Below are 112,920 nucleotides of genomic sequence, written 5' to 3'. Positions count from 1 at the left end.
CGAGCGCTGCGGCGTTGCGAGCGCTGCGGCGTTGCGAGCGCTGCGGAGTGCAGAGTGCGCTCAGGGGTGGCGTGTACGGCCGCCGCGCCACAGGACGACGGAGGTGGCGAGCAGCAGGGCGCCGACGCCGCCGGCGACCGCGGCCAGCCAGCCGCCCGGCCCGCCGCCCTCGTCGGCCGGCGCGGGGCCGGGACCGAAGTACTCCTTGCTGTAGCCCGTCGTCGCCGCCTTCACATCACCGGGGCGCAGCTCGGCACCCTCCGCGATCGCCGCGGCGGGGTCGACCATGCCGTATCCCTTGGCGTCGTCCCGGCCGCCCTTGGGGGCGTCGCGCGCGGTGTCGATGAGGAGCTTCTTGATCTGGGCGGGCGTCAGATCCGGATGCGCGGCCCGCACCAGGGCGACGGCGCCGGACACGAAGGCCGCGGCCGCGCTGGTGCCCCAGCCCTCGTAGTACCGGCGGTCCGGGTCGGCGATCACGATGTTGACGCCGGGCGCGCTGACGGTGGCGTACCAGCGGCGGGTGGAGAACGACGCGTGGGTGCCCCAGCGGTCCACGGCGGTCACCGCGATGACGCCCGGGTAGGCGGCGGGGTACGAGACCCGGTCACCCTTCTCGCCGCCGTTGCCCGCGGAGGCGACGACGACCGAGCCCTTGGAGAGGGCGTACTGGACGGCCGCGTCCTCGCCGGCCTCCGGGTGGGCGGATTCGCTGTCGTCGCCGAGCGAGAGGTTGATCACGTCGGCGCCCTGGTCGGCCGCCCAGCGGATTCCCTGGGCCAGGGCGGTGCCGCGGGACTTCCTGGCCTTGTCGCGGGCCTTGTCGCCGCCTTCGAGGATGACCCGGACCGGCAGGATCTTCGCGTCCGGCGCGATGCCGAGCACTCCGGAATCGCCGCCGGGGCCGTGGCCGTGGGCGGCGATGATGCCGGCCATCGCCGTGCCGTGCCGGGCCCACGCACGGTCGCCGCGCTCGGCGCCGAACCCGATGAAGTCCTTGCCCGGCAGCACGGAACCGGCGAGGTCGGGGTGCTGGTCGTCGACGCCCGTGTCGAGCACCGCGACCGTGATGCCCTCGCCCTTCGTGGTCTGCCACGCCTCATCGGTGTGCATGGCGCCGAGGCTCCACTGCTGACCGCGTATGCCGTCCGCGTGCGCGGGCGTCGCGGGCAGCACGACGAACGCGGCGGCGGCGAACGCCGCGACGAGACGACGGCGCCCGAGCCGGGGCCGGGGGCGGATTCGGGTCATCGGGGCTTCTCCGTGCTGCCCGGACCGACGGCGCCGCGCAGGCTCTGTTCGATGCGTTCCGCGATGCCGACGGCCTCGTGCCCCATGCCGGCCTGCGCCGGAGCGGTCGTCGCGCCCTTGACCCTGGCCTTGTGGGCCGGTTGGGGATCGGTGACGGGACGGCCGTCGGCGAAACCGGACACGGCGAACACGACGACCGGGGCCTCCGTCACGACCTTGACCGTCCAACTGGCGCGCTGCGCGCTGCCGAAGCCGGCGGCGACGGTTCCCTTGGCCGGGAAGGTGCGGGGCATCAGGTCGGTGCGCTCACCGAGTGACTCGGTCGTGAACCGGTTGTGCAGGGCGAGCATGCCCTTGCTGTCCGCCTGGGTGAAGACGAGCCCGACGGTGGTGACGGTGCTGGCGGTCGCGTCCGTGTAGGTCGCGCGCAGCACACGGGTGCAACCTACGGGCTCCAGTGCCTTGTTGAGCAGCGGATCCAGTGCGACCGCGCAGTCGCTGTCGGGAGCGACCGCGATCCGCGTCCAGGCCCGGTCGGCGTCGCCGGGACCGGCGCCCTCGCCCTTGAGGGTGCGGGGGAAGAGGGTGTCCACAGGGACGCTGTGCCAGGCCGTGCGCACCTCGGCGTAGGTGGCGCCTTCGGGGGTGTCGGCGCTCGAGTCGCCGGTCAGCCAGGCACCCGTGACGGCGCCGCCGATCAGCCCGAGCCCGAGCACGACGGCGGCGAGGGACGCGACGGTCCGCGCGGGGCGCCGGGCCGGCACGGGACGCAGCCGTGTGGTCATCTCGGCCGGTGTCTCGGGCGGGATCCACATGTGCACCGGTGGTCGCGGCGCGTCCGGCCGGGGCGTCATGTCGACACTGCCGACGGGCCGCGGCTGCCGCGCGGGGCGCGGCGGTGACGCGGGACCGTCCTTGACGGGCCGGAGCCGTGTGGTGGTCTCGACCTCGGGGATCTGCCCCGCGGTGTCGCCGGGGATCGCCGGGCGTCGGGCGGGGGGCACGGCACCGGGAGCGGGCGGCGACTGGGCGGCACCCGTGCCGGGTCTTGCGGGAGGCGGCACCGGACCTGCCGGGCGAGCGGGGTTCGCCGGCCGCTCGGGAACGCCCGCGCCCTGGCCTGACCCGGGTGCCCCGGCGCTCTCGGTGCGGGACGGGGGCACGGCGGGGTGACGCGGCGGCCCGTCGGGGCGCGTCGGGGGCGCCGCAGGCGGCTCGGCCACGGTGCCGGGGCCGGGCCGGGACGTGCCGGCGGGACGCGCCGGGCCCTGCGCCGGACCGGGAGCGGGGCCCCCTGCCGACGGGGCGGCCCCTCTACCGGGCCTGTTGGAAGAGGGCGGTGGGCCGGCCGGGCGCTGCGGCTGCACAGCCGGGCCCGGGGTCGCGGCAGTGTGTGCGGGCCGGGACGGCGGTACCGGGCCTGTCGGGCGGGCAGGCGTGTTCGGGTCCTGCGCGGACGCCGGGCCGCCCGCGCGGGACGGGGGCACAGCCGGCGGCTGCGAGGGCGGCGCCGGCCGGCCGGGCGGAACGGAACCAGAGGGAGGCGGGGGCGGAACGGGGCCGCTGCCGCCGGCTGTCGTACCGGGTTCGGCAGGCCGCTCGGAGTCCGCCCGGCCCACGGGAACGGGCGGAGCGGCGTCGGGAGGCAGGAGGGCGTCGGAGATACGGGAGCGTGGAGGGGGCTGCGGCCCGGAAGGGCGCTGCGCCTCCGTGCTCATGCCGCCCCCCGTTGCTCAACCGTCCACCGCCGACGGGACGACCGCGGCACCGGCCGGCTCGTCACCTCGTGCCCGTCACTCTAACGGGCACGATCGACGGCGTCGGCCACGTACCAGCGGTCCGTGCGGATCTGCCCAGAACATCCCCTACCCCCGGGTAATCGTCTCTGGCAAGCTCGGGCCATGACTCCCCCTACCGCTGACCGGGCCCGCTACGACAGGGCCACAGCCCACCTCGACGCGCCGCTCGCGATCGTCGATGTGGAGGCCTTCGACGCCAATGCCCGAGATCTGGTGCGCAGGGCGGGCGGCAAGCCGATACGGGTCGCCAGCAAGTCGGTGCGCTGCCGGGCGCTGCTCGAACGGGTGCTGGCCATGGACGGGTTCGCGGGAGTCATGTCGTTCACGCTGGACGAGTCGATCTGGCTGGCGAGGGCCGGTTTCGAGGACGTGCTGCTCGCCTACCCGTCCGCGGACCGCGCCGGTTACGCGGAGCTGGCGGGCGATCCCAAGCTCGCCGCCGCGGTGACGGTGATGGTCGACGACCGGGCGCAGCTGGATCTCATCGACCGGGCCCGGGCCGGCGGCGCGGAGGAGATCCGGATCTGCCTCGAACTCGACACCTCGCTGCATCTGTTGGGCGGCCGTGTCAGGGTCGGGGCGCGTCGCTCCCCTTTGCGTGAGCCGGCCGGGCTGGCGGAGCTGGCCCGGTCGATCGCACGCCGGCCGGGGTTTCGTCTGGTGGGACTGATGGCGTACGAGGGCCATGTCGCGGGGGTGGGCGACTCCGTCGCCGGTTCACCGGTGCGTTCGCGCGCGGTTCGGCTGATGCAGCGCGCGGCCCGCAGGGAACTCGCCGCGCGCCGGGCCGCGGTGGTGCGGGCGGTGCGCGCCGTGGAGCCGGGCCTCGAGTTCGTCAACGGCGGTGGCACGGGCAGTGTGCAGCACACGGCCGCGGAGGACGCCGTCACCGAGATCGGGGCCGGTTCTGGTCTGTACGTGCCCCGGCTCTTCGACAACTACACGTCGTTCACCGGCCGGCCGGCCGCGCTGTTCGCGCAGCCGGTGGTGCGCCGGCCGGGTGTGGGCGCGGTGACGGTGCTCGGTGGCGGCTATCCCGCGTCCGGTGCCGCGGGGCGGGACCGGCTGCCCGTCCCGTATCTGCCGGAGGGGCTGCGCTACGACCCCCGGGAGGGGGCCGGAGAGGTGCAGACTCCGCTCCTCGGCCCGCCCGCCGACGACCTGCTGATAGGTGACAAGGTGTGGTTCCGGCACGCCAAGGCCGGCGAGTTGTGCGAACGTTTCGACACCCTGCACCTGGTCGAGGGCGGCCGGGTGGTCGGCACGGCTCCGACGTACCGGGGCGAGGGGCGCACCTTCCTCTGAGAACCGTTGGGAGCCGTTGAGAACCGTTGGGAGCCGTCCAGATCCGTTGCGGCGAGCGGTTCGCGGCGGTTGAGAACGGTTGAAAGCGGTCGAAAGCGGTCGAGAGCCGTGCTCAGTAGGCGACGGTGAAGCGTGTGCGCCGGTGGCCGGGCGACTCGGCCTCGTCCAGCACGGCGACCGCGAAGTCCTCCATGGATATCGCGGAGACGCCGTCGGCGTCGACGAGCAGTTCGTCGGTGCCGAGCCGGTAGGCGCCCGTGCGTTCGCCGGGCTCGAGCAGAGCGGGCGGACTCAGGTAGACCCAGTCCGCCGAGGCCTCGGCGCGGCAGACGTCGAGCTGTGCGGCGCAGGCCGCGGCGATGGGCCGCAAGCCGGCCGGGAACGCGGGATCCTCGATCACCGTGATACCCGCACCGCCCGGCAGGGTGAGGCTCGCCGCGCCACCGACCACGAGCAGCCGGACCCCGGCGCGGGCGGCACCGGCCAGCAGCGCCCCGGTCGTGGCGACGAGTTCCTGTTCCCGTCCCGGCGCCGGCCGCGTCGCACCGATCAGGAGGTCCTGACCGGTGCCCAGAGCGGCCACGGACTCCGGATCCGCGGCGTCGCCGACCCTGAGGCGGGCGCCGGCGGGCAGGCCGGCGGAGCGTGCCGGGTCGCGGACGACGGCGGTGACGTCATGGCCTCGGGACAGGGCTTCCGCCACTGTCCGGCGTCCGACGTTCCCCGCTGCTCCGAACACGGTGATGCGCATGGTCCGACGTCTCCTTCTGGTCCTTGTGACGGGTGTCTGTGGTCTGTGCGGTGACGAGGGCGCCGAGGACGACGAGTCCGCCGACGGCCTGAAGGGTGTTCAGCTGCTGCCCGAGGACGACCATGCCGAGGAGCGTGGCGACCAGCGGGCTGAGCAGTGCGAGGAACGACACCGCGGTGGTCGGCAGTGCCCGGATGCCGCGGAACCAGAGGGCGTAGGCCACGGCGGCACCGATGATCGAGAGGTACGCGTAGCCCGCGAGGTTGGCTCCGGTGAGGGTGGACGGCGGAGGGCCCTCGACGGCGAGTGCGACGGGGAGCAGCAGCAGGCCGCCGGCGACGAGCTGCCAGCCGGTGGTGGCGAGCAGTGGTGCGGGCGACGTCCAGCGCTTGGCGAGGACGACTCCGGCCGCCATGACGAGCGCCCCGCCGAGGGCGGCGGCGACACCGACGGTGTCCAGCCGGGCGTCGGAGCGCAGCACGAGCAGGCTCACCCCGCCGACGCCGGCGAGACCGGCGACGACGGTGCGCGGTGACAGCCGCTCACCGAGGAGACCGGCGGACAGCCCGGCGGCGAACAGGGGCTGTACGGCCCCGACGGTCGCGGCGACGCCGCCCGGCAGCCGGTACGCGGCGATGAAGAGCAGGGCGAGGAACACGCCGATGTTCAGCGCGCCGAGCGCGAACGCGCGCCACCACCACACCCCGTGGGGCAGGCGCCGGGTGACGGCCAGGAGCAGCAGTCCCGCGGGCAGGGCGCGTAGGACTGCGGCGAGCAGCGGCCTGTCGGGTGGCAGCAGTTCGGTGGTGACGAGATAGGTGGTGCCCCAGATGGCAGGCGCCAGTGCGGTGGCGAGAACTGTTCCGGCTCGATTGCTTAGCACTAAGGCAATGTACCTCACCGCTGAACGATCGCGCTACGCTGGCCGAATGGCAGACCATGTCGATCTCGTACTGAGACAGTGGGGCGCGCAGCGGCCCGATCTCGACGTGTCACCGATGGCCGTGATCGGCCGGCTCTCCCGGGCCCATCGGCTGATCGACACGGAACTCGGGCGCACGTTCGCCGAGCACGGCCTCGACCGCGCCTCGTTCGACGTACTGGCGACCCTGCGGCGCAGCGGTCCCGCGCACCGGCTCTCGCCCGCAGGGCTGATGCGCTCCGCGATGGTCACCTCCGGTGCCGTCACCCAGCGCCTGGACCGCCTCGAGGCCCGTGGTCTGGTCACCCGCACCCCCAGCGAGTCGGACCGGCGGGTGGTCCACGTCGAGCTCACCGATGAGGGACTCGCGCTCGTCGACCGGGCGCTGCCCGACCATCTCGCGACGGAGAACCGGGTGCTCGGAGCGCTGACCGGCGCCGAGCGCCGCGCCCTGGCGGGCACCCTGCGGGGGCTGCTGGAGTCGCTCGGGGACACGGTCGCCGAGGAGATTCTCAATTACGAGGATGAGTTTTGCGAAAATCCCGTGATCGGCCCCACCCCGCGGAACGGTCCGATCCGGATCGAGTACGGCGGTGAGGTCGAGTACGGCGGTGAGAGCGACGCGGAGGGGAGCCGTCCGGAACTCGACCGTGCGCTGGCCATCGCCCGTGACATCAGACGGACCGCTCCGGAGCGCTCGGTCGTTCTGACCGTGGCGGAGCTCGGGCTGCTCGCGCGCTCCTCCGCCGGACTCGCGGCTGTCGTCGGCGAACTGCGGGAGCACGGCGTCGGGCTGGAGGTCCTCTCGGGCCCGCTCAGCGGGGTGCACGCCCCGGACGAGCCGGGCGCCACGCTCTTCGGAGTACTGGCGGAGGCGGCGGAGTTGGACCGCCGGGACCAGGACTCGGACCGGGACCAGGAAAGGGGCCGGGCCCGGCCGCCTCGCCGCGGTGGCCGCCCCAAGGTGATCGACGACGGCATGCTGGCCCGGGCACGCTCACTGCGGGCCCGGGGAGTGCCCGTGTCCCGGATCGCCGAGCAGCTGACCATCCGCACGGGCAGAAACGCCGGGAAGCACCCGTCGGCCGCCTCGCTCTACCGGGCCCTGGCCCAGGAGCCGGACCCCGACCCCGGCCCCGACCGGTGACGGGCACGGCGGGACGCCCGTACGTCAGCCGGGACCGATGCTGCTGCCGACACCACCGCCGGTGGTGGTGTCGCCGACCGGGCGGATGCTCGCCGCGATCTCGTCCATGACATCGAGGCCGGGCGCGGCCGGAGCCGCGTCGAAGGCGAAACGAACGACCATCAGCGCCCCGGTGCCCGCAGGCGACGGAAAGGCGATGGACTGCACGTAGCCGCCGGGGCCGTCGCCGGTGACCACCTGCCAGCGAACGAGATAGCCGGCCTTGCCGGCGACGGCGAAGTTCTCGGCCCTGAGCACCTTGTGGGACTCGATGCCGCCGTGCGGGCGGTTGCCGAGGCGGTCCTCCCCGTACACCGCGTCCGCGGCCAGGGCGATGTCCTTCTTCGCCAGCGCCTCGGGCGTGGCGACGTCGGCCTGTCCCACGGCGGAGATGGACGACACACGGCCGTGACGGCACAGCGAGGAACCACCGCCGGGGCAGTCGTAGGTGTCGTCCGTGTAGATCGTCGCGCCCTTCTCGAGGGAGCTGTCCGAGCGCACCCAGCCGTCCGGGATCGTCAGTGTGATGCCGTTGAGCTGGTCCTCCAGCACGGTGGCATCCTCCTGCGCCTCGATGGGCGACGGAGCCGGACTGTCCTTCGGGCCGGCCGTCGGCACGGAGGTCGTCACACTGCTGCTCGGCGCGGCCTCGTGCTCAGGTCCGCCGTCGTCGCCGCCCATGAACAGTGCTGCGCCGGCGACGGCCGCGACGAGCACCACACCGGCGACGGCCGACGCGATCAGCCGCCTGTTGCCGCCGCGTCCGGTCGCACCGCCGCCGCCCGCCTGGTGCATGGGAACGGTGTGCGGCTGCGCGGGCCCGAACGCCTGGACCTGGCCGGGCCCGTGCTGCTGGACCTGGCCGGGCCCGTGCTGCTGGACCTGCGCCGGCGGCCCGTACCCCTGCGGCCCCTGCCCAGGCCCGTAGTGCTGGTCCTGGGGCTGTCCCTGCGCGCCGCCGCCGGCCTGGACCGCACGGGAGTGCGCGGTCCAGGCCGTGCCGTCCCACCAGCGTTCGGCGTGAGGCGCCTGGGGGTCCGGGTACCAGCCGGGAGGGGTCGTCATGCTCATCCCGCCACCATATGGTCGCCGGGGGGTACGGCTACAGCGGGGTGACGTACGCCCCGGAGATCCCGCCGTCGACGAGGAAGTCCGTGGCGTTGACGAACGACGAGTCGTCGCTGGCGAGGAAGGCGACGGCCGCGGCGATCTCGTCCGCCTCCGCGAAGCGCCCGGCCGGGATGTGCACCAGGCGGCGTGCGGCCCGCTCGGGGTCCTTGGCGAACAGCTCCTGCAGCAGCGGCGTGTTGACGGGCCCCGGGCACAGCGCGTTGACCCGGATGCCCTCGCGGGCGAACTGCACACCGAGTTCGCGCGACATGGCCAGCACGCCGCCCTTGGAAGCCGTGTACGAGATCTGCGAGGTCGCGGCGCCCATGATCGCCACGAAGGAGGCGGTGTTGATGATGGAGCCGCGTCCCTGGCGCTGCATGTAGGGGATGGCGGCCTTGCAGCAGAGGTAGACGGAGGTGAGGTTGACCTCCTGGACGCGCCGCCAGGCCTCGATGCCGGTGGTGAGGATGGAGTCGTCGTCGGGCGGCGAGATGCCGGCGTTGTTGAAGGCCACGTCGACGCTTCCGTAGGTGTCGTACGCGGCCTTGAACAGCGCCTCGACCTCCTCGGCGTCGGTGACGTCGACGCGTACGAACGTGCCGCCGACCTCGTCGGCCGCGGCCTTGCCCGCCCTCTCGTCGATGTCGCCGCAGACGACGTTCGCGCCTTCGGACGCGAGGCGGCGTGCGGCCGCGAGGCCGATGCCGCTGCCCGCGCCGGTGATCACTGCGGTGCGGCCTGCGAGGCGGCGGCAGATCGGGGTCTCGGTCATGGTGTCTCAGGCCTCCGTGCTGATGAAGACGTTCTTGGTCTCGGTGAAAGCGGTGAGTGCGTCGGGGCCCAGTTCACGGCCGAGGCCGGACTGCTTGTAGCCGCCGAACGGTGTCCAGTAGCGGACACTGGAGTGTGAGTTGACGGAGAGGTTGCCCGCCCGGACGGCGCCGCAGACGCGCAGCGCACGGCCCACGTCGCGGGTCCAGACCGAGCCGGACAGGCCGTACTCGGTGGCGTTCGCGAGTCGTACGGCGTCCTCCTCGTCCTCGAAGGGGAGCACGACGGCGACCGGCCCGAAGACCTCTTCGCAGGCGGCGGGCGCGTCGGGCGCAATGTCGGTGAGGACGGTCGGCGGGAACCAGAACCCGGGCCCTTCGGGTGCGCTGCCCCGGATCGCCTTGGCGTCGTCGGGGACGTAGCCGCGCACCCGGTCGAGCTGGCTGCGGGAGATCAGCGGGCCCATCTGGGTCCGCTCGTCGGACGGGTCGCCGACGACGACCGACTCGACGGCGGGGGCGAGCAGGCCGAGGAAGCGGTCGTAGACGGACGCCTGTACGAGGATGCGGGTGCGCGCGCAGCAGTCCTGACCGCTGTTGTCGAGGAACGACATGGGGGTGGTGGCCGCGGCGGCGTCCAGGTCGGAGTCGGCGAAGACGATGTTGGGGCTCTTGCCGCCGAGTTCGAGGGTCACCCGCTTCACGCGATCCGCGCACTTGGCCATGATGCTCTTGCCGACCCCGGTGGAGCCGGTGAAGACGATCTTCGCCACTCCGGGGTGCTCGACGAGCGCGTTCCCGGTCACGTCCCCGGCCCCGGGAAGCACCTGGAAGAGGTGCTCCGGGAGCCCCGCCTCCAGGGCGAGTTCCGCGAGGCGCAGGGCGGTCAGTGGTGTGGTCTCCGCGGGCTTGAGCAGGACGGCGTTCCCGGCGGCGAGGGCGGGCGCGGTGCCCCATGCGGCGATCGGCATGGGGAAGTTCCACGGTGCGATCACGCCGACGACCCCGAGCGGTTCGAGCAGGGTGATGTTCATGCCGCCGGGCACGGGGATCTGACGGCCGTTCAGCCGCTCCACTCCCCCGGCGGCGTAGTCGAGCAGGTCACGGACGTTGCCCGCCTCCCATCGGGCGTTGCCGATGGTGTGGCCGGCTTCCCTGACCTCCAGCCGGGCCAGTTCCTCGATGTGGTCGTCGACCACCACCGCGAAGCGGCGCAGCAGTGCGGCCCGGTCGGCCGGGGCGGCGGCGGCCCACCGATGCTGGGCCCGCGCCGCACGGCCCACGGCGGCGTCCACCTCGGCCGGTGTGGTCGCGGGGACGGTGCGTACGAGTTCTTCCGTGGCCGGGTCGAGCACCTCGTGGTGCGTGCGAGCCGGGGAAGTCGAGATCGGCAAGGGGGCCTCACATGCGTTCGAAGGAGCGGCGGAGCTCCCAGTCGGTCACCGCGGAGTCGAAGGCTTCGAGTTCGACGCGCGCCATGTTGCGGTAGTGGGCGACGACCTCGTCGCCGAAGGCGGCTTTGGCGATCGGGCTGGTCTCCCAGAGCTCGGCCGCCTCGCGCAGGGTGGTGGGAACGTGTTCGTAGTCGGCGGAATAGGCGTTTCCCGGGCAGGCGTCGGGCAGTTCGAGCTGTTGCTCGATGCCGTGCAGGCCGGCTGCCACGAGAGCGGCGACCGCCAGGTGCGGGTTGACGTCACCGCCGGGCAGCCGGTTCTCGAAGCGCAGGGAGGGCCCGTGGCCGACGACCCGCAGGGCGCAGGTGCGGTTGTCCACGCCCCAGGCGACGGCGGTGGGGGCGAAGGAGCCGGGACAAAAGCGCTTGTAGGAGTTGACCGTCGGCGCGTACAGCAGCGAGAAGTCGCGCAGCGCCGCCAGCTGTCCGGCGAGGAAGTGGCGCATGACGGGTGACATCCCCGTGGGGCCGTCACCGGCCATCACACTGCGGCCGTCGGCGTCCCGCAGGGAGAGATGGATGTGGCAGGAGTTGCCCTCGCGCTCGTTGTACTTGGCCATGAAGGTGAGCGAGACGCCCTCCTGGGCGGCGATCTCCTTCGCACCAGTTTTGTAGATCGCGTGCTGGTCACAGGTGACGAGGGCCTCGTCGTACCGGAAGACGATCTCGTGCTGGCCGGGATTGCACTCGCCCTTGGCGGACTCGACGGTCATGCCCGCGCCGGTCATCTCGTTGCGGATGCGGCGCAGCAGGGGCTCGATACGGCCGGTGCCGAGGACGGAGTAGTCGATGTTGTACTGGTTGGCGGGCGTGAGGCCGTGGTAGCCGCTGTCCCAGGCCTGTTCGTAGGTGTCCTTGAAGACGATGAACTCGAGTTCCGTGCCGACGTGCGCCGTCCAGCCGTGCTCGGCGAGACGGTCGAGCTGGCGGCGGAGGATCTGGCGGGGGGCCGCGACGACCGGCGAGCGGTCGTTCCAGGCCAGGTCGGCGACGACGAGTGCGGTGCCCTCGTTCCAGGGCACCCGGCGCAGCGTGGTGAGATCGGGGTGCATGGCGAAGTCGCCGTAGCCGCGTTCCCAGGACGACATCTCGTAACCGTCGACCGTGTTCATCTCGGTGTCGACGGCGAGGAGGTAGTTGCATCCCTCGGTGCCGTGCTCGACGACCTCGTCGAGGAAGAAGGGTGCGGCGAACCGCTTGCCCTGGAGGCGTCCCTGCATGTCGGGAAAGGCCAGGACGACGGTGTCGATCTCGCCGCTCGCGACGAGCGCCCGCAGCTCGTCGAGGGCGAGCGGTGGTTGTCGGTCTGCCATGGGATTGTTCCTCCTCGGGTCAGCCGGGAGTCATAAGGTATGGCTGGAGACCATTGCTTGGGAAGGGGAAACGGCGAGGTGGCGATGACGGGTGGTACGACGGGCGAGCCGGCGGACCGGCTGACACCGGTGCTGCGCCCCGTACGTGCGGGCAACGGCTTCGAGGAGGCGCTCGAGCAGATCCTCCAGCTCCTGCGCCTCGGACTGGTCCCCGGCGGGGAGCGGCTGCCCGCAGAGCGGGAGCTCGCCGAGCGCATGGGCATCAGCCGGGTCACGCTGCGCGAGGTGCTCAAGGTCCTCACCGACCAGGGCCTGGTGGAGAGCCGGCGCGGCCGCTACGGAGGAACGTTCGTGCTCCACCGCCGCGACAGCCACGGCGAGGAGGAACTGCGGCGCCGGGTCGCGGGGGTGGACGTCGAGGACACGCTGCGCTTCCGCGAGGTCCTGGAGGTCGGCGCGGCGGGACTGTGCGCCGCACACGGCCTGACGGACGACGGCGTACACCGGTTGCGCCAGGCACTGGCCGCGACGCACGACGCGCCGCTCGCCGAGTACCGCAGACAGGACACCCTGCTGCACCTGACACTGGCCGAACTGTCGGGCTCGGCCTCCCTCACCGCCCAGTACGCGGCGGTGCGGGCCACGCTCAACGAGCTGCTCGACTGCATCCCGCTGCTGGTGCGCAACCTCGAGCACTCCCAGCATCAGCACACCGCCCTGGTCGAGGCGGTACTGGACGGCGACCCGGACGCGGCGCGCGAGGTGATGCGGGAGCACTGCGAGGGGACGGCGGCCCTGCTGCGGGGCTTCCTGTCGTGAGGGCGGGACGGCGACATGAGGGCGGGACGGCGGACACGAGCGCGGGACGGCGGACACGAGCGCGGGCCGACGGGCACGAGCAGGAGGCGGCGGGCACGAGCGGGAGGCGGCGGGTCGGGCGGCCGTTCCGTGACAACGGCTTTACGCACAGGGGGCTTGCGCCCACGCGCCACTGCCGCAAAGGTGTCCGCACAAACCTTTGACCTGAGCCAGGAGCAACCATGGCTGAAGGCACCACATCGCGCACCCCGTCCCCCGCTCCCCCGGCGTCCGAGTCCGAGGGCGACGCCTATCTGAACCGGCGCACCCTGCGCCGGGGCAGCGCCGGCTGGCTGCTGCTGACCGGTCTCGGCGTCGCGTACGTCGTCTCCGGCGACTTCTCGGGCTGGAACATCGGACTGTCGAAGGGCGGCTTCGGCGGGCTCGCCGTCGCCACCCTGCTGATGGGCGCGATGTACGCCTGCCTGGTCTTCGCACTCGCGGAACTCTCCGCGATCCTGCCCACCGCGGGCGGCGGCTACGGCTTCGCCCGCCGGGCGCTCGGCACCTGGGGCGGCTTCCTCACCGGCACCGCCATCCTCATCGAGTACATCCTCGCCCCCGCCGCGATCTCCATCTTCATCGGCGACTACGTCGAATCCCTCGGCCTCTTCGGCCTGGAGTCCGGCTGGCCGGTCTATCTCGCCTGCTTCGCGATCTTCATCGGCATCCACCTATGGGGCGTCGGCGAGGCGCTGCGGTTCAGCCTGGTGGTGACCGCGATCGCCGTCGCGGCGCTCCTCATCTTCGCGGTGGGCGCCTTCACCGAGTTCAGCGCCGGCGGCCTCGACGACATCCCCGTCGAGGCGAACGCGTTCGGCGCCAACTCCTGGCTGCCGTTCGGCCTGCTGGGGATCTGGGCCGCGTTCCCCTTCGGCATGTGGTTCTTCCTCGGCGTCGAGGGCGTGCCACTCGCGGCGGAGGAGGCGAAGGACCCGGTGCGCTCCATGCCCAAGGCGCTCGCGATCTCCATGGGCATCCTGGTGCTGCTCGCGCTGCTGACCTTCTTCGCGGCGAGCGGTGCCCGCGGCTCCGCCGCCATCCAGGAGGCGGGCAACCCACTGGTCGTCGCACTCCAGGGCGACGGCGACCCGACCGCGCTGAGCCGCTTCGTGAACTACGCGGGCCTCGCCGGGCTCGTGGCCTCCTTCTTCTCCCTGATCTACGCGGGATCCCGGCAGCTCTTCGCCCTCTCCCGGGCCGGATACCTGCCCCGCTTCCTGTCCCTGACCAGCCGCCGCAAGTCCCCCTACCTCGGGCTGGTGATCCCCGGCGCGATCGGCTTCGCGCTGGCGGCGGGCACCGGGAACGGCGCGCGGATGCTGAACATCGCCGTCTTCGGCGCGACGATCAGCTACGCGCTGATGGCGCTGTCCCACATCGTGCTGCGCCGCCGCGAGCCGGAGCTGCCGCGGCCGTACCGCACGCCGGGCGGTGTCCTCACCTCGTCCGTCGCCTTCGTGCTGGCGCTGTCGGCGCTGGTGGCCACGTTCCTGGTGGACAAGGAGGCGGCGTTCATGGCGCTCGGCGTGTACGCCGTGGCGCTCGCCTACTTCGCGCTCTACAGCCGCCACCATCTGGTGGCACGGGCGCCGGAGGAGGAGTTCGCGGCGCTGGCGGCCGCGGAGGCCGAACTGGAACGGGATTGACGGAGGGCACGTCGTGTCACAGCCACTGATCGGTGTCAGCACGTACTGGGAGGCGGCCGCCCGGTGGGGCGTGTGGGAACTGCCCGCCGCGCTGCTGCCTGCCGGGTACCCGCGCCTCGTCCAGGCGGCGGGCGGCCTCGCGGCGATGCTCCCGCCGGACGACCCGTCCCTCGCCGCGTCGGTCGTGGCGCGCCTCGACGGTGTGGTCGTCGCGGGCGGTCCGGACGTCGCGCCGGAGCGGTACGGCGCCGAACGCGACCCCCGCACGGGGCCGCCCGCCCCTGAACGCGACGCCTGGGAGCTGGCACTGATCCGTGCGGCGCTCGCGTCCGGTACACCGCTGCTCGGCATCTGCCGAGGGATGCAGCTGCTGAACGTCGCACTCGGGGGGACGCTCGTGCAGCACCTCGACGGGCACGCCGAGACGGTGGGCGTCTTCGGCGAGCACACCGTGAAGCCGGTGCCGGGCACGCTGTACGGCTCACTGGTCCCGGAGCTCTCGTCGGTTCCGACGTACCACCACCAGTCGGTGGACCGGCTTGGTGAGGGGCTCGTCCCGAGCGCGTACGCGGAGGACGGGACGGTGGAGGCGATCGAACCGGCGGACGGTTCCTGGGTGCTGGGGGTGCAGTGGCATCCGGAGATGGGGGCGGACCGGCGGGTGATGGCGGGGGTGGTACGGGCGGCACGGGGGTAGCGGGTGCGGGGTGCGGGCGTGGCCGCGGGTGCGTGTTCCCCTACCCGCCCCTTCCCGAAACCGGGGCAGGCCCCCGGGCCCCGTGCCGCCCTGCCCGCCGGGCCATTGCACCGCCCTGGCGGGCGATGGCCTCAAGCCCCCCTACGGCCTGGCGGTAGGGAGGGGCCCCAGCCGGGCTGATTGCCGCTGCGCGGCATCCTCGGCCCCGCCGGTGCTTGAGACGCGGGAGGTCCACATCAGCGGTACCTCACACACCGCCAGGCGAAAGGGAAAGCCCCCGAACACCGCCCGGAACACGGAAACGGGTCCGAGCGCGGGACATGCCGCTGCGCGGCATCCTCAGCATCGCCGGCGCCTTGAGGCACTGGGGCCCGGGGGCGGGCCCCGAAACACCGCGCGGAGCGCGGTGAACAGGTCCGGGCGGAGCCCGCCACGCGGTGGAGCCGCGCAGCGAGTACGGCGGGAAGGGGCGCGGGGTGGGGAAACGGCCCGCGCCGCGGACGCGCCGCCCTACCCCCGTGTCAGCCCCAGCAGGTCCCGCGCCGGCCCCGTCGGTCGCTGTGCGTGCGGCCAGACCGCGCGCAGGTCGCGTTCGAGGGCCACGCCCTCCACCGGCACCCGCGTCAGACGGCGCGACGCCAGTTCCTCCGTCACCGCGAGCTCGCTCAGGACCGCCGGTCCGGCGCCGCTGACCGCCGCCGCCTTGACCGCGGTGGTGGAGGCCAGTTCCATCAGCGGCGCGGACAGCCCGCCGTATCCCGACAGCGCCGAGTCGAGCACCTGTCGCGTGCCGGATCCCCGTTCGCGCAGGACCAGTGACGTCCGGGCCAGTTCCTCCGGCGTCAGGGGAGCGCGGCGCCGCCTGGCCCACGCGTGCGCGGGGGCCACGACCACGAACAGCCGGTCGTGGCCGATGACCGTGCCGTCGAGACCCTCCGGTACCGAGAGTCCCTCGACGAAGCCGAGGTCGGCCTCGCCGGAGAGCAGCCGCTCGGCGACCGCCGACGAGTTGCCCGCGATGAGGGAGACCGCGGTGTCGGGGCGGTCCGCGCGCAGCGCGATCAGCCAGCCGGGCAGCAGGTACTCGGCGATCGTCATGCTCGCCGCGACCCGCAGCCGCGAGTCGCGGCGGCCCCGTAGCGCCTGCGCCCCGGCGTCGAACGCCTCTGCCGCCTCCACGATCCGCCGGGCCCAGTCGGTGACGAGCGATCCCGCCTCGGTCAGCCGTGAGCCGCGCGGGGAGCGGTCGACGAGGGCGACACCCAGCTGGCGTTCCATGGAGCGGATGCGGCTGCTGGCCGCGGGCTGGGTTATGCCGAGCTCGCGGGCGGCGCGCCCGAAGCTTCCGTGACGGGCGACCGCGAGCAGCAGTTCCAGCGCGCCCAGCTCGGGAACCCGGTGGGCCAGTGGCACATGTCGCTCTTCGCTCATAAGACCAGCTTATGAGGCGATAGAAGCAAGCTCCCTGGTGGGGGCGGACGGACTCGGGGACCGTCGTGCCATGGTCACCGCGGTACAGCCCCTCCCCCATCCCTCCGAACCTCCCGTCCGGCTCGCCGCCGCGCGCCGGCTGCCGTCCGTCAGGCATCTCGGCCCGAACTGGTACGCCTCGGTGATGGGGACGGCGATCGTGGCGAGCGCCGGGGTCGCGCTGCCCGTGGACGTCCCCGGTCTGCGTGCCGTGTGCACCGTCGTATGGGCGCTGTCCGCCGTGCTGCTGGCCGTCGTTCTCACCGCCCGCGCGGCGCACTGGATCAATCACCGGGACCAGGCGCGTGCCCATCTGCTGGACCCCGCGGTCGCGCCGTTCTACGGATGTCTGGCGATGGCGCTGCTGGCCGTCGGCGCGGGCACGCTCACCGTCGGCAGCGGCGTGGTGGGTGAGGGCCCGGCCACCCTGATCGCGTTCGCCCTGTTCGGGGCGGGGACGCTCATCGGGCTGACTGCCGCGGTCGTCGTGCCGTACCTGCTGGTCGTGCACCACCGGCCGGCACCCGGCAGCGCGTCGCCGGTGTGGCTGCTGCCCGTCGTCGCGCCGATGGTCTCCGCGTCCTTCGGGCCTCTGCTGGTGCCTCGTCTGCCGCCCGGCCAGTGGCGGGAGGCGATGCTGCTCTCGAGCTACGCCATGTTCGGCCTGAGCCTGCTGGCCACGCTGCTGATCCTGCCGGTGGTCTTCGCGCGCCTGGTGCACCACGGCCCGCTGCCCCTCGCCCTGACCCCGTCGCTGTTCCTGGTGCTCGGCCCGCTGGGCCAGTCGACGACCGCCGTGAACAAGCTGGCCGATGTCGCACCGGGGGCAATAGACGCGCCGTACGCGGCGGGGCTCGGCGCGCTCGCCGTGGTCTACGGCGTGCCGGTGATGGGGTTCGCCCTGCTGTGGCTGGCGCTCGCGGCGGCGATGGTGCTGCGGGCGGCCCGGCGCGGCATGCCGTTCACGATGGGCTGGTGGGCCTTCACGTTCCCGGTCGGCACCTGCGTGACGGGCGCGGAGACGCTCGCGCACCACACCGGCCTGGCGGCGTACGCGTGGCTGGCGGTCGCGCTCTACGCGTTCCTCGTCACGGCGTGGGCCGTCGCCGGGACGCTCACCCTGCGCGGTCTGCTGCGCCGAGAGCTGCTCGCAGCGCCTCGCTGAGCACGTCCGGCGCCTCGACCAGGGAAGGGCCGTACCAGGTCAGGTACCGTCCGTCGACCAGGGCGGCGGGCAGGCCGGGGAAGGCCTCCGGCCCGTCGTCGGCGGTGAACCGGTACGGCTCGTCGGGCAGCACGACGGCTCGGGCGCCGCTCGCCCGCAGGTCGTCGAGCGGGATGCGCGGATAGCGTTCCTCGTGACCGGCGTACACGTTGTCGACGCCGAGCCGGGCGAGCAGGTCCCCGGCGAACGTGTCACGGCCCAGCACCATCCACGGCCGGCGCCACACGGGCACCACGGCCCGCGACCGCGGCAGCGGTTCGACCGCCGCCCACTTCTGCCGGGCGTCGTCCAGCCAGCGCGGGCGGGTGAGGGAGCACCCCGTCACGAGGACCCGTTCCAGTTCGGCGAACGCCTGGTCGAGTCCGCGCACCTCGGTCACCATGACCTCGACACCGGCCTCGCGCAGCGCGGCGATGTCAGGCTCGCGGTTCTCCTCCTCGTTGGCGACGACGAGGTCGGGCCGCAGCCGCAGCACCGCCGCGACGTCGGGGTTCTTGGTGCCGCCGATACGTGCGGCGCCGAGTCCGGGCGGGTGGCTGCACCAGTCGGTGACGCCGACCAGCAGCCCGGGCGCGGTGACGGCGACGGCCTCCGTCAGCGAGGGCACCAGGGAGACGACGCGCACCGGGCCGCCTAGCCGCGCGGGTCGGTGGTCGTCGCGAGATGTTCCGAGACCGCGACGACGAGGATGCGGGTGTCGGGGGTGGTGGCGCGCCAGCGGTGGCGTACGCCGCCCGAGAGGAACAGCGAGTCGCCGGGGCCCAGCCGGTAGGCACGGCCTTCGGCCTCCACCTCCACGGCTCCGTCCGCGACGTACAGCAGCTCGTCGTTGCGGTGCTCGAACTCCCGGCCGGTCTCCTTCTCCCCGGTGAACTCCAGGGCGGTCAGCTGGTGCTGCCCCCGGACCAGGGCCCGGATGCCGTCGGAGGGGCCGCGGGAGCGGGCGTCGTCGCCCGCGCGCACGAGGTCCACGGTGCGTCCGGCGTCGGAGGCGGCGAGCAGCCGCTCGGCCGTGGTGTCGAGGGCGTCGGCGACCCGTTGGAGGGAGCGCATGCTGGGGCGGGCGCGCTCGTTCTCGATCTGGCTGAGGAAGGGCACGGAGAGGCCGCTGCGGGCGGCGACCGCGGCCAGTGTGAGGCCGAGGTTCCTGCGGCGTTTGCGCACGGCGGCGCCCACCCGGAGAGGCTCTTCCCTCTCCTTGGTGTCCTTCGCGTCCTTCGCGTCCATGGGCCGGGCTCCCCTCCCCTGGGTCCTGTCTCACCATACGCACCATCCGTCCACCCGTACTCGACAAGCGCACGAGCTGGGCCTTCGAAAGGCCAGTGCGGCCGGAAACAGCCACTGGAAGCAGACACCGAAAAGGGGTGGGTCCCGCCTTCACGGCGGAACCCACCCCTTTCGCGTGAGTGTCGACGGCGGCGCCTGTACGGCTACCGCGGCGCGATCTCGTCCGCGATACCCGGATTCTGCTCCATCCAGGCCTTCACGGCCTCTTCCTCATGGCCCGTACCGCGCTTCTGGATCTCGTTCTCCAGACCGGCGAGCTGCTTCTCGCTCAGCTCGAAGTCCTTGAACCACTTGGTGAGCTGCGGGTACTGCTTCGGGAAGTCCTTGGAGGCGACGGTGTGGATCTCGTCGCCCCCGCCGAAGGACTTCTTCGGGTCGGCGAGCTTGGTCAGCTCGTACTCGCTGTAGGCCCAGTGCGGGGTCCACAGCATGACCGCGACCGGCTCCTTCTTGTCGTACGCGCGCTTCAGCTCGGCGAGCATGCCGGGGGTGGAACTGTCGACGACCTCGAACTCGTCCGCGAGACCGTAGTCCGGCAGAACCTTGTTCTTGAGGATGTTCATGGTCTCGGTGCCCGGCTCGATGCCGATGACGCGGCCGTCGAGGTCGCCCCCGCGGCCCTTGAGGTCGTCCAGCGAGTCGACGCCCTCGACGTACGAGGGGACGGCGAGCTCCAGGGACGTCGGTCCGTACCAGGCGCCGAGGTCGGTGAGCTTGTCGCCGTACTTGTCCCAGTACTTCTTCTGCGTGGTCGGGAGCCAGCCGTCGAACTGCACGTCGATCTGGCCGCGGGAGAGCGCGGTGTACATCGGGCCGACCTCGAACTGCTTGAGGTTCATCGTGTAGCCGCGCTCCTCGAGGACCGCCTTCCACAGGTACGTGGCGGCGATGTCCTCCTCCCACGGGAACCAGGCGACGTTCAGGGCGCGGTCACGCTCGTCCTTGCCGTCCTTGCCCGCCTTGCCGCTCTTGGCGACGGGGGCCCAGGAGTCGGCCAGGCCGGGGTTGTCCTTCAGCCAGGCGCGGACGGCCTGCTGCTCGTTGCCCTTGCCCGTGCCCTGGATCTTCGCCTCGAGACCGGTGAGCTGCTCCTCGGTCATCTTGAAGTCCTTGAGCCACTTGCCGACCTGCGGGAACTCCGCGGCGAAGCCCTTGCGTGCGAGGGTGTGCACACCGTCGCCCTTGCCCCAGGAGCCCTTGGGGTCCTTCAGCTTCTTCAGGTCGTAGGTGCTGTACGCCCAGTGCGGCGACCACAGTGTGGTGACGACGGGTTCCTTCTTGTCGTACGCGCGCTTCAGCTCGGCGAGCATGCCGGGCGTGGAGCCGTCGACGACCTCGTACTCGCCCTCGAGGCCGTAGTCCTTCAGGACCTTGTCCTTGAGGATGCCCATCATTCCGGCGCTCGGCTCGATGCCGACGATCCGGCCCTTGAACCGGTCCGACTCGCCCTTGAGGTCGTCGAGCGAGTCGATGCCCTCCATGTAGGCGGGGACGGACAGCTCCAGCGAGGTGGGGCCGTACCAGGAGCCCAGGTCCTCGAGCTTGTCGCCGTACTTGTCCATGTAGGAGGCGTGGGTGACCGGAAGCCAGGCGTCGGTCTGGAAGTCGATCTGACCGCCGGCGAGACCGGTGTAGAGCGAGCCGGCCTCCAGCTGCTTGGTGTCGACCTCGAAGCCGCGCTGCTCCAGCAGCTCCTTCCACAGGAAGGTGGAGGCGATGCCCTCGTCCCACGGGATGTAGCCGATGGAGACCTTCTTGCCGTCCCCGATCCTCGCGTCGGCGGCGGCGGTGTCCGTCTTCGCGCCGCCGAACATGCCCATGCCGCCCGCCACCAGGGCGAGGACGACGATGCCGACGACCGCGACGGCCGGCTGCGGGCGGTGGTCCCAGATCTTCAGGCCGCCGGCCGCGGCGCGCGCCTTGGCGAGCGCGCGGCGCCCGAGCGGCGAGACCTGGCGGCCCAGCGCGCCGGTCATCCGGTCGAGGTACATGGCGAGGATGACGATGGAGACGCCTGCCTCGAACCCGAGGCCGATGTCGACGTTGCCGATGGCCCGGTAGACGGCGCCGCCGAGGCCGCCGCCTCCGACCATGCCGGCGATGACGACCATGGACAGGCCGAGCATGATGACCTGGTTGACACCGGCCATGATCGTCGGCAGGGCGAGCGGGAGCTGGACACGGAACAGGGTGTTTCGCGGCGTCGTGCCGAAGGCCTCCGCGGCTTCGACGAGTTCCCCGTCCACCTGCCGGATGCCGAGTTCGGTCATCCGCACGCCGGGCGGCAGGGCGAAGATGATGGTGGCGATGATGCCGGGGACCACTCCGACGCCGAAGAAGATGATGCCGGGGATCAGATAGACCATCGCGGGCATGGTCTGCATGAAGTCGAGCACCGGCCGGACGATCGTGCTGACGGTCTTCGACCGCGAGGCCCAGATGCCGAGGGGCACGGCGACCGCCAGCGTGACGATGGTCGCGACGAGCACCAGCGAGAGGGTCGACATCGCGTCTTCCCACAGCTCGATGGAGTCGATCAGCGCGAAGCCCGCGAAGGCGAGGACACCGGCGAACAGTCCGCGCAGCCACCAGGCGACGACCGCGAGGATGCCGGCGAAGAGCAGCGGCGCCGGCGCGGACAGGGCCGCGTCGATGCCGTCGTACATCCCGGTGACGAGCGAGCTGATCGCGTCGAACAGCCAGGAGAGGTGGCGCTGGAGCCAGTCGACACCGCTGTCGACCCAGTCGCCGAGGTGGAGCCTAGGCACTGGCCACCGCCTTGTCCGCCGGGGCGGCGGACTTCACGGGGACGGACTCGGCCGACGCCGGCGCGGAGGGCGCGGGCACGGCAGGCGGCGCGGTGGGCGTCATCGGCTCGCCGAGGACGGCGAGGAGCCGGGCCCTCGGGACGACACCGATCAGCTCGCCCCCGTCGTCGACGACGGCGACGGCCGTGCCGGTGGTGGAGCAGGGAGTGAACAGTTCGATGATCGGCGTGTCGGCGGGGACGGTGGCGGGCGCCGCCGCCAGTACGTCCTTGGCGTCGCGCAGTTCCTTGCCGCTGTCCGTCTTCGTGCCGTACGCCGTCTCCGGGTCGGCCATGATCGCGCCCGCGGTGAGCACGCGGGAGCGGTCGACGTCCTGGGTGAAGGAGGCGACGTAGTCGTTGGCGGGGGTGACGAGGATGTCCTCGGCGGTGCCGAGCTGGACGATCCTGCCGTCGCGCATCACGGCGATCGAGTCGCCGAGCCGCATGGCCTCGTTGAGGTCGTGCGTGATGAAGACGATGGTCTTCTTCAGGCGTTTCTGCAGCTCGAGCAGCTGGTCCTGCATGTCGCGGCGGATCAGCGGGTCGAGGGCGCTGAAGGACTCGTCCATCAGCAGCAGGTCGGCGTCGGTGGCGAGCGCGCGGGCGAGGCCGACGCGCTGCTGCATGCCGCCGGAGAGCTCGTCGGGCCAGGAGTTCTCCCAGCCGCCGAGGCCCGCCAGTTCCAGTGCCTGCGCCGCGCGCTGCTCTCGCTCGGCGCGGGGCACGCCCTGCACCTCGAGGCCGTAGCCGGCGTTCTCGAGGACGCTGCGGTGCGGGAAGAGCGCGAAGTGCTGGAACACCATGCTGATCTTGGTGGAGCGCACGGTGCGCAGGTCCCGGTCGCTCAGGGAGGTCAGGTCCTGGCCGTCGAAGAGCACGCGTCCGGCGGTGGGCTCCAGCAGGCCGTTGAGCATGCGCAGGAGGGTGGACTTGCCGGACCCGGACAGACCCATGACGACGAATATCTGACCGGGTTCGACGCTGAAGGAGGCGTCGATCACGGCCGCTGTCGTGCCGTCGGCGCGCAGCTCGTCACGGTCGGCGCCGCTTTCGAGTCTGGTCACCGCTTCGTCGGGTCGTCTGCCGAACACCTTGTACAAGTGCTCGGCCTGCAGCCTGGACACATACACCTCACGGGTCGAACCGGAAACGGCCCGCCACCCCCGCCGGCAGGCCGTGGAGCCCGACGAGGTCTTCCCGTTGCCCGGTGCAATTGTTGAATTCCGAACCGGGTTGGCTCCGGCTCCGCGCCTCCCCGGATACGAGGAAGCCAAACGGAAGTGTGACCCAGTTCACCTCCGCGCCACCTGTCCGGAGCGTCGTGCGGCGGCCGGGGCCGGCTGTCAGTGGTGTGCGGCATCATCGTGCCTGTGACGCGACGCCTGATGCTCCTCGACACCGCTTCCCTGTACTTCCGGGCCTATTTCGGGGTCCCCGACTCGGTCCGGGCGCCCGACGGCACTCCGGTCAACGCGGTGCGCGGGCTCCTCGACTTCATCGCACGGCTGGTCCAGGACCACCGGCCGGACGACCTGGTCGCCTGCTGGGACAACGACTGGCGGCCACAGTGGCGCGTGGACCTCATCCCCTCCTACAAGGCGCACCGCGTCGCAAAGGAGCGCGAGCTCGGGCCGGACGAGGAGGAGGTCCCCGACACGCTCACGCCCCAGGTTCCCGTGATCGAGGCGGTGCTGGCGGCGGTCGGCATCGCCCGCGTCGGCGCCGACGGGTACGAGGCGGACGACATCATCGGCACGCTCACCGCGCGGGCCACCGGGCCGGTGGACATCGTCACCGGCGACCGCGACCTGTTCCAGCTGGTCGACGACGCACGCGAGCGTCGCGTGCTCTACCCGCTCAAGGGCGTCGGGACCCTGCAGACCACGGACGAGGCGTGGCTTCGCGAGCGCTACGGGGTGGACGGTCCCGGTTACGTCGATCTGGCGCTGCTCCGGGGCGACCCGAGCGACGGGCTGCCCGGCGTGCCCGGCATCGGCGAGAAGACCGCGGCCAAGCTGCTCGACACGTACGGCGACCTCGACGGGATCATGGCGGCCGTGGGCGACCGCACCTCGAAGCTGACACCGGCGCAGCGCCGGCGGCTGGACGAGGCGAGGGCCTACGTCGCGGTCGCGCCGAAGGTCGTACGCGTCGCCTCCGACGTGGCACTGCCCGATTTCGACGCGTCGCTGCCGCGCGCACCGCGCGATCCCGGCGCCCTCGACGAGCTCGCGGAGCGGTGGGGGCTGGGCGGAGCGGTGGTGCGCCTGCGGAACGCACTGGAGCACTGAAGCCCCGATCACCGAGGCGGAGATGTTAACTTAGGCAAGCCTAAGCAACTATCGCCGTCCAGGGGAGCAGCACCGTGGCAGACCGAGCGGAACGACCGGCGCGCAAGTCACCGAAGGTCCATGAGGCGCAGGTGGTCCGCACCGAGCGACTGACCCCGCACATGGTGCGGGTCGTGCTCGCGGGCGACGGCCTGGCCGCGTTCGAGCTCGCCGGATTCGCGGACCACTACGTCAAGCTGATCTTCCCGCCCGAAGGCGTCACGTATCCGGAGCCGTTCGACATGGACCGGATCCGCGAGGAGTTCCCGCGCGACCAGTGGCCCGCGAACCGCACGTACACGGTGCGCAACTGGAACGCGGCCCACCGCGAGTTGACGATCGACTTCGTCGTCCACGGCGACGAGGGACTGGCCGGCCCCTGGGCGGCCCGCGCCCGGGTCGGCGAGACGATGCGGTTCCTCGGGCCCGGCGGCGGCTACGCCCCGGCGCCGGAGGCGGACTGGCACCTTCTCGTCGGCGACGAGAGCGCGCTGCCGGCGATCGCGGCGGCACTGGAGCAGATGCCGGCGGGCGCCGTCGTCCACGCCTTCGTCGAGGTCTCGGGCCCCGAGGACGAGCAGAAGGCCGTCACACCGGACGGCGCCGGGATCACCTGGCTGCACCGGGGCGAGCGCCCGGTCGGCGCGGCGCTCGTCGAGGCGGTGGCGGCGCTGGACTTCCCGGAGGGGACGGTCTGCGCGTTCGTGCACGGCGAGGCCGCGTGCGTGAAGGAACTGCGCCGGCTGCTGCGCGTGGAGCGCGGGATCCCGAAGGAGCAGCTGTCGATCTCGGGCTACTGGCGACTGGGCCAGACGGACGAGGCGTGGCGTGCGGTGAAGCGCGAGTGGAACGAGCAGGTGGAGCGGGAGCAGGAGGGCGCGGGAGCGTGACTCCGTGACAGCGTGAACCCGGTGACGCCGTGACGCCGTGACGCCGTGACGCCGTGCGCCGTGACAGCGTGACACGTGACAGCGTGAACCTGGTGACGCCTCATGGACGCCGGCCTGTGCGGCGGCATCGCGGCGTCGGACTCCGGCCGCACGTAGCCGCTCGCACTCCGCCCGGCCGGGATGCCCGGGCGGGCGGGGCTTGCCGCGACCCGTGACAACGGCGACGGGCGCGGGCGGCGCGAGGGCAGCACCCTTCGACGGCCCGGTCCACGGGGAGGGATCAGCCCGTCCGGCGGGTGACAGCGCCCCGTCCGGCACCGCACGGGCCCCTGGTCTCACCTCGCCACGCGGCATCCGGACGTCCCTGGACCGGGTTCGGCGCAAAGGGAGGGGAAACCGCCCCTACAGTGGGCGCGACCCGCCCGCGGCACGTTCGCGCCCCCTCACGGCCCCCGCTCGCGGCGCGCTCCCGTTCCCCTCACGGCCCCGCCCCGGGGCGCCCCGACTGTCACTCGCCCCCGTCGAACACCCGCGCCGACGCGTCCACCTGCGCCATCCGCCGCAGCGCCGTCAGCATCGCGTCGCCGAGCACCGTGCCGACGACCGTGCTCTCCACCAGATCGTCCAGGCCGAGGCGCCGCGCCACGTGCGCCACGTCCGCCGCGGCCACCTTCTCCGCCGCGGCGGCGTAGTCGTCGAGAACCTCGGCGAACACGCCGTGGCCGACCCGTTCCAGCGCCGCCAGCGCCTCCGCCAGCGCCAGTGCCGCCGGGTGATCGTCGTCGACCGCCCAGCCCCGGCGCGCGACGAGCTCGCGGACCTTCTCCCGAGCGGCGACCGGGGATTCGTCCCCGAGCGTCTCGTACCGCGGTACGAGACGGTCCGTGACGGCGCCGAGCACCTTGTGGATCGACCGGTCCGGGTCGTCGACGGCGACGAGCACGTCCCTGATCGAGGAGACGGAGAGTCCGCCGACCTCGAGCAGCGCGCGGACGAGCCGCAGTCTGCGCTCGTGCCCGTCCGAGTAGCTGGCCTGGTTGGGGCTGGTCAACTCCCCCGTCGGCAGCAGCCCTTCTCGTACGTAGTACTTGATCGTCGGGACCGGCACTCCGGTCCTGCGGCTCAACTCACCGATGCGCACCGCGTGTTCATCCTTCCACCCTTGCCATTCCCATCCCCATCATAGATAGTTCCGCTATCGGATAGCGGAAAGCTCCACTATCCATATTCACTGGGGGACATTCATGCCCAAGACCACCCTGACCTGGACCTCCTGGCACCGGCCGCTCATGGTGTTCGCCGCCTCGATGGCGGTGCTCACCGTGGTCACAGCGGTCGGCCTGGCCGTCGACGACCGGACGCTGGCCGGGTCGCCGGTCTGGTTCAAGCCCTTCAAGTTCGCGGTCTCGTTCGCCGCCTACGCGTTGTCGCTCGCCTGGATGCTGTCGCTGCTGCCCCGGTTCCGGCGCACCGGCTGGTGGGCGGGCACCACAGTGGCCGTCACCGGCGCGATCGAGATGATCCTGATCACCGGCCAGGCGGCCCGTGGCAGACGCAGTCACTTCAACCACGAGACACCGTTCGACTCGGCGCTGTTCGACGCGATGGCGGTGACCGTCGTCGTCCTGTGGGCCGGTGCGCTGGTCATCGCCGTGCTGCTGTTCCGCACCCCTCAGGCCGACCGCGGATTCGCCATGGCCCTGCGGTTCGGCTCTGTGCTCTCGCTGGCAGGCGCCGCGCTCGGCTTCCGGATGGCGCGCCCGACACCGGAGCAGCTCGCCCGGGCGGGTGACGGCGCGCCGGCGGTGGTCGGCGCACACGGCGTCGGCGTGACCGACGGCAGCGGCCCCTCGATGGCGCTGACGGGCTGGGAGACGGCAGGCGGTGACCTGCGAATACCCCACTTCGTGGGACTGCACGCGCTGCAGGTGCTCCCGTTCCTGCTGCTGGCGATGGTCGCGCTGGCCCCGCGTTTCGCCCGCCTGCGGGACGAGCGGGTCCGGCTGCGGCTGGTCCTCGTCGCCTCGCTCGCGTACACGGCCGCGTTCGCCCTCGTCACCTGGCAGGCGCTGCGCGGCCAGGCCCTGACACACCCGGACGGTGCGACGCTCGGCGCGGCGGCCGTGATCGTGCTCGCGTCGGCGGCCGGCGCCTGGGCGGCGCTGCGCGGGGCGTCCCGGCAGCCGGAACCCACCGCCGGGCCCTCGGGCACCGACTCGCAGAAGGAGCTCGCGACATGACCGGATTCCTCTTCGAACTGTCCTTCTGGCTCGCGGCCCCGGTGTGGCTGCTGCTGATCTTCGCGCCCCACTGGCGGCTCACCGAACGCCTCGCCGCCACACCGCTGACCGTCGTTCCCGTGCTGCTGGTGTATCTCTCCATGGCGATTCCCGTCCTCCCCGAACTGTGGGCGGCGGTCAGCAGCCCCGACATCGATGTGTTCCGCGAGCTCACCGCACGGGCGAACGGCGCCGGCGCGGTCTGGGCACAGGTCATCGCCTGGGACCTGCTGCTCGGCCAGTGGATGTACCGGGAGGCACGGCGGCTCGGCGTCCATCCGGCGGTGTCGGGGCCACTGCTCGTGCTGACCGTCCTGCTCTCGCCGATCGGTCTGCTCGTGTTCCTGGTGCTGCGTGCCGTCCGCTCCGGGCAGCAGCGCCCGGCCCGGCGCGAGGAGGTCCTCCGGTCGTGACAGCATGCGGCGCACCCGGACCAATCCGCCGGGCGTTCGGCTCCGAATGCCTGGTGGAATGTCCGTTCGACGCGTCCGCACCGTGGAGGAACGCCGCGTGAAAGAAGCCGTGCACATCGGCGGTCCCGCCTCGGCGGGGCCCGATCTTCAGGAACTGCTCGGCCTGGTGGCCAGGGGCGACCAGGATGCCTTCTCACAGGTGTACGACGCGGTCGGCGCCGCCGTACTCGGTCTGGTGCGCGCCGTGCTGCGCGACCCGGCGCAGTCGGAGGAGGTGGCCCAGGAGGTGCTGATCGACGTCTGGCGTTCCGCCGCCCGTTATCAGCCCGCACGCGGCTCCGCGATGACGTGGATCCTCACCCTCGCGCACCGGCGGGCCGTGGACCGGGTGCGGTCCGCGCAGGCCGCCACGGACCGGGAGCAGCGGGCCGCGCTGCTGGAGCGGACACCGGCGTACGACGAGGTGACCGAGCAGGTGGAGGCCCGCCTGGAGCGGGAACAGGTACGGCGCTGCCTGCGCACGCTGACCGAGCTGCAACGTCAGTCCGTGACGCTGGCCTACTACCGGGGCCTGGCGTACCGGGAGGTCGCCGAACTGCTGTCCGTGCCGCTGGGCACGGTCAAAACACGGCTGCGCGACGGGTTGATCCGGCTGCGCGACTGCCTGGGGGTGAGCGTGTGAACACGATCGATCTGCACCTGCTGACCGGCGCCTACGTGCTGCATGCGCTGTCGTCGGAGGAACAGACCGCGTTCGAGCGGCATCTGCCGGGATGCCCGTCGTGCGCCCAGGAAGTGCGCGAACTCGCCGCCACTGCCGGCAAACTGGCCGCCGCCGTGTCCGTCACACCGCCTCCCGCGCTCAAGCAGCGGGTGATGGCGAGGATCCCGGCGGAACGGCAGGAGCCGCCGCAGGTGGCACGTCAGATCCGGCGCGGCGGCCCGCGACCGGGCCGCGCGCTGTCGCGTTTCGCGCTCGCCGCGAGTGTCGCCGCGGCTGCCGCGTTCGGCGGCGTGGCCGTCTGGCAGCATCAGGAGGCTCAGGACGCCCGTGACACGGCGCAGCGCAGCGAACGCCAGGCGGAGGAACTGGCTTCGGTGATCGCCGCGCCGGACGCCAAGGTGACGTCGGGCAGGCTGCCCGAAGGGGCGACGGCCACGGTGATCGTGTCCCGCAGCCGTGACAAGGCGGCGTTCCTGGCCTCCGGTATGCCGCGGCCGCCGGAGGGCAAGGTGTACCAGCTCTGGTTCGCCGACGGTGACGTCATGCGGTCCGCCGGACTGATGGACCCGTCGGACACCACGGAGGCGCTGCTGATGGAGGGGCCGGTCGACGGTGCGTCCGGGATGGGCATCACGGTGGAACCCGCGGGTGGCTCCGCGCAGCCCACGTCGGATCCCCTGACCCTGATGAAGCTTCCCGCCTGACTCCCCGGACACCGGCGGTCCGCAATGAGGGGCACGACCGCGACGGTCGTGCCCCTCACCGATGATCGCCGCGTCCGTGACCGGACCGTCCTGCGCGCGGCGGCCCCGGTGGTCCGCCGTTCGTGCAGGGCACCGGGTGCGCGAAGGGGGCTTCGGCGCCGCCGATCGCCGCCGCGTTCCCGCAGGCCCGTGTCCATGGGTACGGGCCTGCGGGAACCCGGCGGCCGGCAGGCGGTGCGCCGCGCGGCCAACGGGCGCGGGCCTGCGGGGTGGTAGCGGAAACGGGACAGGCGGGTCCGGGGCTTCTCCCGCGCGTTCCGTCAGGAGGAGATGCCGCGCGCGGGCCTGACTTCGCCGCGGCGCGCGCCGCACGTCCACAACGGACTCGTCGCTCTCGCCGCTGTCGGGCGAGGCCACGCCCTCGGGAGAGGACCCCACTGCGCCGTGTCCACGCCGCACTTCCGGACGTGGCATACCGCGGGGCCGCGAGCACGGCGGCGGCCGGGGCAGCGGTTTCGAGCAGGACCGGGACTCGTCAGGTCTGCGGGGCGCTCGAGGCGGTCCGGGCCGGCGGACCGGCAAGCATGCCGGCCGCCGGCCCCAGGCCGGGCGGCGTCATGCCGGGCGGCGTCATGCCGGGCGGCCCCAGGCCGGGCGGCGTCATGCCGGGCGGCGTCAGCGCCCTTTGGGCGGCCACGGGAAGAAACCGCTCGTACGGGCGGCGTACTCCGCGTATCCCGGCCGATGGGCCATGTGCCGTTCGAGAAGCGCCTTCCCGCTGCCGCCGATCAGCAGCCAGGACATGACCAGCGGGCCGACGACGGTCGCCGCCGCCACTGCCCCGTACTCGCAGGCGAGCAGGAACAGCCCCCACCACACCAGGAAGTCGCCGAAGTAGTTGGGGTGGCGGGTCCAGGCCCACAGCCCGCGGTCCATGATCCGCCCCCGGTTCGCGGGGTCCGACTTGAACCGGGCCAGTTGCCGGTCCCCGACCGCCTCGAAACAGAGCCCGGCGAGCCACACCCCGCAGCCCGCCCAGCCGATCGCCCCGACCGGCCCGGCGATGTACTGCGCCCCCTGCACGGGCAGTGACACCAGCCACACCAGCGCGCCCTGCAGCAGGTACACCATCCGCAGCGCGTACAGGTTCTTGTTGCCCCGGGCCTTGGCGAGCAGCTTCTCGTACCGGGGGTCCTCCCCGTGCCCGCGGCCCCGGTACGCGATGTGCACGGCGAGCCGCAGACCCCACACCGCGGTCAACACGGTGACCAGCAGCCGCCGCCCGTCGTCGCCCTCCCCCGACGAGGTGAGGAAGGTGACCAGTGCGACGGCGGTGAAGCCGATTCCCCACGCCACGTCGACGATCCGGTGCATGCCCCTGCGCACGGCGACGGCGAAGGTGACGAGCATGACGGCGAAGGCGGCGGCCGCCGCGGGGCCGAGCCCCTGCGCGAACGCCTCCCAGGAGAAGCCGTTCATCGGACGTACCAGCCCTTCTGGGTGGCCGGCATGCCGGACCGGCCGATGCCGGAGGGGCGTACGGCCAGGATCTGGTCGACCCCCATCCGCCGCTCCTCGAACGCCAGCGCGCCGCCCACCAGATACAGCCGCCACACCCTGGCCGTCTCCTCCCCCACGAGTGCGGTGAACTCGGCCCAGCGGTCCTCCAGCGTCCGGTGCCAGGCGCCCACGGTGCGCGTGTAGTGCTCGCGCATCGACTCCACGGCCCGTACCTCGAGTCCGGCCGTCTCCAGCAGGGACACTGTGTCGCCGAGCGGCCGCATGTGCATGTCCGGTGCGATGTACGACTCGATGAACGCGCCGCCGCCCGGCGCGTTCGCGCCGCGCGACATCTGCTGGACCAGCAGCCGGCCCTGCGGCCGCAGCATTCCGTGCAGCACGGCGGCGAACGCGGGGTACTCCGCGTCGCCCACGTGCTCGCCCATCTCGATCGTCGAGACCGCCTCGTACGAGCCGCCCTCGATGTCGCGGTAGTCGCGCTGCTGCACGTCGACCAGGTCGCCGAGGCCCCTCTCGCGCACCTGGCCCCTCACGAACTCGGCCTGCTCCGCCGCCAGGGTCACGGCCGTGACCTGTGCCTTGTGGTGCTGCGCCGCGTGCAGGGTGAGCGATCCCCAGCCGCAGCCGATGTCGAGCAGCCGTGTCCCGGGACGCAGGCCGAGCTTGCGGCAGACGAGTTCCAGCTTGTCGTGCTGTGCGTCGGCGAGCCCGTAGCCCGCTTGCTCCTCCTGGGTCCAGTAGGCGCAGGAGTAGGCCATGGTCCGGTCGAGCAGCAGGGTGTAGAAGTGGTTGGAGAGGTCGTAGTGGTGGCTGATGGCGGCCCGGTCTCGGGACCTGCTGTGCAGGCTGCCCCTCAGCCGTGCCTGGGAGGCGGGTGCGGGCAGCCGGGGGCCCACCGCGCCGAGCCGCAGTGCGGTGCCGGCGGCCCTGGCCCGGTCGGCGACGGTGAGCCGCGGCGGGGCGAGGGACCTGCCGCGTACGGCTCCCCACACCGTGCGGAGGGCCTCCGCGAGGTCGCCCTCGATGTCGAGCTCGCCCGTGATGTAGGCCTGGGCCAAGCCGAGTTCGTCGGGCTGCCACAGCAGTCGGCGCAGTGCCCGGCGGGAGCGGAGCACGATGACGGGGCCTCGCGCCGGCCCGCGTCCGGCGACGGACCCGTCCCAGGCGCGCAACCGCAGCGGCAGTGGCCCGCCGAGCAACTCCTCCATCAGGCCGACGAGTTGTCCGGCTGCCGTTCCTCCGGCCGCGCGTGCGGGGGTATGGCTGCCGGTGGCGGTGGCGGTGGTCGGCTTCACGCCGTGGGTCCCTTCGTGAGCTGCAGCTGCTGTACGTCGAGGTATCCGGCTCGGAAGCCGGCCTCGGAGTAGGCGAGGTAGAAGTTCCACATCCGGCGGAACGTCTCGTCGAAGCCGAGGGCGTCGACCTCGGCCGAGCGGGCGGTGAACCGTTCGCGCCACAGCCTCAGCGTCTCGGCGTAGTGCGGCCCGAACGCGTCCCGTGCGGTGATGGCGAGTCCGGTGAACCGGCCGACGGCATGCTCCATCGCCTCCGTGGACGGCAGGAGCCCACCGGGGAAGATGTACTTCTGGATCCAGGTGTACGTGGTACGGGAGGCGAGCATCCGCTCGTGCGGCATCGTGATGGCCTGCAGCGCCACCTTTCCGCCGGGCGCCAGCAGCTTGTCCAGGGTCATGAAGTACTCGGGCCAGAACTCGGCGCCGACGGCTTCGATCATCTCCACGCTGACGATGGCGTCGTACCGGCCGAGGATCTTGCGGTAGTCGCGGAGCTGGACGGTCACCCGGTCGTCGAGACCGGCTTCCCGCACCCGCCGGACTGCCAGTGCCTGCTGCTCGGAGGAGAGCGTCACCGTGAGCACACGGGCGCCGCGCGCGGCGGCCCGGATCGCGAGCTCGCCCCAGCCGGTGCCGATCTCCAGCAGCTGGGTGCCGGGCCCGACGTGTGCCAGGTCGAGGAGCCGGTCGATCTTGCGGTGCTGGGCGGCGGGCAGGAGGTGGTGCTCCGCGGGGAAGCCGCGGAAGACCGCGGACGAGTACGACAGGGTGTCGTCGAGGAAGAGGGAGAACAGTTCGTTCGACAGGTCGTAGTGGTGGCTGATGTTGCTCCGGGTCGCCTCGGTCGTGTTCCGGTGGCGGTCGGGCTGCTTGGGCGCCCAGATCCCGCGCAGCCGCTGCAGCGGCTGCGGGACGAGGGTGGCGGCGTGCTCGGCGAGGACGGTCAGGGCGCCGACGAGGTCGGGGGCGTCCCACTCGCCCGCCATGTAGGACTCGCCGAAGCCGATGAGTCCCCCCGCGCCTATGCGGGAGAAGAAGGCGCGGGGGTCGCTCACCTCCAGCAGCGGACCGCCGAGCCCGATCGGCTCCGCGGCGCCCGCGAGCCGTACCCGCAGCGGCAGTCCGCCGACCGCGTGCCTCACCAGCCGCTCCGCGGCCGCTGTGCGGAGCCACGACGACTCGGGCGGGCGGGCGACATCCGGCCAGCGGCCGGGGTCGACGGCCGCGGTACGGGGGGCGGGGATGACGGGCACGCTCACTTGACACCCTCCTGGGTGAGACGACGGGGTCGGGGTTGCACCGGCAGTCCGCGCAGGAGCAGCCGGATGCCGTGGAATCGGATGCCGGCCGAGACGGCCAGCGTGGACAGCGGGTAGCGCAGTGCCGCACGCAGCACGCCGCGGGCGGTGGCGGGGCGGCGCTCGCCCCGCAGGGTGGCGGTGAACGGCCGGCCTCCGGCGCGCTCCAGGTGCACCGTGAGGTCGAGGCGGTCACCGGGCCTCGGCAGCCGCATGCGGTAGCGGCCGTCGACCGGGAAGAACGGCGAGACGTAGAACTCCTTGTCCACCGTGGCGCGGTGGTCGTCGCCCGGGTGCAGCAGATAGCAGTGGCGGCCGCCGTAGGTGTTGTGGACCTCGGCGACGACACACAGCGGGCTGCCGTCGCGGCGGCTGCACCAGTAGAGGGTCAGCGGGTTGAAGACATGCCCCAGCACCCGGGCGTGGGCGAGCATGACGACCGGGCCGCAGGCCGGTTCCACACCGCGTTCGGCGAGGAACGCCTCGAGAGCGGCCCGGATCGTCGGCCGGGTGCCGTCGAAGTGGTCGCGCGCGTCGAAGCGGGCGAGGGGCCGCAGGAGGCGCGGCAGCCGGGGCGGCGCGTCGGGGTCGACCAGCCACATGTAGGTGCGGTGGCGCAGGGCGTACCGGCGGGGGGCGGTCCGTACGTGCGCCACCGTGCAGGTGTAGAGGGCCGGTTCGGTGGTCACCAGTCGACTCCGAGCGCCCGGGCGGCCTCGACGCCGGACCGGCAGCCGTCCTCGTGGAACCCCCAGCCGTGGTAGGCCCCGGCGTATGCGGTGACCGGGCCCGACAGTTCGGGCAGCCGGGTCTGGGCGGCCACGGACTCCGGGGTGAACACGGGGTGTTCGTATTCCATCCGGGCGAGGACCCTGTCGCCGTCCACCTGACCGGAGCCGTTGAGTGTCACGACGTACGTCTGGGGGGCGTCCAGCCGCTGGAGGCGGTTCATGTCGTAGCTGACGCGCACCCGCTCGGTCCCCGCGTCGCAGGCGGGCATGGAGAAGTTCCAACTGGCGCGGGCGCCGGGGGCCTTGGGCAGGACGGAGGCGTCGCTGTGCAGCAGGGTGGTGTTGCGCGAGTACGTGAAGGCGCCGAGGACCTCCCGTTCACGGTCGGTCGGGTCGGCGAGCAGTCGCAGGGCCTGGTCCGGGTGGGTGGCCACGACCACGCTGTCGTAGCCGCGGACGTCACCGTCCTCGTCGGTGATCGCCACGCCGTCGGCGTGGCGGCGCACGGCGCGCACGGGAGTCCCGGTGCGCACGGCGGTGAGCTGCTTGGCGGCGCGTTCCACGTACTGGCGCGAACCGCCGGTGACCGTCCGCCACACCGGGGAGCCGGTGATCGCCAGCATGCCGTGGTGGTCGAGGAAGCGGAAGAGGTGGCGGGCCGGGTAGCGCAGGGCGGTGGCCGCGTCGCAGGACCAGACGCAGGAGACGACCGGCTTCATGAAGTGGGCTGTGAAGTAGGCGGAGAATCCGGCGTCCTCGATGAACCGCCCGAGCGTCAGGTGCTCGTTCCCCGGTTCCTCCAGCAGCCGGCGGGCCCGCCGGTGGAAGCGTGGCACCTCGGCGAGCATGCGCAGATACCGGCCGCGCAGGGCGTTTCGCGGCCGGGCGAGCAGCCCGGCGGGGCCCCGGGCGCCCGCGTACTCGAGACCGCAGCCGTCGCACCGTACGGACATGCTCATCTCCGACTCCTGGGTGGCCACGCCGAGTTCGGCGAAGAGCCGCAGGAGATGCGGGTACGTGCGCTCGTTGTGGACGATGAAGCCCGAGTCGACGCCGTGCAGCCGTCCGTCTGCCGAGACGACGTCGTGGGTGTGCGCGTGGCCGCCGAGGCGCGAGTCCGCCTCGTAGAGCGTCACATCGTGCGCCCGCTGGAGCACGTACGCCGCCGTCAGTCCCGCCACTCCGCTGCCCACCACAGCCGTACGCCGCCGCTGCGCTGTCATTCCCGCTCCCTCCGGGCCGGCTTCGCGCCGTCCATCCGGGGCGTATTCGTGGCCGGAGGGCATATGGATTGGTGAAAGTCAGATCTTTCGCCAGTGAGTCACCCGTTCGAGTGATGGACCAATCCGCGGCCGGTCCTGCGACGAATCCCAGGCGTGAGTGAACATCTGCCGGCTTCTCCGCGTATCGCGCCTTTGCGCCCTTCTTCGGAGGCACCGAGCAGACCGACTATGAGGAGTTACGTCATGACCTCCACCCGTTTCCAGCGCATGGCCGTCGCCGTTGCCACCGCCGCTGTGCTGCCGCTCGCCCTCACCGCCTGCGGCGGCGGCGAGAGCTCCTCCGACGCGGCGGCCGACAAGGCCGCCACGTCCGCTCCTGCCGAGGACAAGTCGACCCCGGCCGAGGACGCGGGCATGACGGACGGACCCTTCGGTCCTGCCTGCGCGTCCGTCCCCGCGGACGGCGCCGGCAGCTTCGACGGCATGGCCCAGGACCCCGTCGCCACCGCCGCCTCGAACAACCCGGCCCTGTCCACGCTGGTCACCGCCGTCAAGAAGGCCGGCCTCGTCGACACCCTGAACAACGCGGAGAACATCACCGTGTTCGCGCCGACCAACGACGCCTTCGCCAAGATCCCGAAGGCCGACCTCGACAAGGTCCTCGCCGACAAGGAGATGCTCACCAACATCCTCACGTACCACGTCGTCGGCGAGAAGCTGACCCCGAAGCAGCTCGAGAAGGGAACCTACGACACGCTGCAGAAGTCCACTCTCACCACCGCCGGGTCCGGCGAGGACTACACCGTCAACGACAACTCCAAGGTCGTCTGCGGCAACGTCCCCACCGCCAATGCCACGGTCTACATCGTCGACACGGTCCTCATGCCCAAGTGACCGCGGCGGGCGCTTAGGGTGGCGGGATGACGGACCCCCGTCCCCGCCCCCGGCGCGCTGCCCGCGCGATCGGCGCCGTCGTCGGCTCCGCTGTCGGTGACGCGCTGGGCGCGCCCTTCGAGTTCGGGGAACCGGGCGTGTACCGCGCCAGGTTCCCCGACGGCGTCGGCGAGATGTGCGGCGGTGGCGGCTGGGACCCGGTGAGGCGACGGACGACACGCAGATGGCCGTACTGGTCGGCGAGTCGCTTCTCGAGCACGGTCGGCTGGAGGCCGCGGACGTCTTCCGCCGGTTCCAGCGGTGGGCGGCGGGCGACCCGAAGGACATCGGTCTGCAGACCGAGGCAGTCCTCACCGGCGGTGATCCGTGGGACACGGCGGCGGCGCTCCACTTCGGCATGACGGGCCGGGCGGCGGGGAACGGCTCGTTGATGCGGGCGGCCACCTCGGCCGTGTTCTTCGGGTCGGCCGGACGCGAGGCGTCCATGGCGGCTGCCCGCCGTATCGCGGCCCTCACCCACGGCGACCGGGCCGCCTGGGAGGGCACGGCGGTACTCCACGAGCTGATCCGCGTCGCCCTGGACGGCGGGGATCCACTCGCCTCGGTGCCCGGAACACTCGCGCATGTCCACGAGGACCACCGCGCCCGCTGGACCACCGCACTGTCCCCCCACTGGCACCCCGACGACGCGACGGAGTTCAACGGCGCCGTGTGGCCCTGCCTCGCGTCCGCGCTGTGGGCGCTGCGCACCACTTCGTCGTTCGAGGAGTCCCTCGCCGCGGCGATCGACCTCGGCGGCGACACCGACACGGTGGCCGCCGTGACGGGCGCCCTCGCCGGCGCGGTGCACGGGATCGACTCGATCCCGGAGCGGTGGACGGCACCTCTGCACGTGCCGCTGCCCGGCTTCGGCGAGCGGGTACTGCGGCTCGCGGAGCTCACCGAGCTCGCGCTCGCCCTGGCCGTGGACAGTGCATCCGACCCGGCGGATGATTGATACCGAACCGGAAAACCGCGGACGAAAGGTGTGGATCACCATGTCCGAGCACCCTGACTGCGCCCTGGTCCGCCGGGGCTACACAGCGTTCGTCTCGGGTGACCTGGCCACCCTCAGCGAACTGTTCACCGCCGACGCCGTGTACCACGTCCCCGGAGACCACATGCTCTCAGGACACCACAAGGGCCGTGAAGCGATCATGACGCTCTTCCACCGCCTCGGCGACGAAACCGCCGGCACGCTGCAGATCCAGGTCGACGCCGTACTCGCCGACGGGCGCGGCCACGTCATGGCGTTCCACACCGCGCGGGCGGACCGCGGCGACCGCGGCCTCGAAATACGCGAGGGTCTCTTCTTCACGATCGTGGGCGGCAAGGTCACCGACATCGACATGTGCGTCGAGGACATCGACGAGATGAACACCTTCTGGCACTGACGGCCGTGGCCCCGGCCGCACCGACCGGGGCCCGACCCGTCGTCAGCCGACCGAGCTGTACGCCACCACGCCCCGCAGCAGCCCGTCGACCGCCTTGCGGGCGTTCCTGGCCACCGTGCTGTTCTCCCGGGGGGCGGCCGCGGCGATCTGACCGAGCACGTCGATGACCTGCTTGCACCAGCGCACGAAGTCGCCGGCGGGCATCTCCGCCTCGCGCAGCACCTCGTCCAGCCCCTTGTCGGAAGCCCACTGGTAGGCGGCCCAGGCGAAACCGAGGTCCGGCTCGCGCTGGCCGACACCCTCCGCCTGGTTGATCCGGAACTCCTCCTCCAGGGCGTCCAGCCTGCCCCAGATGCGGACCATCTCGCCCAGTGCCGCCTTCGCCTTCCCGGCCGGGACCTTGGGGGCGAGCGCGTCGTCCGACTGCCGCGCCTCGTACACCAACGCCGAAACGCACGCGGCCAGTTCCGCCGGGTTCAGCCCCTCCCAGACACCCTCGCGGAGACATTCACTGGCCAACAGGTCCAGTTCGCCGTAGAGCCGGGCGAGGCGCCTGCCGTGCTCGGTGACCTCGTCCTCCCGGAGGTAGTCCATCTCCGTCAGCAGCGCGACGATACGGTCGAAGGTCCGCGCGATCGTGTTCGTGCGCCCCTCGATACGGCGCTCCAACTGCCTCGTGTCGCGCTGCAGCCGGTGGTGACGCTCCGCCCAGCGCGCGTGGTCCTCCCGCTCGTCGCAGCCGTGGCAGGGGTGCGCGCGCAGCTCCGAACGCAGCCGGGCGATCTCACGGTCGTCCGCGGCGGGCGCCCGGCCCTTGCGGTGCCGGTCGGGCACGATGTGCCCCGCCTTGGTGCGCAGCGCGGACGCGAGGTCCCGACGCGACTGCGGCGAGCGGGCGTTGAAGGACTTCGGGATACGCATCCGCTCCAGCGCCTCGACCGGCACCGGGAAGTCGATCGACGCCAGCCGCTTGACCTGCCGCTCCGAGGTGAGGACGAGCGGACGCGGTCCGTCGTGGTACTCGAAACCGCGGTGCCCGTCGGTCCGGCCGGCCGGCAGCCCCGGATCGAGGACCAGCGCCAGACCGGCGAACTTGCCCGTCGGGACGTGGATCACGTCACCGGGCTTGAGCCGCTCCAGCGAGGCGGCGGCCGCGGCCCGGCGCTGCGCGGCGCCCTGCTTGGCGAGCTCCGTCTCGCGGTCCTTGAGGTCGCGGCGCAGCCGTGCGTACTGCTCGAAGTCACCCAGGTGGCAGGTCATGCCCTCCCGGTAGCCCTGCAGTCCCTCCTCGTTGCGCTGGACCTGGCGGGAGATGCCGACGACCGACTTGTCGGCCTGGAACTGCGCGAACGACGTCTCCAGCAGTTCGCGCGAGCGGTGCCGGCCGAACTGCTGCACCAGATTGACCGCCATGTTGTACGACGGCTTGAAGCTGGAGCGCAGCGGATAGGTGCGCGTACCGGCGAGTCCGGCGAGCGCGCCCGGGTCCATGGCCCGCTGCCACAGGACCACCGCGTGGCCCTCGACGTCGATCCCCCGGCGCCCGGCACGGCCGGTCAGCTGGGTGTACTCGCCGGGGGTGATGTCGGCGTGCTGTTCGCCGTTCCACTTGACGAGCTTTTCCAACACGACGGAGCGGGCGGGCATGTTGATGCCGAGCGCCAGCGTCTCCGTGGCGAACACGGCCTTCACCAGGCCCCGTACGAACAGCTCCTCCACGACCTCCTTGAAGGTCGGCAGCATGCCGGCGTGGTGTGCGGCGATCCCCCGCTCCAGGCCCTCGAGCCACTCGTAGTAGCCGAGGACGTGCAGGTCGTCGCCGGGGATGGAGGAGGTCCGCTCCTCGACGATCTCGCGCACCCGTCTGCGCGCGTCCTCGTCGTTGAGGCGCAGTCCCGCGTGGAGGCACTGCTGCACGGCGGCCTCGCAGCCGGCCCGGCTGAAGATGAACGTGATGGCGGGGAGCAGCCCTTCGGCGTCCAGCCGGTCGATGACCTCGGGCCGGCCGGGTGTCCAGATCCGGCTGCGCTGGCGCCGCTCGCGCTCACGGTCCGCCTCGCGCACCATCTTCCCGCGGCGCCGGTCGCGCGGGTTGTACGTACGGCTGTTCTCCATCCGCGCCAGCCGTACGAGATCGGGGTTGACCTCGCGGCGGGCGACACCGCGGCCGCCGTGGTCGGTCTCCTCCTCGAAGAGGTCGTACATCCGCCGTCCGGCCATGACGTGCTGCCACAGCGGCACGGGCCGGTGCTCGGAGACGATGACCTCGGTGTCGCCGCGGACGGTGTCGAGCCAGTCGCCGAACTCCTCCGCGTTCGACACGGTCGCCGAGAGTGACACAAGTGTCACCGACTCGGGGAGGTGAATGATCACTTCCTCCCACACGGCGCCGCGGAAACGGTCGGAGAGGTAGTGCACCTCGTCCATCACGACATAGCCGAGGCCCAGCAGCGACTGGGATCCCGAGTACAGCATGTTGCGGAGCACCTCGGTGGTCATGACGACCACCGGCGCACCGGAGTTGACACTGTTGTCGCCGGTCAGCAGGCCGACCTTGTCGGCGCCGTACCGCTTGGCCAGGTCGGCGTACTTCTGGTTCGACAGGGCCTTGATGGGTGTGGTGTAGAAGCACTTGCGGCCCTGCGCGAGCGCGAGATGGACGGCGAACTCGCCGACGATGGTCTTGCCCGAGCCGGTGGGCGCGGCGACGAGCACGCCCTTGCCCCCCTCCAGGGCCTGGCATGCCTCGATCTGGAAGGGATCGAGATCGAAGTCGTACATCGCGCGGAAGGGGGCCAGCGCAGTGGCCTCTTCGGCGGCGCGGATGCGGGCGGCGGCATAGCGCTCTGCGGGAGAGAGATCCTCGGTCATCTTGTTCACGAGCCTACCCGCCGCCTCCGACAGTGAGCGGATCTTTAATCGGACGGGAGCAGCCGCCCCCGTCGACTACCGGAGTACCCGGCAGGGGCGGCGGCGATGCACGCGAAAGCGGGGCCAGCCTGCCCGGCGGGCCCCGCTTCTCGTCCTGTGCGTCGCGGCTCAGGTGATGTCGTCGTAGCCGCCGGGCCGGTGCGACCGGCCGCCGTCGGCCTCGCCGGCGGCCTGCTCGGGCAGGGCACGGGCGGTGGCGGCGACCGGCTCCACCTCGCCGAGCGCGGCGGGCGTGAGGTCGAGGTCGGAGGCCTCGTCGTCGTCGAGCTCCGCGTCGGGGTCGTTGCGGCGGCGGCGCCGGTCGTTGAGGAGGGAGAACCCGACGGCGAGGAAGTAGAGCAGGATGATGGGCCCGGACAGGGCGACCATGCCGAGCGGGTCGGTGGACGGGGTGGCGATCGCACCGAAGACGAAGATGCCCATGACGGCGCCCCGCCACCAGCCGAGCATCCGCTTGCCGGTCACCATCCCCGTGAGGTTCAGCATGATCAGCAGCAGCGGCAGCTCGAAGGAGAAGCCGAAGATCAGCACCATCCGGACCGTGAAGTCAAGGATCTTGTCGACGCTGAGCAGGTTCTCCGCGGGAGCCGGCGTGATGGACAGCAGCACCTTCATGCTCACGGGCATGACCAGGTAGGCGAAGTAGGCGCCCCCGGCGAACAGCGGCGCCGCGGCGGCGGCGAAGTAGTAGCTGTACTTCTTCTCGTTCTTGTGCAGACCGGGCGCGACGAAGGCCCACATCTGGTACAGCCAGACCGGGCAGGACACGATGATGCCCGCCATCAGCACGACCTTGACCGTCGTCGTGAACGGCGACAGCAGGTCGGTGTACACGACCCGGGCGCAGACGCCGCCCTTCTGCGGGCCGTCCCCTACGCACTCCGGCACGGGCGAGGTGAGGAACTCCATCAGCTCCTGGCTGTAGGCCACCGCGACGACGGAGGCGACGATGATCGCCAACATCGCCTTCGCGAGCCGGTTGCGGAGCTCACGCAGATGGTCCGCGAGCGGCATACGCCCCTCGGGGTCCTTCTCCTTCAGTTTCGAGCGGGCAGGCTTGAGCAACCCACGTCCTCATCTCGTGCGGCAGGCCACGATCCCGTGACCTTGGGTCAGCGCTGGGGGGTGTCGGTGGGCTCGTTCACGGGACGGGCGCTGGTGACATCGCCGGGCGCGGCCTGGATGGTGCGGGGCGGGGTCGGGGAGGTCTGGCCCGAAGCCGCCGGGTCCTTGGGCTCCTCCGGGGTCGCCGACGGCTGCCCCTCGGACTTCATCGCCTTGGCCTCGCTCTTCAGGATCCGCGCGGACTTGCCGAGCGAACGTGCCATGTCCGGGAGCTTCTTGGCCCCGAACAGCAGCAGGATGAGAAGCGCGATGATGATGATCTCGGTGGGCCCGATCTGTCGGAACATAACTGTGTCTACCTTCTCACCGAGGCGGCTTGGGGCTCTGGCTGCTGACCGCGGCGGGACAGCGTCCGAACCGCGACCGGCAGCGATCGTAACTCGCACGGGTGAACGCAGGGCAATCCCCCTGCATACTCCCGTCAGCGGTCGGCGCCTCATCACCGGTGCCGCCACCAGCAGCGTACCGCCAGGAACAGTGGTACAGGAGGGGGCGGCCGTGATCTCCGGCCGTGCTCGAGCGGCCCGCGGTTCAGCGCAGCGTCTCCCCGGAACGCGCCAGCCCGGTGGCCGCCCGCTCCAGGTCCTCGGCCGCCCGGTTGATCCGCTCCGTGGTGCGGGCGACCTCGCTGCCCAGACGCTGTGCCTCGATGAAGACCCTGATACCGAGGACACCGAGGACGGCGATCCCGAGGAAGCCGAGTGCGATCGCGAGCATGGGCCAGAACATGGGCAGAGCCTAGACCGTTCCTGAGGCGGTTTCCGAGCGGGAGGTCACACCGTGGAGTGCAGGCGCAGCGTCCTGACACCGCCGCCGGTGAGCAGTTCCACGATGCGCTCACCGGCCGGCTTGCGGACCGCCGTACCGCATTCGGGGCAGGTGAACGAGTAGAAGGTGGTGCGGCGGCTGCCGCCGATGGCGAGGCGCAGAGCCCCGGCGGACAGTTCGAACCCGGCCCGGCAGTCGGGGCACGACGCCTTGAACAGCACCGGCCCGACACGGGCCGGGACCGGCGGCATCGCCGTCATCGGGGGCGTCACGCTCATGGGGCGCCGGCTCCTTGCTCCTGACGTCGCGCGCACTCCGCGCCGTCGTAGGCGGCGAGCGCCTCGCAGGCCGCCGTACGGGCGCTGTCCGCGAGATCCTGCGGTGACACGATCCTGCCGTCCCCGCCCAGGCGCAGGCCCAGCCTGCGCAGCGACGCGGGCGACGGCGTGCGCAGCGTGATGCGCAGCCCGCCGTCGGGCAGCTCCTCCGCCCGGTCGTGCGGATAGTACTCGGCGACCCAGCGCCCGCCGGGAGCCACCTCGACGACGACCTCCGGGTCGTCGGCCGACGGCTGCACCAGGCCCTCGGAGAGGTCCCGCAGCTCGATCTCCGGCGGCGCGGCCGACTCGTCGAGCAGCCGGATCTCCGCGACCCGGTCGAGCCGGAAGGTCCGGCGCGCCTCGGAGAGACGGCACCAGGCCTCCATGTAGGTGTGGCCGACGGCGAAGAGGCGGATCGGGTCCACCTCGCGCTCGGTCAGCTCGTCACGCGCCGGGGAGTAGTAGCGCAGCCACAGCCGCCGGCGCTCAGAGATCGCCCGGTCCACCTCCGCGAACACCCCGCCCTCCGACTCGAAGGTCACGGAGAGCCTGGAGCTGGCGCCCGCCGCCTCACCGGCGGCCGCCTCGAGCTTCGCCGTGGCCCGCAGCAGCGCCTCCCGGTCCCCCTCCCGGAGCCCGGGAAGGGTCGCGACGGCCCGCGCGGCGACCAGCAGGGCGGTCGCCTCGTCGGCGGCGAGCCGCAGCGGCTCTGCGGTGGACTCGCCCGACGCGTCGGGGTTGCGCCACCAGATCCGCTCGCCGTCGGTGTCGATGTCGAGCAGATCACCGCCGCGGAAACTCGTCCCGCACATGGGCAGCACGTCGAGGTCGGAGATGAGCTCGTCCTCGGTGATACCGAAGGCCCGGGCGACATCGGCGATGTGCGCGCCGGGCCGCTCCCGCAGATAGGTCACCAGCGACAGCATCCGCCGGGTCTGGTCGATGGCATTGGCGGCCATGGTCGTAAGACTCCCCTTCAGCCCTTGGCCACGGCACGCAGCCGGTCCACCACGTCGGCCCGCAGATCCGCGGGCTCGAGTACGACGACGTCCGGACCGAACTCGACGAGCCAGGCGTCCAGACCGTGTCCGTACGGAATCTCCAACTCGTCCCAGCCGTCGCCGAGTTCCCGGGTCGCCGTGGCACGGGACCGCAGCGGGTAACCGCAGTCCGCACGCAGGCGGATCAGCGCGGAACGGGTGGCCGTCTCACCGGCCCAGCTCTCGACCGTCTCACGTACGGTCACGACGTCCGGCACAGCAGTGGTGAACGTTCCGGAACGGGAGGAGCGGACCCTGCCGGTGATGCGCGACAGCCGGAAGACGCGCTCCGCGCCCCGGCTGCGGTCGAAGCCGGCCAGGTACCAGTGCCCACGCCAGCACTCGAGCGTCCACGGCTCGACATGACGCTGCTCGGGGCGGGCCGAGTTCGCCTTGCGGTAGTCGAACAGCACAGGCCTGCGGTCCCGGCAGGCGAGCATCAGCGGCTCGAACGCCGCCTCGTGCACGGGGATCCTCGGTTCGAGGGCACTGTGCCGGTCCTCGTAGGCGTCCTCGGTCTCCGGCATACCCGCCGCACGCAGCTTCTGCAGGGCGCCGCTGGCGGCCCCCGCGAGCCGCGCCTGCTGCCACACCTTGGCGGCCAGACCCAGCGCGGCGGCCTCCTCCGCGTCCAGCGTGATGGGCGGCAGCGTGTTGCTGTCCCGGCGCGCGAGATAGCCGATGTCCCCGTCGAGGGACTCGACCGTCTCGATCACCAGGCCCAGTTCCCGCAGATCGTCCTTGTCACGCTCGAACATCCGGTTGAACGAGTCGTCGGAACCCGCCTCCAGGTAGGCCTCGATGGACCCGCGCAGCTCCCGCTTGCTCAGCGGACGCCGGGTCCCGAGCAGACACAGCGCCAGATTCATCAGCCGCTCGGCCTTGGCAATGGCCATCGACGCCCTTCACCTCTTTTAAGAAGTCCCTTAGGCCGTCGACCGTACCGCCCCGGGGTGTCCGGACAAAAGCGAGGGCCCGTGCCATCAGGCACGGGCCCCGCACGTCACTCGGCGACCGGCCTCAGACGGCGACCAGGTCGCAGACGAAGATCAGCGTCTCGCCGGGGGCGATGACACCGCCACCGGCGCCGCGCTCCCCGTAGGCGAGGTGCGCCGGGATGGTCAGCTGACGGCGCCCGCCGACCTTCATGCCCTGCACACCCTGGTCCCAGCCGGAGATGACCTGGCCGACGCCCAGCTGGAACTGCAGCGGGGTGCCGCGGTTCCACGACGCGTCGAACTCCTCACCGGTGGAGAAGGCCACGCCCACGTAGTGGACGGAGACGGTGTCACCCGCCTTCGCCACCGGGCCGTCGCCCTCCCAGATGTCCTTGATCTCCAGATCGGCCGGCGGCTCGCCGCCCGGGAAGTCGATCTCGGGCTTCTCGATGCTCACGGATGTAGCTCCTTGCGTTCTGTCTGCGATCAACCGGGACAGTCTTGCAGAACGTCCCGGTCCGCCTACTGAACGGCCAGGATGTCGACCGTGAAGACCAGAGTGGACTTGGCCGGGATGCCCTGCTGCTCCTGGTCGCCGTAGCCCATGTCCGGCGGGACGACGAGCAGCACACGGCTGCCGGCCTTCTTGCCCTCCAGCCCCTTCTGCCAGCCCGGAATGACCTGCGCCAGCGGGAAGCTCACCGGCGCGTTGCCGCGGGCGTAGCTGCTGTCGAACTCCTTGCCGTCCTTCCACAGGACGCCCTGGTACTTCACCGACAGCGTGTCCGTCGCCTTGACCGCCGGGCCGGTGCCCTCGATCACGTAGTTCGACACCAGCTTCGTCGGCGCGTCCTTCTTGGGCACCGTCAGAGACGGCTTCTCGCCGTCCGTGTTCGTGCCGACCTTGGGCAGGTCGATGTTGTCCTGCGCGACCTCGCTGCCCTTGGCGGACGTCGGCAGCGTGGTGCCCTTGACGATGTCCATGACGAACACCAGCGTGGAGTTGGCCGGGATGCCGCCCTGCTCCTGCTCGCCGTATCCCAGCTCCGGCGGGATCGACACCTCGAGCCGGCTGCCGACCTTCTGACCGTCGAGAGCCTGCTGCCATCCCTCGATGACACCGCCGCCGCCGAGCGTCACGGTGAACGGCTCGCCGCGGTCGAAGCTGTTGTCGAACGGCTCCTTGCCGTCCCACACCTGGCCCAGATAGTCGACCTGGGCGACATCACCCTTCTTGAGGGTCTGGCCCTTGCCCTCGCTGACGACATCGACCTTCAGGTCCTTGGGGGGCTCGCCCTTGCCCGTGGCGAGGGTCGGCTTCTCACCGAACTCGGCACCCTCGGTGATCGCGGGAAGCCCGTTCGTCGTCGAGGTGGAAGCGGAATCGGAGCCCTTGTCGTCACCGCACGCCGCTGTCGTCAACAGCAGCAGGGGTACGACGAGCAGGCCGGCAAGTCGGCGCACGTGGTCCTCAGATCTCTAACGGCTCGGTAGATGCGGGACACTCTAGGCCGTGCCGAGGGCCCCGCACGAGAAACGTACGGGGCCCGGGTGACGTTCCGACACGCGTGCGACCGGCCCGAGCGGGCATGCCGACGCCGGCGGCTACATGCCGGCGATCAGCTTCTCCACCCTGTCGTCGACGGACCGGAAGGGGTCCTTGCACAGCACGGTGCGCTGCGCCTGGTCGTTGAGCTTCAGGTGCACCCAGTCGACGGTGAAGTCCCGCCGCTGCTCCTGGGCCCGGCGGATGAAGTCGCCGCGAAGCCGCGCCCTGGTGGTCTGCGGGGGCACCGACTTGCCCTCGAAGATCTTCAGGTCGTTGCAGATCCTGGCGGCCTGCCCCTTCTTCTCCAGGAGGTAGTACAGCCCGCGCCTGCGGTGGATGTCGTGGTACGCGAGGTCTATCTGCGCGACCCTCGGGTGCGACATCGACATGTTGTGCTTGGCGCGGTACCGCTCGAGCAGCTTGTACTTCATGACCCAGTCGATCTCGGTGCCGATCCGGTCGAGATCCTCCTGCTCGATCGCGTCCAGCGTGCGGCCCCACAGCTCCAGGACCTGCTCGACGGTGCCGGTGCGGATGCCGCGCCGGTCGACGAAGTCCACCGCCTTCTCGTAGTACTCGCGCTGGACCTCCAGCGCGGAGGCCTCCCGGCCGCTGGCCAGGCGCACCTTCCGCTGACCCGTGATGTCGTGGCTGACCTCGCGGATCGCCCGGATCGGGTTCTCCAGGGTGAGGTCGCGCATGACCGTGCCCGCCTCGATCATGCGCAGCACCAGGTCGGTCGCGCCGACCTTGAGGAGCATCGTCGTCTCCGACATGTTCGAATCGCCGACGATGACATGGAGCCGGCGGTACCGCTCGGCGTCCGCGTGCGGTTCGTCACGGGTGTTGATGATGGGACGCGAACGGGTGGTCGCGGAGCTGACACCCTCCCAGATGTGCTCCGCGCGCTGGCTCACGCAGTAGACCGCTCCCCGGGGCGTCTGCAGCACCTTTCCCGCACCGCACAGCAGCTGCCTCGTGACCAGGAACGGAATCAGGATGTCGGCCAGCCGCGAGAACTCGCCATGGCGCGCGACGAGATAGTTCTCGTGGCAGCCGTAGGAGTTTCCCGCCGAGTCGGTGTTGTTCTTGAACAGATAGACGTCGCCCGCGATTCCTTCCTCGTGCAGGCGGCGTTCGGCGTCGACGAGAAGGCCTTCCAGAATGCGCTCACCGGCCTTGTCGTGCGTGACCAGCTCGGTCACATTGTCGCATTCCGGTGTTGCGTATTCCGGATGCGAACCCACGTCGAGGTACAGGCGGGCGCCGTTCCGCAGAAAGACATTGCTGCTGCGGCCCCATGACACGACACGGCGGAAGAGGTAGCGCGCCACTTCGTCAGGTGACAGTCGGCGCTGTCCCCTGAACGTGCACGTGACGCCGTACTCGTTCTCCAGCCCGAAAATGCGGCGGTCCATGTCTGAACATTACGCCTCACGGCCTGAGCTGAAACCGGGTTGGGCGGCACCGTTTCGATCATTTTCCGATGAGCGGGTGCCGGAGTCCGGGCCGGACACCGCGATGTCGTGAGCACGAACGGGAACCGCGAGCACCCCCTGAGTGACCGTCAGAACCAGCAGTGCGGCGATCCCCCCGGCCCCCGCGACCGCGAAACTCCACGCCGTACCGCCGATCTCGACCGCCGGACCCGCCACCGCCGTGCCCACGGCCGCACCCACACCGAACGTCGTCACCAGCCAGGAGAACGCCTCCGTGACCGTGCCCCTCGGCGCGTGCCGGTCGACGACGATGAACGCACACGCGATCGCCGGCGCCAGGAACACACCGGCCAGCGCCGACAGTGCGGTCATCGCCGCCACACCCGGCGTGAGGACCAGCGGAAGGTAGCCCACGGCCAGCAGCGCCACGATGAGCCGCAGCCGCCGCTCCGGAGCCCCGGCCCACTGCCGCGCACCGTAGACACTCCCGCCGACCAGCGCGCCGAGACCCAACGCGGCCATCAGCCAGCCGTACACCGACTCACGCCCCTGGTCGTCGGCATACGCCACACCCGCGACCGTGATCGACCCGAGCGCCAGACCGACGAAGAAGAACGCCCCGAGCAGCGCCAGCAGGCCCGGCGACCGCAGCGCGCCCAGCCAGTGCGCCTCCCGCGGCGCGGAACGCCAGGCACGGGACGGCTCCGACATCACGACCGACAGCGCCCCGACGACGCCCACGGCGTTGATCACGAACAGCGCCGCGCCCGGCGACCACACAGAGACGAGCAGCGTGACCATCAGCGGGCCGACGGTGAACATGACCTCCTGGGCCACGGCGTCCATGGCGTAGGCCCGGTGCACCCGCTCCTCGCCGCCGAGCACGCCGGGCCACAGGGCCCGCAGACCGCCCTCGAGCGGCGGGGTGAACAGACCGGCCACGGTCACGGCCGCGTACGCGACGATCAGCGATCCGGTCCCCGCCACGGCGAGCAGGAACATGCCGAGCGCGGAGACCACGGCGGCCGGCAACTGGACCCGCGGCTGCCCGTACAGGTCCACGGCGCGGCCCAGCAGCGGCTGGCCCACGGCGGTGGCCAGCCCGTACACGGCGGCGAGCGCGCCCGCGAGGGTGTAGCTGCCGCCCTCGGCCCGGGTGAAGAGCACGATGGCGATGTGCGCCGTCGCGTTCGGCAGCCGGCCGACCAGGGTGCCGGTGAGCAGCCGGGCGGCGTGCGGGGCCTTGAGGATGTCTGCGTAGCCGGCGGCCATGCCGTTCCCTTCTCACCGGCTCCCACCGTCGTGGCTCCGGTCGAGGTTTTACGTATAACGTCAGTATCCATACGTACCATGTCGACAGTCCGCGGGTCCACAGCGCCGCCGCCCCGGACCCAGCGACACCTCGCCGGGCGGCCGAGGACGGATGAAGATGGCACACCGGTCCCGGCAGGACCGTCCCCCCGCCCCAGGAACGGACATCGCCCGCCCCACCAGCAGGGACGTCGCCCGCGCCGCCGGCGTCTCCCAGGCCACCGTCTCCCTCGTACTCGGCGACAAATGGCGCGGCCGCGTCTCGGAAAGAACCGCCGCCGTGGTCCGCGAAGCCGCACAGGAACTCGGCTACCGCCCCAACCTCGCCGCCCGCAACCTCCGCCTCGGCAGCACCAGGACCGCGCTCCTCGTCGTCCCCGCCCTCACCAACGAGTTCTTCGCCCGCGTCTACACCGGAGCCGCCACCGTCGCCGCCCAGCACGGCTTCGGCGTCGTCCTCTACCCCTCCCCCGAAGGCGTCGGCCCCGCCAAGGACCCCTTCGCCTCCGCCCGCGCCGCCCTCGACGGCGTCATCGCCTCCTCCATGGCCGCCCAGGCCCTCACCGCCATCCGCGGCACCGACCTCCCCCTCGTGATGCTCGACAGCGACCCCTGCGACCCGGGCGCCGCCGCCCACGTCAACCTCGACATCGCCGACGGCATGCGCCAGGTGACGGACCATCTGCTGGCACTCGGCCACCGGCGCATCGTCCACCTCGCCTCCGCCGTCACCTCCTGGACCTTCGACGTCCGCGCCCGCGCACTCCACGCCGCGACCGACCGCGTCACCGGCACACAGGTGCACACCGTCCCCGCGCCCCTCGACGTCGAGAGCGCCCGCCGAGCCGCGGTCCACGCCCTCACCGCGCCCGGCCCGCGCCCGACCGCCCTCGTCTGCGACGACGACATCCTGGCCGCCGGCGCCTGCAAGGCCGCCCGCAGGCTCGGCCTGCGCGTACCCGAGGACATCACCGTCACCGGATTCGACGACCTCGCCCTCGCCACAGCCGTGGAACCCGAACTCACCACCGTCCGCCTCCCCGCGGAAAAGGTCGGCGAACGCGGCATGACCGCCCTGCTCGACGTCCTCGACGGCCGCGCCCCCCGAGAGGACAGCCTCCCCGTCGAACTCGTCGTACGCGGCTCCTGCGCACCCCCCGCGACCACGCGGCGCAGGACCGGGACATGACCGTGCCCCGGACCGCACGGGCGGTCCGGGGCACGGTCGTCGAACCGCCCGACTACTTCTCCGGCGTGTCAGGAGTGTCCGGGGAGTCCGGAATGCTGGTGCCCGGCGTGGCGGAACCAGTGGCGCCGCTGGCGCCGCTGGCGCCGGGAGCGCCCCCGGCCTCGTCCGTCTCCTCGTCGGAGGGCGCGTCCGTCGGGGTCGAGGCGGCACCGTCCGCCTCCAGCAACCGGGCCAGCTGCCGCCCCACGATCCGCTTGAACTTCCGCTGCTGCGGCCGCGTACGGTCCAGCACCGCGACCTCGAGCCGCTCCGCCGGAATCTCCCGGTCACTCCCGTTCGACTGGCTGGACAGCGCCTGCACGGCCAGCTTGAGCGCCTCCGCCAGCGACATGCCGTCACGGTGCCGCTGATCCAGGAAACCGCTGATCTGCTCCGCGTTGCCACCGACCGCGACCGACCCGTGCTCGTCCACGATCGAACCGTCGTGCGGCAGCCGGTAGATCTGGTCGCCCTCGGGCGACGCCCCCACCTCCGCGACGACCAACTCCACCTCGTACGGCTTCTCACCGGCACTCGAGAAGATCGTGCCCAGGGTCTGGGCGTACACGTTCGCCAGCCCACGGGCCGTCACATCGTCGCGGTCATAGGTGTAACCGCGCAGATCCGCGTAGCGCACGCCACCGATGCGCAGGTTCTCGTACTCGTTGTACTTACCGGCCGCGGCGAAGCCGATACGGTCATAGATCTCGCTGAACTTGTGCAGCGCACGGGACGGATTCTCGCCGACGAAGACGATGCCGTCGGCATACTGCAGCACGACCAGGCTGCGGCCACGGGCGATGCCCTTGCGGGCGTACTCCGCCCGGTCGGCCATGGCCTGCTGGGGTGAGACATAGAACGGCGTCGACACCGGCTATCCGTCCCTTTCTGTCAGAGGCGAGTACATGGGGCCGTCACAGGAGCGCGGCGCGCGGACCGTCGGGCTGGGCGAGGCGGCCCTCGAGGATCGAACGCGCGATCTCGGAGGTCTCCGCGTCGCCGAGCCGGCGGAAGCCCTCGTCCGTGATCACGGTGACGATCGGATAGATGCGCCGGGCCACGTCCGGCCCACCGGTGGCCGAATCGTCGTCCGCCGCGTCGTACAGCGCCTGGATCACCAAAGTGGTGGCCTGCTGCTCGGTCAGGTCCTCGCGGTAGAGCTTCTTCATCGCTCCCCGGGCGAAGATCGAACCCGAGCCGGTGGCCGCGTACCCCTGCTCCTCGGAGCGGCCGCCCGTCACGTCGTACGAGAAGATGCGGCCCTTCTCGCGGTCGATGTCGTAACCGGCGAACAGCGGGACGACGGCGAGCCCCTGCATGGCCATGCCGAGGTTGCTGCGGATCATCGTGGACAGGCGGTTCGCCTTGCCCTCGAGGGAGAGCTGAACACCCTCGACCTTCTCGAAGTGCTCCAGCTCCAGCTGGAACAGCTTGACCATCTCCACCGCGAGACCAGCGGTGCCCGCGATGCCCACCGCCGAGTACTCGTCGGCAGGGAACACCTTCTCGATGTCGCGCTGGGCGATCATGTTCCCCATCGTGGCCCGCCGGTCACCGGCGAGCACCACACCACCGGGAAACGTGGTGGCGACGATGGTCGTCCCGTGCGGCGCCTCGATGGCCCCCTGCAGCGGCGGCAGGACGCGCTTGCCAGGGAGCAGATCGGGCGAGTGCTCGCCCAGGAAGTCCATGAACGACGATGATCCAGGCGTCAGGAAGGCAGCTGGTAGACGCCCGGTGCTACGAGTGTTGGCTTCCACGCGTTTCCTTCCAGATAGGCGATGGCCCGACGCAGAGTGTCGGGATCGTCTCCCAACTTGCCGATGGCCGAATTGCAGTTGAAGCACAGTACGCCACGGACCCTACCCGTCCGATGGCAGTGATCCACATGAACGGCCGGGGCGATGAGGCAGATCGTGCAGATCCCCATCTGGGCGGAGATCATCTCGTCGCGCTCGGCCTCGGTGATGCCGTACCTGCGCTTGAAGTAGGAAGCTCGGTTGCGTTGCGCCCTGCACTCCCGGCAGTAGCTGGCCCAGCCGTCCGAGCTGGTCCCGTTCCGTTCCCACTGAGAGTGCGGCTTGATTTCCCCGCACTGGGGACACCGCTTGTGACCGGACGGCACGGGCACCTTCGCCCGCACCGTCCGACCCTTGGCCTCTTGGCGCTGCCTGTAGTGGTCGGCCTGACAGGCTCGGCAGTAGGCCTGGAGACCGTCACGCATGGACCTGTTGCTCGCGAACGCCGCGGTCGGTTGTGTACGTCCGCAACGCGAACAGCGCTTCATGCCGCCCGCCATCGTGTCGACCACTCACCCCCGAGCCTTCGAATCGAAGGTCAAACGACCTTACTGACCACCCTTTTGAACGAATGACCGCACGAAGTCCTCGGCATTCTCCTCCAAGACGTCGTCGATCTCGTCGAGCACGGAGTCCACGTCGTCGCTCAGCTTCTCCTGCCGCTCCTTGAGGTCCTCCGCGGCCTGCGCGTCCTGCGCCTGCTCCTCGACCTCCTCGGTGGAGCGTGTCGCCTTCTGCTGTCCGCCGCCGGTGTCCTTGGTCGCCATGCACCTCACCCCGCTCGGTTCGACGTATCTGATCAGACCCTACTCGCGGGGTCCGACATCGGCCCCGCACTTCCTCCAACGTCCGGGGCCCACCTTCATGATTCCCGGACGGAAGCCATTTCAGCCCCCGGAGAGGACCCGGAGCAGGTCTTCCGCGCTGCGACAGCGGTCCAGGAGCTCCTTCACATGGTTGCGAGTGCCGCGCAAGGGCTCCAGCGTGGGCACCCGCTGCAGAGAGTCACGACCCGGCAAATCGAAGATCACCGAGTCCCAGGACGCCGCGGCCACGTCGTCCGCGTATTGCTCGAGGCACCGACCACGGAAATAGGCCCTGGTGTCCTCCGGAGGCTTCGTCTCGGCCCGCTCCACCGAGGGCTCGTCCAGCAGGCGCTTCATCCTGCCGCGGGCCGCCAGGCGGTTGTACAGGCCCTTGTCCGGGCGCACGTCCGCGTACTGCAGGTCCACCAGGTGCAGCCGTGCCGCGTCCCAGTCCAGGTCGTCACGCCGGCGGTAGCCCTCCATGAGCTCGCGCTTGGCGACCCAGTCCAGCTCGCCGGCGAGGCTCATCGGGTCGTTCTCCAGCCGGTTGAGCGTGTCCTCCCAGCGGATCAGCACGTCCTTGGTCTGCTCGTCCGCGTCGGCGCCGAAGCGCTCCTCCACGTACTTGCGCGCCAGTTCGAAGTACTCCATCTGCAGCTGCACGGCGGTGAGCGTCCGGCCGCTGCGGAGAGTGACGAGATGCTTCAGTCCGGGGTCGTGCGAGACCTGGTGCAGAGTCCGTACGGGCTGCTCGACGGCCAGGTCCACCGCGATGAATCCGTCCTCGATCATCGACAGGACCAGGGCCGTGGTGCCCAGCTTGAGGTAGGTCGAGATCTCGGAGAGGTTCGCGTCGCCGATGATCACATGGAGCCGGCGGTACTTCTCCGCGTCCGAGTGCGGCTCGTCGCGGGTGTTGATGATGGGGCGCTTGAGGGTGGTCTCGAGCCCGACCTCGACCTCGAAGTAGTCGGCACGCTGGCTGAGCTGGAACCCGTGCTCGTGCCCGTCCTGGCCGATTCCGACCCTTCCGGCGCCGGTGACGACCTGCCGGGAGACGAAGAACGGGGTCAGGTGGCGCACGATGTCCGAGAAGGGGGTCTCCCGCTTCATCAGATAGTTCTCGTGCGTCCCGTAGGAGGCGCCCTTGTTGTCGGTGTTGTTCTTGTAGAGGTGGATCGGCTGGGCGCCGGGGAGCTGTGCCGCCCGCTCCGCCGCCTCTGCCATGATCCGCTCTCCGGCCTTGTCCCAGAGGACGGCGTCGCGAGGGTTGGTGACCTCGGGCGAGCTGTACTCCGGGTGGGCGTGGTCGACGTAGAGCCTGGCGCCGTTGGTGAGGATGACATTGGCCAGGCCGATGTCCTCGTCGGTGAGCTGGCTGGAGTCGGCGGCCTCGCGGGCGAGGTCGAAGCCGCGGGCGTCCCGCAGCGGGTTCTCCTCCTCGAAGTCCCAGCGGGCGCGGCGCGCCCGGTGCATCGCCGCCGCGTAGGCGTTGACGATCTGGGACGAGGTGAGCATGGCATTGGCGTTCGGGTGGCCGGGGACGGAGATCCCGTACTCCGTCTCGATGCCCATTACTCGCCGTACGGTCATGCGGCCCTCCTTGCCCGGCGGCGTTCCCCTCCGGGAACGGCGCTCAAGTACCGCGGGTGCTCCGGTGCGTGCGCGGTGCCCGTCCCCGCACCGCGCGACCCGGCGGTACAGACGAGCCTAGAACGCCGCTGCGTGGGTGGGGAGATCATTTTCGTCATTGCTCCGGTGTGGTCGGACCTGTCCGGAAAGCAACCGGCTGCGGATGCCCGTCCCCCGTGCTTCGACGGGGGACGCCGGCATCCGCAGCCGGGGTGCCTTTTACAGGTACTGACCGGTGTTCGCCACCGTGTCGATGGACCGGCCGGTGTCCGCGCCCTGCTTTCCGGTGACGAGGGTGCGGATGAAGACGATCCGCTCACCCTTCTTGCCGGAGATACGGGCCCAGTCGTCCGGGTTGGTGGTGTTGGGCAGGTCCTCGTTCTCCTTGAACTCGTCCACGCATGCCTGGAGGAGGTGGGAGACCCGAAGGCCCTTCTGGTTGTGGTCGAGGAATGCCTTGATGGCCATCTTCTTGGCCCGGTCGACGATGTTCTGGATCATCGCGCCGGAGTTGAAGTCCTTGAAGTAGAGGACTTCCTTGTCGCCGTTGGCGTACGTGACCTCGAGGAAGCGGTTCTCCTCGGATTCGGCGTACATCTGCTCCACGACCGACTGGATCATGGCGTGGGCGGCGGCTGCCTTCGACCCGCTGTGCTCGCCGAGGTCGTCGGCGTGGAGCGGGAGGGAGGGGGTGAGGTACTTGGCGAAGATGTCCTTGGCGGCCTCCGCGTCCGGACGCTCGATCTTGATCTTCACGTCGAGCCGGCCGGGCCGCAGGATCGCGGGGTCGATCATGTCCTCACGGTTGGAGGCGCCGATGACGATGACGTTCTCCAGGCCCTCGACACCGTCGATCTCGGCGAGGAGCTGCGGGACGATGGTGTTCTCCACGTCCGAGCTGACGCCGGATCCACGGGTGCGGAAGAGGGACTCCATCTCGTCGAAGAAGACGATGACGGGGGTGCCCTCGCTCGCCTTCTCGCGGGCGCGCTGGAAGACCAGGCGGATGTGCCGCTCGGTCTCGCCGACGTACTTGTTGAGGAGCTCGGGGCCCTTGATGTTGAGGAAGTAGCTCTTCCCCGCGGGCTGGCCGGTCACCTCCGCGACCTTCTTGGCAAGGGAGTTGGCGACCGCTTTCGCGATCAGCGTCTTGCCGCATCCGGGCGGGCCGTAGAGCAGGATGCCCTTCGGCGGCCGCAGTTCGTGCTCCTTGAAGAGGTCGGGGTGGAGGTAGGGGAGCTCGACTGCGTCCCGGATCATTTCGATCTGGCCGCCGAGTCCGCCGATCTTGTCGTAGTCGACGTCGGGGACTTCTTCGAGGACGAGCTCCTCGACCTCGCTCTTGGGGATGACCTCGTAGACGTACCCGGAGCGGGGTTCGAGAAGGAGGGCGTCGCCGGGGCGGATGCTCATGTCCAGCAGCGGCTCGGCGAGCCGGACCACCCGCTCCTCGTCGGTGTGGCCGATCACCAGGGCACGCTCGCCGTCCTCGAGGATCTCCTTGAGGGTGACGATGTCCCCGGCCCGCTCGAACTCCATGGCCTCGACCACGTTGAGCGCTTCGTTGAGCATGACTTCCTGGCCGCGCCGGAGCTCTTCGAGCTCGACGCTGGGGCTGACGTTCACCCGGAGCTTGCGGCCCCCGGTGAAGATGTCGCAGGTGCCGTCCTCGTTGACCTGCAGGAAGACACCGAAGCCGGCCGGCGGCTGCGCGAGCCGGTCGACCTCCTCCTTGAGGGCCACGATCTGGTCGCGGGCCTCACGGAGTGTGCCCGCGAGCCGCTCGTTCTGAGCGGATACGCCGGCCAGGTTGGTCTGCAGTTCGACGATCCGCTCTTCGAGAATCCTCGTGTGTCGCGGAGAGTCGGCGAGCTTGCGGCGCAGGACGGCGATTTCCTGCTCGAGATAGGCAACCTGGCCGGCTGGGTCTTCAGACCCCCGCCCCGGCCGGATGCCGCGGTTGATGTCGTCGTCGTGGGCTGCCACGGTCCTCACCTCCTCCAAGGGGAGCTGGACGCTTCCTGACCCTACCTGTGTGGGTGGTGATTGAAACCCCTAGATCACAAAGACGTAAGGGGTGTGTCCGATCTTCACCCTTGCGCTCTTACTCCTGCGAGGGGAATACCCACGGGATACCCACCCAGCAACATCGAAAAGCGGGCGGTTGTATCGTCGAAGCGTTCAACACCCGTCAGCGGCGGTACGACTTGCCTCGCCGAACGGCATCCGACGAAGGAAACGGCAGGAGATATGACCGTGCAGCACGAGGTTCCCACCGAGGGCGCCGCCGAGGCGCTCGAGGTCTGGATCGACCAGGACCTCTGCACCGGGGACGGAATCTGCGCGCAGTACGCCCCTGAGGTCTTCGAGCTCGACATCGACGGGCTGGCGTATGTGAAGTCCGCGGACGACGAACTGCTCCAGGCTCCGGGCGCCACGACGCCGGTGCCGCTTCCGCTGCTGACCGATGTGGTGGACTCCGCGAAGGAGTGCCCGGGCGACTGCATCCATGTCCGTCGGGTTTCGGACAGGGTCGAGGTCTACGGCCCGGACGCGGAGTGACGGATCACATACCGCGTGCCGCGGCCTGTGCGCTGCGGACGAACTTGCCGCCCTGCCACTGCCACTTGACCTTTTCCCGTTCGTCGGGGCAGCAGCTGGGCACGGCGGCGGAGGAGTAGCCGAGCAGGGTCGCCGTGATCGTCCGGTCACGTACCGCGAGGGCGCCGACGCTCTGCTTGCCGGCGGGGTCGAGGAGGGTGGCGACGACGCGGGGGCCGGCGTCCCGGCCGGTGGCCAGTACGTAGATGCCGCTGGGCGGGGTTCCGGAGCCTGCGTCGCAGCGTGCGGCGACGACGGTTTCCGGGGTGCCGTCGCCGTCGAGGTCTCCGGTCGCCCGCTGGGTGACGACGCTCGGGAGTCCGCCGCATTCGACGGGCAGCCGGACGGCCGCGGGGTCCGGTGCGGGGGCGGCGGCCGCGGCCGTGGTGGTCTCGGTTCCGCCGCCGGGCTGGGAGGCCGTCGCGGCCTCGGGCTGCAGAAGTCCGGCGCCTGCCACGACGGCGGCCATCGCCGCTGCGGTGGCCAGCCAGTGCACCGGGCGGGCGTGGGTGTGCGCGAGGTCCGGGACGGCGACGGAGTTCTGCACGCGAAGGGTCTCCTGAGGGGCTGCCGGTGGGGGTGGCCAGCATCGTGCCATATGTCACACCGGACCGGAACAGCGGGGTCCGTAAGGCTCGGGCAAAGAGCCGCGGCCGGTGGGGCCAACATGAGGACGCCGCCGCCGAGTTCCGTGCGGGGCACGGGAACTCGGCGGCGGCGTCCGCGCGTTGTCGCGGGTGAGCGGGCGCGGCCCGTCAGCCCTTGTTGGGGCCCTCGTAGTCGTCGCCGTAGGCGCCCTTGGCGGGCCGGCGGCGGCGCATGGGGGGCTCGACGCCGTCGGCGAGGCGGCGGGCGGTGACCAGGAAGCCGGTGTGGCCGATCATCCGGTGGTCGGGGCGCACGGCGAGGCCTTCGACGTGCCAGTTGCGGATCATCGACTCCCACGGCTGCGGTTCTGCGAAGCAGCCGATCTCACGGATCGACTCGACGGTGCGCGCGAGCTGGGTGGTGGTGGCGACGTAGCAGCAGAGGATGCCGCCGGGTACGAGTGCCTTGGAGACGGCCTCGAGGCATTCCCAGGGGGCGAGCATGTCGAGGATGACCCGGTCGACGTCGGCGTCGGTCAGGTTGTCCTGGAGGTCGCCGACGGTGAGCTGCCAGGCGGGGTGGGGGCCGCCGAAGTAGCGCTCCACGTTCTGCTGGGCGATCTCGGCGAAGTCCGCGCGGCGCTCGTAGGAGTGCAGCATGCCGTGGTCGCCGATGGCGCGCAGGAGGAAGCTGCTGAGCGAGCCGGAGCCGACCCCGGCCTCCACGACGCGGGCGCCGGGGAAGATGTCGGCGAAGGCCAGGATCTGCCCCGCGTCCTTGGGGTAGACCACGGCGGCGCCGCGGGGCATGGACAGGACGTAGTCGGGGAGCAGGGGGCGCAGCGCGAGGTAGGCGACGTTTCCCGTGGTTCGGACAACACTGCCCTCGGGAGCGCCGATCAGCTCGTCGTGGGGGAAGGAACCCTTGTGGGTGTGGAAGTTCTTCCCGGCCTCGAGCGTGAACGTGTAGTGGCGTCCCTTGGGGTCGGTGAGCTGGACCTGGTCCCCGACCTTGAAGGGCCCGCGACGGCGGGCGGCACCGGTCGGTTCGGACATGTGACCAGTGTATGGGGTTCAGGAACCCGGGCGTGCCATGGCTGCGACGAAGGCGCGCTCGACGTCGGCGGCGGACAGGACGCCGTAGATCTCGCCGGTCTCCTCGACGACGAGGTACTCGCTGGAGGGCGTGGCCCGCAGGGTGTCGAGGAGGGCTTCTCCGGCGAGTTCCGCGGGGATCCTCATTCCCTCGTTGAGGTCCTGGGCGAGGCCGCTGACGGCGACCCAGGGCCGGCGGTGTTCGGGTACGCCGACGATGGCCGCTTCGCGGACGAGGCCGGTGGGGTCGCCGTGGCCGTCGACGACGACGAGGGCACGGGCTCCGGCTTCGTTGGCGCGGCGCAGGGCTTCGGAGAGCGGGGTGTCCGACTCGACGGGGACGGCGCGGCGGGTGAGGGCGCGGGCGGCGAGTTCGGGCAGGTGTTCGCGCAGTCGGGCCATGCGGAGGCTGTTCCCCGCGCCGGTCCAGATGATGGCGGCGAGGATGGCGGCGAGCAGGGCGTCGGTGACGGTTTCCATGCCGCCCATGTCCTCGGTGGAGTTTCCGAGGGCGCCGGTGTGGGTGAGGAGCGGGAGGCCGATGAGTACGGCGACGGCGAGCGCGCGGCCGACCCAGGCGGCGGCGACGGTGCCGGCCATGGGCCTGCCGGTGATCTTCCATACGACGGCGCGCAGCATCCGGCCGCCGTCGAGGGGGAGGCCGGGCAGGAGGTTGAAGGCGGCGACGATGAGGTTGGAGATCATCAGGCCGGCGATGAGCACTCCGGGGACGGTGCCGGGTTCGACGGCGTACATGCCGAGGTAGAAGACGCCGGCGAGGGCGAGGGAGAGGAGGGGGCCGACGAAGGCGAGCCAGAATTCCCGGCCCGGGGTCTCGGTCTCCTTCTCGATCTCGGAGACGCCGCCGAAGAACTGGAGCTGGATGCGGCGTACGGGGAGTTTGAACCGGAGGGCCGCGACGGTGTGGGCGAGTTCGTGGACGAGGACCGAGGCGTAGAAGGCGACGGCGAAGAACAGGGAGACGAGGTAGCGGGCGCCGCCGAGTTCCGGCAGTACGCGGTCGAGCTGGCCGCCGAAGACCCAGGTGATCAGGGCGGCGACGATGAACCAGCTGGGGGCGACGTAGACGGGCACGCCGAAGGGGCGGCCCATGAGGATGCCGCCTCCTGACTCGGTGCGGCGCCGGGGGGCGTCGCTGCCGGACGTCTTGTCCGGTCCGGACCGCGCCCGCTCGCGCTCGTCGCTCGTGTCGTCCTCTTTCACGGGTTCCCTTCGTTCCGTATGCGTCGCTCGCTCGAAATCATGCGGCGTCGTGGGGTCTGCCGTCGATGGTATGCCGCTCGCTGTCAGTGGCGGGCCGTAGGGTCTGGGTCATGAGTACGAGCCAGCAGCCTGCGGAGCCGGTCGTGTCCGTCCGCGTGGCGCAGCCCACGTCGTTGTCGCCGTCGCGGGCGAGCGACTTCATGCAGTGTCCCCTGCTGTACCGGTTCCGGGTGATCGACAGGCTGCCGGAGAAGCCGAGTGAGGCGGCGACGCGGGGGACGCTGGTGCACGCCGTGCTGGAGCGGTTGTTCGACGATCCGGCGGCCGAGCGGACGGCGCCGCGTGCGAAGGCGATGATTCCCGGTCAGTGGAGCCGGCTGCTGGGCTCGAGGCCGGAGCTGGGTGAGCTGTTCGCGGAGGATCCCGGCGGGGAGCGGCTTTCGCGTTGGCTGGGCGAGGCGGAGCGGTTGGTGGAGCGGTGGTTCACGCTGGAGGACCCGACGCTGCTGGAGCCGGCGGAGCGGGAGATGTCCGTGGAGACGGAGCTGGAGTCGGGGCTGCGGCTGCGCGGTGTGATCGACCGGGTGGATGTCGCTCCGACCGGTGAGGTCCGGATCGTGGACTACAAGACGGGCAAGGCGCCGCGTCCCGAGTACAGCGAGGGCGCGCTGTTCCAGATGAAGTTCTACGCGCTGGTGATCTGGCGTCTCAAGCAGGTGGTGCCGCGCCGGCTTCAGTTGGTGTATCTGGGCAGTGGTGATGTTCTGACGTACGACCCGGTGCCGGCTGATCTGGAGCGGACGGAGCGGAAGCTGCTGGCGTTGTGGGAGGCGATCCGGCTGGCGACGGAGACGGGTGACTGGCGGCCGCGGCCGACGAAGTTGTGCGGCTGGTGCGACCACCAGGCGGTGTGTCCGGAATTCGGTGGCACTCCCCCGGTTTATCCGCTGAGCGTTTCCCCGCGCGCGTCGGTCGAGGATGGCCAGGGCAGAATGGGCCCGGTCTAAAGAAGGAGTTCCCGTGGCTATCCGCGTCCTACTGGTCGACGACCAACCGCTGCTGCGCACCGGTTTCCGGATGATCCTCGAGGCCGAGCAGGACATCGCGGTGGTGGGCGAGGCCGGGGACGGCCTGCAGGCGCTCGACCAGGTGCGGGCGCTGCAGCCCGACGTGGTGCTGATGGACATCCGGATGCCCCGGATGGACGGTGTGGAGGCGACCCGGCAGATCACCGGCCCGGGCCGGGACGGTCCGGCGAAGGTCCTGGTGCTGACGACGTTCGATCTGGACGAGTACGTGGTGGAGGCGCTGCGTGCCGGTGCGAGCGGGTTCCTGCTGAAGGACGCGCCCGCCGACGAGTTGGTGCAGGCGATCCGTGTGGTGGCCGCCGGTGAGGCGATGCTGGCGCCGAGCATCACCCGCAGGCTGCTCGACAAGTACGCGGATCATCTGCCGTCGGGCGAGGAGCCGGTTCCGGACACCCTGCACACGCTGACCGACCGTGAGGTGGAGGTCCTGAAACTGGTGGCTCGCGGGCTGTCCAACGCGGAGATCGCCGCGGATCTCTTCGTCAGCGAGACGACGGTCAAGACGCATGTGGGTCATGTGCTGACGAAGCTGAGCCTCCGCGACCGGGTTCAGGCGGCGGTCTACGCGTACGAGAGCGGTCTGGTGCGTCCGGGCGCCCGGTAGCCACCGCTTCGGCGGCCGGTTGTTCCGCTCCGCGGATGCGGCCGGTTGTTCCGCTCCGCGGAAGTGGCCGGTTGTTCCGCTCCGCGGAAGTGGCCGGCACCCGGCAGCTCGCTTCCGCGGCTGCCGGGTGCCGGCCTTCGTGCTCGTCGGGTCCGGCCGGATCAGGCCGTGCCTCGGGACAGCTCCCAGAGCTGCAGGTCGGAGCTGGCGTTCAGCACCCACTCGACGCCGGCGATGTCGTCGCGTGCGGCGACGTACTGCTTGCCCTGCCACAGCGGCAGCACGGGGACGTCGTTCGCGACTATCTCCTGGATCTCCTTGAACGCCGGGGCCGCCGCGGTGCGGTCGACGTCCCGCCGCGACTGCGGGATGAGTTGACTGATCTTGTCGTTCACGTAGGGCGAGTTGAGGAAGTTGCCCTTGCCGAGGAACGGCGCGGTGTAGTTGTCCGGGTCCGGGAAGTCGGGGAACCAGCCGAGCCCGTAGACGGCGTAGTCGCCGCGCTTCTGGGCGGGCCGGAACTTGGACCACTCGGTGCCCTGGATCCTGACGTCGAAGAGCTTGCTGCCGTTCAGCTGGTCGCGGAGCGCCTCGAACTCCTTGGCCGTTCCCTCGCCGTAGTGGTCGGTGGTGTAGTGCAGCGTGAGCTTGACGGGTGTGTCGATGTCCGCGTCGTTCAGCAGGGCGGCGGCCTTCGCGCGGCTGGGCTCGCCGTACTTGTTGTAGAACGAGTTGGTGTGCGCGGAGATGCTCTTCGGGATGAGCGAGTAGAGCGGCTCCGCGGTGGCGCCGTACACCTCGCCGGCGATCTGTCCGCGGTCGACGAGCGAGGCGATGGCCTGCCTGACGGCCTTGTCCTTCACCACCGGGTCGCTGGTGTCGAAGGCGAGGTAGCGGATCTCCAGGCCGGGCATCTCGGTGAGCTCGATGCCGTCCTTGGGGCTCTCGAGCATCTCCTTGATCTGTGCCGGCGCCATGGCGCGGGTCATGAGGTCGATGTCACCGGACTCGAGAGCCTTGCCCATGGACTCGGCGTCGGCGAAGGTGCGGAGCACGACCTTGTCGTTCTTGAGCTTGACGTCGCCCTTGTACTTCGCGTTCTTGGTGAAGACGACCTGGGAGACGTGGTCCCCTTCGGTCTCGGTCTTCATGGTGTACGGGCCGGAGCCGTCGACCTGGAAGCCTTCGCGCAACTTCTTCCCGTCGTACTTCGCCTTGTTGACGATGCCGGCGGCCGGTGTCGAGAGCTTGTACGGGAAGGTGGCGTCCGGGGTGGCGAGATGGAAGATGATCTCGTTGTCGCCCTTGGTCTCGATGGTGTCGATGTTCGAGAGCAGGGCGGCGGTGCCGTTGTCGGCATCGATGTCGAGGACGCGCTGGATGGAGAACTTGACGTCCTCCACGGTCACCGGCGTGCCGTCGGCGAACTCCAGGCCGGCGCGCAGTTTGCAGCGGTAGCTTTCGCTGACGGTGTCGGTGAAGATGCAGGACTCGGCCGCGTCGGGGACGGGCTCACCGCCGCCGCGCGGGGTGTGCATGAGGGTCTGCAGGGTCTGCCGCAGGACGTTCCAGGCGCCGGTGTCGTACGCGTAGGCCGGGTCGAGGGGCGCGGGGGCGTCTTCGCCGGCGACGAACTGGTCCGTGGTGCCCACGACGATGGCGTCACCGCCCTCGGACCCGCCGTCGGCGCTGCCGCACGCGACGAGCACGGGCGCGAGCAGGCCGACCACGGCCGGCAGCACCAAAGTCTTACGGTTCATCCTGGACGTTCTCCTCATCCATCCGGCGCACTGTGATACAGCGATGCGTTCAAGACACTCCGCCGCGCCGCCCGTTCGGGGCGGTGCGATCGGGCCGGGGATACAGACGATCGGTCCTGTGTTTCCGTCGGCTTGGGGTGCCGACAGGGACACCACGGTGATGCGGCGAAGCTCTCGCGACGAGATTAGTCGGCGGTGCCAGGAAAGCGTGACCAGGCCCCAGTTGGCTTGTAATCACTGAGTGATCATCAGTTCCCGTACGTAGATGGCTCTGCCACGGAAGTTTCTCGGATTTGCCCATCAATCGGGACACATGGACACGTCCGGCATCCTCTCGAACCGGGCGCGGGACCCAAAACGCCCTGGTTGCGACAGCACACAAAGTGATGAAGGTCACGCCGGGAACATATTGGCGATCAAGTAAACAGTCGAACACCGGTCACGGAAAAGGCACGGACGACTGCCCTGAGTTTCTCCTGCATTCGAGAAACACGGACAGTACACGTATCAGAGCTTTGTGCTGATCAGAGTGCGCAGGAAAACAAGGTCGACTTCTTCCAGAGAGGACACGACGACGCGGCCTCCGGCCGGCTGGATCGGTGACACGGACGGGACTGCGACCACCCGGCAGCCCGCGGCCTCCGCGGCCGCGACGCCGGTCGCGGTGTCCTCCACGACGGCGCATCTCGCCGGGTCGGCTCCCAGCCCCTGTGCCGCGAGCAGGTACGGGTCGGGGTGCGGCTTCGTGCGGGGCACCTCGTCCCCGGCGACCGAGAGCGCGAAGTGCTGGGGTCCGAGGGAGGTGAGGATCCGGTCGATGATCCGCCGGTGCGAGGCGGAGACCAGCGCCGTGGGCACATTGTGCGCGGCGAGCTCATGGAGCAGCCTGGCCGCGCCCGGCATCAGCGGCACGCCCTGCCCGATCCGCTCCTCGAACCTGTCGTTGAGCAGCACCGTCAGCTCCGCCAGGCTGATGTCGGCACCGGTGGCCTCGATGAGATAGCCCGCGCTGCGCGTCATCGGACCGCCCACCACGACGTCCCGCCATGCCTCGTCCAGCCGGTGTCCGAGGTCGGCGAAGACCTCCACCTCCGCGTCCCACCAGAAGCCCTCGGTGTCGACGAGGGTGCCGTCCATGTCGAGGAACACGGCCTGCAGTGCGGCCGGTTCCGCCGAGCGGGTCAGCGACGCGGGAACCGTGCTGGTCATAGGCACACCTCCATGAGGGACGAGAAGGCCGGCCACCTCGCCCCAGCGGCTTTCCCGCGGGGACAGGCGACCGGCCTGCACTGGACCGACCAGTGTACGTCCCGACCGATCAGCGTGCGTTGAAATACTTCGCCTCTGGGTGGTGGATCACGATCGCGTCGGTGGACTGCTCGGGGTGGAGCTGGAACTCCTCCGAGAGCTTGACCCCGATGCGCTCCGGCTCGAGCAGCTCCGCGATCTTGGCACGGTCCTCGAGGTCGGGGCAGGCGCCGTAGCCGAGCGAGAACCGCGCACCGCGGTACTTCAGGGCGAACATCTCCTCCACTTCGGCCGGGTCCTCTCCGGCGAAACCGAGCTCGGAACGGACACGGGCGTGCCAGTACTCGGCGAGGGCCTCCGCCAGCTGGACGGACAGGCCGTGCAGCTCGAGGTAGTCGCGGTAGGAGTTGCTCGCGAAGAGCTTGGCGGTCTCCTCGCCGATGCGGGAGCCGACGGTGACGACCTGCAGGCCGACGACGTCCGTCTCACCCGACTCCTCCGGCCGGAAGAAGTCGGCCAGGCACAGCCGGCGCCCTCGGCGCTGACGCGGGAAGGAGAACCGGGTCCGTTCCGAGCCGTCGTCGCCGAGGATGATCAGGTCGTCGCCCTTGGAGACGCAGGGGAAGTAGCCGTGGACGACGGCGGCTTCGAGGAGGTTGTCGGTTTGGAGGCGGTCCAGGAGGCCGCGCAGTCGGGGCCGGCCCTCCGACTCCACCAGCTCCTCGTACGAGGGCCCGTCGCCGGCGCGGGACTGCTTGAGTCCCCACTGGCCCTTGAACAGGGCGCCTTCGTCGAGCCAGGAGGCGTAGTCCCCCAGCGGGATGCCCTTGACGACGCGGCTGCCCCAGAACGGCGGCGCCGGGACCGGGTTGTCGGTGGCCACGTCGGAACGGACCGCGCCTTCCTCCGGACGCTCCTCGACGACCGTCGCGGTGGCCTTCACCCTGCGCTGCTTGAGCGGGGGCAGGGTCGCGCCGGGGACACCGCGCTTGATGCCGATGAGCGCGTCCATCAGGCGCAGGCCCTCGAACGCGTCGCGGGCGTAGCGGACTTCGCCGTCGTAGATTTCGTGGAGGTCCTGTTCGACGTAGGCGCGGGTGAGGGCCGCGCCGCCGAGGATGACGGGGTAGTCGGCGGCCATGCTGCGCTGGTTGAGTTCCTGGAGGTTCTCCTTCATGATCACGGTGGATTTGACCAGGAGGCCGGACATGCCGATGACGTCGGCGCGGTGTTCCCTGGCGGCGTCGAGGATGGCGGAGACGGGCTGTTTGATGCCGAGGTTGACGACGTTGTAGCCGTTGTTGGACAGGATGATGTCCACGAGGTTCTTGCCGATGTCGTGGACGTCGCCGCGGACGGTGGCCAGCACGATCGTGCCCTTGCCCTCGGCATCCGACTTCTCCATGTGCGGCTCGAGGTGGGCGACGGCGAGCTTCATCACCTCGGCGGACTGGAGCACGAACGGCAGCTGCATCTGCCCGGAGCCGAACAGCTCGCCGACGACCTTCATGCCCGCCAGGAGGGTGTCGTTGACGATGTCGAGCGCGGGACGGTCCTTCAGGGCCTCGTCGAGGTCCGCCTGGAGACCGTTCTTCTCACCGTCGATGATGCGCCGCTGCAGGCGTTCCTCCAGCGGCAGGGCCGCCAGTTCCTCCGCCTTGCCCGCCGTCAGGGACTTGGTGGTGGCGCCCTCGAACAGCTGCATCAGTTTCTGCAGCGGGTCGTATCCCTCGCGGCGGCGGTCGTGGATGAGGTCCAGGGCGGTGGTGACCTGCTCCTCGTCGAACCGGGCGATGGGCAGGATCTTCGAGGCGTGGACGATCGCCGAGTCCAGGCCGGCCTTGACGCACTCGTCGAGGAAGACGGAGTTGAGCAGGATACGGGCGGCCGGGTTGAGGCCGAAGGAGATGTTGGACAGGCCCAGCGTGGTCTGCACCTCGGGGTGACGGCGCTTCAGCTCCCGGATGGCTTCGATGGTGTTGACGCCGTCCTTGCGGGACTCCTCCTGACCGGTGCAGATGGTGAAGGTCAGGGTGTCGATGAGGATGTCCGACTCGTGGATGCCCCAGTTGCCGGTCAGGTCGGCGATGATCCGCTCGGCGATGGCGACCTTGTGCTCGGCGGTGCGCGCCTGGCCCTCCTCGTCGATCGTCAGCGCGATCAGCGCGGCACCGTGCTCCTTCGCCAGCGCGGTGACCTTCGCGAAACGCGACTGGGGGCCGTCGCCGTCCTCGTAGTTGACCGAGTTGATGACCGCGCGGCCGCCGAGCTTCTCCAGACCCGCCCGGATGACGGGGACCTCGGTGGAGTCCAGCACGATCGGCAGGGTGGAGGCGGTCGCGAACCGGCCGGCCAGCTCCTCCATGTCCGCGACACCGTCACGACCCACGTAGTCCACGCACAGGTCGAGCATGTGCGCGCCCTCGCGGATCTGGTCACGGGCCATCTCCACACAGTCGTCCCAGCGGCCCTCGAGCATCGCCTCACGGAACTTCTTCGACCCGTTCGCGTTCGTCCGCTCACCGATCGCCATGTAAGCGGTGTCCTGACGGAACGGCACGGTCTGGTACAGCGACGCCGCTCCCGGCTCCGGGCGCGGGTCGCGGGCCGAGGGCTGTGCGCCCCGCATCCGCTCGACCAGCTGACGCAGGTGCTCCGGCGTCGTACCGCAGCAGCCGCCGACCAGGGACAGGCCGTAGTCCGTCACGAACTGTTCCTGGGCGTCGGCCAGCCCCTCGGGACCGAGCGGGAAGTGCGCTCCGTCCTTGGTGAGCACCGGCAGACCGGCGTTGGGCATGCACAGCAGCGGGATACGGGAGTGGCGGGTGAGGTAGCGCAGGTGCTCGCTCATCTCGGCCGGGCCCGTGGAGCAGTTCAGACCGATCATGTCGACGCCGAGCGGTTCGAGCGCGGTGAGGGCCGCGCCGATCTCCGAGCCCAGCAGCATGGTGCCGGTCGTCTCGAAGGCCAGCGAGCACAGCAGCGGAAGGTCCGCACCCGTCGCCTCCATGGCACGGCGGGCGCCGAGGAGCGCGGCCTTGGTCTGCAGGAGGTCCTGCGTCGTCTCGACGATGAGCGCGTCCGCGCCGCCGGCGATCAGGCCCTCGGCGTTCTGCTGGAAGCCGTCCCTGAGCACGGTGTAGGGGGCGTGGCCGAGGGTGGGGAGCTTGGTGCCGGGGCCGATGGAGCCCAGCACCCAGCGCTGCTGCCCGGTGGAGGCGGTGAACTCGTCGGCCACCTCGCGGGCGATCCGCGCACCGGACTCGGAAAGCTCGTACACCCGCTCGGGGATGTCGTACTCGCCCATGGCGGAGTGGTTGGCCCCGAAGGTGTTGGTCTCCACGCAGTCGACGCCGACCTCGAGGTAGGCGGAGTGCACGGAGCGGACGATGTCGGGGCGGGTGACGTTGAGGACCTCGTTGCAGCCCTCGAGGTCCTGGAAGTCCTCGAGTGTCGGATCCTGCGCCTGGAGCATGGTGCCCATCGCCCCGTCGGCCACCACCACCCGGGTGGCGAGCGCTTCGCGCAGGGCGTCGATACGGGTCCGGCTGTCAGCGGAAGGGGTCGGCAACGAGGCCATGGATGTGCTCCCTGGGATGCGACGGCTGTCGGCTTTGCGCCCTCGGTGGAGGGCGCACCCAGCCAGAGTAGCCGTGCGGGCCGCCCGGGGGCGGGGGTGTCCCACGAGACGGACGAACGGCATGTCTCCGGCCGTCTCCTGGCTTTTTCACGGCGTTGTCCGCGCGAGATACTCGGTCCGCCGTGACCGGGGTCGGCATCGACCGATAGTGTTCAGCATTGTCGAACCGTGTTGGAGAAGGGCCGAGCCGATGGCGAAGAACATCCAGTCACTCGAGCGTGCGGCGGCGATGCTGCGACTGCTCGCGGGCGGAGAACGCCGGCTCGGCCTGTCGGACATCGCGTCGTCGCTCGACCTGGCCAAGGGTACGGCGCACGGCATCCTGCGCACCCTGCAGGCGGAGGGTTTCGTCGAGCAGGACGCCGCTTCCGGCCGCTACCAGCTGGGCGCGGAGCTGCTACGGCTCGGCAACAGCTATCTGGACGTGCACGAGCTGCGGGCCCGCGCCCTGGTCTGGACGGACGACCTGGCGCGTTCCAGCGGTGAGAGCGTCCACCTGGGCGTACTGCACCAGCACGGCGTACTGATCGTGCACCACGTCTTCCGGCCCGACGACAGCCGTCAGGTCCTGGAGGTCGGGGCGATGCAGCCGCTGCACTCCACCGCCCTGGGCAAGGTCCTGGCGGCCTACGACCCGGTCGCCCACACGGAGGCGCTGGAGGTCGACCGCAAGGCGTTCACGCCGCGGACGGTGACGGACCTGGAGGACTTCGAGTCGGTGCTCGACCTCACCAGGGCGCGCGGCTGGGCGGCCGACGTGGAGGAGACCTGGCAGGGCGTGGCGGCCGTCGCCGCGCCGATCCACGACCGCCGGCGCATGCCCGTGGGCGCGGTCGCGATCACCGGGGCCGTGGAGCGGGTGTGCGACGGCGCGGAGCTGCGTTCCGAGCTGGTCGCGGCGGTGCGGGACACCGCGCGCGCGGTGTCCAGGGACCTCGGCGCCGGGCGGTTCTGACCACTTCGGCGCATCATCGGGTAACGATCCGGATTTCGGCCAACCCAACTCTTGACGTCATGTTGAACCGAGGAGAAAACTGCCGTTCACCGGTCGGCAATGCCGAACACCTAACGGCAATACACGCTAGAGTGGGCGGCGCCAGGCCGGGATTCGCCCTCAGCTGAGGGCGCGGACCACCGGAGGGACCCGGGGTTCGCCTTCCCCTGGACGAAGGACAAAGGAGTCGCGGGTGTCCAACTCCGACATCTTCATCGGCGAGATCATCGGTACCGCCGTTCTCATCCTGCTCGGTGGCGGCGTGGTCGCCGCCGTCGTGCTCAAGCGCTCGAAGGCGCAGAACGCCGGCTGGCTGGCGATCACCTTCGGGTGGGGCTTCGCGGTCATGACGGCCGTCTACATGACAGGTGCCCTCTCCGGGGCCCACCTCAACCCGGCCGTCACCCTCGGCATCGCGATCAAGGACAACGACTGGGGCAGCGTCCCGGTCTACATCGCGGGCCAGCTCCTGGGTGCCATGATCGGTGCGACCCTGGTCTGGATCGCCTACTACGGCCAGTTCCACGCGCACCTCACCGACCGCGAGATCGTGGGCGACCCGGCCGACAAGGCCATCGAGGGCCCGCACGACGGAAGCGCGGCCGACGCCGGTCCGGTCCTCGGCATCTTCTCGACCGGCCCGGAGATCCGCAACGTCTGGCAGAACCTCGCCACCGAGATCATCGGCACGATCGTGCTGGTCCTGGCCGTGCTCACCCAGGGCCTCAACGAAACCGGCAAGGGTCTCGGCCCGATCGGCGGACTGATCGTCGCGTTCGTCGTCGTGGCCATCGGCCTCTCGCTCGGCGGCCCCACCGGCTACGCCATCAACCCTGCCCGCGACCTCGGTCCGCGCATCGTTCACGCTCTGCTCCCGCTGCCGAACAAGGGCGGCTCCGACTGGAGCTACGCCTGGATCCCGATCGCCGGTCCGCTGATCGGTGCGGCCGTCGCAGCGGGTATCTACAACATCGCGTTCGCCTGAGCCGTACACGCGGCACGAGACGTATTCCAAGAGACCCGAGCAGGAGCAGACCGTGACCGACGCACACACCACCGGCCCGTTCATCGCGGCCATCGACCAGGGCACCACTTCCAGCCGCTGCATCGTCTTCGACAAGGACGGCCGGATCGTCGCCGTCGACCAGAAGGAACACGAGCAGATCTTCCCGAAGCCGGGCTGGGTGGAGCACAACGCCGCCGAGATCTGGACGAACGTCCAGGAAGTCGTGGCGGGCGCCATCGACAAGGCCGGCATCACCTCCGCCGACGTCAAGGCGATCGGCATCACCAACCAGCGCGAGACCACGCTGCTGTGGGACAAGAACACCGGCGAGCCGGTGCACAACGCCATCGTCTGGCAGGACACCCGCACCGACGCCCTGTGCAAGGAACTCGGCCGCAACGTGGGCCAGGACCGCTTCCGGCGCGAGACCGGCCTGCCGCTCGCCTCCTACTTCGCCGGCCCGAAGGCCCGCTGGCTGCTGGACAACGTCGAGGGGCTGCGTGAGCGCGCGGAGCGCGGCGACATCCTCTTCGGCACCATGGACTCCTGGGTCATCTGGAACCTGACCGGCGGAGCCGACGGCGGCGTGCACGTCACCGACGTCACCAACGCCTCCCGCACCATGCTGATGAACCTGCACACCATGGAGTGGGACGACAAGATCCTGCAGTCCATGGAGGTCCCGGCGGCGATCCTGCCGGAGATCCGTTCCTCCGCCGAGGTCTACGGCCTCGCCAAGGGCGGTGTCCTGGACGGCATCCCGGTCGCCTCCGCGCTCGGCGACCAGCAGGCGGCCCTGTTCGGTCAGACCTGTTTCTCGAAGGGCGAGGCCAAGTCCACCTACGGCACCGGCACCTTCATGCTGATGAACACCGGTGACGAGCCCGTCAACTCCTACAACGGCCTGCTGACCACCGTCGGATACCGCATCGGCGACCAGAAGGCCGTGTACGCCCTCGAGGGTTCGATCGCCGTCACCGGTTCGCTGGTGCAGTGGATGCGCGACCAGATGGGCCTGATCAACTCCGCCGCCGAGATCGAGACCCTCGCGTCCTCGGTCGAGGACAACGGCGGTGCCTACTTCGTGCCGGCCTTCTCCGGTCTGTTCGCCCCGTACTGGCGCTCCGACGCCCGCGGTGTGATCGCCGGCCTGACCCGGTACGTCACCAAGGCGCACATCGCGCGCGCCGTGCTCGAGGCCACCGCCTGGCAGACCCGTGAGATCACCGACGCCATGACGAAGGACTCCGGCGTCGAGCTGACCGCGCTCAAGGTCGACGGCGGCATGACCTCCAACAACCTGCTGATGCAGACCCTCTCGGACTTCCTGGACGCCCCCGTGGTGCGCCCGATGGTCGCCGAGACGACCTGCCTCGGCGCCGCCTACGCCGCCGGCCTGGCCGTCGGCTTCTGGCCCGACACCGACGCGCTGCGCGCCAACTGGCGCAGGGCCGCCGAGTGGACCCCCCGCATGGACGCTGACAAGCGTGAGCGCGAATACAAGAGCTGGCTCAAGGCCGTGGAGCGGACCATGGGCTGGCTCGACGAGGAAAACTGACGAGGAGCAAGAATGACCACCCTGCAGAGCGTCCCCTCCCCCGGGACGCACCCGGCCTCCGGCTCGGCTGTGTCTTCCCTCAAAGCAGCGGGCCGCGCCGAGACTCGGGAGCAGCTTTCCAAGGCGACGTACGACCTCCTGGTGATCGGCGGCGGCATCCTGGGCATCTCCACGGCCTGGCATGCGGCGCAGTCCGGGCTGCGGGTGGCTCTGGTGGACGCCGGCGACTTCGCCGGCGCCACGTCCTCCGCCTCCTCCAAGCTTCTCCACGGCGGTCTGCGCTACCTGCAGACCGGCGCGGTGAAGCTCGTCGCGGAGAACCACTTCGAGCGGCGCGCGGTCTCCCGTCAGGTGGCGCCACACCTGGCCAACCCGCTCACTTTCTACCTGCCCGTCTACAAGGGCGGCCCGCACGGCGCGGCCAAGCTCGGCGCGGGCGTGTTCGCCTACTCGGCGCTCTCCGCCTTCGGTGACGGCGTCGGTCACGTCATATCCGCGTCGAAGGCCCAGCGCGACGTGCCGGAGCTGCGTACGGAGAACCTGAAGGCCGTCGCCGTCTACGGCGACGACCAGATGAACGACTCGCGGATGGCGCTCATGACGGTCCGCGCGGCCGCGGAGTCGGGGGCCACGGTCCTCAACCACGCCGAGGTCACCGGACTGCGGTTCACCAGGGGCCGGGTCACCGGAGCCGAGCTCAAGGACCGTACCGACGGCACCGAGTTCGGTGTCACCGCCCGTCTGGTGCTCAACGCGACCGGGCCGTGGGTCGACCACCTGCGCCGGATGGAGGACCCGGAGGCCGCGCCCTCCATCCGCCTCTCCAAGGGCGCGCACCTGGTGCTCAAGCGGACCTCCCCGTGGCGGGCCGCGCTCGCGACACCGATCGACAAGTACCGCATCACGTTCGCCCTCCCCTGGGAGGACATGCTGCTGCTCGGGACGACCGACGAGGAGTTCGAGGGCGACCCGGCGGATGTCGCGGTCAACGACAAGGACGTCACCCAGATCCTGGACGAGGCCGCGTTCTCCATCCGCGACCAGCAGTTGTCCCGCGATCTGATCACGTACTCGTTCGCCGGCCTGCGGGTGCTGCCCGGCGGTCCCGGGGACACCTCGAAGGCCAAGCGGGAGACGGTCGTCACCGAGGGCCGCGGCGGCATGCTGTCGGTGGCCGGCGGCAAGTGGACCACCTTCCGCCACATCGGCCGTACGGTCATGCACAAGCTGGCGACCCTGCCGGGCCGCCCGCTGGCCGAGGACATGGAGCCGATGGCGCGCCTGCCGAAGAAGCTTCCGCTGCCCGGCATCGCCAACCCGAACGCGGTCGCGCACCGGCTGCTCGTCGACGGCGGTTCGCCCGGCCCGCGGATGGCCGCGGACACCGCCCGTCATCTCGCCACCCACTACGGCTCGCTGTCGTTCGACATCGCCCGCCTGGCGAACGAGGACCCGGCGCTGGCCGAGCGCATCCACCCGGACGCGCCGGAGATCTGGGCGCAGGTCGTGTACGCCCGCGACAACGAGTGGGCCGAGACCGCGGACGACGTGCTGCGCCGCCGTACGACGCTGACGATCCGGGGACTGGCCACGGACGAGATCCGCGGCCGGGTCGAGGACGTGCTGCGCGCCCGGTGACGGGTACCCGAGATCCGGCCCGGGAAGGGCCCGCAGGACACGGCGAGGGCGGTTCCCGCACGCGGGGGCCGTCCTCGCCCTCCTTTATCGCACTCGGCCGGGCCGTGCACAGGGGCTGCGGAGGGGTACCCGGGAAGCCGTAAGGTTGGGGCGTACGAAAGGGAACTTCGGAAGGAGGCACTGGGTGATCGAGCTCGAGGGGGTGCCCGAGCTGATCGACCCGGTCATGGTGGCCGCGTTCGAGGGCTGGAACGACGCCGGCGACGCCGCCTCAACCGCGGTCGCTCACCTGGACCGGGAATGGAAGGGCGAGGTGTTCGCGGCGCTCGACGCCGAGGACTACTACGACTTCCAGGTCAACCGGCCCACGGTGTGGCTGGACGGCGGGGTACGGAAGATCACCTGGCCGACCACCCGGCTCTCCGTCGTCCGCATCGGCGGCGACAAGCCGCGCGACCTCGTACTGGTCCGCGGCATCGAACCGTCCATGCGCTGGCGTTCGTTCTGCAACGAGATCCTGGGCTTCGCCCATGAACTGGGTGTGGAGATGGTGGTGATCCTGGGCGCGCTGCTCGGAGACACCCCGCACACCCGGCCGGTGCCCGTCAGCGGGATCACGTCCGACCCGGACCTGGCCAGGACGATGGACCTCGAGGAGACCCGGTACGAGGGGCCGACGGGCATCGTCGGCATCCTCCAGGAGGCTTGCACCCATGCCGGCGTGCCTGCGGTGAGCCTGTGGGCGGCGGTGCCGCACTACGTGTCGCAGCCGCCGAACCCGAAGGCGACGCTGGCCCTGCTCAACCGGCTGGAGGACCTCATCGGCCTGCGTATCCCGCTGGGCGAGCTGGCCGAGGACGCACGGGCGTGGCAGCTCGGCGTCGACCAACTGGCCGCTGAGGACAGCGAGGTCGCCGAGTACGTGCAGACGCTGGAGGAGGCGCGCGACACCGCGGAGCTGCCGGAGGCCTCCGGTGAGGCGATCGCCCGCGAGTTCGAGCGGTATCTGCGCAGGCGCGACGGCGGAGGACCGGGCGGTCACGCGACGGACGGCGGCGAGGGCAGTTCCTATCTGCGTGACCCGGCCGGGGGGCGTGCGAAGCCGTCGCTGCCCTCGCGGCCGGAGGCAGAGCCGGGGAGCGGCCCGGGGAACGAGCCGCAGGCCGAGCCGGGGAACGAACCCGGGAACGAGCCGCAGGCCGAGTCCGGGAACGCGTCGGGACCGGGGTCCGGGGCGTCCTCGGATTCGGGCGCTGAGCACGAGGGCCGGAACGCCGACGCCGACGAGCGCGAGGGTGAGGGCGACGAGCGCGAGGGTGAGGGCGACGGTCCGACGGACCCGTCACAGGACTGATCCGCTCGGGATGGGGCCGGTGCCGGTGGGCACCGGCCCCCTCCCGCGTTCGGATGACGCTCCAAGATCACACCTGGTCGACGGCGACCGCGTCGTACTCGGTGTCGGATGCGGGCGGCACGTCGAATCTGGCGTTGGGCAGGTAGATCCGGTCGCCCCAGGCCGCGGCGGTGGTCGGGATGCGGAACCGCGGGTCGGTGATGCGGGCGATCGGCGTGCCCCTGGTGCCGGCGGCGTCGAGCCGGACCACGTCGACCTGGTTCAACCGCTGCTGCACGATGTAGAGATGACGGCCGAGCAGCAGCAGGCCGTCGCCGAAGGGGATGGCGAGGTCGTCGAGGTCGACCCGGCGGGCGATGCCGTCGCGCGGGTCGACCCGCATCAGCGATCCGCCCTCCACCACGGTGTTCACCACCAGCAGGCCGCTGCCGTCCGGGGTGCGCGCGATGCCGTTGGCCGTGAAGTCCGTGCCCTGCTCCCAGGCACCGCCCAGCGGCAGGGTCGCCACCTCGCGCCCCGGCTCGCCGTGGCGGTCCAACTCCAGGCGGTAGAGCTGGGGTCGGAACGAGTCGGTGAACCAGGCCGCGCGGGGCGTCAGCACCACGTCGTTGACCATCGAGCCCTCGGCTCCGACGGTGAAGAGTCTGACGATCTTCCCGGAGCGCACGTCGGCGACCCTGATCTCGCGGCTGAAGCCGCCGGAGAGGAACAGCCGCCGCTCCGGCCCGTCGATCTTCAGCCCGGCGACGGAGCGGCCCGTGCCCAGACCTTCGACGGCGACGCGGCCTCGGCCGGTCGCCAGGCTCGCCCGGTAGACGTCGCCGTCGGCGAGTGAGCCGAACCAGGCGTAGGGGCTGCGCCCGATGGTGATGCCCTCCGGCTGGAATCCGTTCGGCAGCGGAAAGCCGGTCGGCCAGGAGCCCTGTGGTGCGGCCCGGGCGGTCCCGGCAGCGGGGGCGAGAAGGGCGGCCGCGCCGATGGCCGCGGCCGCGCCGAGAACCTCTCTGCGTGCGAAGGAACGTTCCACTGTGCGTCCTTTGGCAAGTGGTGGACGGATGCCCCTACGGGCCTGTGCCGTCAGCTCACCACACGCAGGGCGCGCACGCTCCGGATACGTCCAAGCGGAGGAAAGGCTCCTGCCGGGCGCGTGGCGCGCCCGGCAGGAGCGGAAAGGCCGGGGCCCTGGGTCAGGACCGGCGGATGGAGCGTCGGCGCTTCCTACAGCGCCACACCGAGCAGGGCGTCGACCGCGCGGGACACAACTCCCGGTGCGCCCTCCTCCGTTCCGCCCTCGGTCTGCTGGAGCACGGCCCAGCGGTCGACCGCGGCGAGCGCCGAGGGGGCGTCGAGATCGTCGGCGAGAGCCTCTCGGATCTCCTCGACGAGCCCGTCGGCGGAGGGTCCGTCGGGCCGGGAGACAGCCGCGCGCCAGCGCGCGAGGCGTTCCACGGCGTCCCGCAGCACGGTGTCGGTCCACTCCCAGTCGGCCCGGTAGTGGTGCGAAAGGAGCGCGAGCCGTATGGCGACGGGGTCCACGCCGTCCCGGCGCAGTTTGGATACGAAGACCAGGTTGCCCTTGGACTTGGACATCTTCTCGCCGTGGAGGGCGACCATGCCCGCGTGGACGTACGCCTTGGCGAACGGGTGCTCGCCGGTGAGGGCATGTGCGTGCGAGGCGCCCATCTCGTGGTGGGGGAAGGCGAGATCGGAGCCGCCGCCCTGGACGTCGAAGCCCATGCCGAGGTGGTCGAGCGCGATGGCGACGCACTCGATGTGCCAGCCGGGCCGGCCGCGGCCGAGGGAGCCGCCGTCCCAGCTCGGCTCGCCCTCACGGGCGGCCATCCACAGCATCGGGTCGAGCGGGTTCTTCTTGCCGGGGCGCTCGGGGTCGCCGCCGCGTTCCGCGGAGAGCAGCCGCATGGCCTCCGCGTCGAGCCGGGAGACCTCCCCGAAGTGCGGGTCGGACTCGACGGAGAAGTAGACGTCGCCCTCGAGCTCGTAGGCGGCGCCGATGTCCCGGAGGCGTTCGACGAGCGGGACGATTCCCGGTATCGCCTCGACCGCGCCGATGTAGTGCTGCGGCGGGAGCATCCGCAGCGCGGTCATGTCCTCGCGGAACAGGGCGGTCTCGCGCTCCGCGAGCTCCGTCCAGTCGTGCCCGTCCCGGATCGCGCGCTCGAGCAGAGGGTCGTCCACGTCCGTGACGTTCTGGACGTAGTGAACCTGCCGCTTGGTGTCGAGCCACACGCGCTGCACGAGGTCGAACGCGTTGTAGGTCGCCGCGTGACCCATGTGGGTCGCGTCGTACGGGGTGATGCCGCAGACGTAGATACGGGCGACGGGACCGGGGTCGAGGGTCACAAGACCGTCGGTCGCGGTGTCGTGGATCCGGAGGTCGCGGCCCTTGCCGGGCAGGGCGGGGACCTCAGAAGCGGGCCAGGCATGCATGTCATGAGCGTAACCGGACGGAGCTTCCGCATACGAACCGGATCACCGGTCCTGGCCGGTTGGGCACTCTTGCGCTCCACTCGGAACTGTGTTCGTCCACCTCTACACGGGCGGCCAGGGGATCGCGGGCCAGTCCCCCGACGGCTCGGGATGCGTGCCGGCCGTGAGCAGCGCCGCCACCCTGCCCCGTACGGCGGCCACCTCGGCCGACGTGAGCAGTTCCGCCAGACGGGTGGCGAGCGGACCGCCGTCGGCGACGGCCGCCGCGACGGCCGTCAGCGCCGCCGTGGCCTCCGCGGGAAGCGGCTCACCCGCCCAGCCCCACAGCAGTGTGCGCAGCTTGTCGTCGACGTTGAAGGTGACGCCGTGGTCGATCGCGTAGAGGGTGCCGTCGGCCGTGGGCAGCAGATGGCCGCCCTTGCGGTCACCGTTGTTGATCACCGCGTCGAGGACCGCGAGGCGGCGCAGCCTGACGTCGTCCGCGTGGACGAGGAGCGCCGTCCGGCCGGGGCCCACTTCCGCGAGACCGACCGCTTTCCATCCCTCCCCCGGCTCCTCGTCCTCGACGAGCGCCAGCAGGGAGGCCTGCGGGTCGGCCTCGATCCACAGCTGCACCATGCCCTCGCCGTACGGGCCTTCGCGCAGGACGGTGGGCGGCACCAGACCCCAGCCGGTCGCCTCGGACAGCTCGTACGCGGCGACCTCGCGCTGTGCGAGGGTGCCGTCGGGGAAGTCCCAGAGCGGGCGTTCTCCCGCGACGGGCTTGTAGACGCAGTGGGCCTCGTCCCCCTCGTAAGAGACCGTGCAGTAGAGCACCGCGTTGGACGCCTCGCGCAGCCTTCCGCGTACGGTCAGCTCGCCCCTGGTGAGGAGCGTGAGCGCGTCGGCCGTGCTCACGCGCCCCGTCGGTATCCGTTCTGGCGCGGGCATACGTGTCCTTCCGGATCCAGGGGCAGGCTGCACAGCGGGCACGGGGGGCGGCCGGCGTTCACCACGTCCAAGGCCCGCTTGGCGAAGGCCCTGGCCTGAGATCCGGTGAGTCGGACCCGCAGCATCGGCGGGCCGTTCTCCTCGTCCTGCAGCAGCCGCTCCTCGGCCTCCGCGAGGTCCTCCTCGGAGTCCGCCTCGAGCTCCACGAGCGCCTGCGCCTCGACGATCATGCGCTGTTCCTCGCCGTCCCACGCCAGCGCCATCGTGCCGACGCGGAACTCCTCCTCGACCGGATTGTCGAGCGGCGCGGTGTCGGCGACGTCCGCCGGGGCGACGGCGGGTACCGGCGCGTTGCCGCCGGTGCGGCGCACCACCTCGTCCAGCAGTTCGTCGATCCGCTCTGCGAGGGCGGCCACCTGCGTCTTCTCGAGGGCGACGCTGGTCACTCGCCCCGCGGCGGAAGCCTGCAGGAAGAACGTTCGGCGGCCAGGCAGCCCGACCGTACCGGCCACGAAGCGGTCCGGCGGGTCGTAGAGGAACACCTGACGGGACACGTTCTGTCTCCCTTGGGATCGTCGGATCGGTCGGTCTGCGCGCCGGTCCTGCGTCGGTCGTGCTCAGGACCCGCGCCCGCCGGGTTCGGCGGTGGTCTGCGCATCGGGCGGTGTTCAGCTTTTCGGCGCGTCCACCCTACTGCGCGAAGCGATCACGGTGCGCCTGCGCCGCCCCCGACGACCGCGACGCCTTTCTCCCGGGTGCCCTCCGCGGAAGGCACCAGGGAGCCGAGCTCCCCGGTGTCGCCGAGGCGCAGCAGGAAAGGCCGGCCGCGCGTGTAGCGGATCGCGGTGACGGAGCACGGCTCGACGTGGATGCGCTGGAACAGGTCGAGGTGGAGGCCGAGGGCGTCCGCCACGAGGGACTTGATGATGTCCCCGTGCGAGCACATCAGATAGGCGGCCCCGTCGCCGTGGGCCTCGTCGACGCGCGCGTTCAGGTCCCGTACGGCGTCGACGGCGCGCGCCTGCATGGCGCGCATGGACTCACCGCCGGGGAAGGCGGCGGCGGACGGATGCTGCTGGACGACCTCCATCAGGGGTTCCCCCGCGAGGTCTTTCAGCTTGCGGCCCGACCAGTCCCCGTAGTCGCACTCCCCGATGCGCTCGTCGGTCTCCAGGGCGAGACCGGGCCGGGCATCGAGCAGGGGCGCGAGGGTCTCCCGGCATCGTTCCAGCGGGCTGGAGACCGCCGCGACGATCGGCACGGAGGCCAGTCGTCCGGGCAGTGCGGCCGCCTGGGCGCGACCGCGTTCGTCGAGATGGACGCCAGGCGTCCGGCCGGCGAGCACCCCTTCGGTGTTGGCGGTGGAACGTCCGTGGCGTACGAGGATCAGCGTGGCCATGGATGCCACCCTACGGTCCTGAAGCGGCCGGTGGGCCGGGGGTGTGGCGGCGCGGTGGTCAGGGAAGAATCGGCGCCGTGATCGTGGACTGTGCCATTTACCGCGACGGGCGCCGCACCGAAGGCCCGTCGGACTTCTCCGATGCTCTCGACGAGGCACGGGCCACCGGCGACGCCTTCCTGTGGATCGGCCTGCACGAGCCCACGGAGGACGAGTTCGACCATGTCTCCGCGGAGTTCGGGCTGCATCCCCTCGCCGTTGAGGACGCGCTCAACGCGCACCAGCGGCCCAAGCTCGAGGTGTACGACGACTCGCTGTTCGTCGTCCTGAAACCGGTGTCCTACGAGCCGGAGAGCGACTCCGTGAGCACGGGCGAGCTGATGGTCTTCATAGGCGACTCGTTCGTGGTGACGGTCCGCCACGGCGAGGGCGCCCCGCTGCACGCGGTGCGGGAGCGGCTGGAGGCCGAGCCGGCCGTGCTGCGGCACGGCCCGACAGCCGTGCTGTACGCGGTCAGCGACGCCATCGTCGACCACTACATCGACGTCGCGGCCGAGCTCCAGATCGACCTGGAGGAGATGGAGACCGCGGTCTTCGAACCGGGCCGCGGGGACGCCAAGAACACGGCGGCGCGGATCTACACCTTCAAGCGGCAGGTGCTGGAGTTCCGCCGGGCGGCAGGGCCGCTGGCGGCGCCGATGTCGCGACTGGCGGGCGCGGGCGTGCCGTTCGTCCACGAACACTCGCAGCCGTTCTTCCGGGACGTCCAGGACCACCTGACCCGGGCGAACGAGCAGGTGGAGGGGCTGGACCGGCTGCTGTCCGACATTCTGTCCGCCCATCTCGCGCAGATGGGCGTGCGGCAGAACGACGACATGCGCAAGATCTCGGCGTGGGCGGCCATGGCGGCCGTGCCGACGATGGTCGCGGGGATCTACGGCATGAACTTCGAGCACATGCCCGAGCTGAAGCAGGCCTGGGCCTATCCGGCGACGGTGGTGCTGATGGCGGCCGCGGTCTACGGGCTGTTCCGGCTCTTCAAGCGGCGGGGCTGGCTGTAGGCGGGCGTACCGTCCGCGCGCCGGACGAGGGCCGGGCGAGGGGTGCCAGGTGGACCCGGAGGTCGCGCCGGCCCTGCAGGGCCGGAAGCCGGGCCGTCCGCCAGCCCCGCGCGTACACCGGCGGGGCCGTGTCCCCCGCGGCCACGAGGGCGACCGGCCGGTCCCGTGCGAGCGCGGCGAGTCCCGCGGCGGTGATGCTCCCGTCGTGACCGCCGACCTGGCGTGAGGCGCAGCCGGTCCAGTAGGCGATCCGGGGCGCCTCCCGTCCGGTGATCACGCACGGCGGGCGGACACCCTGGCGGTGCAGTGCGGCGGCGATCCGGTCGAGCGCCCGCCGGTCGGCCCGGCTGTCCCGGACCTTGGCGTGCACAATCCCGTACTGGACGGCCAGGTGGCCGGCGATCAGCAGCGCGAGCACGGCCGCCGCCGGCACCCTCGGCCGGGCCGCCGAGACGATCCGGGTCAGGCACACCGCCGTCGGCACCGCGAGGAGGGCGTAGGCGGGCAGCAGGAAGCGCGGGGCGGCGTAGCCGATCAGCAGCAGGTACGGGGCCGCGAGAAAGAGCCCGGCCAGGGTGGGGACCACCACGGTGGACGCCTGCCGGCCGCGCACCGCGGTCAGCACCCCGCCGGCGACGAGGACCGGCAGCAGGAACCACCACACCGCGGTGACGGGTTGCTTCCAAGGGACGTCGCACGGGCGGCACAGCGAACGGCCGGCCAGTGCGCGCATCTGGTCGCCGAACGCGAGCTGCCACCCCAGGCCGCCCTGGATCTCGCCGGCACGCCGCAGCCGCTCGATGGGGCCGCCGTGGGCGAGGTGGGCCTCGACGATCCAGGGAGCGCAGCCGGCGGCGGTGCCCGCGACGAGTACGAGCAGCAGCGAGGGCCGTCGCCATGACGTGACGGCGAGGGCGGCGACAGCGAGCGGTGCGACCAGCCAGAAGGCGTCGGAGGGCCGCATCAGCGCGGCGAACGCCACACCCGCGCCCGCTCCGACGAGGGCGCCGCGGTCGGAGCCGTCCCGGGCCGCCCGCAGGAAGCAGCCGACGGCGAACAGCGAACCGAGGGCGACCCAGAGGTTGGGCATCACCTGCGGTCCGTAGAAGAGGGTGATCCACAGTCCGGCGAACAGGCCGCCGGCAAGCGCGAGAACCCGCTCGGGGAGCAGGGTCCGCCACGCCCACAGCGCGAGGAACAGCCCGGCACCGGACAGCAGCGCCAGAAAGGCGCGGAGGACGTCGACCGAGGAGGTGAGGAGGGTCACCGGTGCGACGAGGAGGGTGATGCCGCGGGCGCGCGGCGCGCTGAAGAACGCGGCCTCGGCGCCCCGGCCGACCTGGCTGACGTACACCGTCTCGTCCCAGCCGAGTGCCGTCCCGGGGAGGAAGAGCGCCAGTTGGACCAGGGTGTATCCCGCGGCGACGGCCGCGGGCCACCGGAAGTCGCGGAACGCCGGGCGACGGTTGCGTGGGATTCCCGGCACGGATTCCCGCGGCGTGGAGGTCACAGCAGGCGGGCGCGTCATGCGGACACGCTGCATCCGTGCCGCATACGGGACAAGCGGGGCGCGCACGGGGGCCCGGCGGGTCAGCCGCGTGGGTCAGCCGCGTGGGCCGAGGGAACGGGAGGAAGCAACAGGGCTGGGCGACGGGGAAGGAGACGGGGCGGGGCGAGGGACACGGGGCGTCGGGCCGGACGGGAACCCGGCCCGATCAGAACGCGGGAACCACGGTGGCCGGGCCGTCCAGAGCTCCGCGCCGCTCGGGCATCGTCAGACGGACCATGCGGCGCCAGCCGACGGCGCGCTCGTAGACGTACAGCGCGTGGATGCCCGCGGCCAGCGCGGCGGACCTGGTCCTGGGCCAGTGCAGCAGCCTTCCCATGTGCGCCATGACGGCGAGGCTCACGTCGCGGTGGACCCGGATCTCGGCAAGGGCGCTGACGCGCAGCACACGCTGGATGGCGCGGCCGTGTCCGGCGGCCGCGAGACGGAGCAACTCCTCGTGGCAGTAGGCCAGGTGATTGTCCTCGTCGTCGCAGATCATCCTGATGGCCTTCCCCAGCCCGGGATGGTCGCCGAAGTACCGCACGAGCATCGCCATCTGGCCGGCGGCCCGCTCCTCCGTGACCCTGCTGTGGGCGAGGTAGACCACGATGTCCTGCTCCGTCAGCCGTTCGTCGCGGCGCAGCTTCTCGTGCGCGAGTCCGATCCCCCGCTGCTCGAGCAGCATGGTGTAGTCGGTCTCCGGCGGCACCGGTACGGGGTCCAGCCGCCGCTTCTTCAGAAGGGCGTTGAACAGCCGGCCGTGCTTGTCCTCGTCGGCCCCGTGCCGGGTGATCTTAGGGGCGAGGGTGCGCATGCTCTCGGGAACGAGGGCGGCGATGCGGCCGTTCTCCCAGCCTCCCTGGGCCTCGCCGCCGGCGGCGATGGAGCAGAACAGCCGGAAGGAGTCGTCGTTGTCGACGATCTCCTGGAAGAGACTCCGGGCCGAGAGCATGGCCGCCACCTCCGTCGGACCTTGGGACATCCCCGGGGAACGAGTCAAATGCGAGACGGAGGGACGGGCAACAGATGAGTGGGCCGGCTCGCCCGGATGGCGGACAGGGAACGGGCGCTCCAGGCAGTAACCGCCGCGGCCGTCACGCGTTGTACCGCGTGACGGCCGTGGCGGGGAAGACCCCCGAGCCCCCACCACGGCCGCAGGCTTCCCCGGGCGGTGTCACGCGAGGCCCGCGCGCTCCATGGCCTCGGTGCCGGCGCGCAGCGCGTTGATCCGCTCCTCCAGCGTGAAGCCCGCCGGAGCGAGGGTCAGGGTGGTGACCCCGGCCGCCGCGTAGGCCCGCATCCGGTCGGCGATCCGTTCCACTGGGCCGAGCAGCGCGGTCTGGTCGATGAGCTGGTGCGGGACGGCGGCGGCCGCACCGGCCTTGTCGCCGTCGAGGTACTTGTCCTGGATCTCGGCGGCCTCCTTCTCGTAACCCATGCGCTGCGCCAGTTGGTTGTAGAAGTTCTGCTTGCGGCTGCCCATGCCGCCGACGTACAGCGCGGTGTACGGCCGGAACATGTCCGCCAGTCCGGTCACGTCGTCGCCGACCGCGAGCGGCAGGGTCGGGCAGACGTCGAAGCCGTCCATCGTCTTCCCGGCCTTCTCGCGGCCCGCGCGGATGTGCCGCAGCGCGGTTTCCTCGATGTGGTCCGCGGACGGGAAGATGAGCAGGGCCCCGTCGGCGATCTCGCCGGTCTGTTCGAGGTTCTTGGGCCCGATCGCGGCGATGTAGAGCGGGATGTGCTCACGCTCCGGGTGGACGGTGAGCTTGATCGGCTTGCCGGGGCCGTCGGGCAGCGGCAGCGTCCAGTGCTCGCCCTCGTACGAGAGACGCTCGCGGGACATCGCCTTGCGGACGATCTCGACGTACTCGCGGGTGCGCGCCAGCGGCTTGTCGAACTTGACGCCGTACCAGCCCTCCGAGACCTGCGGCCCCGAGACGCCGAGTCCGAGACGGAAGCGGCCGCCGGAGAGCGAGTCCAGCGTGGCCGCCGTCATCGCGGTCATGGCGGGCTGGCGGGCGGGGATCTGCAGGATCGCGGAACCGACGTCGATGCGCTCGGTCTGGGCGGCGACCCAGCTGAGCACGGTGGGCGCGTCGGAGCCGTACGCCTCCGCCGCCCAGCAGACGTCGTAGCCGAGTCTGTCCGCCTCCTGCGCGACGGCGAGGTTGTCGCCGTCCATGCCCGCGCCCCAGTAGCCGAGGTTGATGCCGAGCCGCATAACCGCTCCCTCTTACTGATCAGTAACGTGCCGGTGCCCGGACTCTAGCGCGGCTGCGGGCCGTCCGGCAGGGGCACGTTGTCCACAGGCTCTCTCTGCGTGGGCCCCCTGGCCAGTAATCTCAGCGCCCATGGAGCAGAGGCATCTCGGCCGTACCGGCCTGCGCGTGTCCCGCATCGGACTCGGCACCCTGACGTGGGGCCGGGACACCGACGAGCACGACGCCGCCGACCAGCTGAAGGTTTTCTGGGAGGCGGGCGGCACGCTGGTCGACACCGCCGATGTCTACGGGGGCGGGGAAGCCGAGTACCTGCTCGGGAAGCTGGTCGAGCGGCTGGTGCCGCGCGGGGACCTGGTGATAGCGACGAAGGCCGGCAGCGTGCCGGACCCCGACCGGCGCTTCGACGGGTCCCGCGGGCATCTGCTCGCCGCGCTGGACGCGTCACTGGCGCGGCTCGGCACGGACTACGTGGACCTCTGGCAGGTCCACGCCTTCGACCCCGGCACACCGCTGGACGAGACGCTCCAGGCGCTGGACATCGCGGTCAGCAGCGGACGCGCTCGTTACGCGGGCGTGTCGAACTTCTGCGGCTGGCAGTTGGCGAAGGCGGCGACCTGGCAGTTGGCGGCGCCGGGAGTGCGTACCCGGCTCGCGAGCACGCAGATGGAGTACTCGCTGCTGCAACGGGGCGTGGAGCGGGAGGTGTTGCCTGCGGCGCTCGACCTGGGGATGGGGTTGCTGCCGTCGTCGCCGCTGGGTCGCGGGGTGCTCACCGGCAAGTACCGGGCCGCCACTCCGTCCGGCTCCCGTGGTGCCTCCGAGCAGATGGCACCGTTCGTGGAGCCGTACCTGGACGAGGCGGCGAGCAGCATCGTGGACGCGGTCGCGACGGCCGCGGACGGTCTCGCGGCGACACCGCTGGAGGTGGCGCTCGCCTGGGTCCGCGACCGGCCGGGCGTGGTCGCCCCGATCGTCGGCGCGCGCAACGCGCAGCAGCTCATGGCGGCGTTGTCGGTGGAGGCACTTAGTCTTCCTGACGAGATCTGCCAGGCGCTCGACGACGTGTCGGCGCCCGTGCACCGATATCCCGACCAGGACTGGAGCACGCTGTGACTGCGCCTACCGGGGGCACATCCCCCGGCTCCCCGGCCGAGGCCGTCCCCGACGGCCACACCCCTCCCCCGCCCGCGGACGGACCGCCGGACGAAGCGCGCACGCCCGACGGCGAAACCGCCGAAGGTGCGAAGGACACGGAGACCGCGGAGGCCGCGGAGACCGCGGAGGCCGCGGAGGCCGCGGGCGACGGCGAGGACGGCCACGGCCCGGTGCCGTCGCACCAGGACGCCGCCGAGGGCGAAGCCGGTGACGGGGCAGGGGGCGACGGCGCCGGGGCGGCAGCGCCCGACGGCGCGGAGAGCGCAGGCATCCCCGAGGGGTCCGACGGCCGCGCGCCGGCCGGCCGCCCCACCGAGGGGGCAGCACCTACGGGGCCGTCGGACGCCGTCGTCGAGGGCGGCCACGAAGGGGTGGAAAACACTCGTACGGCAGGCGCGGAGGACGGGGCGGAGGCGGCCGGAACCGCTTCCGAGATCGGCGCGACAGCGGACGACGCCGGGACGGCAGCGCCCGACGGCGCGGAGAGCGAAGACATCCCCGAGGCGGAAAACGCCCGCACGGCGGGCACCGGGGACGCGGCGGAGGGGGCGGAAGCGGCCGGAAGCGCTTCGGGGGCCGGGGCGGCAGCCGAGGGGGAGGACGCCTCCTCGGCGGGAGGTCTGAGCGAGGCCGAGGCGGAGATCGCCGCGCAGCGGGAGCTGCGGGCGCGGATCGAGCAGCGCAAGGCGGAGCGGGACGCCCCCATCGCGAGCGGGACGAAGCTGAGCGGGAGGACCGCCGATCTGCTCGCCGCAGTGCGGGCCGTCGAGAGCGGCGAGAAGCCGGGCGCCGCCTACTTCGGGTCGCCCGGTCCCGAGCCGCGCAGGGCGGCTCCCGTCGCCGCGCCGCAGCCGGTCCGGGCCCGGGCCGCGGAGCCCGTGGCGGCGGTTCCGCCCGAGACGGTCGCCGCCGCGCGAACCGTACTGGCCAGGGGCGGCGCCCCGGAGGCCCTCGCCGGGCAGGTCGCGGAGGTCCTGGGCGAGTCGGCCGGGAACATCCTCGCCGAGGACCCCTGGCGGCTGCTCTCAGTGCCGGGAGTCCTGCCGGATCAGGCGGACGGGTTCGCCCGCGCGCTGCTCGGAGCGGAGGCCGGCCCCGGCGACGAGCGCAGGACGTCGGCCCTCGTCACGTGGTTGCTGGAGCGCGCCGCACTCCAGGGGCACACGGCCGTCGAGGCGTCGGCCGTCCGCGCCTCGCTCGCCGAGCGCTCGGTGCCCGACCCGGACGAGGCCGTGCAGCAGGGCGTGGCCGACGGCGCCGTACTCGTGTTCCAGGACGGTGTCCCGGCGGACGACGAGGACCATGAGGGCGAGGCCGTGCCCGTCCTGCTGGGCCTCGACCGGTACGCGATGGCGGAGGAGAGCCTCGCCGACGGACTGGCCAGGCTGGTCAGGACCGGACCGGGCGACGCCTGGGAGGGCCCCGAACTGGTGCGGGCCGCGGCCTCGCACGGCCTGGTGGTGCACACGGGCGGCGAGGCGGCCAGGGAGGAGCCGGTGGCCCTCGCGCGGGCGGCACGCGCCCTGGGCCTGCGCGCCGTCGTGGCCGTCCACGGGGACAACGGCGTGCGCAGGCTCGGACCGGAGGCCGCCGCCGTCACCGTCGCCGCCCTGCTGGCGGGAACCGCCGGCCCCGGCCGTGACGCGGACGGCGCCTTCGCACTCGACCTGCTGGTCGTGCTGGACGCGCCGCAGCTCGACGTGGAGAGCGCCGCGATGCTGGTGGAGTCCATGCCGGACGGCAGCCGGCTGGTGCTGAGCGGCGACCCCGGTGTGCTGGACGGCGCCGGCGCCGGACGGGTGTTCGCGGACGTGCTGGCGGCCCGCGTGTGCCCGCATGTCGCGTCGCGCACCCCGGACCCCGGACCGATCGGCGAACTCGTGTCGGGCATCGGCATCGGCGAGCTGAACCAGGTCGCGGCCCCCGGCAAGGAGGTCGTGATCGTCCCGGTGCGGGACGCGGGTGAGGCCGTGCACCGTACGGTGCAGCTGGTGGCCGATTCGGTGCCGCGGGCGATCGGGGTGCCGGCCGGGCAGACCCAGGTGGTCACCGTGGGACACGGCGGCTCCGCGGGCACCCGCGCCCTCAACGCGGCGCTCAAGCAGCGCCTCAACCCCGGACCCGGCCGTTTCGCCGGCTACGACCCCGGTGACCGGGTCGCCTACGCCCGGGCGCCGGGCCGGACGCTCACCGGCACGGTCGTCTCGGCCGACGCGGACGGGCTGCACCTCGACTGCGACGGGTCCCGGACCGTCGTGCCCAAGGAGCGCGTCGAGCCGGCGCTGCGCCACGGCTGGGCGCTCACCGCGCACCAGGCGGCCGGGATGCGGTGGCCGGCGGTGGTCGTCGTGCTGCCGGGCGACGCCGCGCAGGGGCTCAGCAGACCGTGGGTGTACACGGCGTTCAGCCGCGCCGAGCGGCACCTGTCCGTGGTGCACGGGGCGGACCAGGCGCTGCCCCGCGCGGTGGCGGAGGTGCCGGGTGCCGCGCGCACCACTCGGCTGAGGGCCCTCCTGGAGGGGCTGCTGGCCGAACCCGCTCCCCAGTCACCGTCGCAGACGCCGGCACCAGCACAGGCACAGGCGTCACCACCCGATGAGGCGCCGTGACGGGTACGAGGGTGGGAGCGACCGAGTCGTAGAAGGTCCCCGGCCCGGGGCGACCGTCGAAGGTCGCCCCGGGCCGGGGACCAGGTGCTGCAACAGCGGCTTGATCCGTACGGGTCAGGACTCCCCTTCGAGCCCCAGAGGCTCCTCCCGCAGCTCGTCCTCGTCGAAGACCGAACTGACGTCGAACCGGCAGACGACGCGCTCCGGGTCGGCCTGGTCGAAGGGGACGCTCAGCCACTCACCGGGCTCCGGAAGCTCGTCCGCGGCGGCCACCCACAGCGTGGAGTCACCCTCCTCGAGACCGAATTCCTTGTGCCGTGACGCGATTTCGTCCGGTTCGTACTCGCCGAAGAGCATCCCGAGAGCCGCGTGCACGCTCGTCCCGACGACCGGGACGTTCGCCGCCCGCTCCTCGTCGTCCGGGTCGAGATCCACGATGCGCTGCGCTTGGGCGAGCAGGCGCAGCGGCTCGACCACCGCGTAGTCGCGGCGGATCAGCACGCTCAGCGCGTTCGGCTCCTCGGGGCCCGTGTAAGGCGGCAGTGAATCGTCCGCGCCGGGGATCTCGAAGGGTGTGACCTCGTCGTAGCGGTCGTAGAGCCGCTCGTCGTAGGCCTCCGCCGCCGCGGCGAGCGCGTTGAACGCGTCGTAGACGGCCGGGTCGTCGTCTCCCGTGCGGTTCTCGACCGCCTCGAGGTGACGGTCCAGTGCGGCTTTGACCGCCTCGGCGGCGGCACGTACCTCGGCAGCGGTGGGCTGCGCAGCATCAGACATAGTGCAGACGCTATCCGTACCGGGGCGCTGCCCGCACAATAGATGCGATGCCGGAATACGAATTTGTCGACGTGTACGTCCCTCGCGGGGTCTCCCGCAAGGAGGCGACCCGTCTGCTGACCGACCATGCCGAGTACGGACACTGGGAGTTGGACCGACTGACCCTGCACCGGGACGGCAGCCGCAGAGTGCGGCTGCGCCGGCGCATCATCCGCCAGGTGCGCGCCACCTGGTGATCAGGAAGAGCGGCACACGCGAAGGAGCGGGCCCCGCGACCGCGGGACCCGCTCCTCGTGATGCGGCGGCAGCAGGGCTGCCGGGGCCGTGGCCCCTGCTGTGCGTGACCGCACGGCCACGGGGGATTCACTCCTCCCCGCGGGCGCCCTGCTCCGCCGCTCCCGCGCGGTCCTACGCGGCTGCGCGGGAGCGGCGGTAGAGCACCGTTCCGGCGAGCAGCAGGCCGATACCGGCCGGCGCCAGCAGGTCGAGCGCGTCCATGCCGGTCGCCGCGAGCTCACCGCCGCCACCGGGCGTCACCGTCTGGGCTCCGGGCGTGTTCGGCTCGCTCGGCGTCTCCGGGGCCTCGGGGGTCTCCGGGGTCTGCGGCGTGCCGGGGTTGCCGGGCTCCTCCGGGTGGCCGGGCTCCTCCGGGCCACCGGGCGGCGTGGTGCCCGAGTCGTTCTCGCAGTCGTTGCCGAACGTCGGGTTGAGCAGCCCGCCGACGGTGATGCTGTTGCCGCAGGCGTTGACCGGTACGTCGATCGGCGCCTGGACGTTGTTGCCGGAACCGACGCCCGGCGAGTTGCTCGTCGAACCGTCCGCCGTGGAGCCGCCACCGTGGTGGCCCGACTCGGAGACGTTGGCGCACTCGTTGCCGAACGTCGGGTTGAGCAGCCCGACGACGTTCACGGTGTTGCCGCAGGCGTTCACCGGCACGTGCACCGGCGCCTGGACGTTGTTCCCGGACAGTACGCCCGGGGAGTTCGACGCTCCTCCGTGCGCCCCGGCGTCCGCCTGCGCGTAGCCGCCGCCGAGGGCGAGTACGCCGCCCGCAGCGGCCACGGTGATCAGGCCTTTACGCGTGACCTGTCGCATGTCTTGATGCCCTGCCTTCCAGCTTCACGAATGCCCCTGGGCACATGCCGAGGGTTTTGAAGAAGCGGGCGGCCCCGGAGTGCATGGCGCGCACTCCGGAGCCGCCCGGATTCACCGCCGGCCCACAGCGGGCCGGAACGCAACGTCAGGCGTTGACGCAGGTGTTGCCGAAGGCGGGGTTCAGCAGGCCGATGACGTTGACCGTGTTGCCGCAGACGTTCACGGGGACGTGAACCGGCACCTGAACCAGGTTGCCCGACAGAACGCCGGGGGAGTGCACGGCCGCGCCGTGGGCACCCGCGTCAGCCATGGCCATGCCCGCACCGGCGAGCAGCAGACCGCTGGCGGCAGCCGCAGTCGCGACGACCTTCTTGATCATTATTCCTCCTGTTGGCAAATGCGGTCCCAGCCGCGGACCGCAACACCTGTAACGAGGAGGAAGCGCAGGGGCTACGAGCCGACACCCCCATTCACTCTTTCAAGTCATGTGCGCACGTACGGACGATTATCGGAGCGTCATCCGAACATCCCGGGAGGCCCGGACCGGCCGCCCTCAGCACTGGTCGATGAACCGGTCGAGGACCCGCACGCCGAACTTCAGTCCGTCCACCGGCACCCGCTCGTCCACGCCGTGGAACATCCCGGCGAAGTCCAGCTCCGGCGGCAGCTTGAGCGGCGCGAAGCCGAAGCAGCGGATGCCGAGGTCGTCGAAGGACTTGGCGTCGGTGCCGCCGGAGAGCATGTACGGCACGGCCCTCGCGATCGGGTCCTCCGCCTTCAGCGCCACCTGCATCGCGTCCACGATCGCCCCGTCGAAGCTGGTCTCCAGCGCCTTGTCGCCGTGCACGTCCTCGCGCTTGACCCGGGGGCCGAGCAGCCGGTCGAGATCGGCGAGGAACTCCTCCTCGTAGCCCGGCAGGAAGCGCCCGTCCACGTGCGCCGTCGCCTGGCCCGGAATGACGTTCACCTTGTACCCGGCGCCGAGCATGGTGGGCGCCGCGGAGTTGCGCAGGGTGGCGCCGACCATCTTGGCGATGCCGCCGAGCTTGGCGAGGGTGGCGTCCATGTCCTCGGGGTCGAGCGGTGTGCCGAGGGCGTCGGACAGTTCGTCGAGGAAGGACCTCACGGTCTTGGTGACCCTGACCGGCCAGGTGTGGCGGCCGAGCCGGCCGACGGCCTCGCAGAGCTCGGTGATGGCGTTGTCGTTGTTGGTCATCGAGCCGTGGCCGGCGGTGCCGTCCACGGTCAGGCGCATCCAGTGCATGCCCTTCTGCGCCGTCTCGACGAGGTAGAGCCGCAGGTTCTCGTTGACGGTGAAGGAGAAGCCGCCGACCTCGCCGATCGCCTCCGTGACGCCCTCGAAGAGCCCCGGGTGCTTGTCGACCAGGTACCGGGCGCCGTAGGTGCCGCCGGCCTCCTCGTCGGCGAGGAAGGCGAGGACGATGTCGCGCGGGGGCTTGCGGCCGCTGCGCAGCCTGTCCCGTACGACGGCGAGGGTCATGGCGTCCATGTCCTTCATGTCGACCGCGCCCCGGCCCCAGACGCAGTCCTCCGCGATCTCGCCGGAGAAGGGGTGGTGGGTCCAGTCGTCCGCGTTCGCGGGCACCACGTCGAGGTGGCCGTGGATGAGCAGCGCGGGCCGCGACGGGTCCTCGCCCTCGATACGGGCGACGGTGGAGGCGCGGCCCTTGTGCGACTCGAGGATCCGCGGCTCGAGCCCGACCTCCGCGAGCTTTTCAGCGACGTACTCGGCCGCCGCGCGCTCGCCGGGGCCGGAGTGGTCCCCGTAGTTGCTGGTGTCGATCCTGATCAGCTCACGGCAGAGATCGACGACCTCGTCCTCGCCCGTGACCGCCCGGGCCGTGTTCGACTCGCTCACGCTGATTCCTCCCGCTGTCGCTGCTGGTGGTCCGGCCTCATCCTCTCGTCATCGTGCCGCGTACCCCAAGGGTGCCCGCCGCCATCGCACGGCGGCCGTCCGAACCGGGGGGTGATCGAGCGGGGTCGAATGTTTGCTATGGTTTTCCACGTCGGAACGGCCCAGGGCCGCGAGACAGACACCTTGTCCGGGTGGCGGAATGGCAGACGCGCTAGCTTGAGGTGCTAGTGCCCTTTATCGGGCGTGGGGGTTCAAGTCCCCCCTCGGACACCAGCAAGATCCCCGCGGATTCCCGCGGGGATCTTCGCGTTTCACGACCGGTCGTACGGAGGTGGAGCTCATGGGGTTCGTTCTGGTGGCGGTCGCGATCGTCTCCGAGGTGATCGGCACCCTGGCGCTGCGCGCGTCGCACGGGCTGAGCCGCCTCGGGCCGAGCGTGCTGGTGGTCGCCGGGTACGGGGCGGCCTTCGTCCTGCTGGCGCAGGCGCTCAAGTCGCTGAACGTGGGGCCCGTCTACGCGATCTGGTCCGGGGTGGGCACCGTCGGGGCGTTCGTGGGCGGGGTGCTCCTGTTCGACGAGCCGGTGAAACCCGCGACGCTGATCGGGATCGGCCTGGTGATCGTCGGAGTGGCCGTCATGTATCTCGGCGGCATGAAGCACTGACGGCGGCGGCATACAGTCTCGTCGGTGAGACGCAGAAACAGGGCGGCCCGGCCCTCCCCGCTCCCCCAGCGCGACGGCATCGATCCGGTGCGGCTGCGGCTGCCGGAGGACCCGTACGGCAGCTGGCCCACCGTGCGGGACCATCTGCTGGCCCGCTACGGGGACGCCGTCGGCGCCGGGCGGGTCGACGCGATGCTGGGCGAGGGGCGTTTCGTCACACAGGACGGGCCGGTCACCGGTGACGAGCCGTACACGGCGGGGGTCGACGTCTGGTTCCACCGTGACTTCCCGGCGGAGCGGCGGGTGCCGTTCGAGATCGGGATCGTGCACCGGGACGAGCACGTCGTGATCGCCGACAAGCCGCACTTCCTGGCCACCATGCCGCGCGGGAGCCATGTGACGGAGACCGCCGTGGCCCGGCTGCGCCGCGATCTTCGGCTGCCGGCGTTGCAGCCCGCGCACCGGCTGGACCGGCTCACGGCGGGCCTGGTGCTGTTCGTCGTACGGCCCGGTGAGCGGGGCGCGTACCAGACGATGTTCCGGGACCGGCGGGTGCGCAAGGAGTACGAGGCGGTGGCGCCGTACGACCCGGCGGTGGAGCTGCCGAGGACCGTGCGCAGCAGGATCGTCAAGGAGCGCGGAGTGCCGGCGGCCCGGGAGGAGCCGGGCGAGCCGAACAGCGAGAGCCGGATCGAGTTGGCGCAGCGGTGCGAGGGGTACGGCCGGTACCGGCTGCTGCCGGTCACCGGCCGTACCCATCAACTGCGGGTGCACATGAACGCTCTGGGGCTGCCGATCGTGCACGATCCGCTGTATCCCGTCGTGCTGCCCGACGCCCCGGACGACTACTCGTGTCCGCTTCAGCTCCTGGCGCGGGTGCTGGAGTTCACCGATCCGGTGACCGGGGAACCGCGGCGGTTCGAGAGCCGGCAGCGGCTCGCTCAGTGGCCGCGGTCAACCCACTCCTGAAGGTGCGGCGCCTCGACGCCGATCGTGGTGGTGTCGCCGTGACCGGTACGGACGACGGTCTCCGGCGGAAGGCCGAGCAGCCGGTCCCGGATCGAGTCGATGATCGTCGGGAAGTGGGAGAACGACCGGCCGGTCGCTCCCGGTCCGCCCTGGAAGAGCGTGTCGCCGGTGAAGACGGTGGCGAGTTCGGGGGCGTGGAGGCAGACGGCGCCGGGGGCGTGACCGGGGGTGTGCAGCACGGTCAGGGACGTGCCCGCGACCGTGATCGTCTCCCCGTCGGCGAGTTCGCGGTCGGGGGCGCGTTCCGGGTGGGTCTGCTTCCACAGCGGCAGGTCGTCCGGGTGCAGCAGGATCGGGGCGCCGGTGGCGGCGGCGAGCGCCGGTGCGGCGTCGATGTGGTCGTTGTGGGCGTGGGTGCAGACGATGGCGCGCAGGGTGCGGCCGCCGAGTGCGGTCAGGATCGCGTCGGCGTCGTGGGCGGCGTCGACGACGACGGCCTCGTGGTCGTCGCCGACGATCCACACGTTGTTGTCGACGTCCCAGGTGCCGCCGTCGAGGGAGAACGTGCCGGACGTGACCAGGTGGTCGACGCGGGCGGCCATCACAGCATCACCACGGAACGCAGCACGTCGCCCTCGTGCATGCGGGCGAACGCCTTCTCGACGTCGCCGAGCCCGATGGTCTCGGTGACGAAGTCGCCGAGGTCGATGCGGCCCTGCTGGTGCAGGTCGATCAGCATCGGGAAGTCGCGGGAGGGCAGGCAGTCGCCGTACCAGGACGACTTGAGCGCGCCACCGCGGCCGAACACGTCCAGGAGCGGCAGTTCGAGCAACATGTCGGGGGTGGGGACGCCGACGAGGACGACGGTGCCGGCCAGGTCACGGGCGTAGAAGGCCTGTTCGTACGTCTCCGGGCGGCCGACCGCCTCGATGACGACATCGGCGCCGAAGCCGCCGGTGAGCTCGCGGATCGCCTCGACGGGGTCACCGGCGCGCGAGTTGACGGTGTGGGTGGCGCCCATCTTCTTCGCCTTCTCGAGCTTGCGGTCGTCGATGTCCACGGCGATGATCTTCGCCGCTCCCGCGAGCCGGGCGCCGACGACGGCCGCGTCACCGACACCGCCGCAGCCGATGACGGCGACCGAGTCGCCGCGGCCTACCTGGCCGGTGTTGATCGCGGCTCCGATGCCGGCCATCACTCCGCAGCCGAGCAGGCCGGCGACGGCCGGGGAGGCCGCCGGGTCGACCTTGGTGCACTGGCCGGCGGCCACCAGGGTCTTCTCCGCGAAGGCGCCGATGCCGAGGGCGGGCGACAGCTCCGTGCCGTCGGCGAGGGTCATCCGCCGGCTTGCGTTGTGGGTGTCGAAGCAGTACCACGGACGGCCGCGCAGGCAGGCGCGGCAGCGGCCGCAGACGGCACGCCAGTTGAGGATCACGAAGTCACCGGGCGCGACGTCGGTGACGCCGTCGCCGACCGACTCGACGACTCCCGCCGCCTCGTGGCCGAGGAGGAACGGGAACTCGTCGTTGATCCCGCCCTGCTTGTAGTGCAGATCGGTGTGGCAGACCCCGCAGGCCTGCACCTTGACCACGGCCTCGCCGGGTCCCGGGTCGGGGACGGTGATCGTCTCCACCCGTACCGGCTCGTTCTTTCCGGGTGCGACCACACCTTGCACCTGCTGCGGCATCGCAGAACCTGCCCTTCCTCGCGCAGTGGACGTCGTCACCCACTATGACCCGTGGCCGGGGCGGGCACGACGAGGCCCCCGCGGGAACGCCGCGGGGGCCTCTCGTACGGGTGTCAGAGCGTCTTGCTCGCGGCGGCCGTCGTGCGGACCCGCTTGCGGACGAGGAACCATCCGCCGACGAGCGCGGCGGCGATCAGCGGCAGGCAGTTGACGGTGGTGCGGGAGATGCCCTCGTCCATCCACATCAGGACGACGACGGAGGCGAGGAAGAGCAGCGTCACGATCTGGGTGTACGGGGCCCAGGGCAGCTGGTAGGCCGGGCGCGTGACGCGGCCGTCCTGGGAGCGGTGCCAGAACAGCAGCGAGCACACCATGATCATCGCCCAGGTGCCGATGATCCCGATCGAGGCGAAGTTCAGCACCAGCTCGAAGGCCTCGCCCGGCATGACGTAGTTGAGGACGACGCCGAGGACACCGAACGCGGCGGTGAGGAGGATGCCGCCGTAGGGCACGCCGCCCTTGTTCATGACACCGGTGAACTTGGGCGCCGAGCCGGACATCGACATGGAGCGGAGGATGCGGCCGGTCGAGTAGAGGCCCGAGTTCAGGCTGGACAGGGCGGCGGTGAGGACGACGAGGTTCATCACGCCGGCCGCGCCCGGGATGCCCAGCTTGTCGAAGACGGTGACGAAGGGGCTCTGGTCGCCGGAGTAGGCGGTGTACGGGAGCAGCAGCGCCAGCAGGACGACGGAGCCGACGTAGAACAGGCCCACGCGCCACATGATCGAGTTGATCGCCTTCGGCATGATCTTCTCGGGGTTCTCGGTCTCGCCGGCGGCGACGCCGCACAGCTCGACGGAGGCGTAGGCGAAGACGACGCCCTGGATGAGCAGCAGCATCGGCATGAAGCCGGACGGGAAGATGCCGCCGTTGTCGCTGATGGTGGCGAAGCCCGGAGTGTGGCCGCCGATGTCGTGCGAGGTCACGACGAGGAAGATGCCGATGAGCATGAACGCGACGAGCGCGGCGACCTTGATGATCGCGAACCAGAACTCCATCTCACCGAAGTACTTCACCGAGATGAGGTTCGCGGTGAGGACCACGGCGAGCGCTATGAGAGCCAGCACCCACTGCGGGATGTCGCTGAACATCGCCCAGAAGTGGGCGTAGGTCGCGGCCGCGGTGATGTCGGCGATGGCGGTCGTCGACCAGTTGAGGAAGTACAGCCAGCCCGCCGTGTAGGCGCCCTTCTCGCCCATGAACTCGCGGGCGTAGGAGACGAACGCACCGGAGGAGGGCCGGTAGAGCACGAGCTCGCCGAGCGCGCGCACGACGAAGAAGGCGAAGACGCCGCAGACGGCGTAGGCGATGAAGAGGGAGGGCCCTGCGCCGGCCATGCGGCCACCGGCGCCGAGGAAGAGCCCCGTGCCGATGGCGCCGCCGATGGCGATCATGTTGATGTGCCGCGACTTGAGGTCCTTGCGGTACCCGGCGTCTCCGGCGTCTACGTGGGGGGAGCCCGTCGCGCCGGCGACGGACGTGTCGGCCGCAGCCATGGTGCGGTCACTCATTGAGGTGGTTCGCCTTCGTGAGGGGGTGTGCGGTACCCGGCCTGCGCCGGCGTCTTCCCGGGAGTGAAGGAAGGGGGCGCCCTGACCTGGCTTCGAAACCTGGAGACCAGACGGGCTCGTGGGGAGACCCAAGGATTCATGGTCGGGGCAACCCTGGGATTTTGACAGTGGTGAACCTCACTCAGACACACATCTGAGGTATTTCAGAGGTTTCAACAAGATGAAGCAAGGATGCCATGCGCTTTCAAGGCGCCAGTACGTCGAGCTCCTGAAGGGCCCCGACGGCGATTTCCCGGGTGAGCCGCTCGGCCCTTTCCGCGTCGCCTTCGCGAACGGCCTCCGCGACCTGCACATGCAGCGTCACCGCCGCCGGGTCGGGGTCGTCGAACATCACATGGTGGTGGGTGCGGCCGGCGAGGACCTCGGCGACGACGTCGCCGAGCCGGGCGAACATCTCGTTGCCGGAGGCGCTCAGCACCACCCGGTGGAAGGCGATGTCGTGCTTCAGATACCCCTCGAGCTGCTGGCCGCGGGAGGTGGCGACCATCCCGAGGGCCTCCTCCGTCAGGGCGGCGCACTGCTCGGGGCTGGCGTGCACGGCGGCGAGGCCGGCCGCGACCGGTTCGATCGCGGAGCGCAGCACGGTCAGCGATCGCAGCTGCCGGGGGCGGTCGGCGCCGGCGAGCCGCCAGCGGATGACACGCGGGTCGTAGACGTTCCAGTCCTCGGCGGGACGCACGGTGACGCCCACACGGCGGCGCGACTCCACGAGGTGCATGGATTCGAGGACACGGACCACTTCACGGACGACCGTGCGCGAGACGTCGAAGCGCTGGGCCACCTCGTCGGTGCGCACCACGCTGCCCTGCGGGTACTCACCCGCGGTGATCGCGAGACCGAGGGTGTCGAGCACATGCGTGTGGAGCCCTCGGCCTTCTGTGGTCATGGGCAAAGCCTACGGCGCGTGGATCACCGCCGGGCCCACGGGAACAAAAAGTATGACGTTTCTGTCTCAGCCTCTTGAATACGTCGTACCTAATGGGTTTCAGTAGCGCGACGGACGGATGTCGGATGTCGACGAAGACAGCGAGGCACGCAATGAGCACCCCCCACGTCGTCGTGGTGATGGGCGTGGCAGGAACCGGCAAGACCACGATCGGCCCCCTGCTCGCCGCCGCCCTGGGCACGCCCTACGCCGAGGGCGACGACTTCCATCCCCCGGCGAACATCGCCAAGATGTCCGCCGGCACCCCGCTGGACGACTCGGACCGCAGGCCGTGGCTCGACGCCATCGGCAAGTGGGCCCACAGCAGGGCGGGGCTCGGCGGAGTGGTCTCCAGCTCCGCGCTCAAGCGTGAGTACCGCGACCGGCTGCGGGCGGCGGCGCCAGACGCCGTCTTCCTCCACCTCACCGGCAGCCGTGAGCTCATCGAGCAGCGGATGTCGGAGCGCAAGGGGCACTTCATGCCCACCGCGCTGCTGGACTCCCAGTTCGCCACCCTCCAGCCACTGGAGGACGACGAGGCGGGCGTCGCCGTCGATGTGTCCGGCACCCCAGAAGAAATCACCGACCGGGCCGTCGCCGCGCTGCGCGGGCTCGAACACTAAGGAATCACCGTGACCAGTCTCAGCGTCGAGATGCTGGCAGCGGACACCGTCGAACCGATCACCTCGGCGGGTAACGCACAGCTGGGCATCGCCGTCCTCGCGGGCATCGCTGTCATCGTCCTGCTCATCACCAAGTTCAAGCTGCACGCCTTCCTGGCGCTGACCATCGGAACGCTCGCGCTCGGCGCGTTCGCCGGTGCGCCGCTCGGTGCGGCGATCGCGTCCTTCACGACCGGTCTCGGTTCGACCGTCGCGGGTGTCGGCGTACTGATCGCCCTCGGCGCGATCCTCGGCAAGCTGCTCGCGGACTCCGGGGGCGCCGACCAGATCGTCGACACGATCCTCGCCAGGGCGAGCGGGCGGGCCATGCCGTGGGCGATGGTGCTGATCGCCTCGATCATCGGGCTCCCGCTCTTCTTCGAGGTCGGCATCGTCCTGCTGATCCCGGTCGTGCTGATGGTCGCCAAGCGCGGCAACTACTCGCTGATGCGGATCGGCGTCCCGGCGCTGGCCGGCCTCTCCGTGATGCACGGCCTCATCCCGCCGCACCCCGGCCCGCTCGTCGCCATCGACGCCGTCGGCGCCAACCTCGGTGTCACGCTGGCCCTCGGCCTGGTCGTCGCCGTACCGACCGTGATCATCGCCGGTCCGGTGTTCTCCAGGTACGCCGCACGCTGGGTGGACATCCCGGTGCCCGAGAAGATGCTGTTCCGGGCCGGGGACACCCGGACCTCCGCCACGCGCCCCTCGGAGGACCTGGAGAAGCGCCCGAGCTTCGCCGCCACCGTCGCCACGGTGCTGCTGCCCGTCGCCCTGATGATGGCGAAGGCACTTGTCGACATCGTGGTGGACGACCCCGAGCACGGCGTCCAGAAGGTCACCGATGTCATCGGCTCACCGCTGATCGCCCTGCTCGCCGCCGTGATCGTCGGCCTGTTCACGCTCGGCCGCGCCGCCGGGTTCGCCAAGGAACGGCTCTCCTCGACCGTCGAGAAGTCGCTCGCGCCGATCGCCGGTGTGCTGCTCATCGTCGGCGCCGGCGGCGGTTTCAAGCAGACGCTGATCGACATCGGCGTCGGCCGGATGATCCTGGACCTCTCCGAGGACTGGGCCATCCCGACGCTGCTGCTCGCCTGGCTGATCGCCGTCGCGATCAGGCTCGCGACCGGCTCCGCGACCGTGGCCACGATCTCCGCTGCCGGTCTGGTCGCCCCGCTCGCCGCCGACATGTCGACGTCCCACGCGGCCCTGCTGGTCCTCGCGATCGGCGCCGGCTCGCTGTTCTTCAGCCATGTCAACGACGCCGGATTCTGGCTGGTGAAGGAGTACTTCGGCATGAGCGTCGGCCAGACGATCAAGACCTGGTCGGTGATGGAGACGATCATCTCGGTCGTCGGCATCGTCTTCGTACTGCTGCTGTCACTCGTCCTCTAGCCACTCGCTGTGGTGGTGACGGGACCACCGGCGCTCGACCGACCCGGTGCGCATGCCACGGCGTGCCTCCGGGTCGGCGAGCGCCATCGCGATGTGCCCGGCGACGACGACCCCGACGGCGAGTGACAGCCAGTCGTGCACGAACGTCGCGCTCGTCCGCCACACGAGGGGTGTGAGGCCGGTGAACCACATCACCAGCCCGGTGCCGAGCATGACCAGCGTCGCACCGGCGATCCAGGCGGCGTAGACCTTCTGGCCCGCGTTGAACTTGCCCGCCGGGCGGGCGCCCGGGGTGCGGTCGCGGTGGCGCACGGCGCGCAGCCATCGGCGGTCGTGGGGCACGAAGCGGTTCAGACGGCGCAGGTCCGCGCGGAAGGCACGGGAGGCGAGGCCCAGCAGGATCGGTACGGGCAGCAGCAGCCCCGACCACTGGTGCACGGTGACCACGAGGTGGCGGCGGCCGACGAGTTCGGCGAGCTGGGGCACGTACAGCGCGGCGGCGGTCGCGACGCACAGCAGCATCAGGGCGGCGGTGGTGCGGTGCACCCAGCGCTCGGCGCGGGTGAACCGCTCGCGTCGCGCGGGGTCAGACGGTGGGGGTGTCGGTGCGGCCGTTGGACCGGCCGACCCAGGCGTCGACGTCATAGCCCCGCTCCTCCCAGTAGCCGGGCCGGACGGTCTCGGTGACCGTGATCCCGGAGAGCCATTTCGCCGACTTGTAGAAGTACATCGGCGCGACGTAGAGCCGGACGGGGCCGCCGTGCGAGTGGCCGAGCGGCTGGTCCTGCATCCGCAGGGCGACGAGCACGTCGTCGCGGCGGGCCTGGGAGAGGGTCAGACTCTCGCTGTACGTTCCGTCGAAGCAGGTGAAGCGGATCGCGCGCGCCCGGGGCAGTACCCCGGCGGCGTCCAGCAACCGCGAGAGCCTCACACCCTCGAAGGGTGTGTCCGGCACCCGCCACCCGGTGACGCACTGGACGTCGCGCACGACGCGGGTCTGCGGGAGGGAGCGCAGGTCGGCCAGGGTGTACGTGGCCGGCTTCGCCACGAGGCCGTCGACGGTGAGGCGGTAGGTCTCTGCGGTCCTGCGCGGCACGGAGGAGGCGACGGAGTAGTAGCGGAAGCCCCCGCCGTTCGGGAGCAGGCCGGTGAGCCCCGTCGGATCCTTGTCCACCGCGGCCCCGAGGAAGCTCTCGAGCCCGCGCTGCGCGTACGGCGCGGAGGCGACACCCGCGGCGCCGAGGCCGAGCATGCCGAGGACGATGCGGCGGCCGACGGGTTTGCCGCCCGGGTCGGAGCTGTCTGTGGTCACCCTTCGATTCGAGCACCCGGCCGCCGTGGAGGCCAGGGCCGGCGGTGGTCCGTCAGACTTCCGTCACACTCGCGACGGTGCGGGTCCGTTACGTGGGAGCAGCCGCCGGCCCACCGCGAAGCAGTCGAAAACGCGACACCCCGGAGCAACTTCTTCCGTTTCTTGCGTCCAAGATCTCGTGCCCATGGCATTCCTTTGGTACGTTCCCGTCTGCCTCCCCCCACCATGGATCGGGCAATGCTCCGGACAGGCGTCGCGCCACCACCCTGACACGCCGCTGACCTGGGCAGAGCTCCTTTTGACGGGAGTTCACGTGGTCGTTTCTCATCGACGATCCCGCAAGCGCATCGCTCTGTCGTGCGCCCTGGTAGCAGCCGCCGCCGGCGGACTGCTTCCCTTCACGGCCTTCTCCCCCGCCGGGGCGACGGAGGACGATTTCCGGCCGCAGCTCGTCACGGTGGACACACCCACCAGAGCGGACAGGACCGAGCTCGGCACGCTCGGTCTCGACGTCACGGAGCACGCCGGGCACGGTTACACCGAAGTGGTCCTGCACCAGCCGGGCGACGCCCTGGCCCTGCGGGCGGCCGGCTTCACCTGGGAGGTGCGCATACCGGACCTCGTCCAGCGCGAGTCCGAGATCAACGCGGCCAACCGCGCCTACGCGGCCGCCACCGCCACCTCGCCGCTGCCATCGGGCCGCGACAGCTACCGCGGTCTCGCCGACTACAACGCCGATCTCGACCGCCTCGCCACCGAGCACCCCGGCATCGTCAAGAAGATCACGCTCAAGCACAAGAGCCTCGAGGGCAAGCCCGTCCACGGCATCGAGATCGCGCACGACGTCACGGCCGCCGTGGAGGGGCGGCCGGTGTTCGTCATGCTGGGTCTGCACCACGCCCGTGAATGGCCCTCCGGCGAGCACGCCATCGAGTTCGCCCACGACCTCGTCAAGAACTACGGCACCGACGAACGCATCACGTCGCTGCTGAAGAAGGCCCGGGTCGTGGTCGTACCCGTCGTCAACGTCGACGGCTTCGAGAAGTCCTTCAACGACGGGCAGCTGGTCGACCTGCGCACCGTCGACGGCGGCGGCACGGCGTCCATCCTGGCGACGCCCGGCAACGCCTACAAGCGCAAGAACTGCCGGATCGTCGACGGCCAGGCCCCGCTGGCCGGCGAGTGCGCCCTGACGAGCAGCCCCGGCGGTTACGCCGCCGGCGTGGACCTCAACCGCAACTACGGCGCGTTCTGGGGCGGTCCCGGCGCGTCCGCGCAGTCCGTGGACCCGACCTATCGCGGCGCCACGGCCTTCTCCGAACCGGAGACGCAGAACATCCGCGACCTGATCAGCAACCGGCAGGTGACCGGCCTGATCACCAACCACACCTTCTCCAACCTGGTGCTCAGCCCGGGCGGCGTCGCCCCCGACACGATCGGACCCGGCGGCGTGCCGGTCGGCAGCGCGGCCGACGACGCGGCGCTCGTCGAACTCGGCGACAGGATGGCCGAACAGAACGGCTACACGAGCCAGCACAGCTGGGAGCTCTACGACACCACGGGCTCCACCGAGGACTGGTCGTACAACGCGACCGGCGGCTTCGGCTACACGTTCGAGATCGGGCCGGACGAGTTCCACCCGCCGTTCGCCGAGGTCGTCGACGAGTACCTGGGCGCCGGCGAGTACGCGGGCAAGGGCAACCGCGAGGCGTACCTCATCGCGCTGGAGAGCGCCGTCGACACCGCGACCCACTCGGTGATCTCCGGCAGGGCCCCCGAGGGCGCGACCCTGCGGCTGAGCAAGAGCTTCGCCACACCGACCTGGTCGGGGAGCATCCAGGACACGCTGAACACGACGATGACCGTCGGCGGAGGCGGTTCGTACACCTGGCACGTCAACCCCTCGACGCGGCCGGTCGTCAAGGCGCGCCAGCTCCGGGTGATCTCCTCCGAGCCGCTGGAGCAGCAGACGTTCACGGGCACCACCGCGCCGGGCCAGCGCACCGAGCAGGAGTTCACCGTCGGCCGCGACGCCGATGTCCTCGAGGTGAAGCTGGACTGGCCGACCCCGGACGACCTCGACCTGTACGTGCTGCGCAAGAACGCCGACGGCACGCTCACCCAGGTCGCGAGCTCGGCCGGCTTCGTCGGTGAGAAGGAGCGCGCCCTCCTCCAGGACCCGGAGCAGGGCACGTACGTCCTGCGGGTGGAGAACTTCGCCTCCGCGACGCCGTCGTGGACGCTGACCGCGTCGCTCTTCGACGCCACCGAGCAGCAGACCGGCGGTCTGATCGAGAACTGGACGCTCACCTGCGAGAAGGACGGCAAGGTGCTCGAGCGGGTGCCCGTCGTCGTCGACCGCGGGCAGAGGGTCAAGGCCGACCTGAAGACCTGCGCCAAGAACTGGGGCAAGAACTGATGGCCCTGGGACCCGGCAGAACCCGGCGGCTGTGCGGCACCGTCGCGGTGGCCGCGCTGGCCGTGTGCGTCTCCCTGCTGCCCGCCTCGGCCTCCGGCGCGCAGGGCGCCGATGTCACGGTCGGCTCCGTGGACGGCCGGCAGGTCGTCGACGGGGCCGTGCGCGGCGCCCTCGACGGCACCGTCGACGTGGCCGGCACCGCCCGGACCGGGGCGCCCGGCGCTCCCGGCGAGAGCGCGCCGCTGCACGCGGACGCGGGCGACAGCGCCTACGTCGCCGCCGGTGAGAAGGCCGTGCTGCTCGGAGGCGCGTACGGCGGTACGGCGCCCTACACCTGGGCCTGGACGGCCGAGCAGGGCACTCTCGGCGGCGCCGGCTCGTCGAGCGCCACGTTCGACACCACCGGCCTCGCCGCGGGCACCTACGAGGTGCGGCTGACCGTCGGCGACGCGGCCGGTGCGAAGACGGACGACACCGTCAGGGTCGTGGTGGTGGAGGAGACCTCCTCGACCGTGCTCGACGAGACGAAGTCCGACCCGACCCCGGGCGCGTTCCCCGGCGGCCAGGCCGTCGAGTTCCCCTTCGACGTCCCCTCCGGCGTCAGCTCCTTCGACGTCACCCTGTCGTGGAAGACGACCGCTCAGGACTACGACCTGCGGGTCACCGATCCGTCCGGCGAGGTCGTGGCCCGCTCCGAGTCGTCCGGGCATCCCGAGAAGACGTCGGTGTCGTCGCCCGCCGCGGGCACGTGGAAGGTCGTCGCCGTCAAGTGGGCGACCGTCACCGACGAGGTGACCGCCCGGGTCGTGGCGCGCGAGCGCCCGGCCGACCCCCGGCCGAAGGTGTCCGCGGGCGGTCCGTACGAGTTCGAGAGCGGAGCCGCACAGCGGCTCGCCGGCAGCGTCGCCGGCGGTGCCGGACCCGTCGCCACGGCCTGGGACCTCGACGCGGACGGGCAGTTCGACGACGGCTCGGGCGCCACGCTCGACACGGCCCTCCCCGACGGCCGGCACCTGGTCACCCTCAAGGCGACCGACGCCGACGGTCTGGAGCGCCGTGAGACGACGTCCGTGCTGGTGGGCAGCGCCGACCGGCTCGCCGCGGGACCGCCGGTCACCGTCATCGGCATCGCCGACACCGGGATCAACCCGTACCACCTGGAGTTCTCCGCCAGTACCTACCCGGACCCCGACGTCCTGGCGCTGACGAAGAACTTCACCCGCCACCCCTCGGAGTACATCCCGGGTTACCCGGCCTCAGCGCCGGCCGTCCCCGTCACACTCGGCAAGGGCTATCTGCCCGCCGAGGACAAGGAGTTGTGGACGAGCGAGAAGGTGCCCGGCGGCAAGCTGCACTGGATCCCCGGCACCAAGATCGTGGGCGCGTACTCCTCGAGCGTGGACGGCGCGCACCCGGTGCTCGACGACCACGGTCACGGCACCGGCTCCGCCTCGGTGTCGGCGGGCAACCGCTACGGCTACTGCCCGTCCTGTCTGCTGGTCATGGTGGAGGGCCTCGACGAGACGGTCGCCACCGCGTACCCGTGGGTCGACATCACCTCGCACTCCTTCGGCTACATCGGCGGCGCGCCCGTCGGCCCCGTCCTCAGCGGCGAGGAGGTCACCAAGGAGGCCGCCGAGCGCGGCCAGACCGTGCTGTTCGCGGCCGGCAACGGCGTCGGCAACGCCTTCGACGTACCGGTCAGCACCTGGCACTCCGACCAGACGGGACCCGACTGGAACATCACCGTCGGCGCGCTGCGCAGGAACGACCAGCGGGCCGTCGTCGGCGACGGCATCCCCGTACATCTCTCCTCGTGGGGCATCGGCAGCCTGCCGTCCGCCTGCCACACCGGGGTGTACTGCCAGGACCAGTTCAGCGGCACCTCGGCGGCGACCCCCTACACGGCGGGTGTCTTCGGCACCACGCTGCAGCGGGTCCGCGACGCCATCGGCGACCCGAGCGCCGGGCAGAAGGCCGGCCAGGTGGTCGCGGAGGGCAGGGCCGTGCCGTCGAGCGTGTACCTGCACGACGGCCGGCTCACCCGCGCGGAACTGCGCGAGGCGGTCCTGAAGAACGCCTTCCCGCTCGGTGAGGACAACTTGCCGTCCGCGAGCTGGCCGCTCGCCTCCCCGTACACCGCCGGCAATGTCCTCTTCGAGGGCTACGGCGCCGCGACGCCCGAGACCGCGAGGCGTGCCGTGGACACCCTGCTCGGCAGGGCGCTGCTGCCAGAACGGCCCGTCGAGGACGACTTCTTCGCCACCGACCGGACGATCCGGGACAGCATCTGGGGCGGCTACGACCGCGACGGCGACGGCGCCTCCGACCCGGCGGCGATGCCCACCGGCCTCTCCGCCTCACTCGACGACGTGGCCACGCTCGACGGCGCGCTCGACGTCCTGAACCGGACGGCCGCCGCGCGCGACACCTCGGCCGCGGCCGAGGCTCCCGCAGGGGAGGGCGTCTTCAGCTACTACCTGCACCAGGGACCGGAGTGCGACGCGGAGCGGACGATGGACCGCACCGACCGGACCGGCGACGCGGACGGCTGCGCCGTCGGCGACACGCTGTCCTCGGCCGCGCCGTACCTGCCGACGGCCGCGTACCCGGCGACCGACACCCTCGGCGCGCCGCTCGCCTCCGGTTCGCAGGTGCGGGCGGAGCTGTACGTGCGCACCAGTGCGCCCGCCGCGATGACGGGCCCGACGGTCGTGCTCCAGGCGACCGACCGGGAGATCGGGCGTGGCAAGGCCGCCGCCCAGCCGGTCACCGGCGGCTGGACGAAGTTCACCATCGACTTCGAGACGGCCCGCCACGCCTTCACGGGCGAGCAGTTGACGGTGCAGCTGCTCTCCGACACCACGGCGCTCGCGTCCGTGGGCTACGAGGGCGACCACGCCTCGAAGCTGACGGTCGGACCGGCGGCGCTGCCGCCCACCGGTCTGGAGTTCGGCGCCACGATCGACTCCCCCGCCGACGGCTCCGAGACGGTGGCGGGGCAGACGGTCGTCGCGGGCGGCCGGTTCGCCTTCCCCGACCTCGGCACCGATCCGCAGGGTGTCGGCGGACGGCCGGAGACGCACCGCGTGCAGGTGTCGGTGGACGACGACACGTTCGCCTCGCCGGTGAGCGCGGAGCTCGACGACGCGACGGGCACCTGGCGGGCGGACCTCGGTCGGCTCGCCGCGGGCGAGCATGTGCTGCACGTCCGCGCCGTGCGTGACGGCACCGCGTCCGAGGTGGCCGCCGCCACGTTCCGCGTGGTGCCGGACGCCCGGGTCGAGTGGCAGGTCGTGCAGCGCAACGCGTCGGTGGACGCCGCCGCGTGGAAGCCCGCGAGCGGGCTCGCCGACTGGTCGTTCTCCCTGGACACGGGGGCGTACGGGTCCGGTCACCGGACCATCGTCGTACGGCTGGTGGAACGGGGGGTGGAGACGGCGAGGGACACGGTCCGGGCAGTCTTCCGCTGACCGTCCGTCCGCGCGTGCACAGGACGGGCCGGCATCCCTTTGCGGATGCCGGCCCGTCCGGCGTTTCACACCCGCCCGGTCACTCGGCGCCCGCCCTGACACTCGGCCCCGCCCCGGCCGTCGTGGACAGGTCCGCGTTCGCGGCCCGTCCGGCTACGCGACCGCGGCCGCCGCCGCCCTGCCCGCCGCCCGTCCCGAGAACAGGCAGCCGCCGAGGAACGTGCCTTCCAGGGACCGGTAGCCGTGGACACCGCCGCCGCCGAAGCCCGCCGCCTCACCCGCCGCGTACAGGCCCTCCAGTGGCGTACCGGACAGCCCGAGCACCCGCGACGACAGGTCCGTCTCCAGACCGCCGAGCGACTTGCGCGTCAGGATGTTGAGCCGCACGGCGATCAGCGGGCCCGCCTTCGGGTCCAGCAGCCGGTGCGGCGCGGCGGTGCGGATCAGCTTGTCGCCGAGGTACTTGCGGGCCCCCCGGATCGCCGTGACCTGGAGGTCCTTGGTGAACGGGTTCGCGATCTCGCGGTCCCGCGCCGTGATCTCGCGCCGCAGCTCTGCCTCGTCGATCAGGCCGTCCCCCGTGAGCTCGTTCATACGGCGCACCAGCGCGCCCAGTTCCCTCTCCACGACGAAGTCGACGCCCTTGTCCATGAACGCCTTCACCGGCGCCGGCACGTCCGCCCTCGCGCGCACGAGGACGTCGCGGACGGACTTCCCCGTGAGGTCCGGGTTCTGTTCGGAGCCGGACAGCGCGAACTCCTTGCCGATGATCCTCTGGTCGAGCACGAACCAGGTGTAGCCGTGCCCGGTCCGCATGATGTGGTCGAGCGTGCCGAGGGTGTCGAAGCCCGGGAACAGGGGCACCGGCAGCCGTTTGCCGCGCGCGTCCAGCCACAGGGAGGACGGGCCGGGCAGGATGCGGATGCCGTGCCTGGCCCAGATCGGGTTCCAGTTCTCGATGCCTTCGGTGTAGTGCCACATCCGGTCGCGGTTGATGTGGCTGGCGCCGGCGCGCTCGGCGATGCCGAGCATCAGACCGTCGACATGTGCGGGAACACCGGACAGCATCTTCGCGGGCGGCGTGCCGAGCCGGTCCGGCCACTGGGCACGCACGAGGTCGTGGTTGCCGCCGATGCCGCCCGAGGTGACGATCACCGCCTGGGCCCGGTACTCGAACGCGCCGGTGATCTCGCGGCTGCTGGCCGAACCCCGCTCCGCGTCCGACGGCTCGAGGATCTCGCCGGTGACGGTGTCGAGGCTGCCGGCACTGCTGCCGAGGCCGGTGACCCGGTGCCGGAACCGCAGTTGGACCAGTCCCCTGGCGACCCCTTCCCGGACCCGGCGCTCGAAGGGGGCCACCAGTCCGGGCCCGGTGCCCCAGGTGATGTGAAAGCGCGGTACGGAGTTCCCGTGGCCGTTCGCGTCGTAACCGCCGCGCTCGGCCCAGCCGACGACGGGGAAGAACCGCACACCCTGCCGGTGCAGCCAGGCCCGCTTCTCCCCCGCCGCGAAGTCGACGTACGCCTCGGCCCACTCGCGTGGCCTGCGGTCCTCGTCCCGGTCGAATCCGGCGGTGCCCAGCCAGTCCTGGAGGGCCAGGGCATGGCTGTCCTTGATGCGCATGCGGCGCTGCTCGGGCGAGTCGACGAAGAAGAGACCGCCGAAGGACCAGTGGGCCTGTCCGCCGATGGACTGCTCCGGCTCCTGGTCGAGCAGGATGACCTTCCGTCCGGCGTCGACGAGTTCGGCGGTGGCCACGAGGCCGGCGAGTCCCGCCCCGATCACGATCACGTCAGCGTCGTACGCCATGGTCTTCCATTCGTCCGTCGGGCCGGTGGGTCCCGATCTTCCTTACGGGCGAGTAACTCGTCAATGGCGGCGGGGCGCCGGTGCTTGGATGGGGGCATGACTTCCGTGCGCCCAGCAGAAGAGATCCTCGACATCGTCGACGAGCACGACCGCGTCACCGGGCAGGCACCGCGCGGTGAGGCGTACGCGCGGGGGCTGCGCCACCGGTGTGCGTTCATTCTCGCCAGGGACGCGGCCGGACGGATCTTCGTGCACCGGCGCACCGCCACGAAGCTGGTCTTCCCCTCGATGTACGACATGTTCGTGGGCGGGGTCGTGGGCGCCGGCGAGTCCTACGACGAGGCCGCGCTGCGGGAGGCGGAGGAGGAGCTCGGGGTGCGCGGGCTCCCGAGGCCGACGCCCCTGTTCAAGTTCCTCTACCAGGCGGAGGGGAACGACGGCCCGTCGTGGTGGGCGCAGGTCTACGAGGTTTGCTGCGAGCTGCCCGTGGACCCGCAGAAGGAGGAGGTCGCCTGGCACGGGTTCCTGACGGAGGCCGAGCTCGAGGCGCGGTTGGGCGAGTGGGACTGGGTGCCGGACGGGCTGGCCGCGTACGCACGTCTGCGGTCTCAGCGCGCGGGCTGAGGCCGGTTCCCGGGGCCCGGTGGCACCGCCGGTAGGGTGCGCTGCGTGAGCGACTTCGTACAGAGCCTGCGGTTGTGGTTCGCCCCGGCGCGGATACGTGACGAGGGCGAGACGCCGGACTACCGCTTCTCGCTCGCCAACGAGCGGACCTTCCTCGCCTGGATCCGTACGGCGCTCGCGCTCATCGGCGGCGGGTTCGCGGTCGACCAGTTCCTGCCGGACCTGCGGTGGGGCGTACGGGCCGGGCTCGCGCTGGCGCTGATCGGCGCAGGGGCCGCGTGTGCCGTGCGGGCCGTGAACCACTGGGTGCGGTGCGAGCGGGCGATGCGCCGCGGTGAGGATCTGCCCGTTTCGCGGTTCCCGGCGCTGCTGGCGGTCGTGGTGGCGGTCGTGTCGCTGGCCATGGTGGTGGTCGTGGCGTGGGGTGACGTATGACGTCACCCGTGCGGGATCCGGGACTGCAGCCGGAACGGACCCGGCTGGCGTGGCGGCGGACCACGCTGACCTGCACGGTGGTCGCCGTTCTGGCCGCCAGGCAGGCGGCGCAGGACGTGGCGCTCGCGGCGGGGCTGAGCGTGATCGCCTGGCTGGGGTTCCTGGCCGTCGCGCACCGGCGTATCGGGGCGATGAACGCGGCGCGGCCGGCCGCCATGTCCGTGGGCGGTGCGATCGCCGCGGTGGTGTGCGTCCTGGCGCTGGCGGCCCTCGCGGTGGCGATCGCGGTCTGACGCGGGCCGCACGGTGCGTGCTGTGCCGTCTCGGGCACCTGTTCCATCGCGGCGCGGAGGGCGGTGCGGGACCCTGCCGGGGAGCGCCCACTAGCCTGGAATGAGACAGAACGGCACATATGACCCAGAGGTGAGCGCCATGACCGTTGTCCACCAGGAGCACACCGCGCACGAGCACGCCCACGGCCCCGCCTGCGGCCACACCGAGGTCCCGCACGGCGACCATGTCGACTACGCGCACGACGGACATCTCCACCGGGAGCACTCCGGGCACTGGGACGAGTGCGAACCCGGTGAGCACGTGTCGCACAGCGGCCACGCGCACGAGCACGGCGCAGGGTGCGGCCATCCCGCCGTGGCGCACGGAGACCACGTCGACTACGTCCACGACGGGCACCGGCACGCACAGCACGACGGGCACTGGGACGATCACTGACAGGCACCTCCCGCGGTTCCCCCGACCGGGACGGACCGGCAGGCTCTGAAGGCCGATTCACCGTCGACCGGAATCCGGGGGAGCCCAATTGCCCGCCGCCGAGCCCTACATCGTCCAGCTCGCACCCGAAGTGCACGCCTACGTCCAGCCGGACGGCGGCTGGTGCCTCGACAACGCGGGATTCGTCAGCGACGGGGAGTCGACGCTTCTCATCGACACCACGGCCACCGAACGACGGGCAGAGGCACTGCGCGAGGCACTGCGCGAGGCACTGCCGGCGGGCCCTCGACGTGCTGCGATCGCTCGACGCGGAGACGGTCGTGCCGGGCCACGGGCCGATCACCGACCCCTCGGCGTACGACGCGACCGAGCGCTATCTGCGGTTCGTCGCCGAGGTGGCGGAGGAGGGGCACGGCAAGGGGCTCAGCCCGCTGGAGGCCGCGCGGGCGACGGACCTCGAATTCTTCGCCGAACTGCGTGAGAGCGAGCGGCTGGTGGCGAATCCGCACCGGGCGTACGCGGAGCTGGACGGGCTGCCGGAGGGCTCACCGCTCGACCCGGCCACGGTGTTCGCGGACATGGCGGCCATGAACGGCGGAGTGCCGGTGGCCTGCCACGCCTGACGGCGGCACCGCGCCCCGTCCGTCCGCGGCGCGGTCCGCAGCACCCACCGCCCGTCGCCCGTCGCCTGCCGGGGTGTGATCCGGGCATCGCTTCCACCAGCCCACTGGACGACATACCGACTGGTCGGTCATCATGAGCGCGTTCCCCAGGACCACGCCGGAGGTGCGCATCATGAGCTCAGTCCCCCCAGGCCTCGATCCCGAGGCGTTGCGCGGTTGTCTCGACCGCGAGCGGCCAGGACTCGTGGGCGGACCGCTCAGCGCCCGGCTGATCCAGGGCGGCCGTTCCAACCTCACCTACGCCGTCACCGACGGCACCTCCCGCTGGGTCGTCCGCCGGCCACCGCTCGGCCACGTCCTCGCGACCGCCCACGACATGAGGCGCGAGCACCGGGTGATCAGCGCGCTCGTGCCGACCGCCGTCCCGGTGCCGCTGCCCGTGCTGCTGTGCGAGGACGAGTCGGTCATCGGATCGCCCTTCTACGTCATGGAGTTCGTCGACGGGACCCCGTACCGCACCGCGGAACAGCTCGCGCCGCTCGGCGCCGAACGCACCCGCGGTGCGGTGCTCTCCCTCGTGGACACCCTCGTCGACCTGCACGCCGTCGATCCCGAGGCGGTCGGACTCGGCGACTTCGGCCGACCGGACGGCTTCCTCGACCGGCAGTTGAGGCGCTGGGGCAAGCAACTGGCGGCGTCACGGGGCCGCGAACTGGCCGGCATCGACGAGCTGCACGCCGCGCTGGGCCGCGCACTGCCCTCCTCCCCCGCCGCCACCGTCGTACACGGCGACTACCGCCTCGACAACGTCCTGATCGGCGACGACGACCGGATCAACGCGGTCCTCGACTGGGAGATGTCCACCCTCGGCGACCCGCTGACCGACCTCGGCCTGCTGGTCATGTACAGCAAGCGGCTGGAGCTGCCCGACTCCCCCGTGAGCACCACCGCGGGCGCCGCCGGCCACCCGTCACCGGCCGAACTGATCCAGCGGTACGCGGAGCGGTCCGGCCGGGACACCTCGGCGATCTCCTGGTACGAGGCGTTCGCCTGGTTCAAGCTCGCCGTGATCCTCGAGGGCATCCACTACCGCTACACGCTCGGGCAGACCGTCGGCGCGGGCTTCGACCGGATCGGCGACCTCGTCCCCGTCTTCATCGGGCACGGCCTCACGACCCTTCAGGAAGGCTGAACACCTCCATGGACTTCGCATTCGACGCCCGCACCGAGGAACTCCGCGCCAAGCTGCTCGCCTTCATGGACGAGCACGTCCACCCGGCCGAGCAGACCGAGCACGAGCAGCGCGCGCGACTGGCGTCGCCGTGGGACACCCCGGCGGTCGTCGAGGAGCTCAAGGCGGAGGCCCGCAGGCAGGGCCTGTGGAACCTCTTCCTCCCCGACTCGGAGTACGGGGCCGGTCTGACGAACCTGCAGTACGCACCGCTCGCCGAGATCACCGGCCGCAGCCCGCACCTCGCCCCCACCGCGCTGAACTGCGCCGCCCCCGACACGGGCAACATGGAGGTGCTGACACAGTTCGGCAACGAGCAGCAGAGGAAGCAG

General features: G+C 71.2%; 100 protein-coding genes, 1 tRNA gene and 2 pseudogenes (1 of these 103 running past the window's edge). 42 read left to right on the top strand and 61 right to left on the bottom strand.

What is annotated here, in order from left to right; all coding sequences use genetic code 11:
• Positions 1-60 precede the first annotated feature (60 nt).
• Positions 61-1,251 (bottom strand): type VII secretion-associated serine protease mycosin, encoded by a 1,191-nt coding sequence (gene mycP / locus ACFYV1_RS23475; RefSeq protein ID WP_389397489.1) that lies wholly within the window; start codon positions 1,249-1,251, stop codon positions 61-63.
• A complete protein-coding gene (locus tag ACFYV1_RS23470) occupies positions 1,248-2,105 on the bottom strand; it encodes a hypothetical protein (protein ID WP_389397712.1) in 858 nt (285 codons plus the stop codon). The genes mycP and ACFYV1_RS23470 overlap by 4 nt, the downstream gene beginning before the upstream one ends.
• A 1,047-nt stretch (positions 2,106-3,152) precedes the next feature.
• Here ACFYV1_RS23470 and ACFYV1_RS23465 point away from each other — a divergent pair.
• Positions 3,153-4,355 carry an amino acid deaminase/aldolase gene (locus tag ACFYV1_RS23465; protein WP_389397488.1) on the top strand — a complete coding sequence of 401 codons (1,203 nt, stop codon included), beginning with the start codon at positions 3,153-3,155 and terminating at the stop codon, positions 4,353-4,355.
• A 112-nt stretch (positions 4,356-4,467) separates the two neighbouring features.
• On the opposite strand, the gene ACFYV1_RS23460 is transcribed toward ACFYV1_RS23465, so the two are convergent.
• Positions 4,468-5,106 (bottom strand): NAD(P)-dependent oxidoreductase, encoded by a 639-nt coding sequence (locus ACFYV1_RS23460; RefSeq protein ID WP_389397487.1) that lies wholly within the window; start codon positions 5,104-5,106, stop codon positions 4,468-4,470.
• The gene (locus ACFYV1_RS23455; protein ID WP_389397486.1) at positions 5,030-5,989 is read right to left on the bottom strand and encodes an EamA family transporter; all 960 of its coding nucleotides are present in this window, start codon (positions 5,987-5,989) and stop codon (positions 5,030-5,032) included. The genes ACFYV1_RS23460 and ACFYV1_RS23455 overlap by 77 nt, the downstream gene beginning before the upstream one ends.
• Positions 5,990-6,035: 46 nt before the next feature.
• On the opposite strand from ACFYV1_RS23455, the gene ACFYV1_RS23450 reads away from it, so the two are divergent.
• Positions 6,036-7,175, top strand: a complete 1,140-nt coding sequence (locus ACFYV1_RS23450) for a MarR family transcriptional regulator (protein WP_389397485.1) — start codon at positions 6,036-6,038, stop codon at positions 7,173-7,175.
• Between the two features lie 24 nt (positions 7,176-7,199).
• Here ACFYV1_RS23450 and ACFYV1_RS23445 read toward each other — a convergent pair whose 3' ends face one another.
• The 4 genes from ACFYV1_RS23445 to ACFYV1_RS23430 are packed head-to-tail and all read right to left on the bottom strand — an operon-like array spanning position 7,200 to position 11,863.
• Positions 7,200-8,285 carry a DUF2510 domain-containing protein gene (locus ACFYV1_RS23445; RefSeq protein WP_389397484.1) on the bottom strand — a complete coding sequence of 362 codons (1,086 nt, stop codon included), beginning with the start codon at positions 8,283-8,285 and terminating at the stop codon, positions 7,200-7,202.
• Between the two features lie 31 nt (positions 8,286-8,316).
• The gene (locus ACFYV1_RS23440; RefSeq protein ID WP_389397483.1) at positions 8,317-9,099 is read right to left on the bottom strand and encodes a 3-oxoacyl-ACP reductase; all 783 of its coding nucleotides are present in this window, start codon (positions 9,097-9,099) and stop codon (positions 8,317-8,319) included.
• 6 nt (positions 9,100-9,105) lie between these two features.
• The gene (locus tag ACFYV1_RS23435) at positions 9,106-10,485 is read right to left on the bottom strand and encodes an aldehyde dehydrogenase family protein (protein WP_389397711.1); all 1,380 of its coding nucleotides are present in this window, start codon (positions 10,483-10,485) and stop codon (positions 9,106-9,108) included.
• A 13-nt stretch (positions 10,486-10,498) separates the two neighbouring features.
• Positions 10,499-11,863, bottom strand: coding sequence for a glutamine synthetase family protein (locus ACFYV1_RS23430; RefSeq protein WP_389397482.1), 1,365 nt, complete (start codon positions 11,861-11,863; stop codon positions 10,499-10,501).
• 84 nt (positions 11,864-11,947) lie between these two features.
• On the opposite strand from ACFYV1_RS23430, the gene ACFYV1_RS23425 reads away from it, so the two are divergent.
• From ACFYV1_RS23425 to ACFYV1_RS23415, 3 genes are all read left to right on the top strand, one after another.
• Positions 11,948-12,682 (top strand): FadR/GntR family transcriptional regulator, encoded by a 735-nt coding sequence (locus ACFYV1_RS23425; protein ID WP_389397710.1) that lies wholly within the window; start codon positions 11,948-11,950, stop codon positions 12,680-12,682.
• Positions 12,683-12,903: 221 nt separating this feature from the next.
• Complete coding sequence (gene eat, locus ACFYV1_RS23420) at positions 12,904-14,370, top strand: ethanolamine permease (protein ID WP_389397481.1); 1,467 nt, start codon at positions 12,904-12,906, stop codon at positions 14,368-14,370.
• Between the two features lie 13 nt (positions 14,371-14,383).
• On the top strand, positions 14,384-15,067 hold the full coding sequence (locus ACFYV1_RS23415) for a gamma-glutamyl-gamma-aminobutyrate hydrolase family protein (protein ID WP_389397480.1): 684 nt from the start codon (positions 14,384-14,386) through the stop codon (positions 15,065-15,067).
• Positions 15,068-15,577: 510 nt separating this feature from the next.
• On the opposite strand, the gene ACFYV1_RS23410 is transcribed toward ACFYV1_RS23415, so the two are convergent.
• Positions 15,578-16,498, bottom strand: a complete 921-nt coding sequence (locus tag ACFYV1_RS23410) for a LysR family transcriptional regulator (protein WP_389397479.1) — start codon at positions 16,496-16,498, stop codon at positions 15,578-15,580.
• 70 nt (positions 16,499-16,568) lie between these two features.
• Here ACFYV1_RS23410 and ACFYV1_RS23405 point away from each other — a divergent pair, with 70 nt between their 5' ends.
• Positions 16,569-17,702, top strand: a complete 1,134-nt coding sequence (locus ACFYV1_RS23405) for a TDT family transporter (RefSeq protein WP_389397478.1) — start codon at positions 16,569-16,571, stop codon at positions 17,700-17,702.
• Here the strand turns inward: ACFYV1_RS23405 and ACFYV1_RS23400 are convergent.
• The 4 genes from ACFYV1_RS23400 to ACFYV1_RS23385 form a co-directional block, all read right to left on the bottom strand.
• Entirely contained in the window at positions 17,653-18,387 is a 735-nt protein-coding gene (locus ACFYV1_RS23400; RefSeq protein ID WP_389397477.1) for a helical backbone metal receptor, read from the bottom strand. The two genes, ACFYV1_RS23405 and ACFYV1_RS23400, sit on opposite strands and share 50 nt — an antisense overlap.
• An 8-nt stretch (positions 18,388-18,395) precedes the next feature.
• Entirely contained in the window at positions 18,396-18,989 is a 594-nt protein-coding gene (locus ACFYV1_RS23395) for a helix-turn-helix domain-containing protein (protein WP_389397476.1), read from the bottom strand.
• Positions 18,990-19,192: 203 nt separating this feature from the next.
• Positions 19,193-21,817, bottom strand: coding sequence for an ABC transporter permease/substrate binding protein (locus ACFYV1_RS23390; protein ID WP_389397475.1), 2,625 nt, complete (start codon positions 21,815-21,817; stop codon positions 19,193-19,195).
• Positions 21,810-22,982 carry a glycine betaine/L-proline ABC transporter ATP-binding protein gene (locus ACFYV1_RS23385; protein ID WP_389397474.1) on the bottom strand — a complete coding sequence of 391 codons (1,173 nt, stop codon included), beginning with the start codon at positions 22,980-22,982 and terminating at the stop codon, positions 21,810-21,812. The genes ACFYV1_RS23390 and ACFYV1_RS23385 overlap by 8 nt, the downstream gene beginning before the upstream one ends.
• Before the next feature lie 261 nt (positions 22,983-23,243).
• Here ACFYV1_RS23385 and ACFYV1_RS23380 point away from each other — a divergent pair, with 261 nt between their 5' ends.
• Together ACFYV1_RS23380 and ACFYV1_RS23375 are read left to right on the top strand one after the other, a co-directional pair.
• A complete protein-coding gene (locus ACFYV1_RS23380) occupies positions 23,244-24,149 on the top strand; it encodes a 5'-3' exonuclease H3TH domain-containing protein (RefSeq protein WP_389397709.1) in 906 nt (301 codons plus the stop codon).
• A gap of 74 nt (positions 24,150-24,223) precedes the next feature.
• Positions 24,224-25,078, top strand: coding sequence for a siderophore-interacting protein (locus tag ACFYV1_RS23375; protein ID WP_389397473.1), 855 nt, complete (start codon positions 24,224-24,226; stop codon positions 25,076-25,078).
• A 508-nt stretch (positions 25,079-25,586) separates the two neighbouring features.
• Here the strand turns inward: ACFYV1_RS23375 and ACFYV1_RS23370 are convergent.
• Positions 25,587-26,219, bottom strand: coding sequence for a MerR family transcriptional regulator (locus tag ACFYV1_RS23370; protein WP_389397472.1), 633 nt, complete (start codon positions 26,217-26,219; stop codon positions 25,587-25,589).
• 166 nt (positions 26,220-26,385) lie between these two features.
• On the opposite strand from ACFYV1_RS23370, the gene ACFYV1_RS23365 reads away from it, so the two are divergent.
• The 4 genes from ACFYV1_RS23365 to ACFYV1_RS23350 all read left to right on the top strand — a co-directional run bounded on the left by ACFYV1_RS23365 (position 26,386) and on the right by ACFYV1_RS23350 (position 29,198).
• On the top strand, positions 26,386-27,318 hold the full coding sequence (locus tag ACFYV1_RS23365) for a hypothetical protein (RefSeq protein ID WP_389397708.1): 933 nt from the start codon (positions 26,386-26,388) through the stop codon (positions 27,316-27,318).
• The gene (locus tag ACFYV1_RS23360) at positions 27,315-27,770 is read left to right on the top strand and encodes an ABA4-like family protein (protein ID WP_389397471.1); all 456 of its coding nucleotides are present in this window, start codon (positions 27,315-27,317) and stop codon (positions 27,768-27,770) included. Before ACFYV1_RS23365 ends, ACFYV1_RS23360 begins: the two co-directional genes overlap by 4 nt.
• Positions 27,771-27,867: 97 nt before the next feature.
• The gene (locus ACFYV1_RS23355; RefSeq protein ID WP_389397470.1) at positions 27,868-28,452 is read left to right on the top strand and encodes a sigma-70 family RNA polymerase sigma factor; all 585 of its coding nucleotides are present in this window, start codon (positions 27,868-27,870) and stop codon (positions 28,450-28,452) included.
• Complete coding sequence (locus ACFYV1_RS23350) at positions 28,449-29,198, top strand: anti-sigma factor domain-containing protein (protein WP_389397469.1); 750 nt, start codon at positions 28,449-28,451, stop codon at positions 29,196-29,198. Before ACFYV1_RS23355 ends, ACFYV1_RS23350 begins: the two co-directional genes overlap by 4 nt.
• 675 nt (positions 29,199-29,873) lie before the next feature.
• On the opposite strand, the gene ACFYV1_RS23345 is transcribed toward ACFYV1_RS23350, so the two are convergent.
• From ACFYV1_RS23345 to ACFYV1_RS23325, 5 genes are all read right to left on the bottom strand, one after another.
• A complete protein-coding gene (locus tag ACFYV1_RS23345) occupies positions 29,874-30,677 on the bottom strand; it encodes a DUF1295 domain-containing protein (protein WP_389397468.1) in 804 nt (267 codons plus the stop codon).
• Entirely contained in the window at positions 30,674-31,927 is a 1,254-nt protein-coding gene (locus ACFYV1_RS23340) for a class I SAM-dependent methyltransferase (RefSeq protein WP_389397707.1), read from the bottom strand. Before ACFYV1_RS23340 ends, ACFYV1_RS23345 begins: the two co-directional genes overlap by 4 nt.
• Positions 31,928-32,010: 83 nt before the next feature.
• Positions 32,011-33,273, bottom strand: coding sequence for a class I SAM-dependent methyltransferase (locus ACFYV1_RS23335; protein ID WP_389397467.1), 1,263 nt, complete (start codon positions 33,271-33,273; stop codon positions 32,011-32,013).
• On the bottom strand, positions 33,270-34,001 hold the full coding sequence (locus tag ACFYV1_RS23330; RefSeq protein ID WP_389397466.1) for a DUF1365 domain-containing protein: 732 nt from the start codon (positions 33,999-34,001) through the stop codon (positions 33,270-33,272). Before ACFYV1_RS23330 ends, ACFYV1_RS23335 begins: the two co-directional genes overlap by 4 nt.
• Positions 33,998-35,266 (bottom strand): NAD(P)/FAD-dependent oxidoreductase, encoded by a 1,269-nt coding sequence (locus ACFYV1_RS23325; RefSeq protein ID WP_389397465.1) that lies wholly within the window; start codon positions 35,264-35,266, stop codon positions 33,998-34,000. Before ACFYV1_RS23325 ends, ACFYV1_RS23330 begins: the two co-directional genes overlap by 4 nt.
• A 243-nt stretch (positions 35,267-35,509) precedes the next feature.
• Here ACFYV1_RS23325 and ACFYV1_RS23320 point away from each other — a divergent pair, with 243 nt between their 5' ends.
• The 3 genes and pseudogenes from ACFYV1_RS23320 (at position 35,510) to ACFYV1_RS23310 (ending at position 37,593) form a co-directional block, all read left to right on the top strand.
• The gene (locus ACFYV1_RS23320; protein ID WP_389397464.1) at positions 35,510-36,160 is read left to right on the top strand and encodes a fasciclin domain-containing protein; all 651 of its coding nucleotides are present in this window, start codon (positions 35,510-35,512) and stop codon (positions 36,158-36,160) included.
• Positions 36,161-36,186: 26 nt separating this feature from the next.
• Positions 36,187-36,974, top strand: a pseudogene (locus ACFYV1_RS23315) (ADP-ribosylglycohydrolase family protein); the annotation flags it as partial.
• Positions 36,975-37,197: 223 nt separating this feature from the next.
• Complete coding sequence (locus tag ACFYV1_RS23310; protein WP_389397463.1) at positions 37,198-37,593, top strand: nuclear transport factor 2 family protein; 396 nt, start codon at positions 37,198-37,200, stop codon at positions 37,591-37,593.
• Positions 37,594-37,635: 42 nt separating this feature from the next.
• On the opposite strand, the gene ACFYV1_RS23305 is transcribed toward ACFYV1_RS23310, so the two are convergent.
• The 11 genes from ACFYV1_RS23305 to ACFYV1_RS23255 all read right to left on the bottom strand — a co-directional run bounded on the left by ACFYV1_RS23305 (position 37,636) and on the right by ACFYV1_RS23255 (position 48,975).
• Positions 37,636-40,464 (bottom strand): DEAD/DEAH box helicase, encoded by a 2,829-nt coding sequence (locus tag ACFYV1_RS23305; protein WP_389397462.1) that lies wholly within the window; start codon positions 40,462-40,464, stop codon positions 37,636-37,638.
• 168 nt (positions 40,465-40,632) lie between these two features.
• Positions 40,633-41,538, bottom strand: a complete 906-nt coding sequence (gene tatC, locus ACFYV1_RS23300; protein ID WP_389397706.1) for a twin-arginine translocase subunit TatC — start codon at positions 41,536-41,538, stop codon at positions 40,633-40,635.
• Positions 41,539-41,636: 98 nt separating this feature from the next.
• Positions 41,637-41,936 carry a Sec-independent protein translocase subunit TatA gene (gene tatA, locus ACFYV1_RS23295; protein ID WP_389397461.1) on the bottom strand — a complete coding sequence of 100 codons (300 nt, stop codon included), beginning with the start codon at positions 41,934-41,936 and terminating at the stop codon, positions 41,637-41,639.
• A 244-nt stretch (positions 41,937-42,180) separates the two neighbouring features.
• Positions 42,181-42,378 carry a hypothetical protein gene (locus ACFYV1_RS23290; RefSeq protein WP_389397460.1) on the bottom strand — a complete coding sequence of 66 codons (198 nt, stop codon included), beginning with the start codon at positions 42,376-42,378 and terminating at the stop codon, positions 42,181-42,183.
• 44 nt (positions 42,379-42,422) lie between these two features.
• Complete coding sequence (locus ACFYV1_RS23285; protein ID WP_389397459.1) at positions 42,423-42,695, bottom strand: hypothetical protein; 273 nt, start codon at positions 42,693-42,695, stop codon at positions 42,423-42,425.
• The gene (locus ACFYV1_RS23280) at positions 42,692-43,696 is read right to left on the bottom strand and encodes a helix-turn-helix transcriptional regulator (protein ID WP_389397458.1); all 1,005 of its coding nucleotides are present in this window, start codon (positions 43,694-43,696) and stop codon (positions 42,692-42,694) included. Before ACFYV1_RS23280 ends, ACFYV1_RS23285 begins: the two co-directional genes overlap by 4 nt.
• 17 nt (positions 43,697-43,713) lie before the next feature.
• Positions 43,714-44,673: a helix-turn-helix transcriptional regulator gene (locus ACFYV1_RS23275; RefSeq protein ID WP_389397457.1), complete on the bottom strand. Its 960-nt coding sequence runs from the start codon at positions 44,671-44,673 to the stop codon at positions 43,714-43,716.
• A 124-nt stretch (positions 44,674-44,797) separates the two neighbouring features.
• A complete protein-coding gene (locus ACFYV1_RS23270) occupies positions 44,798-45,172 on the bottom strand; it encodes an FKBP-type peptidyl-prolyl cis-trans isomerase (RefSeq protein ID WP_389397456.1) in 375 nt (124 codons plus the stop codon).
• Between the two features lie 65 nt (positions 45,173-45,237).
• Positions 45,238-46,179, bottom strand: coding sequence for an FKBP-type peptidyl-prolyl cis-trans isomerase (locus ACFYV1_RS23265; protein ID WP_389397455.1), 942 nt, complete (start codon positions 46,177-46,179; stop codon positions 45,238-45,240).
• 141 nt (positions 46,180-46,320) lie between these two features.
• On the bottom strand, positions 46,321-47,682 hold the full coding sequence (pafA, locus tag ACFYV1_RS23260) for a Pup--protein ligase (RefSeq protein WP_389397454.1): 1,362 nt from the start codon (positions 47,680-47,682) through the stop codon (positions 46,321-46,323).
• 9 nt (positions 47,683-47,691) lie between these two features.
• Positions 47,692-48,975, bottom strand: a complete 1,284-nt coding sequence (locus tag ACFYV1_RS23255) for an MFS transporter (RefSeq protein WP_389397453.1) — start codon at positions 48,973-48,975, stop codon at positions 47,692-47,694.
• Between the two features lie 157 nt (positions 48,976-49,132).
• On the opposite strand from ACFYV1_RS23255, the gene ACFYV1_RS23250 reads away from it, so the two are divergent.
• Positions 49,133-50,203 (top strand): LacI family DNA-binding transcriptional regulator, encoded by a 1,071-nt coding sequence (locus ACFYV1_RS23250; protein WP_389397452.1) that lies wholly within the window; start codon positions 49,133-49,135, stop codon positions 50,201-50,203.
• Between the two features lie 52 nt (positions 50,204-50,255).
• Here ACFYV1_RS23250 and prcA read toward each other — a convergent pair whose 3' ends face one another.
• The 6 genes from prcA to arc form a co-directional block, all read right to left on the bottom strand.
• Positions 50,256-51,113 carry a proteasome subunit alpha gene (gene prcA, locus ACFYV1_RS23245; RefSeq protein ID WP_389397451.1) on the bottom strand — a complete coding sequence of 286 codons (858 nt, stop codon included), beginning with the start codon at positions 51,111-51,113 and terminating at the stop codon, positions 50,256-50,258.
• Positions 51,114-51,156: 43 nt separating this feature from the next.
• Positions 51,157-52,002, bottom strand: a complete 846-nt coding sequence (prcB, locus tag ACFYV1_RS23240; protein ID WP_389397450.1) for a proteasome subunit beta — start codon at positions 52,000-52,002, stop codon at positions 51,157-51,159.
• On the bottom strand, positions 51,954-52,172 hold the full coding sequence (locus ACFYV1_RS23235; RefSeq protein ID WP_389397705.1) for an endonuclease VII domain-containing protein: 219 nt from the start codon (positions 52,170-52,172) through the stop codon (positions 51,954-51,956). Before ACFYV1_RS23235 ends, prcB begins: the two co-directional genes overlap by 49 nt.
• A gap of 417 nt (positions 52,173-52,589) precedes the next feature.
• Positions 52,590-52,808, bottom strand: a complete 219-nt coding sequence (locus ACFYV1_RS23230) for a ubiquitin-like protein Pup (protein ID WP_018848997.1) — start codon at positions 52,806-52,808, stop codon at positions 52,590-52,592.
• Between the two features lie 120 nt (positions 52,809-52,928).
• The gene (gene dop / locus ACFYV1_RS23225) at positions 52,929-54,440 is read right to left on the bottom strand and encodes a depupylase/deamidase Dop (RefSeq protein WP_389397449.1); all 1,512 of its coding nucleotides are present in this window, start codon (positions 54,438-54,440) and stop codon (positions 52,929-52,931) included.
• A gap of 258 nt (positions 54,441-54,698) precedes the next feature.
• The gene (gene arc, locus ACFYV1_RS23220; protein WP_389397448.1) at positions 54,699-56,465 is read right to left on the bottom strand and encodes a proteasome ATPase; all 1,767 of its coding nucleotides are present in this window, start codon (positions 56,463-56,465) and stop codon (positions 54,699-54,701) included.
• A 264-nt stretch (positions 56,466-56,729) separates the two neighbouring features.
• On the opposite strand from arc, the gene ACFYV1_RS23215 reads away from it, so the two are divergent.
• A complete protein-coding gene (locus ACFYV1_RS23215) occupies positions 56,730-57,041 on the top strand; it encodes a ferredoxin (protein ID WP_389397447.1) in 312 nt (103 codons plus the stop codon).
• A gap of 4 nt (positions 57,042-57,045) precedes the next feature.
• Here ACFYV1_RS23215 and ACFYV1_RS23210 read toward each other — a convergent pair whose 3' ends face one another.
• From ACFYV1_RS23210 to ACFYV1_RS23200, 3 genes are all read right to left on the bottom strand, one after another.
• Positions 57,046-57,627 (bottom strand): hypothetical protein, encoded by a 582-nt coding sequence (locus ACFYV1_RS23210; RefSeq protein WP_389397446.1) that lies wholly within the window; start codon positions 57,625-57,627, stop codon positions 57,046-57,048.
• Between the two features lie 208 nt (positions 57,628-57,835).
• Entirely contained in the window at positions 57,836-58,723 is an 888-nt protein-coding gene (locus ACFYV1_RS23205) for a tRNA (adenine-N1)-methyltransferase (protein ID WP_389397445.1), read from the bottom strand.
• Positions 58,724-58,741: 18 nt separating this feature from the next.
• Positions 58,742-59,986: a site-2 protease family protein gene (locus ACFYV1_RS23200; RefSeq protein ID WP_389397444.1), complete on the bottom strand. Its 1,245-nt coding sequence runs from the start codon at positions 59,984-59,986 to the stop codon at positions 58,742-58,744.
• Positions 59,987-60,096: 110 nt separating this feature from the next.
• Between ACFYV1_RS23200 and ACFYV1_RS23195 the strand changes: the two genes are divergently transcribed.
• Both ACFYV1_RS23195 and ACFYV1_RS23190 read left to right on the top strand, forming a co-directional pair.
• Positions 60,097-60,993: a RecB family exonuclease gene (locus ACFYV1_RS23195; protein ID WP_389397443.1), complete on the top strand. Its 897-nt coding sequence runs from the start codon at positions 60,097-60,099 to the stop codon at positions 60,991-60,993.
• Between the two features lie 13 nt (positions 60,994-61,006).
• Positions 61,007-61,678 carry a response regulator gene (locus tag ACFYV1_RS23190; protein ID WP_389397442.1) on the top strand — a complete coding sequence of 224 codons (672 nt, stop codon included), beginning with the start codon at positions 61,007-61,009 and terminating at the stop codon, positions 61,676-61,678.
• A 161-nt stretch (positions 61,679-61,839) separates the two neighbouring features.
• On the opposite strand, the gene ACFYV1_RS23185 is transcribed toward ACFYV1_RS23190, so the two are convergent.
• The 3 genes from ACFYV1_RS23185 to metH all read right to left on the bottom strand — a co-directional run bounded on the left by ACFYV1_RS23185 (position 61,840) and on the right by metH (position 68,266).
• The gene (locus ACFYV1_RS23185) at positions 61,840-63,438 is read right to left on the bottom strand and encodes an ABC transporter substrate-binding protein (RefSeq protein ID WP_389397441.1); all 1,599 of its coding nucleotides are present in this window, start codon (positions 63,436-63,438) and stop codon (positions 61,840-61,842) included.
• A gap of 507 nt (positions 63,439-63,945) precedes the next feature.
• Positions 63,946-64,647: an HAD family hydrolase gene (locus ACFYV1_RS23180; protein ID WP_389397440.1), complete on the bottom strand. Its 702-nt coding sequence runs from the start codon at positions 64,645-64,647 to the stop codon at positions 63,946-63,948.
• Positions 64,648-64,756: 109 nt separating this feature from the next.
• Entirely contained in the window at positions 64,757-68,266 is a 3,510-nt protein-coding gene (gene metH, locus ACFYV1_RS23175; RefSeq protein ID WP_389397439.1) for a methionine synthase, read from the bottom strand.
• 250 nt (positions 68,267-68,516) lie between these two features.
• Between metH and ACFYV1_RS23170 the strand changes: the two genes are divergently transcribed.
• The 5 genes from ACFYV1_RS23170 (at position 68,517) to ACFYV1_RS23150 (ending at position 74,876) form a co-directional block, all read left to right on the top strand.
• Positions 68,517-69,281, top strand: coding sequence for an IclR family transcriptional regulator (locus ACFYV1_RS23170; protein ID WP_389397438.1), 765 nt, complete (start codon positions 68,517-68,519; stop codon positions 69,279-69,281).
• Positions 69,282-69,513: 232 nt separating this feature from the next.
• Complete coding sequence (locus tag ACFYV1_RS23165) at positions 69,514-70,305, top strand: MIP/aquaporin family protein (RefSeq protein WP_389397437.1); 792 nt, start codon at positions 69,514-69,516, stop codon at positions 70,303-70,305.
• Between the two features lie 52 nt (positions 70,306-70,357).
• Positions 70,358-71,884, top strand: coding sequence for a glycerol kinase GlpK (gene glpK / locus ACFYV1_RS23160; RefSeq protein WP_389397436.1), 1,527 nt, complete (start codon positions 70,358-70,360; stop codon positions 71,882-71,884).
• A gap of 12 nt (positions 71,885-71,896) precedes the next feature.
• The gene (locus ACFYV1_RS23155; RefSeq protein ID WP_389397435.1) at positions 71,897-73,522 is read left to right on the top strand and encodes an FAD-dependent oxidoreductase; all 1,626 of its coding nucleotides are present in this window, start codon (positions 71,897-71,899) and stop codon (positions 73,520-73,522) included.
• Positions 73,523-73,706: 184 nt separating this feature from the next.
• Positions 73,707-74,876, top strand: coding sequence for a PAC2 family protein (locus ACFYV1_RS23150; protein ID WP_389397434.1), 1,170 nt, complete (start codon positions 73,707-73,709; stop codon positions 74,874-74,876).
• 67 nt (positions 74,877-74,943) lie between these two features.
• Here the strand turns inward: ACFYV1_RS23150 and ACFYV1_RS23145 are convergent, their stop codons facing one another.
• The 5 genes from ACFYV1_RS23145 to ACFYV1_RS23125 all read right to left on the bottom strand — a co-directional run bounded on the left by ACFYV1_RS23145 (position 74,944) and on the right by ACFYV1_RS23125 (position 79,653).
• Positions 74,944-75,903, bottom strand: a complete 960-nt coding sequence (locus tag ACFYV1_RS23145) for an SMP-30/gluconolactonase/LRE family protein (protein WP_389397433.1) — start codon at positions 75,901-75,903, stop codon at positions 74,944-74,946.
• Positions 75,904-76,094: 191 nt separating this feature from the next.
• The gene (gene mshC, locus ACFYV1_RS23140; RefSeq protein ID WP_389397432.1) at positions 76,095-77,324 is read right to left on the bottom strand and encodes a cysteine--1-D-myo-inosityl 2-amino-2-deoxy-alpha-D-glucopyranoside ligase; all 1,230 of its coding nucleotides are present in this window, start codon (positions 77,322-77,324) and stop codon (positions 76,095-76,097) included.
• Between the two features lie 102 nt (positions 77,325-77,426).
• Positions 77,427-78,254 carry an SCO1664 family protein gene (locus ACFYV1_RS23135; protein WP_389397431.1) on the bottom strand — a complete coding sequence of 276 codons (828 nt, stop codon included), beginning with the start codon at positions 78,252-78,254 and terminating at the stop codon, positions 77,427-77,429.
• Positions 78,218-78,808, bottom strand: a complete 591-nt coding sequence (locus ACFYV1_RS23130) for a DUF3090 domain-containing protein (protein ID WP_389397430.1) — start codon at positions 78,806-78,808, stop codon at positions 78,218-78,220. Before ACFYV1_RS23130 ends, ACFYV1_RS23135 begins: the two co-directional genes overlap by 37 nt.
• Before the next feature lie 152 nt (positions 78,809-78,960).
• Complete coding sequence (locus tag ACFYV1_RS23125; RefSeq protein ID WP_389397429.1) at positions 78,961-79,653, bottom strand: histidine phosphatase family protein; 693 nt, start codon at positions 79,651-79,653, stop codon at positions 78,961-78,963.
• Positions 79,654-79,721: 68 nt separating this feature from the next.
• Here ACFYV1_RS23125 and corA point away from each other — a divergent pair, with 68 nt between their 5' ends.
• Positions 79,722-80,714 (top strand): magnesium/cobalt transporter CorA, encoded by a 993-nt coding sequence (gene corA / locus ACFYV1_RS23120; RefSeq protein ID WP_389397703.1) that lies wholly within the window; start codon positions 79,722-79,724, stop codon positions 80,712-80,714.
• On the opposite strand, the gene ACFYV1_RS23115 is transcribed toward corA, so the two are convergent.
• The 3 genes from ACFYV1_RS23115 to ACFYV1_RS23105 form a co-directional block, all read right to left on the bottom strand.
• Positions 80,692-82,242 (bottom strand): hypothetical protein, encoded by a 1,551-nt coding sequence (locus tag ACFYV1_RS23115; protein WP_389397428.1) that lies wholly within the window; start codon positions 82,240-82,242, stop codon positions 80,692-80,694. The two genes, corA and ACFYV1_RS23115, sit on opposite strands and share 23 nt — an antisense overlap.
• A gap of 187 nt (positions 82,243-82,429) precedes the next feature.
• Positions 82,430-83,215 carry a ferritin-like domain-containing protein gene (locus ACFYV1_RS23110; RefSeq protein ID WP_389397427.1) on the bottom strand — a complete coding sequence of 262 codons (786 nt, stop codon included), beginning with the start codon at positions 83,213-83,215 and terminating at the stop codon, positions 82,430-82,432.
• Positions 83,216-83,437: 222 nt separating this feature from the next.
• Positions 83,438-84,487, bottom strand: coding sequence for an LLM class F420-dependent oxidoreductase (locus tag ACFYV1_RS23105; RefSeq protein WP_389397426.1), 1,050 nt, complete (start codon positions 84,485-84,487; stop codon positions 83,438-83,440).
• Between the two features lie 130 nt (positions 84,488-84,617).
• Here ACFYV1_RS23105 and ACFYV1_RS23100 point away from each other — a divergent pair, with 130 nt between their 5' ends.
• Together ACFYV1_RS23100 and ACFYV1_RS23095 are read left to right on the top strand one after the other, a co-directional pair.
• Positions 84,618-85,601, top strand: coding sequence for an aldo/keto reductase (locus ACFYV1_RS23100; RefSeq protein ID WP_389397425.1), 984 nt, complete (start codon positions 84,618-84,620; stop codon positions 85,599-85,601).
• 311 nt (positions 85,602-85,912) lie between these two features.
• Positions 85,913-88,252, top strand: a complete 2,340-nt coding sequence (locus ACFYV1_RS23095) for an ATP-binding domain-containing protein (protein WP_389397702.1) — start codon at positions 85,913-85,915, stop codon at positions 88,250-88,252.
• Between the two features lie 114 nt (positions 88,253-88,366).
• On the opposite strand, the gene ACFYV1_RS23090 is transcribed toward ACFYV1_RS23095, so the two are convergent.
• Complete coding sequence (locus ACFYV1_RS23090) at positions 88,367-89,026, bottom strand: hypothetical protein (RefSeq protein WP_389397424.1); 660 nt, start codon at positions 89,024-89,026, stop codon at positions 88,367-88,369.
• 47 nt (positions 89,027-89,073) lie between these two features.
• On the opposite strand from ACFYV1_RS23090, the gene ACFYV1_RS23085 reads away from it, so the two are divergent.
• Positions 89,074-89,262: a DUF5703 family protein gene (locus ACFYV1_RS23085; RefSeq protein ID WP_100106356.1), complete on the top strand. Its 189-nt coding sequence runs from the start codon at positions 89,074-89,076 to the stop codon at positions 89,260-89,262.
• Between the two features lie 172 nt (positions 89,263-89,434).
• Here the strand turns inward: ACFYV1_RS23085 and ACFYV1_RS23080 are convergent, their stop codons facing one another.
• The 3 genes from ACFYV1_RS23080 to ACFYV1_RS23070 all read right to left on the bottom strand — a co-directional run bounded on the left by ACFYV1_RS23080 (position 89,435) and on the right by ACFYV1_RS23070 (position 92,000).
• The gene (locus tag ACFYV1_RS23080) at positions 89,435-90,121 is read right to left on the bottom strand and encodes a chaplin (RefSeq protein WP_389397423.1); all 687 of its coding nucleotides are present in this window, start codon (positions 90,119-90,121) and stop codon (positions 89,435-89,437) included.
• A gap of 145 nt (positions 90,122-90,266) precedes the next feature.
• Positions 90,267-90,500, bottom strand: a complete 234-nt coding sequence (locus ACFYV1_RS23075) for a chaplin (RefSeq protein ID WP_389397422.1) — start codon at positions 90,498-90,500, stop codon at positions 90,267-90,269.
• A 174-nt stretch (positions 90,501-90,674) separates the two neighbouring features.
• Positions 90,675-92,000, bottom strand: a complete 1,326-nt coding sequence (locus tag ACFYV1_RS23070; protein WP_389397421.1) for a M20/M25/M40 family metallo-hydrolase — start codon at positions 91,998-92,000, stop codon at positions 90,675-90,677.
• 185 nt (positions 92,001-92,185) lie between these two features.
• On the opposite strand from ACFYV1_RS23070, the gene ACFYV1_RS23065 reads away from it, so the two are divergent.
• The 3 genes from ACFYV1_RS23065 (at position 92,186) to ACFYV1_RS23055 (ending at position 93,633) form a co-directional block, all read left to right on the top strand.
• Positions 92,186-92,273: transfer RNA gene (locus tag ACFYV1_RS23065), tRNA-Leu, on the top strand.
• 67 nt (positions 92,274-92,340) lie between these two features.
• On the top strand, positions 92,341-92,664 hold the full coding sequence (locus tag ACFYV1_RS23060; protein ID WP_389397420.1) for a DMT family transporter: 324 nt from the start codon (positions 92,341-92,343) through the stop codon (positions 92,662-92,664).
• A gap of 24 nt (positions 92,665-92,688) precedes the next feature.
• Positions 92,689-93,633: an RluA family pseudouridine synthase gene (locus ACFYV1_RS23055; RefSeq protein WP_389397419.1), complete on the top strand. Its 945-nt coding sequence runs from the start codon at positions 92,689-92,691 to the stop codon at positions 93,631-93,633.
• Here ACFYV1_RS23055 and ACFYV1_RS23050 read toward each other — a convergent pair.
• The 4 genes from ACFYV1_RS23050 to ACFYV1_RS23035 form a co-directional block, all read right to left on the bottom strand.
• Positions 93,606-94,235, bottom strand: coding sequence for an MBL fold metallo-hydrolase (locus ACFYV1_RS23050; protein WP_389397418.1), 630 nt, complete (start codon positions 94,233-94,235; stop codon positions 93,606-93,608). The genes ACFYV1_RS23055 and ACFYV1_RS23050 overlap by 28 nt on opposite strands.
• Positions 94,235-95,320: an S-(hydroxymethyl)mycothiol dehydrogenase gene (locus tag ACFYV1_RS23045; RefSeq protein ID WP_389397417.1), complete on the bottom strand. Its 1,086-nt coding sequence runs from the start codon at positions 95,318-95,320 to the stop codon at positions 94,235-94,237. Before ACFYV1_RS23045 ends, ACFYV1_RS23050 begins: the two co-directional genes overlap by 1 nt.
• Positions 95,321-95,433: 113 nt before the next feature.
• Positions 95,434-96,891, bottom strand: a complete 1,458-nt coding sequence (locus ACFYV1_RS23040) for an amino acid permease (RefSeq protein ID WP_389397416.1) — start codon at positions 96,889-96,891, stop codon at positions 95,434-95,436.
• Between the two features lie 244 nt (positions 96,892-97,135).
• A complete protein-coding gene (locus tag ACFYV1_RS23035) occupies positions 97,136-97,837 on the bottom strand; it encodes a FadR/GntR family transcriptional regulator (RefSeq protein WP_389397415.1) in 702 nt (233 codons plus the stop codon).
• 152 nt (positions 97,838-97,989) lie between these two features.
• Between ACFYV1_RS23035 and ACFYV1_RS23030 the strand changes: the two genes are divergently transcribed.
• Both ACFYV1_RS23030 and ACFYV1_RS23025 read left to right on the top strand, forming a co-directional pair.
• Positions 97,990-98,499 (top strand): gluconokinase, encoded by a 510-nt coding sequence (locus ACFYV1_RS23030; protein WP_389397414.1) that lies wholly within the window; start codon positions 97,990-97,992, stop codon positions 98,497-98,499.
• Between the two features lie 9 nt (positions 98,500-98,508).
• Positions 98,509-99,933, top strand: a complete 1,425-nt coding sequence (locus ACFYV1_RS23025) for a GntP family permease (protein WP_389397413.1) — start codon at positions 98,509-98,511, stop codon at positions 99,931-99,933.
• Here ACFYV1_RS23025 and ACFYV1_RS23020 read toward each other — a convergent pair.
• Positions 99,919-100,578: a cytochrome b/b6 domain-containing protein gene (locus tag ACFYV1_RS23020; protein ID WP_389397412.1), complete on the bottom strand. Its 660-nt coding sequence runs from the start codon at positions 100,576-100,578 to the stop codon at positions 99,919-99,921. The genes ACFYV1_RS23025 and ACFYV1_RS23020 overlap by 15 nt on opposite strands.
• Positions 100,520-101,185, bottom strand: a complete 666-nt coding sequence (locus ACFYV1_RS23015) for a molybdopterin-dependent oxidoreductase (protein WP_389397701.1) — start codon at positions 101,183-101,185, stop codon at positions 100,520-100,522. The genes ACFYV1_RS23020 and ACFYV1_RS23015 overlap by 59 nt, the downstream gene beginning before the upstream one ends.
• Positions 101,186-101,558: 373 nt before the next feature.
• Here ACFYV1_RS23015 and ACFYV1_RS23010 point away from each other — a divergent pair, with 373 nt between their 5' ends.
• Positions 101,559-103,664 carry a M14 family metallopeptidase gene (locus tag ACFYV1_RS23010; RefSeq protein ID WP_389397411.1) on the top strand — a complete coding sequence of 702 codons (2,106 nt, stop codon included), beginning with the start codon at positions 101,559-101,561 and terminating at the stop codon, positions 103,662-103,664.
• On the top strand, positions 103,664-107,137 hold the full coding sequence (locus ACFYV1_RS23005) for a S8 family serine peptidase (protein WP_389397410.1): 3,474 nt from the start codon (positions 103,664-103,666) through the stop codon (positions 107,135-107,137). Before ACFYV1_RS23010 ends, ACFYV1_RS23005 begins: the two co-directional genes overlap by 1 nt.
• A 153-nt stretch (positions 107,138-107,290) precedes the next feature.
• On the opposite strand, the gene ACFYV1_RS23000 is transcribed toward ACFYV1_RS23005, so the two are convergent.
• On the bottom strand, positions 107,291-108,946 hold the full coding sequence (locus tag ACFYV1_RS23000; RefSeq protein ID WP_389397409.1) for an FAD-binding dehydrogenase: 1,656 nt from the start codon (positions 108,944-108,946) through the stop codon (positions 107,291-107,293).
• A gap of 96 nt (positions 108,947-109,042) precedes the next feature.
• Here ACFYV1_RS23000 and ACFYV1_RS22995 point away from each other — a divergent pair, with 96 nt between their 5' ends.
• From ACFYV1_RS22995 to ACFYV1_RS22965, 7 genes and pseudogenes are all read left to right on the top strand, one after another.
• Positions 109,043-109,570, top strand: a complete 528-nt coding sequence (locus tag ACFYV1_RS22995; RefSeq protein WP_389397408.1) for an NUDIX hydrolase — start codon at positions 109,043-109,045, stop codon at positions 109,568-109,570.
• Between the two features lie 45 nt (positions 109,571-109,615).
• The gene (locus ACFYV1_RS22990) at positions 109,616-110,005 is read left to right on the top strand and encodes a YidH family protein (protein ID WP_389397407.1); all 390 of its coding nucleotides are present in this window, start codon (positions 109,616-109,618) and stop codon (positions 110,003-110,005) included.
• A complete protein-coding gene (locus ACFYV1_RS22985; protein WP_389397406.1) occupies positions 110,002-110,298 on the top strand; it encodes a DUF202 domain-containing protein in 297 nt (98 codons plus the stop codon). Before ACFYV1_RS22990 ends, ACFYV1_RS22985 begins: the two co-directional genes overlap by 4 nt.
• A gap of 139 nt (positions 110,299-110,437) precedes the next feature.
• Complete coding sequence (locus ACFYV1_RS22980) at positions 110,438-110,734, top strand: hypothetical protein (protein ID WP_389397405.1); 297 nt, start codon at positions 110,438-110,440, stop codon at positions 110,732-110,734.
• Between the two features lie 88 nt (positions 110,735-110,822).
• A pseudogene (locus tag ACFYV1_RS22975) lies at positions 110,823-111,357 on the top strand (hypothetical protein).
• A 172-nt stretch (positions 111,358-111,529) separates the two neighbouring features.
• The gene (locus tag ACFYV1_RS22970) at positions 111,530-112,549 is read left to right on the top strand and encodes a phosphotransferase family protein (protein ID WP_389397404.1); all 1,020 of its coding nucleotides are present in this window, start codon (positions 111,530-111,532) and stop codon (positions 112,547-112,549) included.
• A gap of 8 nt (positions 112,550-112,557) precedes the next feature.
• Positions 112,558-112,920: the start of an acyl-CoA dehydrogenase family protein gene (locus ACFYV1_RS22965; RefSeq protein WP_389397403.1), read on the top strand. Its footprint extends 852 nt past the window's final position; only the first 363 of its 1,215 coding nucleotides appear in the window; the start codon lies at positions 112,558-112,560; the stop codon falls past the right edge of the window.

This window comes from Streptomyces sp. NPDC003023, assembly GCF_042888225.1.
GTDB lineage: Bacteria > Actinomycetota > Actinomycetes > Streptomycetales > Streptomycetaceae > Streptomyces.
This window is presented reverse-complemented; position numbering and strand designations above follow the sequence as displayed.

What these genes read in the sequence shown, in the direction of transcription:
- mycP (WP_389397489.1), bottom strand. Translation starts at nt 1,251, where the DNA reads ATGACCCGAATCCGCCCCCGGCCCCGGCTCGGGCGCCGTCGTCTCGTC.
- ACFYV1_RS23470 (WP_389397712.1), bottom strand. Translation starts at nt 2,105, where the DNA reads ATGACGCCCCGGCCGGACGCGCCGCGACCACCGGTGCACATGTGGATC.
- ACFYV1_RS23465 (WP_389397488.1), top strand. Translation starts at nt 3,153, where the DNA reads ATGACTCCCCCTACCGCTGACCGGGCCCGCTACGACAGGGCCACAGCC.
- ACFYV1_RS23460 (WP_389397487.1), bottom strand. Translation starts at nt 5,106, where the DNA reads ATGCGCATCACCGTGTTCGGAGCAGCGGGGAACGTCGGACGCCGGACA.
- ACFYV1_RS23450 (WP_389397485.1), top strand. Translation starts at nt 6,036, where the DNA reads ATGGCAGACCATGTCGATCTCGTACTGAGACAGTGGGGCGCGCAGCGG.
- ACFYV1_RS23445 (WP_389397484.1), bottom strand. Translation starts at nt 8,285, where the DNA reads ATGAGCATGACGACCCCTCCCGGCTGGTACCCGGACCCCCAGGCGCCT.
- ACFYV1_RS23440 (WP_389397483.1), bottom strand. Translation starts at nt 9,099, where the DNA reads ATGACCGAGACCCCGATCTGCCGCCGCCTCGCAGGCCGCACCGCAGTG.
- ACFYV1_RS23430 (WP_389397482.1), bottom strand. Translation starts at nt 11,863, where the DNA reads ATGGCAGACCGACAACCACCGCTCGCCCTCGACGAGCTGCGGGCGCTC.
- ACFYV1_RS23425 (WP_389397710.1), top strand. Translation starts at nt 11,948, where the DNA reads ATGACGGGTGGTACGACGGGCGAGCCGGCGGACCGGCTGACACCGGTG.
- eat (WP_389397481.1), top strand. Translation starts at nt 12,904, where the DNA reads ATGGCTGAAGGCACCACATCGCGCACCCCGTCCCCCGCTCCCCCGGCG.
- ACFYV1_RS23410 (WP_389397479.1), bottom strand. Translation starts at nt 16,498, where the DNA reads ATGAGCGAAGAGCGACATGTGCCACTGGCCCACCGGGTTCCCGAGCTG.
- ACFYV1_RS23405 (WP_389397478.1), top strand. Translation starts at nt 16,569, where the DNA reads ATGGTCACCGCGGTACAGCCCCTCCCCCATCCCTCCGAACCTCCCGTC.
- ACFYV1_RS23395 (WP_389397476.1), bottom strand. Translation starts at nt 18,989, where the DNA reads ATGGACGCGAAGGACGCGAAGGACACCAAGGAGAGGGAAGAGCCTCTC.
- ACFYV1_RS23380 (WP_389397709.1), top strand. Translation starts at nt 23,244, where the DNA reads ATGCTCCTCGACACCGCTTCCCTGTACTTCCGGGCCTATTTCGGGGTC.
- ACFYV1_RS23365 (WP_389397708.1), top strand. Translation starts at nt 26,386, where the DNA reads ATGGCGGTGCTCACCGTGGTCACAGCGGTCGGCCTGGCCGTCGACGAC.
- ACFYV1_RS23360 (WP_389397471.1), top strand. Translation starts at nt 27,315, where the DNA reads ATGACCGGATTCCTCTTCGAACTGTCCTTCTGGCTCGCGGCCCCGGTG.
- ACFYV1_RS23345 (WP_389397468.1), bottom strand. Translation starts at nt 30,677, where the DNA reads ATGAACGGCTTCTCCTGGGAGGCGTTCGCGCAGGGGCTCGGCCCCGCG.
- ACFYV1_RS23340 (WP_389397707.1), bottom strand. Translation starts at nt 31,927, where the DNA reads ATGGAGGAGTTGCTCGGCGGGCCACTGCCGCTGCGGTTGCGCGCCTGG.
- ACFYV1_RS23325 (WP_389397465.1), bottom strand. Translation starts at nt 35,266, where the DNA reads ATGACAGCGCAGCGGCGGCGTACGGCTGTGGTGGGCAGCGGAGTGGCG.
- ACFYV1_RS23320 (WP_389397464.1), top strand. Translation starts at nt 35,510, where the DNA reads ATGACCTCCACCCGTTTCCAGCGCATGGCCGTCGCCGTTGCCACCGCC.
- ACFYV1_RS23310 (WP_389397463.1), top strand. Translation starts at nt 37,198, where the DNA reads ATGTCCGAGCACCCTGACTGCGCCCTGGTCCGCCGGGGCTACACAGCG.
- ACFYV1_RS23305 (WP_389397462.1), bottom strand. Translation starts at nt 40,464, where the DNA reads ATGACCGAGGATCTCTCTCCCGCAGAGCGCTATGCCGCCGCCCGCATC.
- tatC (WP_389397706.1), bottom strand. Translation starts at nt 41,538, where the DNA reads ATGCCGCTCGCGGACCATCTGCGTGAGCTCCGCAACCGGCTCGCGAAG.
- tatA (WP_389397461.1), bottom strand. Translation starts at nt 41,936, where the DNA reads ATGTTCCGACAGATCGGGCCCACCGAGATCATCATCATCGCGCTTCTC.
- ACFYV1_RS23290 (WP_389397460.1), bottom strand. Translation starts at nt 42,378, where the DNA reads ATGTTCTGGCCCATGCTCGCGATCGCACTCGGCTTCCTCGGGATCGCC.
- ACFYV1_RS23285 (WP_389397459.1), bottom strand. Translation starts at nt 42,695, where the DNA reads ATGAGCGTGACGCCCCCGATGACGGCGATGCCGCCGGTCCCGGCCCGT.
- ACFYV1_RS23280 (WP_389397458.1), bottom strand. Translation starts at nt 43,696, where the DNA reads ATGGCCGCCAATGCCATCGACCAGACCCGGCGGATGCTGTCGCTGGTG.
- ACFYV1_RS23275 (WP_389397457.1), bottom strand. Translation starts at nt 44,673, where the DNA reads ATGGCCATTGCCAAGGCCGAGCGGCTGATGAATCTGGCGCTGTGTCTG.
- pafA (WP_389397454.1), bottom strand. Translation starts at nt 47,682, where the DNA reads ATGGACCGCCGCATTTTCGGGCTGGAGAACGAGTACGGCGTCACGTGC.
- ACFYV1_RS23255 (WP_389397453.1), bottom strand. Translation starts at nt 48,975, where the DNA reads ATGGCCGCCGGCTACGCAGACATCCTCAAGGCCCCGCACGCCGCCCGG.
- ACFYV1_RS23250 (WP_389397452.1), top strand. Translation starts at nt 49,133, where the DNA reads ATGGCACACCGGTCCCGGCAGGACCGTCCCCCCGCCCCAGGAACGGAC.
- ACFYV1_RS23235 (WP_389397705.1), bottom strand. Translation starts at nt 52,172, where the DNA reads ATGGGGATCTGCACGATCTGCCTCATCGCCCCGGCCGTTCATGTGGAT.
- ACFYV1_RS23230 (WP_018848997.1), bottom strand. Translation starts at nt 52,808, where the DNA reads ATGGCGACCAAGGACACCGGCGGCGGACAGCAGAAGGCGACACGCTCC.
- dop (WP_389397449.1), bottom strand. Translation starts at nt 54,440, where the DNA reads ATGACCGTACGGCGAGTAATGGGCATCGAGACGGAGTACGGGATCTCC.
- ACFYV1_RS23215 (WP_389397447.1), top strand. Translation starts at nt 56,730, where the DNA reads ATGACCGTGCAGCACGAGGTTCCCACCGAGGGCGCCGCCGAGGCGCTC.
- ACFYV1_RS23205 (WP_389397445.1), bottom strand. Translation starts at nt 58,723, where the DNA reads ATGTCCGAACCGACCGGTGCCGCCCGCCGTCGCGGGCCCTTCAAGGTC.
- ACFYV1_RS23195 (WP_389397443.1), top strand. Translation starts at nt 60,097, where the DNA reads ATGAGTACGAGCCAGCAGCCTGCGGAGCCGGTCGTGTCCGTCCGCGTG.
- ACFYV1_RS23185 (WP_389397441.1), bottom strand. Translation starts at nt 63,438, where the DNA reads ATGAACCGTAAGACTTTGGTGCTGCCGGCCGTGGTCGGCCTGCTCGCG.
- ACFYV1_RS23180 (WP_389397440.1), bottom strand. Translation starts at nt 64,647, where the DNA reads ATGACCAGCACGGTTCCCGCGTCGCTGACCCGCTCGGCGGAACCGGCC.
- metH (WP_389397439.1), bottom strand. Translation starts at nt 68,266, where the DNA reads ATGGCCTCGTTGCCGACCCCTTCCGCTGACAGCCGGACCCGTATCGAC.
- ACFYV1_RS23170 (WP_389397438.1), top strand. Translation starts at nt 68,517, where the DNA reads ATGGCGAAGAACATCCAGTCACTCGAGCGTGCGGCGGCGATGCTGCGA.
- ACFYV1_RS23155 (WP_389397435.1), top strand. Translation starts at nt 71,897, where the DNA reads ATGACCACCCTGCAGAGCGTCCCCTCCCCCGGGACGCACCCGGCCTCC.
- mshC (WP_389397432.1), bottom strand. Translation starts at nt 77,324, where the DNA reads ATGCATGCCTGGCCCGCTTCTGAGGTCCCCGCCCTGCCCGGCAAGGGC.
- ACFYV1_RS23135 (WP_389397431.1), bottom strand. Translation starts at nt 78,254, where the DNA reads ATGCCCGCGCCAGAACGGATACCGACGGGGCGCGTGAGCACGGCCGAC.
- ACFYV1_RS23125 (WP_389397429.1), bottom strand. Translation starts at nt 79,653, where the DNA reads ATGGCCACGCTGATCCTCGTACGCCACGGACGTTCCACCGCCAACACC.
- ACFYV1_RS23115 (WP_389397428.1), bottom strand. Translation starts at nt 82,242, where the DNA reads ATGACGCGCCCGCCTGCTGTGACCTCCACGCCGCGGGAATCCGTGCCG.
- ACFYV1_RS23110 (WP_389397427.1), bottom strand. Translation starts at nt 83,215, where the DNA reads ATGCTCTCGGCCCGGAGTCTCTTCCAGGAGATCGTCGACAACGACGAC.
- ACFYV1_RS23105 (WP_389397426.1), bottom strand. Translation starts at nt 84,487, where the DNA reads ATGCGGCTCGGCATCAACCTCGGCTACTGGGGCGCGGGCATGGACGGC.
- ACFYV1_RS23100 (WP_389397425.1), top strand. Translation starts at nt 84,618, where the DNA reads ATGGAGCAGAGGCATCTCGGCCGTACCGGCCTGCGCGTGTCCCGCATC.
- ACFYV1_RS23090 (WP_389397424.1), bottom strand. Translation starts at nt 89,026, where the DNA reads ATGTCTGATGCTGCGCAGCCCACCGCTGCCGAGGTACGTGCCGCCGCC.
- ACFYV1_RS23085 (WP_100106356.1), top strand. Translation starts at nt 89,074, where the DNA reads ATGCCGGAATACGAATTTGTCGACGTGTACGTCCCTCGCGGGGTCTCC.
- ACFYV1_RS23080 (WP_389397423.1), bottom strand. Translation starts at nt 90,121, where the DNA reads ATGCGACAGGTCACGCGTAAAGGCCTGATCACCGTGGCCGCTGCGGGC.
- ACFYV1_RS23075 (WP_389397422.1), bottom strand. Translation starts at nt 90,500, where the DNA reads ATGATCAAGAAGGTCGTCGCGACTGCGGCTGCCGCCAGCGGTCTGCTG.
- ACFYV1_RS23060 (WP_389397420.1), top strand. Translation starts at nt 92,341, where the DNA reads ATGGGGTTCGTTCTGGTGGCGGTCGCGATCGTCTCCGAGGTGATCGGC.
- ACFYV1_RS23050 (WP_389397418.1), bottom strand. Translation starts at nt 94,235, where the DNA reads ATGGCCGCCCGCGTCGACCACCTGGTCACGTCCGGCACGTTCTCCCTC.
- ACFYV1_RS23045 (WP_389397417.1), bottom strand. Translation starts at nt 95,320, where the DNA reads ATGCCGCAGCAGGTGCAAGGTGTGGTCGCACCCGGAAAGAACGAGCCG.
- ACFYV1_RS23040 (WP_389397416.1), bottom strand. Translation starts at nt 96,891, where the DNA reads ATGAGTGACCGCACCATGGCTGCGGCCGACACGTCCGTCGCCGGCGCG.
- ACFYV1_RS23035 (WP_389397415.1), bottom strand. Translation starts at nt 97,837, where the DNA reads ATGACCACAGAAGGCCGAGGGCTCCACACGCATGTGCTCGACACCCTC.
- ACFYV1_RS23030 (WP_389397414.1), top strand. Translation starts at nt 97,990, where the DNA reads ATGAGCACCCCCCACGTCGTCGTGGTGATGGGCGTGGCAGGAACCGGC.
- ACFYV1_RS23020 (WP_389397412.1), bottom strand. Translation starts at nt 100,578, where the DNA reads ATGACGTCGACGCCTGGGTCGGCCGGTCCAACGGCCGCACCGACACCC.
- ACFYV1_RS23015 (WP_389397701.1), bottom strand. Translation starts at nt 101,185, where the DNA reads ATGCTCGGCCTCGGCGCCGCGGGTGTCGCCTCCGCGCCGTACGCGCAG.
- ACFYV1_RS23005 (WP_389397410.1), top strand. Translation starts at nt 103,664, where the DNA reads ATGGCCCTGGGACCCGGCAGAACCCGGCGGCTGTGCGGCACCGTCGCG.
- ACFYV1_RS23000 (WP_389397409.1), bottom strand. Translation starts at nt 108,946, where the DNA reads ATGGCGTACGACGCTGACGTGATCGTGATCGGGGCGGGACTCGCCGGC.
- ACFYV1_RS22995 (WP_389397408.1), top strand. Translation starts at nt 109,043, where the DNA reads ATGACTTCCGTGCGCCCAGCAGAAGAGATCCTCGACATCGTCGACGAG.
- ACFYV1_RS22985 (WP_389397406.1), top strand. Translation starts at nt 110,002, where the DNA reads ATGACGTCACCCGTGCGGGATCCGGGACTGCAGCCGGAACGGACCCGG.
- ACFYV1_RS22980 (WP_389397405.1), top strand. Translation starts at nt 110,438, where the DNA reads ATGACCGTTGTCCACCAGGAGCACACCGCGCACGAGCACGCCCACGGC.
- ACFYV1_RS22970 (WP_389397404.1), top strand. Translation starts at nt 111,530, where the DNA reads ATGAGCTCAGTCCCCCCAGGCCTCGATCCCGAGGCGTTGCGCGGTTGT.